Below are 114,991 nucleotides of genomic sequence, written 5' to 3' on the forward strand. Positions count from 1 at the left end.
AGGTGGGCCGGCGAGTCCGTGCAGGGGCCGGCGGCCGCTGACGGTCCGGCGACCGGCCATCACGCACGCAGCGCCGTCACTTCTTCGGGTGCCACCTGTCGTCGTCACCCTTGGTGTACTTGTCCTTGACGGCGGCCCACGCGACCTTGTGCGCGGCCTGCTCCCGCGACTCGTCGCCACGCCGGTCCTGGGGGCTGCGGTACTGCTGGAAGGCGCTGTTGAAGGCCTCCTTGTAGATGTCCTGGGCATGCTTGGGCAGTACTTTCTGCACCGCCTCGGGGAGCTCATCGATGCTGTCGTAGGGCATGTTGTGTCTCCTTTGTTGAGAATCCTCGCCGCGCGGTTGCCGGGCATCCTTGCGGGGGCTCGAGGGCGTCTTTCCTTGATGCGGCCGAGTTGCTGGGTACCGTGAGTCGAAACTCAGGCAGGAGGTCAGCTATGACGCATCACAGCTATCTTGCAACGACCCGGAGCATTTCCGGAGGTCCCGCCGCCGCAGCTCCACCAGCACCTGAACCCACCGTTCCGGATCCGACCGTGGTGCCCGATCCAGGGGTGCCGCCCACGCCGTCACCCGGTCCCGGGCCGGCGCATCCGCCCGAGCCCCCCGGCCCTCAGCCGCCGACCGAGCCACCGGGTCCTCCCGAACCGGTGCACCCGCCGGTCCCCGAGCCGAGCCCGGCGCCGCCAGGACCGCCCATCCCCCCGGTGCCACCGGCCCCTCCGATCCCGATGTGACGCCGCCACCGACCTGACCGGCCAGTGCATTCACCGCGGGGTATGGGCGTCGTCATCCCCGTCCGCGTGATCCGCGGATCTGCGCAGTTCCCGTGCCTGCTCGATGTGCTGGTCGTGCTTGCGGGCCTGTTTGTCACTGGCGCGGGTGTCGCGGGGCGGCAGCTGGAGAACCGATTCCGCGGCCATGCCGGCCTGCAGCTCACGGGCCCGTTCGAGTTCCGAGTCGATCTCGGCGCCGAGCAGCAGGATGGCGTTGACGATGTAGAGCCACAGCAGCAGGACGATGACCCCGGCCAGCGCGCCGTAGGTGGCGTTGTACTTCCCGAAATTCGACACGTAGAAGAAGAATCCGGCGGAGGCGGCCAGCGAGACGAGGATCGCGATCACGGCACCCACACTGACCCAACGGAATCTAGGCTGTCTGATGTTGGGAGTCGCGTAATAGAGCAGCGCGATGACGAGGACGATGATGAATGCCAGCACGAACCACTTGAGGATTCCCCAAGCGGTCATCACGGCCGAGCCGATTCCCAGCAGGCTGCCGATAGCCTCGGCCACCGGCCCGGAGATCACGAGGGTGATCAGTCCACCTGCGCCCAGCAGCAGGATGAGAGCCGTCAGGCCGTACATCTGCGCGTTGAACTTGATGGCGCCTCGTCCCTCGGGGACCTGGTAGATCTTGTTCATGGCCCGGCTGAACCCCTTGATGTAGCCGGACGCCGACCACAGCGCGACGGCCAGGCCCACGATCAGGCCGATCCCGGGGGCCGGGGCGGTCAGCACCGCGTCGAGCGCCGGCCTCACCGTGTCCCAGGTCGAGGAGGGCACCGCGCCTTTGAGCTGGTCCAGCAGACTGGTGAGGGCCTGACCGCTCTGTCCGAACAGGCTGAGGATCGACACCAGTGCGATGAGCCCCGGGAACATCGACATGACCGTCCGATAGGTCAGTCCGGCGGCCAGATCGGTGCACGAGTCGGCGGTGAACTGGCCGACCGCCGATCGTGCCACGAAACGCCATGACGGCGGCTTGATCTGAGTGGGTGACTTGGGCTTTCTGGCGTCATCGGGATCGGGAGCATCTGTACCGGCCGTGCGACCGCGGTCGGGGGAGCGACGACTCATGGCGTCACCGTTTCCTTTCGGGTCGTGGTGCCGGCGTGTGCTCGATCCGTCAAGGACGGCTGGGCGCAGGTGTCCCGCCCGGCTCTGGCCGTCGGGCTCACTTGCCCGGCCACTCGCCTGTGGCCCGCTGGAACATCCTGGCCCCGCCACGATCCACCAGAGCCTTGACGCCTGCGTAGATCGCTCCCTGTACCGCGGCGGCGATCAGTACCTGTCCGAGCCCGAACTCGGACTTCAGTGCCTCCGGGGTGCCCTTGGACTGGGAGCGGGAGGCCCTCTTCCAGACCTGCTTGAACACCGCTCCGGCGAGGACGCCGCTGATGATGCTGCTCACCATGCCGACCGGACGGTAGAGGATCTTCGCCGACGTGTTGCTGTTCTTCTTCGCCATCATGGGACTCTCCTTAGATTTCCTGGACCACGGCTTCACCGACGGGCCGCTCGGATCGTCAGGATCAGCGTAACCGCCGCGGCGGATCCCACCAGCGCCAGCGCGATCCACCCGGAGGCGGTCGGCCTGCCGAACCGCGAGTCCTGGTCGCTCGGATGGGTGAAGGTCTCCTCCGACTGCTCGCGGAGGCGACGGGCACCGGCGTCGACCCGCTGCTTGGCCTCCTCGAAGCGGTGACGGGCCCTGCTCCTGACATCCAGCCTCTCCGCCAACGATTCCACGCTGTCGAGCAGTTGATCCCTGGAACGTCTGACCTGTTCCTCGGCCGCGCCCACGGAGGGATCGTCGCTGCGCCCGTCGCTGCTGCCGGCGTCTGGTCGATCCACGAGCGGATCATGGGACTCAGGAGTTGTCATGGTGCGCGCCTTCCTTGATCTGCTCGACGTCCTGCTTGACGTTGTCGACTGCTCGCTGCGGGGCGACGGAGACTTGCTTGATCCTGTTGCGGCCGACAAGGACTGCGATCAGGGCCGCGAGGAGCAGCACCGCGGTGACGATCCCCGCTGCAGCCCAGGCAGGTACGACCAGGGCGAGGAGGAGAATCAGGGTTGCGAGGAGGGCGGCGAACCCGAAGGCCGCCAGGAATCCCCCGGCGCTCATGAGGCCGGCGGCCTGGCCGCTCCGCTTCGCCGTCTCAGTCATCTCTGCCCGAGCGAGCTTGAACTCGCTGCGGATCAGATCTGTCAACTGGTCCGGGATCCTCACCAGAATCTCTGGGATCGATTCCTCGGAACTACTCATAAGTGGATCCGCCCCTCACGTCGTCCAGAGCTGCACGATTGATGCTCACTGTTGTCGACCATATGACGCGCTGTGCTGAACCGGTACCCCCTTAGGGGTGGGGTATCCGGTTGCCGGCTTGATTGGGTCGGCGACTGCGTCAGTCTGGGGTCCAGAGAATCGTCAGGAGTCGATGAGAGGAGCTGGGATCATGGAACTTGGAATTTCGGGCAGAACGGCGCTGCTGACCGGGGCCGATTCAGGTATCGGGTGGCACACCGCCAAGGAACTGCTCGGTGAGGGGGCCCGGGTAGTGCTCACCGACCAGGCGGAGGAACCGCTGCGCGCCGCCGCCCAGAAGCTCAATGCCCCGCCCGAGCGCTGCATCTGGCACCCCGCCGATATCACCAGCATCGAATCGCTGGAGGCGCTCCGCGGCTTCGTGGAGGACTCCTTCGGCGACATCGACATCCTGGTCCAGAGCGCCGGCATCACCGGAGCCCAGGGGCAGTTCCACGAGATCTCCGATCAGGGCTGGGTCGACACCCTCACCACCGATCTGCTGGGGCCGGTGCGCGTCCTCCAGCAGTTCCTTCCCGCACTGCGCCGGGGCGGATGGGGGCGCATCGTCCTGCTCGCCTCCGAGGACGCCGTCCAGCCCTACGATGACGAACTGCCCTACTGTGCGGCGAAGGCCGGGATCCTGGCGCTGGCCAAGGGGCTGTCGCGCAGCTACGCCCGCGAGGGCCTGCTGGTCAACGCCGTCTCCCCAGCTTTCATCCACACACCGATGACCGACGCCATGATGGAGCGCCGTGCCGCCCAGCTCGACGTGACACGCGATGAGGCCATCGACTCCTTCCTCGGCGAGGAGCGGCCCTTCATGGAGCTCAAGCGGCGCGGCACCCCGGAGGAGGTCGCCGCCGTCATCGCGTTCCTGTGCTCGGACCGCGCCTCCTTCGTCAACGGATCGAACTACCGGGTGGACTCCGGATCGGTCGCCACCATCTGAGCCGGGGCGCCCACGATCCCGGAGGCCGGGGTCGGCCGGGGGAGGTGGAGCTGAGGACGGTCAGACCTCGCGGCCTCCTGCTGCCTGCGCAGCTGTGTCCAGGCGGCGGATCACTGGATGCTCCGGGCGATCTCCTGGCGATCGGTCGGGCGGCGGGCCAGCAGCGCCCGGGCGGCGTCCAGCCTGCCCTCGGCCTGCCACAGCAGGACGCCGACCGGCTCGCCGGCGCTGTTGAGGTAGATGGCCACCGGCTTCCCGTCCCCGGTCTGGGTCTCCAGCACATCCATGCTCGGGTCCAGGGTGCCGACGGCCTGCCAGCCCACCCCGAAAACCACCGAGTAGAAGTACGGCGTGTAGGTGTAGGGCTCGGGGTCTCCTGTCATCGAACGGCCCACGGCGTGCCCCATCTTGCGTGCGCTGTCGACGTGTTCAACCCTGGTGCGTCCCAGAATCGCATCCGGGTAGCAGGCGACATCCCCGGCGGCCCAGATGGAGGGGTCCGAGGTCCTCAGATGGGCGTCGACCACGACTCCGTCGTCGACCTTCAGATCGGCCGACTCGGCGAGTTCGGTGGCGGGCACGGTGCCCAGCCCGGCGATCACCGTGTCGGCGTCCAGGGTGCTGCCGTCGTTGAGGGTCACGACCGTCGTCCGGCCGTTCCTGGCGATGACCGAGGCCTGCCTGCCCGGCAGGATCTTGACCCCCGCGTCGGTGAACAGGCGCTGATAGCCGGCCGCGATGTCGGCGGGGAACATCGAGCCTCCGAGGGTCTGGCCGGGGAGGATCAGGGTCACCTCGCACTGCTGACCGATGAGCGCCGCGGCCAGTTCCGAGCCGATGTACCCGCCGCCCACGATGACGAACCGACGTCCGGGGGTCGCCAGATGGCGCACTCGGTGGTAGTCCCTAGCGCTGCGGAAGTAGATGACGGCGTCGTCCTCGGCGCGGTCGAGCTCCCGGGGGTGGACGCCAGTGGCCAGCAGCAGTCGCTGGTAGCCGACTGTCTGCCCGTCGGCGGTCCGTACCTGATGCTCCTCGCGGTCGATGGAGGTCACCTCGGTCTCCAGGTCAAGATCCGCCCCGGTCGCATCCTGGGTGCCCAGCGGTACCTGGTCCCAGCTGAAGCTCGGATCGGTCCACAGCTTCTTGGTGAGGGCGGGTCGGCTGTAGGGCGCATCCACGTCGGCGCTGAGAATGCCGATGGTGCCGCTGTCATCCAGCTCTCGGATGCCGCGTGCCGCGTCGTCGGAGACCATGCCGCCTCCGATGATCAGATACTTGTAGTTCTTCATATGTCCTCCTGAAATCGTCGTTGTCGATCCGGATAGTGCTGCTGGGGTGCGGGCCGACCGCCCCTGAGGTGCCAGCGTCTCGCCGAGCAGCCGGTTGGATCCCGGGAACGGGGAAAGACGTGGACGAGCGCCGGCTCGGTGGGCTGATCTGACAGGTATGACGGTGCGTTCCTGCCGAGATCGAGCAGCTTCTCCGTCGGCCGCCTCGGCCTCTCAAGGGGCGTCCAGATGGGTCTGGGGGCGGCCTCCTCGGCCCGCAGATTCCGCGCCTCCTGAGCGGCTGGCCAACACCTTCGGATGAGGGCGTTGATCGCACTCCTGCTCGACGCGTGGCCGAACGGCGCCGCTGGATCTGCGGTGCCCAGCTGCGATTCACGCATACTGCTATGCCTTGGGGACTCAAATCATTTCCGGTTCATTGTCTTGGTCCCGGTCCTGCGGTGACTCCTGGCTGGGTAGCCTCCAGGGAACCGATCCGAGCCCGATCCTCGGTCCGGCCGAGCATCGGCAACGACTGACAAGCACAGGGAGCCGTCATGGCCGAGAAATCGGATGCTGACACCGCAGACCACAGTGAGCCCTTGCTGGAGCAGGGGCCGAGATCCAGGACTGTCGAGATCGACGGGCACAGACTCAGACTCACTCATCTGGACAAGGTGATGTACCCGCAGACCGGAACCACCAAGCGCGACGTCATCAACTTCTACTGGCAGGTGGCGCCGCGGCTCATCGCGCACGCCCACGACAGACCCGTCACCCGCAAACGCTGGGTGAACGGCGTCGGCACCTCGGAGGAGCCGGGGGAGTCGTTCTTCCAGAAGAACACCGGCCGGGACACACCCGAATGGGTGCCCCGCGTCAGCATCGAGTATGTGCGCAAGACCAATGAGCATCCGCTCGTCAACGAGCCGGCCGTGCTCGTCTGGCTGGGGCAGACCGCGACCCTGGAGATCCACACCCCACAGTGGCGCGCCTACCGTACCGGCCGGCGGCACCGGCCCGACCGGCTGGTCCTGGACCTGGACCCGGGGGAGGGGGTCGGACTGGCCGGCTGCGCAGAGGTCGCACTCCAGGCCCGCGAGGCCCTCGCCGACCTGGGCCTGGACGCCGTCCCGGTCACCAGCGGCTCCAAGGGCATCCACATCTACGCCCCGCTCGACGGGTCGTGGACCTGGCGGAAGGCCAGCGACTCCGCGCATGAGCTCGCCCGCTCGCTGGAATCCGAACACGCCGACCACGTGGTCGCCACCATGGGCCGGGCGGAGCGGGCCGGAAAGGTCTTCATCGACTGGAGCCAGAACAACACGAACAAGACGACGGTGGCGCCGTGGTCGTTGCGAGGCCGACTGCGCCCCACGGTGGCGGTGCCGCGGCGCTGGGAGGAGGTCGAGGACTCGCAGCTTCGCCAGCTGGATCACATCGAGGCGCTGGAGCGCCTGCGCGAGCCCGATCCGCTGCAGGAGGTGATCGATCGGGTGAAGCGCGATTGAGAGGTCCTGGTCGCCGACGCTGCCGTGCGCTGTCGGCCTGCTCGATCCCTCCCGTGACACTTCACAGACGATGAGGGTGAGACCTTGGCTGATGCTGTCGACATCCTGCGCACGGCGATGGGGGCTTTCGGTCCGTGACTACCGGAGGCGTCGTTCGTCGCGCTCGACCAGGGTGGTCGATTATTGGGCGTCATCGAGAGATGGCATCTCATTCATCGGGTTCGTCGGCGTTGCCGCCGACAGCCTTCGCGGCTCCTCTGCCGCGGGGGCCAGCCCCGTGGATGAGTGAGGGTTCGTGAAATGGTCGGTGATCACGGCCTCGGGCAGTCGAGCGTGCAGTACGCACCTAGTGTCCTGAGTCGGAAGTTTCTGGTTGGTCGTTGGTGTGGTTGAGGATGGTGCAGTAGGCCGCGAGGGTGGAGAGGATTTGGTCGGCGGTCTTGGTCCAGATGAAGGGTTTGGGATCGGCGTTCCACTGGTTGATCCAGGCTTGGATGTCGGCTTTCAGTTCGGTGACTGACCGGTGTGCCGAACCGTGGAGTTTCCGGCAGGTCAACTCGGCGAACCAGCGCTCGACCAGGTTCAACCACGACGAGTAGGTCGGGGTGAAGTGCAGATGGAACCGGGGGTGGCGCAGCAGCCACGTGTGGACCTTCTGGGTCTTGTGAGTGGCGTAGTTGTCCAGGACCAGGTGCAGGTCCAAGTCCTGGGGCACGGCCTTGTCGATGGTGGTCAGGAAACCGATGAACTGGGCAGCGGTGTGCCGGGCGTGGTGCTCTGCGATCACCGAACCCGAGGCGATGTCCAGGGCGGCGAACAGGCTCGTGGTGCCATGACGCACATCATCGTGGGAGGCCTTGGCCGGGCTGGTCGGCAGCACCGGAAGGATCGGGGCGGTCCGGTTCAGGGCCTGGATCTGGGTTTTCTCATCGACCGCCAGCACCAGGGCGTCAGCCGGCGGGTCCATGTACAGGCCGACCACGTCTCGGACCTTGTCGACGAACTCGGGATCGGTCGACAGTTTCCATGAGTCGATCGCCTGGGGTTTCAGTCCGAAAGCTCTCCAGACTCGCGCCACCGTCGACTGGCTCATCCCGGCGGCCCGGGCGGCGCTGCGGGTCGACCAGGCCCGGTCCCCGTTCGCCGGCTTGGAGTGCAAGGTCCTCTCGACCAGGGCCTGGACAGCCTCGTCGGTGACAGCACGCGGCCGCCCGGGACGGGGCGCGTCCTCCAGACCGTCAAGCCGGTCGGCGGCGAAGCGGGACCGCCACTTGCTCACCGTGGTCCGCGAGCAACCCACCAGCTCGGCCACCCGCCCGATCGTGGCCCCACCGTCGAGTTCCAGAATGATCCGGGCCCGCCGCGCCCGCCAGTCCGCCAGGGTTCGCCCGCGTGTCCAGCTTTCCAGAACAGCGCGTTCCTCGTCGCTCAGGTGCACGGGCTCAGTTCTGGGACTCGGCATGGCCGGAGTCTACCAAAATCGACCAGGAACTTCTGACTCATAACACTAGAGGTGGGGTCGGCTCAGTCAGCATTATCGCCGGGAAAAATGTCTCTCCGCGGTACTGTCCGAACCCATGGCCATTTGTTCAGACCCGCGACACCCGCCAACCAATATCGCGATGAATCCCGCACATCACTCGTTACTAAAGGCTCATTTTTCGGGGCAGAATAGGAAAGCGTCCTCACCCTTCCCCGAACTCTGTACTTGATGAGAAGCCGCCACTTAACCGTGTCTCCAGATGTCCGCGAAACAACCATTAGAGGTTGTTCTGAACCTGATTCGACTGTCAGTATATGATGTTCGAAGTATGGGCGCTTTGTCCATGTCATAGATCCATCATCAACCACCTCAACAGGACAATTATCCGCGCCTTGAGACAAATCAATCCCCACCCACACCACGTCCACTGCTCCTGCTGGTGGAGACGCAGCAATCACCGAGAACGTATTGGTGCTTCGATTCAGAATCTCGGCCTCTATCGACTCAATGAACACTGGATGGGACGTTCTGGAATAGATCGAGAGTTGATCTTTACGGTTACCGATCGGCACTCCACCGTTGTCAATCAGCCAGTCTCGTATTGAAGAGGAGTCACATGTACCACGTGGCGCATCGGTCTCATTGAGGTTTTCGCACACACCCAGCGTCCAGACACTCTTCGAACCAATATCTCTTGGTCCTACCATCAAAGGGTGGCCATACTTATCCCGTAAAACTCCTACAAGTGGACTAAACAACCTGGCCAGAGCTGCACCCAATGACCCGATAATCGCTGATGGGATTGCGCCTACAAACATGGCGGTCTGCTCCCTCTCTTTCGTGAGAAACTGACTCATGTGAGTTTTCGAGGTTCTCCCATGACCTTCTAAACTGGTCCAGGTGCAGGAGGTTTAGTGCCGATCTTGAGCTCATCGGCCGCCCTCCAAAGGCAGTTCCGCCAACCTCTCCGCAATGACCACTGTGTCGACGGAGACACGGGTGATGCGTTTGATGAGGTCGATTACGTAGCGGGGGTCGTGGTGTTCAGTGGCCCACTGGTTGGGGTCGTTGATGATGCCGGATGCCTTGTCGGTCTTGACCTGGTAGCGGTCGATGATCCACTCCAGTGCAGATCGTGAGCCGAGCATGTACTCATTGGTGGCGGCGGGGATGTCGTCGAGGGTGAGGTGCTGGTTGTAGATGAGGGACTTCTTGGTGGTCTTGTCCTTCCAGCGCATCTTCTGGACCCGGTAGAGCTCGGGGCCGGTGGTGGTGTCGCTGAGGTGTTCTGTCAGCGGGTAGGGCTCGACGGTCTCGTAGCCGATGTGGAGGTCGGCCAGTTTTCGGCCGGCCTCTACGAATGCGTCGAAGTCGTGTCGGGAGCTCGCCAGCGGAATCCGGGGCAGCATGCGTTTCAGGTCTGCGGCGAATGTGGCCCGGTATTGCTGGGAGTGGAGGACGGCGTAGACGTAGAAGAAGATGTCGTCCTTGGACACCTGGAGCCCGAACGCATCCCGGTAGGCCTTCAGGGCCTGGTCGGTGATGTTGTCGACCCGCCGGTACCCGTACTTGTCGACAGCCTCGTCTGACGCAGGCAGAGCACTCTGGTCTCCCGATTCGGCCCGCTCATAGGTCCAGCGAGGGAAGAACTGGCCGTTACTTGAGCCCCACATGGCCAGATCTGGAAGGCAGCTCGTGGCGATCAACGCAAACGGCTTGTCTGATCCTGGGCCGACGATATAGAAGCCGATGTTGTCGTGTGCGGGAGTGGGGAAGTACGCAGCGTTCTTGCCGGGTCGATGATTGAAGACGGGGTCAAAGTAGGCTGCTTGCTTTGTGAACGGTCTGTAGATGCTCGTTCGTATTGAGTCTTTGCGGAACTCTCTCAATTCTCCGCGGAGCGCACGGGGAACGAGACTGGATGACCAGCTGATCTTGGTGGGATCGCGATCGAGGTTCTGCTCTTCACTTGCGGAGTTTGAGGCCTGTTGGTTGTAGTAGTCGATCATGCGGGACATGTTCGCCTCGACGGCCTTGCGACTGAAGTTGTAGCACCACGCATCACGGTTGGTCTGCACTCCGGCTGAGTGGCTGGCGAATATGGCTAGTGGTTCATCGGCGATCGGCGTGAAGGTCTGGAAGGTGGGGTTGCGCTGGTTGAGCCAGTCGCCGTCGTCGTTGGGTGTGATGGTGGTCCAGGTGGTGGTGTCGAGGGTGGCGTCGGTGATGTCGTCTAGTTTGTCCTCTCGGGACTGGTAGTCCGGCACCCCGTGGTAGTGGATCTGGCAGCCGGTCTGGTGGGGGTTCTTGGCAGCCACAAGGACTGCCACACCGGTCCGAGAGCCCGGGCCGAAAACCTTGCCACCCTCCTGGCGTGAGCGTTCGCCGGCGGTGCGCTGGTTTCCTCGCAGGTTGTAGACCCAGATGTCGGAGAACTCTGTCTGGAAGGTTGTGCGGATCCCGTCGGCGGTGTTGCCATCCAGCCAGCCGTTGTTGGTCACGAACGCGACCACCCCTTGGTCGCCGAGGCGGTCGGTGGCCCACCGGAACGCCCGGATGTAGGAGTCGTACAGATTGTTCTTGTTCGTCGCGGTGGACTGGGCCGCATACGTCGCGGCGATCCGCCCGTCGAGGGTCGGATACGACAGGTTGGCGTTGTTGTCGTTGGCCGAGGTCTGCCCGGCACTGTAGGGCGGGTTCCCGATGATGACCTTGATCGGGGCCGCCAACTGCGCCTCGATCCGCTGGTTGTTGACCGGGATGAGACTCGTGTCGGACCGGTCACCGTCCTCGGTGATCTGGAACGTGTCGGTCAGGGTGGCCCCAGGGAACGGCACATAGTCCACCGGGTGGTCCGGCTGCTGCTCGCCGACCAGGGCCTGGTAGGTGGTCTCAATGTTGACTGCGGCGATGTAGTAGGCCAGCAGCATGTACTCATTGGCCCACAGTTCGCCGGTGTACTTGCGCGCCAGGTCCGCCGGGGCGATGATGCCCGACTGCAACAGCCGCACGATGAACGTGCCGGTCCCGGTGAACGGGTCCTGGACGTGGACACCGGCATCGGTGATGCCGTAGCCGAACTGGTCACGGCACACCTGGTCGGCGGCCCGCAGGATGAAGTCGACGATCGGCACCGGGGTGTAGACCACCCCCAGGGAGGATGCCTGGGCGGGGAAGGCCTTGCGGAAGAACTGCTCGTAGAGCTGATGGATGACACTCTGGCGGCCCTCCGGCGTGCGGATCTGGGCGGCACGACGTCGCACCGAGTCGTAGAACCGGTCCAGCTGCGCGGTCTCGGCGCTCAATCCGTAACCGGCCAGGGCGGCGGCCATCCGTCCCATCGTGATCGAGACCGGATTGCGCTCGGCGAACGAGCCGGCGGGGAACAGGGCGTCGAAGACGGGCCGGGTGATCAGGTGCTGGGAGATCATGTCGACAGCCTGAGCGGCATCGATCGAGTCGTTGAGATTGTCGCGCAGCCCGTCCAGGAACACGTCGAACTGGCCGGCGACCGGCGCACCGTCCCGGCGGGCGGCGGCGATGATGCCCGTGATGCGGCGGACCTGGGTGGCGTGAATGTCCACCACATCGCCGGCCCACGACTCCCAGTACTCCCGCTGGCCGCACTTCTTGACGATGCGGCCCAGAATCGAGTTGCGCCACAGGTCCGAACCCACCAGCAGCGACTGGGATCCCGCATACGGGTTCACCGGCGTCTGCCCGTCGGCCCCGGACCGGGTGTCATCGTCGTGCCGGTCGTCGTGGGAGGTGAACACGTCGATGGAGACCCTGCCGCCGGTGCTGTGGTCCAGGTCGATGGTGTTGATCATCGCCTCGAACCGGTCATCATGGGCCCGCAAGGCGTTCAGGACATCCCAGACGACCCGGAAGCGTTTGTTGTCCCGCAGAGCAACCTCCGGTTCTTCACTGGCGTCGATCGCCACTGGCAGGATGACGTAGCCGTAGTCCTTGCCCGGTGCTTTGCGCATCACCCGCCCCACCGACTGGACGACGTCGACCAGCGAGTTGCGCGGCGACAGGAACAACACGGCATCCAGGGCCGGCACGTCCACACCCTCGGCCAGGCACCGGGCATTGGACAGAATCCGGCACTCCCCCTCCGGGACAGGGGCCTTGAGCCAGGCGAGCTCCTCGCCTCGGGCCAGCGCGTTCATGGTGCCGTCGACGTGGTGGGCGTCGACCTGCAACACGGCATCATCGCTGATGGCCTGGTCGACGACCTGGGGCAGCGCGCCGACGAAGGCCTTGGAGGCCTTGATGTTGGCGGCGAACGCCACGGCCCGCTGCATCGGTGTCGGATGGTCGCCGAAGTCGTGGTCGGTGGTGCGTTTGGCCAGCCCGTTCCAGCAACCCACGATCTTCGCCGCATCGTCGAGGCTGATCTCATGGCCCTCACCGGCCAGGGAGGCCTGCATGTCCGGGTCGATGGCGTCGTTGGCCACCGCCAGGATCATCACCTTGTAGTCCGACAGCAGGCCGCGCTCCACAGCTTGGCCGAAGCCCAGGCGGTGGAACACCGGCCCGAACGTCGCCTCGTCATCCATCGACGTCAACACCGCCGCGGCATCGTCGGCCTTCTTCTTCACATCGGTGCCATAAATCCGGGGGGTCGCGGTCATGTAGAGCCGCTTGACCGCTGGCAGATAGGCGTTGTCGTGGACCTTGATGAACGCCGACTCGCTCGTGTCACCGGCCAGGGTGACCCCGGTGGTGCGATGGGCCTCGTCGCACAGGATCAGGTCGAAGGGCGCCGCACCCGACTGCTTCTGCGCCCGGGCCACCACATCAATGGACTGGTATGTCGAGAAGATCACCGTCATCTGCCGGCCCCGGCGCCCGCCGGCGGCCATCTCGGCGACCAGCCGGTCCGGATCGGTGGTGGGCAGTGGAATGTCGTGGACCGTGATGTCCTCGGCCTGACGGCTGGCCTTGGTGTCGGAACACACCACCAGCGGACGGATCGGGGTCTGGGACTGGGCCAGCCACTCCCGCAGACTCTGGGAGACCAGCGAGATCGACGGCGCCAGGAACAACACCTTCAGATGCCCCTCGTTCTCAGCGCAGCGCCGCTCGGCCAGCTTCAACGACGTGAACGTCTTACCCGTCCCGCACGCCGAGATCCACTGCCCCCGATCATGGGAGGCAAACCCGGCCTGGATGGCGTCGATCGCCTCCTTCTGATGGGGACGCATCCCGAACCGGACAGCCTTGCGCGCCGTGAACCCCAACGGGTCATCGGAGTGGAACATCCAGTCCACCCGCGACTCGGCGATATCGGCCATCCCGATCCGCTGCACCGGAACACTCTGATGACGCAGCGCCTCCTCGGCGTTACGGGACCACCGGTCCGTGGTCGAGATGATGATCCGGTTGTCGAAGACCACCCCGTCCCAGGAACGGCCCGAAGCCGTGAAGAACGAATCAATATCGGCCTTCTGCAACCGATGACGCGGGTCGTAGAACTTGCACTGGATCGCCGCCCACCGACCCGACTCACGCTCGCGCGCCACCAGATCGATCCCCGTGTCATGGGTGCCCTCATTGTGGGGCCACTCCGGCCACCTCCACACCTCGTCATAGGTCGCCGCCAGAGTCGCGTCCTTGGAGAAGTAGTCAGCCATCAACTCCTCGAACCGGGTCCCCCTCACCACCGCCGACGGCTCAGTGCGGTACTCCTCGATCACATCCTGGATCGTCCTGACCTTCGCCACCAGCGTTTCCCTTCCGCCCCGACTGGGCCACAGCGTATCGGCACCGCATCGGTCCAGTGCCGCTGACGCCCGCGCTCATGACTGAGCGTGGTGAGATCCATCAGCCTTACGTGGCCACCAACTCAGCTTCGATCCATGGCGCAACATTGACGTAATCCACTGCGAACTCAGCATAGATGGTCGTAATGTAAGTCGTGTCCACAGTGAGCGTTTTCTCGGTTTCATCGCTGCACAAGACGGGTTTGATGTCTGGGGGAACAGCCGCGCACTTGGGAACTCTCGACGTCCGAAGTCGGGGGTGAATGGGGGTGCAGGGTCGAATCTGAAATATGGGAACAAGCCGGTCTGGATAGGATTCGTATCTTACCGATACTGGCACGCTGAGAATAGGAGAATCGCAATGGGTAATGAACTGAATATCGGAACTCGACGGATTGGAATGATCGAGGGCTTTAATCCAGGGACGCCAAGTATACCCGCTGCACTCGAACGTTCTGACCGGGGCATTATTGCCACGGTTACTTGGTCAAGTAGCGATGATCTCTTTGCATCGTGGTTTCTTCGCGACAGCGAGATCGAGACCATTACACCGCGCTTGGAGGATTCCCCGGTTTCACGGGAGCTTATTTTTAAGGATTCCCGTGGCTCTGTCATGCTTGTTGGATGCTATGCGAATGGATTCACTATCAGCATTGACGGTTCTGGTAGTGGAAATCTGTGGGCTTCCGCTGCAATCATGGGCCCGCGCAAGAATATTGAATTCGACAAGCCTCATGGGATTCGGACTGACATTTCTGGTCTGAGGGCATGGCTGGGGAAATCGTCATGGCAGTACCTGCCTCGCGACGGTGATCGGCCGAATGGAGCCACGATTGGTACGTGCGAAGTGCCGGATATCGAGATTGGTGAACTTGGCGGAGTTCGGATCTCGCTGAGTTTTGGACGTTCCATCGAGGCTAAGGAGGACGGGGATTTAACGGTACTCGCTGACTACTCGCGCTGTGTGACTCGTAGTCAGGAGCCATTGGCATGGGATGTGCACATGGGCTTTCATCGTGCCATGCGTGATCTCTTGCTGCTTTCGCGATGGGAAGTGGAGTCGTGCCGGGAGGCGTCCGCCCTTCGATGTGACGACCCACTCATCATCGGAAATGGAGAGCGGCGAGGGGAAAACTGGCGGAAGGTTGTGGTTCCAGATGAAGTGGTACGGGCTGCAGCCACGGGATATCGACCGCATCTATTCAAATACAGTGATTTTCACAGCGCCGGTCTGATGAAGTGGATTCGATTGCGTGACGAGTTCGCGCGAGCCCTTGATCCCGTCATCAGTAGCATTCAACTGATGAGTGTGAGTCCCAATGCTCTTCTTGCTCAAACGGGTCCGGGTCTTGAGGCGCTCGGGTACCTGCTGATGTTACGCGATGGTGTATCGAACGCAAAAGCAGAAAAGGAACCGTTGAGGCGCAAGCTGGAACGGATCGTGCAGGATTTAGGTGATTGTCTGCCATTTTCTAGTGAAGAATGGACGGATTTGACCTGCAGTGCCTATAATTCCCTGAAGCACGCGAACCGCAAGGCGCCTGATCCAGTCAATGTCATGAATTCTTGGAGAGAGTGTGTACTTGTCGTCAGAGCCTGGGTGGGCGTTGAACTTGGGATCCCACTTGATGTGATGAAAGAGCGCCTGTCCTGTGATCCCCAGAAGAATCCCTATAAGGGAGTCTCGTGAATGTCGCAGAGAATAAGGCAGGTCTCCAACTGGTCTGATAATCCAGAAAGGGCGGATCTGTCCTGTTGTAGGTGGAGTTCCTTCGCTGCACCAGAGTTCTCTCAATCTCGGGGGCGGTGGTACTTGGAAGTTCCCGTCTCCATCGGTGCTAGCCTCGATTTTTCATGGGTGGCTGCTGGGTGGGGGTTCGGCGGCTGTGTCGTCGAACTGAGCATTGATTCTGGCATGCGGGTGTGACGGTTCGCCGCATGTCGCTGCGGGGGTCGGGCTGTCCGGGCCGTGGGGTTCTTTCAGATGGTGGGCGGTCAAGGTGCATACCGGGGGCTATCCCGCGGGGGCGGGCAGGCCCCGCAGCACGCCGACTGCGGCGACCACGGTGTCGACCCATGGTTGGCGATCCGAGACGTGCAGGATGACGCGCCGGCCGCTCCGGGCGAGGGTGGCGGGGATGGCGAACAGGCGATGGCGCAGCTTCTTGGGCTCCCACCGCCGGGCCTGGGCCTGGGGGTGGGCCAGGAGTCCCATCCAGGCGAGCAGATCACAGGCCAGGGCGACGATCTGGCACCAGATCCGGTTGGCCCCGAACCCGTGGAGCGGGAGGTTGACCAGCCCGGTGTCCTTCGCATTGCGAATCCGGTCCTCGCAGCGGGCCCGGCGGCGATGCCGAACCTCCAGATCGGCCAACTGACCTGTCTTCGTGTTCGTGGCGAAGGCGGTCAACCGGTATCCGTCCACATCATCGAAGCGCAACTGGGCGCCGGGATGAGGTCGTTCCCGCCGCACGATGACCCGCATCCCGGCCGGCCATCCGTCCAGGTCCAGCAGCCCGGTGAACTCGGCCACATCAGCGCCGTCACGGACCTCGCCGTTGCTGTTGTAGGCCGGTGTCCACACCGACTCGGGGATCATGGCGTACAGCTCGGGAGTCTCGGCGGGCAGGGTGAACCCGACTGAGTAGGAGACCCGCCGGCGGACCAGTTCGGCGAGAGTCTGGTGGGTCGATCCGGCGCCGTCGATGCGGATCAGGACCCGCCTGCCGGGCCGCCCGCCCACTCCGGCCTGGTCCAGGGCCGCCCGGATCACTGTGGTGTGGTCGGCGGCCGTATTCGATCCGGCATTCCCGGGGCGCAGCATGATCACCGCACACTCCCCGGATCCCTGGGCGCCGTGGTCGATGAACGCGCACAACGGATGATGGCCGTACCCCTTCTTGAACGTGGGCGCGGCCTGCTCCTTCTCGCTGTGGGCGGTCACCAGGGTCGCATCCACATCGATGACCAACGGATCCGCCGGGCTGATCCCCGCATCCGGCGCGTGATCACCGCCCAGAGCCCACACCCGGGCCCGGGCCGTCTTCCGGGCTCTCGAGATGGCCTTCTCCGCGGCATCGGCATCGGCGCCCAGCAGCCCGATCAGCCGTGAGACCGTGGGATCGGAGGCCACCGGGCCATAGACCCCGGGCTCGGCACGCAACTCGGCCAGGTCGGACAGACAGTCACCGCCCACAGCCAGGGACAGGGCCAGATCGCACAGGATCTTGCCCGGGTCATGGACGGTCAACGGTGTGGCCCACCGGGCCAGGGCCCTGCTCAGTTCCCGGTCCAACCCGGAGGCGCGGATCGTCTCGACCAGCAGCACCCCACCGGCCTGACCCGCTGCGGCCACGGGCGCGGCATCGAGATCGCGTCTCTTATGGTGGTGTCAAATCTGTGGTGATCGCTGGGGCGCTCGACCAGCGGGTCTGAGACGTTGAGGGGTCACCGCGGTACCCGTCTCTATCAACGACCAAGAATCTAGAAAGAAGCCACCGCGATGACCCAGAACCAGTCTGCCCTGTCAACCCTGCTCACGGAACTCCTCGACGATCCTGACATGGCCCACGACCAAGTCTTCCGTCGCCTGTTGCAGGCCGGCCTGCAGGACCTGATCGACGCCGAGGCCACCGCCAAGATCGGTGCCGGTCGCTACGAACGCAGCTCCGCCCGAACGACCAGGCGTAACGGGTCCCGATCCAAGACCCTGGAGACCCCGGCCGGCGAGGTGAACCTGGAGATCCCCAAACTGCGTCAGGGATCGTTCTTCCCGGCCCTGCTCCACCCCCGCCGCCGGGTCGACAAGGCCCTTTACGCCGTGGTCGCCCAAGCCTGGGTCGACGGGGTCTCCACCCGCAAGGTCGACCAGTTGATGCACGCCCTGGGCAACGAGTCGGGGATCTCGAAGGCCACAGTCTCCCGAGTGTGTGCCGACATCGATCAGACCGTCACCGAGTTCCTCACTCGCCCACTGGACCACACCTGGTTCCCCTACCTGTACCTGGATGCCACCTTCCTCGACGTGCGCCTGCACGGCCGCGTGGTCTCTCAGGCCGTGGTGGTGGCCACCGGGGTCTCGGGGCAGGGACGCCGCGAGATCCTGGGCATGAGCGTGGGGGACACCGAGTCCACCGACTTCTGGACACAGTTCTTGCGCAGCCTGCGCGACCGGGGTCTCAAGGTTTCCACCGAGACCGATCCCCTCGGTGTCGTGCTGGTCACCTCGGATGCCCACGGCGGCATCCGTAATGCGGTCAAGGCCATCCTGCCCGGCGCCGGCTGGCAACGATGCCGAGTGCACTTCGCCCGCAATGTGACCCAGAAGCTCGGCAGTAGAGCGGCCAAGCCGGTCAACGCCCTGATCTCGGCGGTCTTCGCCCAGACCACCCCGCACGCGCTGAAGGCCCAGTACCGCCAAGTCGCCGAATCGTTGGCCGGCCCGTTCCCCGAGATCGCAAAGATGATGGATGCCGCGGAGCCCGACCTGACCGCGTTCACCGGGTTCCCGCCCGAGCACTGGGTCAAGATCTGGTCCAACAATCCGATCGAACGGCTCAACCGGGAGATCAAACGCCGCTCCGACGTGGTCCAGATCTTCCCCGACCGTGAATCGGTCACCCGGCTGGTAGGAGCCGTGCTCCAGGAGCAGCACGAGGAATGGCAGTACGGGGAACGCCGCTACCTCTCCGAGACCTCCATGCGCCGCCTCGTCGACGCCCTCAACAACACCGATGAGCCCCAGCCTCACGCTCTGCCCCTGACCGCCTGATCAAAGAACACCACCTCATGAGACTTGACCGGCATCGACATGAACACCCGGATACGACCCGGTAGCCTTCACCTTGGGAGTGCTCCTCGACCTTGACGGATTCGGACTCTAGACAAGCCCTATCCTGCCAAGTCAGGAGCACTTTCGCCTACCCGGCGACCACACCTCCGGCACTCACCGATGAAACGCCGAGGCTAGGCGTAGGCGTGCTCAAGCCCTCGATGGCTGGTGCATCAGCATGTTGTTCCATCATCGGATGAGATCATGGAGCAACTGATGGAGGCTTGTTTGCAGGTTTCGGACTCTGATGGCTCGCATCGTGTGCGGGCTGTGATCCACTGATTCGAATGCTCGACCTCCGCCAGGCTGGGGGAGCACACCTCGTCGTAGCCGGTTTTTCCTGTGGCCTTCAGCCAGTCGTTCACGTCGGCCCACACCCATATGGGTCCGGTTGTCGACCAGTCGAACTCGATGGGGAAGGCCTGGCTTCCTGACGTCTGCTTCGTCCACTTCGTGACCGCCGGTCGCGAGACGCCGCTTCGAGCTGCGATCTCTGAGCTGGAGACCAGGTCGAGGCGAAGTCGAGACGCCGTGACGCCCAACGACTGAAGGTTGCCCAAGGCTGTCCGTACGGCGTCGGTGCAGCTCTCGCTGGTCTCGTCGACATGGGCGAACTGGAGGCGGCCCGTCTGCGACCAGTCGATGCCCTCGGCGGCCAGGTGATCGGTGGTGGCGTCGTCGATGGGGTCGATGATGAACGTGAGTTCGTATGTCCGCATGGCCTGCTCCTGGTTCATTGGTTGCGCAGTCCGCAAGTCTCATCCAGTTAATAGCAGTTAACCGTGAATGTCAACGGTGCGCCGAACGGCCTCCGGACGGCGTCGATAGACTGCGACCAGTTATGTCACACACGGATGCTCGCGGTCGCCGCGGGGGCCACACCACCCAGCCGGCGCCTGATCCGCAGCTCCGCCACGCTGCCTGGCAGGCGGCCCTGCCCACCATCGCGTTCCTGCTCTTCGTCTCTTTGCTCCGGTCGCCGATCACCGCCGTCCCGCCGCTGCTGGGACGAATGGCCGCCGACCTCGGCATGAACTCCAGCGCGATGGGCGCCCTCACCTCCGTGCCGGTGCTGTGCTTCGGCGCCCTGACGCCGATCGCCTCCCTGGTCCTGCGACGTCTGGACCTCAACTCCTCGGTGCTCTGGGCGCTGGCTGTCATCATGGCCGGATCCGTGCTGCGCTCCGCCGGTTCGGTGTGGGCGGCCTTCGCCGGCACCGCGGTCATCGCAGCCGGCATGACGCTGGGCAATCTCATCGCCCCGATGGTCATCGCGCGCAGCTTCCGCAGTCGCACGGCCCTGATGACCAGCTCGTACTCCGCCTCGGTCAACGTCGCGGTCACGCTGTCCACCGCCCTCGCCGCACCGCTGGCACTGCTCATCGGCTGGCAGGGATCCACCGCTGCCTGGGCCCTGGTCCCCGGGGTGATCGCCGGATTCGTGTGGTGGAAGGTCTTCCCGCCCCAGCGTCGCCGGGATCGGGACGCCGTCCCTCCCGGCACCGTCTCCTCACCCGGCACCAAGGCACGCCCCGGCAGGGACGCCCGGCGCAAGCCGTCCGTCTCGATCGTCGCCTGGCCGCTCGCCTGGATCATGGCCGCCGCCTTCGCGGCCCACAATCTCGCCTACTACTCGACGGTCACCTGGCTTCCCACCGCCCTGCGCGAGGTCGCCAGACTGGGGGAGTCCGGCGCCGGGCTGGCCTCCAGCGTCTTCCAGATCACCGCGGTCGCCGGGCCGCTGATGGTGCCGCTGGCCCTGAACCGGATGGGATGGTCCATGCGGCGCGTCATGATCATCGTGTGCGCGTGCTGGCTGGCGCTGCCCTTCGGGATGATGACGCTCCCCTCGCTGTGGCTGGTCTGGTGCATCCTCGGCGGGATCGCCCAGGGAGCCTTCTTCAGCGCCCTGTTCACGATCGTCATCCAGCGCAGCCGCACCCCCGACGAAAGCCGACGTCTCACCGCCCTCATCCAGACCACCGGATACATCGTCGCCTCCCTGGGGCCGATCCTGGTGGGACGCGTGCACGACCAGTTCGGCGGATGGACGCTGCCCTTCGCCGTCATCGGCGCAGCCACCGTCATCCTCACGGTGTGCGCGATGATCGCTGTCGGCGACACCTCACGGCCCGCCGTCTCCCCTGACGATCGCCCCACCGAGGTGTGACCCGGCGTCCCCTTGATGCGCGCCTCCGGCTGGGTACCGTGGCTGAAACTCAGACCGGAGGTCACCATGTATGACAGCCATCGTGAGACAGTCCCCACCAGCGGCGCGACGTTCGCGGCCCCGCCGGCGCCCGAACCCCTCGCACCCGACCCTGCGGTGCCGGACCCGGTAGTGCCCGATCCCGTGGAACCACCGTCGCCCTTCCCCGCTCCCGGTCCGATCGATCCGCCCTCCCCGCCCGGTCCGCAGCCGCCCACCGAGCCGCCGGGTCGTCCCGAGCCGGTGCGTCCCCCCACGCCGGCACCGCCGGACCCGGTCCATCCGGCGCCCTGGCCGCCCGAACCTCTCCCGGCGCCGCCCTCGCCACCCGGTCCGCCCTCCCCGCCGGGCACTCCATTCCCGCCCGCCCCTCCGATCCCGATGTGACGGCGCGCTGCGGTCCTGCCACGGGCCCGCAACGGTCGCGCCACGGCCCCCGCCGGGTGGTGCTGGGAGTGGCAAATAGTGTGGGGCCATGAGCTCTCGTGCCACCCCACGCCCCTGCATCCCTGCCACCGTCGAGGACTGGGAGCGCGCCATCCCCGGACTGCTCACCCGTGCCGTCCGACTTCTCGTGCCGCTGGACCACTCCAACCCGGCCGATCCGCGCACGATCGAGGTCTTTGCCCGGGTGGTGGCCACCCCTGACGGCACCCGGCGTCCCTTCCTGCTCTTCCTCCAGGGCGGCCCCGGCTGCGAGTCTCCGCGCCCGACCCTGTCGGACCCCGGCTTCCCGGGCTGGCTGTCCCGCGCCCTCGAGGACTACCAGCTGGTCCTGCTGGACCAGCGCGGCACCGGGCTGTCCTCCCCGGTCTCCGAGCCGGTCGGCTCCCCGGCCGACCAGGCCGAGTACCTCACCCACCTGAGGGCCGACGAGATCGTCGAGGACTGCGAGGACCTGCGTCGTCACCTCGGCGTCGAGCGCTGGGCGGTGCTGGGCCAGTCCTTCGGCGGGTTCACCATGCTGCGCTACCTGTCGGTGCACTCGGAGTCGATGAGCGCCGGCTACTTCACCGGCGGGCTGTCGGCGGTCGGACGCCACGCCGACGAGGTGTACCGGACCACCTACGCCACGATGGCCACCAAGTCCGAGCAGTACTACGCCCGGTTCCCCGGCGACCGCGACCGGATCCGCGAGCTCCTCGAGCTGGCGGCCGACGGCGGCGTGTGCACCCCGAACGGCGACCTCGTCTCGCCCTCCCGGGTCCGCTCTCTCGGCCATCTGCTCGGGGCCTCCGGCGGTGCGGGCCAGCTGCACTACCTGCTGGAGCGCGAGCCCAGTTCTCGCGCCTTCCGCTACGACCTCGCCGAGATGCTGCCCTTCGGCGGCCGCAACGCCCTCTACGCGGTGATCCATGAGTCCTCCTACGCTGACGGGTGCACCACCGCCTGGTCTGCGGCACGGACTCTGCCCGAGTCCTTCGAGCAGGATCCGACCCTGCTCACCGGCGAGCACCTGCTGCCCGGATGGTTCGACGAGGACTCCTCCCTGAGGCCGTGGAAGGAGACCGCCGAGATCGTCGCCAATCACCCCTGGCCCACCCTCTACGACGCCGACGCCCTGGCCGCCTCCCAGGTGCCCTGCGCGGCCGCCGTCTACTTCAACGACGCCTACGTGCCCCTCCAGTTCTCGATGGAGACCGCCGCGCTCATCCCGGGAATGCACCCCTGGGTGACCAGCCAGTACGAGCACAACGGGTCCAACGCCTCCGGAGGCGCGGTCCTCGACCGGCTCATCACGTTGGCGCGCGGCGATATCGCGCGGTGAGACGGGAGGACGCCGGGAACCAGGCTGTCGGAGGAGAGTCGGAGGAGTGAGGGTGAGGCCATGATCAGAACCCAGCAGGATCTCGACGAGGCCCTCGGCCGCGGCGAGTCGGTGCTGGACGTCGACTCCGGCCCCGAGGAGGAGCTGCGGCTGCCGCGCGGGGCCGGGTCGCTGTTCAGCGCGGTCACCGTCCATCTCCACGGGCGCTCGCGGATGGCGATCAGCGACGCGATGGTGATGGCCCACGACGAGTCGACGGTGATCAGCGGACCCGACGGGGTGGTCACCGCCGACGGGTCGGCCACCGTCCTGGGATCCGGCGTCGTCAACGCCTCGGGTCGGGCCCATGTGGTGGCCAGGGGATCGGCCTCGGTGACCGCCTGGGGGCATGCCCGCCTGGAGCTCGCCGACGCAGCGACCGCCCGGGTCAGCGGTGAGGCGAGCGTGCTGGCCGGTGACGACTCCCGCGTCTGGGCCGGCGGACTGGCCCAGGTGCAGCTGGGTGATGAGGCGATGTGCCTGGTCACCGGGATGGCTCCCGACGGCGGCGTCGGCATCGTCACCCCCGACGCCGTCACCCCGGGTCGGGAGGGGCAGGTCCACCGGGCCGACGGGAGTCTGTCCACCCTCAAGGACCCGACCACCTGGTGCCAGATGTTCCACGTCGCGATCGACGGCGGGATCGCCACGGTGTTCAAGGCCGTCGACACCTTCTGGACCACCGCCTGGGCGGTCCGCCAGAAGATCTTCTACACCCCCGGAACCTGTCCGACGGCCCCCGACTGGGAGGACGCCGACACCGGCGGGGGACTGCATTTCTCACCCACCGCGTTCCAGGCCCGCCAGGTGGTGCGCTCCTGCACCCATGTGGTGTCCTGCGGGGTGCGGGTCGACGAGCTGCGACCCCTCACCGACGACGTCTGCAAGGCGCCCAGGGTGGTGCGGGCCTGCCAGAAGGTCGACGACTGAGGGTGCCGGGCGGGTCGGGCTGGGAGAATGGCCGCATGGAGCCACTGCCCGCACGCGACGCGATCACCCCCGAGGTGCTGGCCCGATGGGCCCATGACGGTCAGCGCAGGGACACCCCGGCCGGCCCCGGCGCCTACATCGACCATCCCCACCGGGTGGTCGAGCTGCTGGTGGCCGGCGGGGTCGCCGACCCCGAGGTGCTGGCCGCGGGATGGCTCCACGACACCGTCGAGGACCAGCCCGGCAGGCTGGTCCTGGCCGGAGCGGCACTGGATCATGGATCTGATGACGGGGCTGCGGGGCCCGGGGCCGGGGTCGTGGAGCCGGTGGATGACGCGGCCCTGCGCGACCGGGCCCTGGCCGTTCTCGCCGATCTCTTCGGGCCAACGGTCGCCCGGATCGTGGCCGAGGTGACCAATCCGCTGCCGTCGTCATCGGCGTCGGCGGGATCTCTGCCGTCGGTGGCATCTGGCGCGGCCTCGGCGGCGTCGTCGACGTCGACGCAGGGTAGTCCCGACGTGCTCTATCTGGAGCATCTTCGCCAGATGTGCGCCCACGGCTCCCCGGCGGCGGTCTCGGTGAAGATCTGCGACCATCTCGACAACACCCGCGATCTCGACCCGGTCCCCGCAGACCCGCGGGACCCGGCCCGGCTGGCCCGGCTGAGACGCAAGTACGCGGCCGCCCGCCCGATCCTCCGGTCGGCGTCGAGCCTGCTGGCCCCGCGCTGGCAGGCTTCGGCACTGTCCCGCGACCTCACCCAGGGGCGGTGACTCCTCAGAATTCCAGCAGCGCCCGGTTCAGCACCTGCGCGGCCAGATCCATCGGTATCCGTTCCTGCTCCAGACGCAGCCCGCGCCGTTCCAGGTCCAGGAAGACCTCCCGCTCCTCATCGGTGAGCCCGGACACCCCGTGCGCCTGGCCCGGTTCGGGCACCGCCAGTTCCTCGAATCGACTCACGAGGGCCCGGGTCATCAGCACCGATCTCGTCTGCGGCAGCCGGGCGCGGCAGCGCGACAGGATGGCGAAACCATGGGTGTCCAGATCTCCCCAGTAGAGGATCGGCGAGTCGCGGATCCAGTGAACCCGGTCGAGCTGGACGACGGCGTACCCGCGGCCGTGCACCGCGATCACCCCCGGAACAGGCGGCAGAGCGGCGAGAGTCGTGAGATTCTCCACGATGAGGACCACTCGTGGAGACACCACGAGCCTGTCCAGCTCGTCGACCCCGGTAGTCAGATCGTGGAGAGTCGTCCCCGAGACCGAGACATCGAGCACCCTGATGCGGAATCGTTGGGGTTCGCTGGCCAGTCCGATCCCCTCCTGACCCGTGATCGCCAGGATCAATCGCTCGACCAGACCGCGGTGCTTCTCCAACCATTTGGTGTCGATTCCGTGGACGGCCACCTGGCGCGGGAGGAGGCCGGAGTCCGGGTGGTCGATGAGCCAGTCGGCCATCGCCATCAGCCGTTCGACATCGGCGTCGTCGAGGCCGGCGATGTCATCGACCAGGTGGGGCAGCGAGTCGGCGAGACTGCTCGACTCGGGCCAGCGCGAGGTGACGATCCCGGCCAGCTGGCGGCACCGCGCCCAGGCCGACTGCTGTCCGGCGAGGCCGGCGATCCCCTCGGCCGAGGTGACGCGCACCCTCAGCGGCAGTCGCTGAGAGCCCCAACTCGGCCAGCTGCGCACCGCCCACTCCAGGGCCGCACCCTCCGGTGGGTGCCACTGATGCCACGACCGTCGCCACGCCGCCAGGGCATCCGGGTCTGCCAGCGCCTCCTGCTCGGTGGGCAACCCCAGCGGGAAGGAGACGTCGACGTCGGGATCGCTGATCCAGACGCGATGGTTGCGACGGTACTTGGTCGCCGCCCAGCGTCGCAGCTCTGGCAGGGTCCTCACAGCAGCGGAGCCTGCACGTCGTCGCGCTCCTCGCCTGCGACCTCGTCCCCGTCGGACTGCGCCCCCGGGTCCTGGAACTGGCTGACCATGATCCGCGACGGGCGGCCCGGTTCATTCTGGAACAGGATGATCCCGCCGACGTAGTCCTCCAGGGTCTGCAGCATCTTCATCGGGGTGGCCAGGAGCAGCTGGAAACCGAAGTCGCGGAACACCTCGAGTCCGGCCCGGGTGAACTCCGGGTCGGTCTTGTCGAAGGCCTCGTCGAGCGCCACCACCCCGTAGCCGGGCAGCGTCGCCCCATCACGGGCCAGCTGGTAGCGCAGGGCGGCGGCCAGGCAGAAGGTCACGAACTTCTGCCGCTCCCCGCCGGAGCGACCACCGGCGTCCTCGTAGAAGTCCACCGGGCGGGACTCGGCGTCGAGCACCTCGGCGCGGAACTCCACATGGATGCGGGTGTCGAGGCACAGCTCCCGCCACCGGCGGTCCACCAGCTCCTGGGAGCGCAGCCGGGCCATCAGCCGCTGGATGCGCAGGAACCGCTCCTCCGCACCCTGGCGGGCCTGCGGGTCGTCCCCCGCCTCCATCACGTCGGAGACGCTGTCGGTGGTGATCTGCTGGAGTTCGCGCAGGAAGTCGCGCACCTCCGGAAGGCTGCGGTCGCAGACCCGCACCTGCAGATGGCGGCCCCGCGCGTACTCGGTGCGCATCAGCGACTCGTTGATGGGGTCGATCCGGTTGCGGACCTCCCGCCGCGAGATGCGGATCCTGTTCGCCAGGGCGGTGATGTTGTTGCGCGACTGGCTCTGCAGCAGGTCGAAGAAGCGCGCCTCGAACTCCGGCAGCCGGTCGGCGCGCAGCTGCTCCAGCTGGCGCAGGTACTCCGGCAGGTAGTCGACGCCGTCCTGAAGGTCGGCGGCGCGCTGGGGCCAGGTCTCCTTGAACCGTCTCATCCGGTTCTCCGCGAGTTTGATCTGGCGGTCCCGGTCGGACTGTGTGGTGCGCTGGTCCTCGCTGATCTGAGTGGTCGTGGAGCGGTGGAGGGTCTCGAGATCCTCGAGATCGAGCCGGTCGTCGCGGTCGCTGCGGGGCTGGCGGGGACTACTGATCCTGGCCTCCAGAGCCTCTCGGACCTTCTCGGGGACGTCTTCTGCCCGTCTCAGCGCGGCCGTCCAGCGCTCCCGTCTGGTGGTCAGGGAGGTCATCTCGTCGTGGCGCACGCGTGCGTCCACCTGCAACTGCTGGGTCTCGGATCTGGCTGCGCTCTCGGCCTCCTGGAGGCCCGGAAGCTCGCTCTCGGCGAGGGCGAGCTTCCGGTTGCCGGCCCTCAGCTGCCTCAACTGGGTCTCGACCGAGTCGATGTCGGCCCGGGCGCGGTCGACATCGAGGTCCTCGGGACGCGTCCGGATCAGTTCGGTGAGATTCGTGCGCAAGGAGTGCCTGTGCCTGATCCGCTCGTCGAGCGCGTCGGCAGCCTCGATCGCCGTCTCCAGCACTGCCCGTGCCTGGTCCAGGGCTCGCGCCAGGGCATCGTGCTTGGCGGCGGTGGAGGAGCCCAGCAGCCATCGGGTGCGATCGGAGACCTTCCAGCGGTCGTCCTTCTCATGGCGGGTGCGCGAGTGCTTGACCTGTCCGGCGCGGGTGAGGCCGCGATCCAGGCGGGAGAACTCGGAGACGTCGTCGACGCACCGGTAGTCGTACCGGCGGGCGAGAGTCTCGGTGAGCCAGCCGGCAAACGGCGAGGAGGCCAGCACGGTCACCTTGCCCGGCAGCGTCCCCGGTCGGGTCGGGCTCGCGCCGCTGCTGGTGCTCGCTGGAGTGGAGGGAGCCGGGGAGCCGGGACGGACGCGCTCCCAGACCAGCCGCGTCCCCCAGCTGCGGCGGTCCACGGCGGCCGCGACCCGCGAGGAGATCTCATCGGGGACCAGCAGGGTGCGGGCCAGGGGACGCAGCACCCGTTCGATGGCACCCTGCCACTGCGCCTGGTCGGGGAGGACGTCGATGAGCTCGCCGGCGAACGGCAACTCGTCGGTGGTCACTCCCAGCTCGTCGGCCAGCGCGGTCCGGGCCAGCAGCAGGGCCGCCTCCATGTTGGAGTGCTGCGACTCGAGGGCGCGCAGGTCGGTGCTCAGCGTGTCGACGGCGTCCTTGGCCTTGACCCGGTGCTCCAGGACCGAGTAGTTCGCATCCCGCTCCCGGCTGTCCTCCTCGTCGAGACCGCGCAGCCGGGCGGTGAGATCGTCCTGCCAGCCCGGCCACCCGGCGGGGGAGTCGGGCAGGGTCAGATCGCACTGCGCCGCCCGGTCCTCGGCATCGACCAGGGCGTGCCGGCAGCGCTCCAGAATGTCCTGGTAGCTGCTGCGCTGGCGCTCGAGATCGGGAATGCGGTGGCCGCCCAGACCGGCGATCCGTGCCTGGCACTGCTCTCTGGCCGCGGTGGCGTCGCGTTCCCGGCGTTCGGCGGCGGTGATCTCGACGCTCAGCGACTTCAGGATGGTCTGGCATGCAGCGATGAGCGTGTCGGCGATCTCCGCGCGGTGCCGGGTGAAGAAGGTCTCGGCATGGTGCTGCTCGGCCTCGAGCAGGTCCAGACTCTCCACCGCCCGGTGATAGGCGGTGGAGATGGCCTCCAGGGGTTCGAGGGCGGCGACCTGTTCGCGGGCGTCGACCACCGCCCGGTGGGCCCCGGAGAGTTCCTCGAACTGTTCGACGGCCGCGTCGGCGAGACCGAAGGTGTCGGGTTCGTCGAGCATGAAGTCGCGCAGGAGGGTGTTGAGACTGCCCAGGTTCTTGGCGGACTGGGTCTTGTGGAGGAGCCGCTGGGCCCGGTCGGATGCCAGGCCGAGCTTGCGCTGGAGTCTGCTGGCGAAGCCGCTGTACTGCCTGTTCGTCCACCATCCCGGGTGGGCCGCCTTGATGCCGCGCGAGTCGATGCCGTTCTCCACCAGCGGTCTCAGGGACTGAAGATCGACCCTCTGATCGGCGTCGACGTACAGATTGCTGACATCTGCGGGGCTGGAGGCCTGCTGGGTGGCGTGCATCAGCCTCAGCAGGGAGACGGTGCGCCCGTCGGCGTCGTCGAAGGTCAGCGCGATCCCGCTCCAGGTGGCGCCGGTCCGCAGATAGGTGGTGGTGACCTGGCCGGTCGACTCGTCGACGTCGCGCCGGTGCGCACCGCGCACATAGCTGAGGATGTCTCGCGAGCGGTCTCCCTGGCCGCTCTGCTGGGCGGCCGCGTTGAAGGCCAGCCACCGGGGCTGCACCATGATGGCCGCGATGGCGTCCAGCAGGGAGGACTTGCCCGAACCCGAGGCGCCGGTGATGAGGACTCCCTTGCGCGGCACGGTGATGTCCCGGTAGCCCTCGAAGGTGCCCCAGTTCACCAGCTGGATGCGGGTCAGCCGGAACTGGCCGGGGTGCTCGGGCCCCCTCACCGCTCGACCCCCTCGTCCTCGCCGGTCTCGTCGGCGTCGTTCCCGTCTGTGTCATGCCCGGGGCGAGCGGTGTCGCCGGACGTAGCGGCGGGGGATGCGGGGTTGGCGAGACGGTCGATGGCCTGTCGCACGGTGGAGACCTCGTTGGCGTCGAAGATCAGCGCCAGTACCGGGGAGATCTCGAAACGCTCCTCCTCCGCTGTCGACAGCAGGACCGAGTTGGACTTGAACCGCTCCACGGCGGTACTGACCCGCCGGTCGAACATCGCCTCGTCGGTGAAGGTGGCGGGCCGGTACACCGACATCGCGTCGTCGATCTCCGCCCGGTCGATGAAGGCCCGGGAGTCCTGGGTCTCCGCGCGCAGCAGGGTGTCGCGCAGCAGCAGCACCAGACAGGTGTCCAGCAGACTCAGGGGGGTGGAGCGGGTCACCTTCGGCAGATCGTCGGAATGGCGGGCGTCGGCATTGCGGATGAAGGCGACACCCCGGTCGGTGTCGACCGTCAGGCACAGGAAGAGATCGGACAGCCGCGAGGCCAGGATCTCCTGGTCGCGGATCACGACCGGCCACAGCTTCGGGTGCCGCTCACGATGGACGTAGGGGCCGCGCAGCAGCTGGAGCAGAGCACGGCGGGTCGGCTCCGCGAGCACCCCTGTGTCGCCCGGGAACAGGCTGGATGGCCGGGAGGCGACGTCGGCAGACCCGCCGGCGGCAGGTCCCGCGGGGGCCAGGGGCGACTCAGAAGGCAGGGACATGGCTGCTCCACTCCGTGGGGACCATCGAGATGATGTACCGGGGGACGGTCATCGCACGCACCGCCTCCGACGAGGTCTGCCAGCTCAGCGCCTCGGTCTGCCGACTCCGGGTGCAGCCGCCCGGGCCGCGGCACAGACCCTCTGCGAGCACGAGCAGACCCACCACACTGGCCAGGCCCTGGTGGCAGGGGAACCGCTCCAGGACATCGGCCAGCGAGAACACGCTCAGCTCGCGGGCGGTGGCCGCCATCGCCCGACGCAGCTCGTCGAAGTCGATCTCTGAGGCTCGGACCTGCTCGCGCAGGGCCGCCAGATCCAGCTCTCCCGGGGGGACCTCGGTGACCGGGGCGACCGTGCGGCTGTCATCGGGGTTGTTGAGCCTCCATGCGGCGATCGTCGAGATGGCCAGGGAGGTCGCCGGGAGGTGGTAGCCGGTGGAGGCGGTGGGACGGTGCGTGGCGGTGAGGGAGGCCAGGTGAGCCCGGGCGGTGGCCACCATGGTCGCCAGCCGGCGGTACTCGCGGTACTCGTGGGTCTCCACGAACCGGTGCAGGCTGCGCGACAGGCCGGTCATGACGCGGCGGATCTCCTCGGCGTCGTCCTGGAGCACGCCCAGAAGACGACGGAGGAACTCGCGGTCGCGGACCGGCAGGTCGCGGGCCCAGGGCCGGTCGAGAATCTCGTCGACCGACTCGTCGAGAGCCGCGGAGGCCTCGGCATGGTTGAGCAGGTCGTGGAAGGCGGTGAAGGTGCGGCCGGCGTCCGAGCGCTCGATGAGGTCGACGCCGGCGAAGACCTCGTCCAGGACGTCGCCCCTCGTCCCGGTGCTCGAGATGATCTGCTGGCGCAGGTCGTGGTTGAGGAGCTCGAGGTCGGCGGAGACCTTCGTGAAGTCGGCCGGGATCTGGCCGGCGAGTCGCACGATCTCGGCCAGCCTCTCGCGTGCGGTGTCGTCGTCCAGGACGGTGAACCGGCCGTCCTCGGCGCGCGCGATCTCGGCGTCGATCGCGTCCCGCTGGGCCTTCAGGTCCGCGATCCGATCCTCCCGGGAGGGGTTGGCCGCGCGCGCCAGGCGCTCCAGCAGAGTGGTGACGGTGGCCAGCCGCGAGGACGTCACGGTGGACTGGGGATTCTCCAGACGCCGCAGGAAGTCCAGGGCATCCAGGGCGGAGGAGGACAGCCGAACGGTCTCCAGACGCGCCTGTCCGGACTGGCGGACCAGCAGACCCTGGCCGATCCAACCGGTGAGATAGGCCTGGGCGGTCTGGGGTGCGTCGACCCCCATGTCGCGCAGCTGGTCGAGGGCGTCGTCGGCCCGTTCGAGGAACTCGGCGACATCCATGGTCACCGGCGGGTTGTCCAGGATCGTGCCGAGGACCGCCGCGGTGACAGGCAGGAGATCGGCGCGCAGCAGGGTCATCGCCGGGCTGTCGGCGACCAGGCGGCGCAGCCCCTGGGTCACGGCTGCCACCGATCCCGTCATGGGGTCACGCTCCTTCGCCGGGGGCACGGACTGGTTCCCGACAGGGCGCCGGTCGGGAACCTGCGTCATGGGGTGTCGGTCTGCGAACCACAATAGGGGACCGCTCCGACACTTCGAGGAGCCGGTTCTCAGGCGTGCGGTGCCGGCCGACGGCGTCGGGTAGGGGCGCCGGTGAGCGCCTTGTGGTCGATCAACCAGTCGAGGCTGACGTCGGCGTCCCCCAGTTCGGCCACCAGGATGCGCGCGCAGGCCAGGGCGTCGGCGTCGGCCTGGTGGTGGGCGAAGGACTCGGAGGGGAAGTAGTGCCGGAACACCTGGTCGAGCTTCATGGTGCCGCGCGGCCACCCCAGCACGCCCTGGGCGATCCGGTAGGTGCACAGTCTGGGGGAGTCCAGGGTGGGAGTGCCCAGCTCGACGGCCAGCGCATTCCAGACGCTGAAGTCGAAGGCCATGTTGTGGGCGACCACCGGCCCGTCCCCGCACATATCCAGGTAGTCGTCGACCACCTCCTGCCAGCCCGGGGCGTCGGCGACCTCGTCGGGATGGATGCCGTGGATCGAGACATTGATCGGGTGGAAGTAGTCCCGGCCGGGCGGAGGGCGCAGCAGGTCGACGCGGGAGTCGAGGATGGTGCCGTCCTCGTCCATCGTCACCGCCGCGATCGAGCAGGCCGACGCCCGCGACGGGTTGGCTGTCTCGAAATCGATGGCGGTGAAGGTGGTCATGGCCTCCCAGTCTGCCCCCGATCCCCGGGAACCTGCGCATCAGGGCCGCACTGTTCGCCCGGGTCTGGGATGAGACGATCGGGACATGGATGATCTGGCCCAGGTGTTCCGGGAGGCCGAGCGGGCGGTGTTCTTCGGCGGCGCCGGGGTGTCCACCGAGTCGGGGATACCGGACTTCCGCTCTGCCGGCGGGCTGTACACCACCTCCCACGACCTGCCCTTCCCGCCCGAGTACATGCTCAGCCACGACTGCTTCGTCGAGCATCCGGCGATGTTCATGGACTTCTACCGGACCTATCTCGTGCACCCGACGGTGCGGCCGAACAGGGCCCACCGGGCGCTGGCGGAGCTGGAGAGACGGGGGAGTCTGGCAGCCGTGGTGACGCAGAACATCGACGGTCTGCACCAGGAGGCGGGGTCCGAACGGGTCATCGAGCTGCACGGCTCGGTGCACCGCAACCACTGCCTGGAATGCCGTCGCCACTACGGGTTGGACGCAATTCTCGGGTCTGCGGGGGTGCCGCGCTGCCAGGCCTGCGGCGGGATGATCCGCCCCGATGTGGTGCTGTACGGGGAGACTCTCGACGAGACGGTGATCCACGACGCGCTGCAGGCGGTCGCAGAGGCCGACGTGCTGGTGGTCGGCGGCACCTCGCTCAACGTCTACCCGGCGGCCGGGATGCTGCAGTACTTCCAGGGCCGGGAGATGGTGCTGATCAACCTGGAGGCCACCCCCTATGACGATCAGGCCGATCTGGTGATTCACCGCAGGCTCGGCGAGGCCCTCGGGGAGGCGGTCGGGGTCGAGTAGTCGCGTGTTGGTCGTGGGATGTGAACGGCTGTTCGGGCAGGAGCGTCGGCAGCTTCAGGGGGTGGCCGGGGACCGGCCCGGCAGGCGGTGATGAGAAGTTGTCAGACCCCATCAGTAATGTGTCTGCTGTCAACGATGACGCGACCTCGGGAGGTCACTGATGAAACGGCACGGACTGCGCGATCGGGCGCTGGGTTCCTCGCCGCTGTCATCCGCGGCGCGAACCGGGACGAGGCCGGCGCCGCAGCTTCAGGCCCGCACCTCGGGGCCGTTGTGGGAACGGGTCTGTCCGGAGCGGGAGACGACGGGCGACGAGCCGGCGGAGTTGGTGGTGTCGGAGGAGTCGACGCCGGCCGGTGTCGATGTGTCGACGAGCGCCACCGAGGTGCTGGCGGACTCCGCCGAGGTGCTGGTCCGCTCTGCCGATGTGGCGACGGAGGCTGTCGGGTCCGCGCCTGACGCCGTCGAGTCCGTGCCGGACACCATGGAGTCGGTGGGCGGAGCGCCGGTCGCAACTCGTCCACTGCCGACCCGTCCAGCACCGAGCAGTCCGGCACTGAGCAGCCCAGTCGCGAGCGCGGTGGCTGAGCGTGCGCCGCTGACCATCGGCCCGGCCGCGAGTGCGCTTGTCGGCAGCGGCCCCGCCAGAAGGGCGCCCTCCCACGGTGAACCGGTCCTCGATCTGCCCGGCGACGTCACCGATGATCCCTGGACCCTGCGGCCCGGAACCACGCTGCGCAGATGGCAGCGGGATGCGTTGGAGGCGTGGCGCACCGCACAGCACATCGGCATCGTGCAGGCGGTCACCGGCACCGGCAAGACTCTGGTCGGCGTCGTCGCGATCGCCACGGCACTGAAGGCCGGCATGCGGTGCGTCGTGCTGGTACCGACCGATCAGCTGGTCAAGCAGTGGACGCGGGTCCTGCACCGGTTCCTCCCCGAGGCCATGGTGGTGCAGAAGGCGCAGGAGGCGCCGATCTGGGATGTCCGCGTCTCGACCGTGCAGACCGCCATGAACCGGAACTTCCAGTCGCGCCGGGAGAGCGCCATGCTGGTGGCCGATGAGTGTCACCGGTACGGCGCTCCCGGCTACGCACGGGCCCTCCAACGCGGGTACGTGTGGCGGCTGGGTCTCAGCGCCACCGCCGAGCGGGAGGACGACGGCGACCAGATCCTGCGCTCCTACTTCCGGGGGATCTGCTTCGACGTCGACTACCGCCGGGCGGTCGACGACCATCTCATCGCTCCCTACGACATCGCCCTGGTGGGGGTGCCGCTGGGGGCCGGGGAACGGGCCGAGTACGAGGAACTCACCGAGGACATGAGCCGCCAGGCGATGCGGCTACGCGATCTTGCCGGTGTCCCCGCCGAGCCCTTCTCCGCCTTCATGTCCACCGTCAGCGACCTCGCCAATGACTGGTCGTCGTCCTGGCGGGGGCTGGCGCGCAGCTACCTCGCGAAGTTCGCCCGGCGCCGGGATCTGCTGGCGGTCACCCAGATGAAGCAGCAGGCCCTGGGCATTCTCACCCCGGTGGTCAACCGGTCGCACGGGTCGTTGATCTTCACCCAGACCAAGGAGTCGGCCCACCAGGCCGCCACCCTGCTGGCCGACGCGGGGGTGTGGGCCGGTGAGGTGCACTCCGGGCAGGGGGCCGAGGCGCGCGAGGAGAAGATGTTCGAGTTCGCGGCCGGAGGCACGAAGGCTCTGGCCGCTCCTCGGGTCCTCGACGAGGGGGTCGACGTGCCCGACGCCGACTTCGGCGTCGTGCTGGCCTCCAACCGGTCGCGGCGTCAGATGATCCAGCGGATGGGCCGGGTGCTGCGGCTCAAGGAGGACGACCGGCCGGCCCGGTTCGTCATCATGTACGCGATCGACACCGTGGAGGACCCGCACCATCTGGGGAGGATGCCCGACTTCTTCCACGGATGCCTGCCCTGTGCGCGCGAGTGGGAGGAGTTCGATCTCAGCCTCCCCGGTGAGTCGGTCCGGCTTCTCGAGTTCCTGGGAGTCGATGACGCCAAGCCGGCATGGGAGACCGATCGGGAGACACTCATCGGGCCGTCCCACCAGTCGCCGGCCGACGACGGAGCCGGTACGGGGCGGAGCGTTGGCCCCGAGGACGGGCCGGGGCTTGCCCAGGGGCCCACCGCTCCGGTACCGACCGCCGAGGTGACGTCGACCCTGCCGGGTGCCGGCGGACGTGCTGCCGGCGACTCTCCTCGCCCGGTCGGTGAGAACGACGAGTTGACGGTCACTGTCGAGGCCGCCGGGAGGAACCGTGACAGGGCGAGCAGACTCAGACGGGCCAGTACTGAGGGGGACGACGGCGAGGAGCTCCTCGGCGACGTCATCGTCACCGATGACATCGTCCACGACTACCTGCTGAGCATCAAGCGGTACCCGCTGCTGGAAGGACGGGAGGAGGAGGTCCTCCTGGCCCGACGCATCGAGTGCGGCATCTATGCCGCCCATCTGCTGGAGACCGGAAGCTGGAGTGCTGCTGCCAGCCGTGAGGAGTTGCAGCTGCTGGCGGATCAGGGAGCCGCGGCCTTCCGTCGCTTCGTCGTCTCCAACCTGAGACTCGTGGTGTCTGTTGTCAAGCGCTTCACGGACTCGAGACTGGAACTCATCGAACGCATCCAGGAGGGCAACACCGGACTCGTCCGAGCCGTGGAGAAGTTCGACCACACGCACGGGTTCAAGTTCTCCACCTATGCCACGTGGTGGATCAAGCAGGCAGCCACCAGGGCCGAGGCTGATCAAGGTTCCACGATCCGGATGCCGGTGCACTTCGTGGAGACGGTCAACAAGGTCCGGCGATGGTTGGGGGCGCGGGACCTGAGCATGTCCGAGGGAGCCACGGCCTTCCCCGACGGGATCCCGGAACTGGAGGTATCGAAGGAGGAGCTTGTCCGGATCAGCCGCCTCGGCCGTCCCTTGGTGAGCATCGACGGGTTGCGGGACCTGGTGGACGACTCGATTCCGATGCACCCCCTCAACGGGTCTGAGCCCGTGGTGCCCGGTGCCGGGGGCGACCCGAACCTGGAGTTCGCGTACAAGGCCTTGGCGGAGTTAGAGGATGAGGACCCGCGGGCCTGCCGGGTGCTGCTCATGCGATGGGGTCTGGAGACTGGTGAGGCCGAGACTCTGGACACCGTCGGCTACGCGATCAAGCTCACTCGTGAGCGGATCCGTCAGATCGAGAAGGCCGCGATCCTGCGGCTCCGGGAGATCCTGCTCGAGATGGCGAAGGGTCAGGAGCTTGCGGAGAATCGTCCGCGGTTCTACATCGACCCGTTCGCAGTGCCGCGGGTGAGAAAGAGGAAGCTCACACCCGCACGATCGCGTCGGCTCTGTCACAGGTAGCGCGGATGAGGACGGCGTTGCGCTCGTCGGGGCCCGCCGCCCAGGCGATGGCGGCGTCATGGGACTTGCCGAACCGTTCATGGCGGGCCGCCAGACGCCGCATCCGCAGATCCTCGTCGACGTCGACGTACCAGATCTCGTCCATCAACCCGTGCGCCCGGCACCACGGCTCCTCCTCGAGGAGCAGGTAGTTGCCCTCGATGATCACCAGCGAGGTCGAGCACTCCACCGGGATCGCCCCGGTCACCCCGTTGTGGAGCTCACGCCGGTAGGCCGGCGCATAGGTGATCGGCTCGGTCGCGTCCGCCAGGCGTCTCACCATGGAGACGAATCCCCACGCGTCGAAGGTGTCGGGAGCCCCCTTGCGATCGACCCGACCCAGTTCCTCCAGCCGCGACTGCGCCAGGTGGAAGCCGTCCATCGGGACGACGGCCGCCTCGGTCCCCAGAGCCGAGGACAGCGTCGCCCCCAGGGTGGATTTGCCCGCCCCCGGCTCACCGGTGATCCCCAGCAGAACCCGCCCGCCTCGCCGTGCCAGCACACGGGCCCGATCGATCGCCCCGCTGGTCGTCAACTCCATCTCAGCTCCCACTGGCTAGATCCGCACCGCCTCAACCTCACCGCATCAAGCCGGCTGCCTCAAGCCGACTGCCTCAACTCGTGCTGCCTCGACTCGCATCGTGCGGGACAGTTCCGGCCGGACGGTCGACGGCGAACGCCAGGTGCGGCATGTCCACCCCGCGGTAGTGCTTCACGAACCGGCCGCGCACCGTCATGCCCAGACGGATCGCCACATTCATCGAGGCGATGTTCGTGTCGCGCACCTGGGCGTAGATCCGCTCGGCCCCGAGCTCACCGAAGCCATGATCACGACAGGCGGCGGCCGCCTCGGTGGCGTACCCGTGGTGCCAGAAGGAGCGGTTGAACAGGTAACCGACCTCCACGACGTCCTCGTCGAGGATCCGCTGCCGGGTCAGTCCGCACTGTCCGATCATCTGCCCGGTTCCCCGCAGCAGCACGGCCCACAGCCCGATCCCCTCATCGCGGTAGCGGGCGAGCATGCGATCCAGCCAGCCGACCACCATCGCATCGGTGAACGCACCCTGGTAGGCGACCATCGTCTCCTCGTCCTGCATGATCGCCCGGAGCGCCGGCAGATCATGGACGCTCATCTCGCGGAGTTGCAGGCGCTCCGTCTCGACAATCACGTGGTGATCCTAACCGCACCGTCTGCTCGCTACTGTGGCCGCCATGGCAACCTTCGATCCGGCGGATCTCGCCCAGGTCCGCGCCGCCGCCGAGGCGGGAAAGCGCAGCCTGGGCGCCGGACCGAGGACCGCGATCGTCGCCGAGACCACCCTCACGGCGGCCGAACTGCACCCCGGCGCTCCCGAGGTGAGGGTCCGGATGCTCAGCCCGAGCAGCGAACCGCGCGGGCTGATGATCTACATCCACGGCGGCGGCTGGGTGATGTACTCCATCGACCACTACGACCGGCTCGCCCGCCATCTCGCCGATCTGACCGGGTGGGCGGTCGTCATGATCGACTACCCGATCGCACCGGAGCACCACTTCCCCGAGCCCCTGGACTGTGCATGGGAGGCGATCGGCTGGCTCGAGGGTCCCGACGGTCGGGCCTGGCTGGACACCGAGATCGCGGTGCCGTCCCGCCGTGTGCTGGCCGGTGACTCCGCCGGCGGGAACATCGCTGCCGCCTGTCTGCTGCGCGCTCTCGATGGGAATGGGGCCCCCAGGGACCCTCGGAGCCCCCGGTCCGAAGTGGGCCCCAGCTCCCCGCAGATCCGACGGAACGTTGGGAACCATCCGTCCTTCGACGCTGCGCTGCTGGTCTATCCGGTTCTCGATCATGATCTGGACCGGCCCAGTTACTTCCGTGCGCTGTTCCCTGCCGACATCGAGCGCGACGAGATGCGCGTCTGCTGGGACCTCTACTGTCCCGATCCCGCACTGCGGGAGCAGCCCGACGCCTCGCCGCTGCGCGCCGCCAGCCTTGCCGGACTGCCCCCGACGATGCTCATCACCGCCGAGGGGGATGTCCTCAACAGTGAGATCGAGGTCTATGCCGCACGCCTGGGGGAGGCCGGAGTTCCGCTGGTCACCGGGCACTTCGCTGGGATCGGTCACGGCTGTCTCAACCTGTGGGGGTACAGCGCCGAGGTGGACCGGGTGATCGGCCAGATCGGCCGGTGGCTGGAGGGTGTCGAGGGGCGCTGAGCGCCGTCGAGGGCGGTGTTCCGGCGTGTGGAGTGAACATTTCACTCGCGGAACTGCCCGTTTTCGCCTGCGGAGGGCGGGAAGACCCCCATTGGCGAGTGAAAGGTGCACCTATCCCGGACACAGCGAAGGCCCCGGTGTGGTGTTCCGGCGTGTCGGGGGAGTCAGGGCTCGTTGAGGGCAGTGTTTCGGCGTGTGGAGTGAACATTTCACGGTCAAGTCTCATGAGGTGGTGTTCTTTGATCAGGCGGTCAGGGGCAGAGCGTGAGGCTGGGGCTCATCGGTGTTGTTGAGGGCGTCGACGAGGCGGCGCATGGAGGTCTCGGAGAGGTAGCGGCGTTCCCCGTACTGCCATTCCTCGTGCTGCTCCTGGAGCACGGCTCCTACCAGCCGGGTGACCGATTCACGGTCGGGGAAGATCTGGACCACGTCGGAGCGGCGTTTGATCTCCCGGTTGAGCCGTTCGATCGGATTGTTGGACCAGATCTTGACCCAGTGCTCGGGCGGGAACCCGGTGAACGCGGTCAGGTCGGGCTCCGCGGCATCCATCATCTTTGCGATCTCGGGGAACGGGCCGGCCAACGATTCGGCGACTTGGCGGTACTGGGCCTTCAGCGCGTGCGGGGTGGTCTGGGCGAAGACCGCCGAGATCAGGGCGTTGACCGGCTTGGCCGCTCTACTGCCGAGCTTCTGGGTCACATTGCGGGCGAAGTGCACTCGGCATCGTTGCCAGCCGGCGCCGGGCAGGATGGCCTTGACCGCATTACGGATGCCGCCGTGGGCATCCGAGGTGACCAGCACGACACCGAGGGGATCGGTCTCGGTGGAAACCTTGAGACCCCGGTCGCGCAGGCTGCGCAAGAACTGTGTCCAGAAGTCGGTGGACTCGGTGTCCCCCACGCTCATGCCCAGGATCTCGCGGCGTCCCTGCCCCGAGACCCCGGTGGCCACCACCACGGCCTGAGAGACCACGCGGCCGTGCAGGCGCACGTCGAGGAAGGTGGCATCCAGGTACAGGTAGGGGAACCAGGTGTGGTCCAGTGGGCGAGTGAGGAACTCGGTGACGGTCTGATCGATGTCGGCACACACTCGGGAGACTGTGGCCTTCGAGATCCCCGACTCGTTGCCCAGGGCGTGCATCAACTGGTCGACCTTGCGGGTGGAGACCCCGTCGACCCAGGCTTGGGCGACCACGGCGTAAAGGGCCTTGTCGACCCGGCGGCGGGGGTGGAGCAGGGCCGGGAAGAACGATCCCTGACGCAGTTTGGGGATCTCCAGGTTCACCTCGCCGGCCGGGGTCTCCAGGGTCTTGGATCGGGACCCGTTACGCCTGGTCGTTCGGGCGGAGCTGCGTTCGTAGCGACCGGCACCGATCTTGGCGGTGGCCTCGGCGTCGATCAGGTCCTGCAGGCCGGCCTGCAACAGGCGACGGAAGACTTGGTCGTGGGCCATGTCAGGATCGTCGAGGAGTTCCGTGAGCAGGGTTGACAGGGCAGACTGGTTCTGGGTCATCGCGGTGGCTTCTTTCTAGATTCTTGGTCGTTGATAGAGACGGGTACCGCGGTGACCCCTCAACGTCTCAGACCCGCTGGTCGAGCGCCCCAGCGATCACCACAGATTTGACACCACCATAAGAGACGCGATCCATTTCACTCGCGGAACTGCCTGTTCTCGCCCGCAGAGGGCGGGAAGACCCCCATTGGCGAGTGAAAGGTGCACCCATCCTGGGCGCAGCGAGGCCCCGGGGCGGTGTTCCGGCGTGTCGGCGGCCTCAAGGGCCGGTGAGCCGCCGTTGAGGGCGGTGTTCCAGCGTGTTGGGGGCGTCAGGACCCGTTGGGCGCGGTGTTTCGGCGTGTGGAGTGAACATTTCACTCGCGGAACTGGGGTTTCCGCGCTCGGGATCGCGGGAAGGCCCCATTGGCGAGTGAAAGGTGCACCCATCCCGGGCACGGTGAAGGCCCGGGCACAGCGAAGGCCCCGGCGCCACAAAGCGCCGGGGCCTTCGCCGAGATCAGGAAAAGCGGTGCGGAGGGGCTCAGATGACGTTGACCAGGTCGCACACGAAGACGAGGGTCTCCTTGGGGGCGATGACCCCGGGAATCCCGCGCTCGCCGTAGGCCAACTGGTAGGGGATGGTGAGCTTGCGGCGCCCACCCACCTTCATTCCCTGCACGCCGGTGTCCCAGCCGGGGATGACCTGGCCGACGCCGAGCTGGAAGGACAGCGCCTCCCCGCGGTTGTAGGAGGCGTCGAACTCCTTGCCGTTGCTGAGGGCGACACCGACGTAGTGCACATCGACGAGGTTTCCGGCCGCGGCCTCGGGGCCGTCGCCGACGGTGATGTCCTCGATCACGAGATCGTCGGGGGCGGAGTCGGGCAGGGTGACTTCAGGCTTCTGCATGGCGCCCACCCTACGGGGAGCCGCCAGGACCCGGTCAACCCCGCACGCCGGCACCTCCAGCCTCACCCGAGGTTGCGGAACACCGGGATCCCACCGGTCGACATCTCGGGCACGTACCGGTAGCCGCCCAGGTCGAACCGGGTGATCCCGCGGGCCGATCGGACCCGCTGGCGCACCAGCCAGCCGGCCATCAGCCCCCGGGCCCGCTTGGCCGAGAAGGAGATCACCCGCCAGCGGCCCGACGGGTCGCGGTCCTCGAACCGCGGAGAGACGACCCGTGCCGCCAGCCCCGGCACCGACGCATTTCCCGCCGCGAACCGCTGCGACAAACCCTCCAGGTCCACCGCCCGGGAGTACTCCGCCGAGGCCAGATTGACGATCACCCTCGCCCCGGGGGAGGAGGCGAGATCCTCGGCGACCGCACGGGTGAGGCGCGGGCGCCAGAACGAGTACAGATCGGGTCCGCGGTGGTTGGCGACCCGCACTCCCATCTCGAGGCGGTAGGGCTGGATGAGATCCAGCGGACGCAGGATCCCGTACAGCCCCGACAGGATCCGCAGGGTCTTGCCGGCCTCGGTCCAGTCCCTCTGGTCGAAGGTCCGCGGAGCCATCGCCTGATAGACCGCCCCGTTGAAGGTGAGCGCCGCCGGTCGGGCATTGGCGGGGGTGAAGGGCCACTCGAAGGACCGGTAGCGGTCCTGGTTGAGTACCGCCAGCTCCTCGGAGATCCCCATCATCTCCCGCAACTGCGCGGTCGACCTGGCGGCCATGATCTGGACCAGCTCCTCGGTCTGCTCCAGATACCGGGGCAGGGTCGATCGCCGGGTCGTCAGCGCCGACTCCAGATCGAGGGACTTCGCGGGGGAGACGACAATGAGCACGTCCCGAAGACTAGCCAATCGGCAGCAAGTACTGAACGACGATGCCGCCGGAGGGCCCTTCCGGCGGCATCGTCGCCAGAGCGGGGAGCCAGACTCCGGGGCTGGCCCGCGGACGGGCTACGGTCTGGCCATGGTGAAGTACCCTGGCCGTGCCATGGGCTCGCGACGTCGAGGTCTGCGAGATCTGCGGTGGCCTCGACTCCTGCTGGCCGTGCTGCTGCTCGCCTCCGGGCTGACCGTGGCGCCCAGCCAGGTGGCGGTGGCATGCGCCTGCGGGGGGATCGCCACCGACCCCGGATCCCAGACCAGGGTCTCCCGGGAGGCCGCGGTGATCGTCTTCGACGGTCGCACCGAGCGGATCGACATGACCCTGTCCATGACCAGCTCTGACGTGCGTTCTGCCGCCTGGCTGATGCCGGCCCCGGTGGGGACGAGGCTGTCCCTTGGGGCCACCGGGGTGATCGGCCGGCTCGACGCCGCCGCAGCGCCCAAGGTGGTGACCAGCACGAAACTGCGCCTGGTTCCGGGGCTCACCGCCCGCCAGGACCGCGACCAGGCCACGGCGCCGCGCGCCGACTCCGGCGTCGCGGTGGAGTCGCGGGTCAGGATCGGACCGTTCATCGTCACCACCCTGTCTGGGTCCCGGGCCGAGGCCCTGGACGACTGGCTGGTGGCCAACGGATTCACCACCCGGGCGAACCTGCTGCCGGTGGTCCAGAGCTACCTGGACGCCGGCTGGCGGATCAACGCCGTCAAACTCGTCCCCGAGGGGGCACCGACCCTCGGGTCCACGTTGCCGCCGTTGAGGATGACCTTCGCCACCACGACCGCCGTCTACCCGATGAAGATGTCAGGCCTGGCCGCCGCCGACCAGCAGGTGCGGATCCACCTGCTCGCCGCCAGTCGAATGGTCATCGACGTCCAGGCGGCGCCGAGCAGCCCCCTGGGGCTCGACTTCACCGGCCTCATCGACCCGGCCACCGCCGGTCTCGACAAGGGAATGCGGCCCGACGGGAAGGTCTGGTTGACCTCTTGGTCGGGCCGACTCGGGCCGCGGACCATCACCGACGACTACACCTTCAGGGGAGCCAAGGCTGACGAGCCCTTCCGCCGGGAGGTCGTGCAGGTGCGCTACATCGACATCCCGGTCTCGGTGCTCGCGCTGCCGGTGATCGGCCTGCTGGTGATCGCCGGACTGGGGCTGGCGTACCGGCGTCAGATGCTGCGGGTCAGCCGATCTGGTCGTCCGCGGTGATGTCCTCGGAGGCCTTGGAGAAGAGCTCGGCGAACAGGCAGGCGGAGTCGTGGCCGCCGGCCCCGTCGTCGCGCGCGATGAGCTCGGGAACCTGCTCGGAGCAGGCCGGCTGGGCGCGCCAGCACCGGGTGTGGAAGCGGCATCCCGACGGCGGGTTCGCCGGGGAGGGGACGTCGCCGTGCAGCACGATGATCTCCCGGCTCTCGCGGGCCTGCGGATCGGGCACCGGGACCGCCGACATCAGCGCCTGGGTGTACGGGTGGGTCGAGCGGTCGTAGATCTGGTCCTGATCGCCGATCTCCATGAACTTGCCCAGGTACATCACCCCGACCCGGTCGGAGATGTGGCGCACCACCGACAGGTCGTGGGCCACGAAGACGTAGGCCAGGTCCAGCTCCTTCTGGAGCTTGACCAGCAGGTTCACCACCTGGGCCTGGACCGAGACGTCCAGGGCGGAGACCGGCTCGTCGCAGACCAGCACCTTCGGGTTCAGCGCGATGCCACGGGCGATCCCGATGCGCTGGCGCTGACCTCCCGAGAACTCGTGGGGGTACCGGTTGATGTGCTCGGGATTGAGCCCCACCAGCTCCAGGAGCTCCTTGACGCGGTCGCGCCGCCTGGCGGCGGGCACCACCTCGGGATGGATCTTGAACGGCTCCCCGACGATGTCGCCGACGGTCTTGCGGGGGTCCAGCGAGGTGTACGGATCCTGGAAGACGATCTGGATGTCGCGGCGCAGGCGGCGCATCTCGGAGGCGCCGAGCCGGGTGATGTCCTTGCCCTGGAAGATGATCGACCCTGAGGTCGGCCTCTCCAGGCTCACCAGCAGTCGTCCCAGGGTGGACTTGCCGCAGCCGGACTCCCCGACGATGCCCAGCGTCTCGCCGGGGAACAGGTCGAAGGAGACGCCGTCGACAGCCTTGACGTGGCCCACGGTGTGGCGGATGAGTCCGCTGGTCAACGGGTAGTACTTCGTGAGGTCACGGGCCGACAGGATCGGCTCGACGCCGACATGGCGTGCCGCCCGGGTGGGTCCGGGGGTAGTCGTGGTGGCCGGGCTGGACGGGTTCGGATCAGACGCGCTCACGGTTGAGCACCTCCTCGGTGTGGTAGCAGGCCGCGAACCGGCCCTCCTCGACCTCGATGAACGGCGGCGCACCGGGGGTCCGGCACTGGTCGGTGGCGAACCGGCAGCGCGGATTGAAGGAGCAGCCGGTCGGCAGGTCGGTGAGGGAGGGCGGCAGACCGCCGATCGCGTAGAGCTGCTCGCCCTTCTGGTCGAGCCGGGGAATCGAGTCGATCAGCCCGACGGTGTAGGGGTGGGCCGGGTTGGCGTAGAGCCGACGGACGTCGCAGTGCTCGACGAACCGGCCGCAGTACATCACCGCGATGTCGTCGGCGACGTCGGCCACCACACCCAGGTCGTGGGTGATGAGGATGAGCCCCATCCCGGACTCCTCCTGGAGCTCCTTGAGCAGGGTCATGATCTGGGCCTGGACGGTGACGTCCAGGGCGGTGGTCGGCTCATCGGCGATGAGCACCCACGGGTTGAGGGCGATCGCCATCGCGATCATGATCCGCTGCCGCATGCCGCCGGAGAACTGGTGCGGGTAGTTGCCGGCCCGCTCCTTGGCGGCCGGGATCCGGACCCGGTCCATCAGCTTGACGGCCTCGGCCTCGGCGTCGGAACGGTTCATGCCGCGGTGGACGCGGAACATCTCGGCGATCTGCCAGCCGACCGGGAAGACCGGGTTGAGCGAGCTGAGGGCGTCCTGGAAGATCATCGCGATGTGGTCGCCGCGGACCCGGCGCATGTCCTTCTCGGACATCTTGAGCAGGTCGGTCCCGCAGTACTTCACCTCGCCGCCGGTGACGAAGGCGGGCGGGGAGTCGAGGATTCCCATCACCGCCTGGGCGGTCACCGACTTGCCGGAGCCGGACTCGCCGAGGATGGCGAGGGTCTCGTGCTCGGACAGGGTGAAGTTGACGCCGTTGATGGCCTTGGCCACCCCGTCGCGGGTCCGGAACTCCACGTGGAGGTCGTTGACCTCCAGGAGCCGGCCGTCGATCGGTGCGAGGTCCAGGCGTGTCGACTTTCGAGTCATGCGCTGCGTCCTTCCGATCAGTGGCGCTTGGGGTCGAAGGCGTTCTGGGCCGCCTCGCCGAGGAAGATGAAGGCGAGAACCGCCAGGGACAGGAACAGCGAGGGGAACAGCAGCATGTGCGGCGCCGACCTCACATATCCGAGACCGGAGGCGTCGGAGATCGACACCCCCCAGGAGATGGCCGGTTCCTGCAGGCCGATGCCCAGATAGCTCAGCGTCGCCTCGATGGCGATGTAGGTGCCCAGGTTGATGGTGGCGACCACCATCACCGGTGCCATCGCGTTGGGCAGGACGTGGCTGAGGATGATCCGCCAGGGACGGGCTCCCAGGGCGCGGGCCGCCTGGATGTAGTCGTGGGGCATCACCTGGAGCACCGAGGATCGCATCAGTCGGGCGATCGAGGGCCAGCCGAGGATGGCCAGGGCCGCGACCACCTTGAGGACCACCACGATGTAGGGGGTGCCCACCTGGTTGGGGAAGGTGTACAGGATGATGATCCCGCCCAGCAGCAGCGGGATGGCGTAGAAGATGTCCCCGGTGCGGCCCAGCAGGGTGTCGATCCAGCCGCCGTGGAATCCGGCGACCAGACCCACCAGCGACCCGATGATGGCGGTTCCCAGGGTGGCGAGGATGCCGACCAGGATGGAGGAGCGGGCGCCGTGGATGGTGCGGGCGTAGACGTCGCAGCCCTGCACGTCGGTGCCGAACCAGTGGACCGGGGAGGGCAGGTGGCGTGCCGCGGACAGGTCGCAGGCCCGCGGATCCTTGCTGGTGAAGACGCCGGGGAACAGCGCCATCACGATGAAGATGACGATGAGGACCGCCGAGATCCAGAACAGCGGGTCGCGGCGCAGATCCGACCAGGCGTCGGTCCACAGGGAGCGCGGCCTGGTGCCGGAGACCGGGCCCCCGGTGGTGGCGTCGATGCCGGTGAGATCGGCGTCGACGGCCGGTGCGGCCGATGCGGCGTCGGTCCCGAGGAACTCGGTGGTGTTCGGGTTGCTGTGCGGTTCAGTCATGGCTGATCCTCGGGTCGAGCACCCCGTACAGCAGATCGACGAGGAGATTGGCGAGCAGGTACACCAGCACCAGGCAGGTCACCGCTCCGACCACCGAGACGCCGTCTCGCTGATTGATCGAGCGGAAGATGAAGTTGCCGATGCCGTTGACGTTGAAGATGCGCTCGGTGACGATCGCACCGCCCATCAGGGCGCCGAAGTCGTAGCCGATGTAGGTGATTACCGGGATGAGGGAGTTGCGCAGGGTGTGGACGGTGACGGTGCGGAATCCCGACAGTCCCTTGGCCTTGGCGGTGCGCACGTAGTCGGCGTGCTGGTTCTCGATGAGGTTGGCCCGTGTCAGGCGGGCGACGTAGGCCACCGACAGAGCTCCCAGCACGAACCCTGGTAACACCAGCTGATTCCAGGAGCCGTCCCCGGCGGTCACCGGGAACCAGCCGAGCTTCATGCCGAAGACGAGCTGGGCCAGGGAGCCGATGACGAAGATCGGGATGGAGATGACCACCAGGGAGGAGACCAGGATGAGGTAGTCGAGGAAGCGTCCGTTGCGCACCCCGGCGATGACACCGGCGGTGATGCCGATGACGATCTCCACGAGAAGGGCGATGATGGCCAACTTCACGGTCACCGGGTAGCGGGCGGCCAGTTCGCTGACCACCGTGTTGCCGTAGAAGTTCACGCCCAGATCGCCGCGCAGCAGCTTGCCCATGTACAGGCCGTACTGGACGATCAGCGGCTGATCGAGGTGGTACTCGTGGCGGAAGGCCGCCACATATGCCGGCGGGCACGGCCGCTCGCCGCAGCGCCCGGCGGTGGGATCGCCCGGCAGGGCGAAGACCAGGCAGAACAGGATGAAGGTGGCACCGATGACCACCGGGATCATCTGCAACAGCCGTCTGATGACGTATTTCAGCACTTCTGTCTCCTCACAACCGGGGACGGTCCGCCGGAGCTCTGTCCGGCGGACCGTCCGTGGTCACACCATGTGGGTCACTTGACGCTGATGGCGGTCAGGTCGATCGTGCCGAACGGGGTGAGTTTGACGTTGGTCACCTTGGTGGACCAGGCGAAGGGGGTCGACACGGTCCACAGCGGGATCGCCGGGATCCGGGTGGCCAGCATGGCCTCGGCATCCTGGTACAGCTTGTTGGCCTGGGCCTCGTCGGGGGCGGCGGCCGCCTCCTTCAGCTTCGCGTCGAACTCCTTGTTGGAGTAGTCGCCGTCATTCGAGGACGCCCCGGTGGCGTACAGCGGAGTGAGGAAGTTCTCGATGGACGGGTAGTCCATCTGCCATCCGGTGCGGAAGAAGCCCATCAGCTCGCGCTTGGTGACCTGATCGCGCAGGGTCTTGAAGTCAGGGGTGACCTTGAGCTGGCAGTTGAGACCGAGGTCGTTCTTCCAGCCGTTGCACACGGCCTGGGACCAGGCCTTGTGGTCGCCGTCACCGTTCACCGCGATGGTGAGGGTGCCCTTGTAGCCTCCGGCCTTGTCGTAGAGGGCCTTGGCCTTGGCCTTGTCGTAGGTGCACCACTGACCGCACTGGCCCTTCTTGTACCCGTCGACCACCGGGGAGACCCAGCCGTCGGCAGGGGTGCGCGAACCGGCGAAGATCTGCTTGGTGACGGTCGCCCGGTCGATGTCCATGCTCAGGGCCTTGATGAGGTCCTGGTTCTGGAGCTGCTTGTCCTTGCTGGACGCCGTGATGGTCTGGGTCACGCCGGACTGGCGGATGCCCCACCGGTTCGGCAGATCGTTCTTCCACTGGTCGTTGGTGAGCTGATCGGTGGGGATCAGGTCGGAGACGTCCAGGTTGTTGGCCACGACGTCGTTGTAGGCCGGGCCGGCGTCGTTGTAGACCTTGTAGGTCACCTGGTCGACGTGGGCCTTGTTCTTGCCCGAGTAGTCCGCGTTCTTCTTGAGGACGATCTGGGTCGCGGTGTTCTGGGTGATGGTGAACGGACCGGCGCCGATCGGGGACTTCTCCCACTTCTTGTTCGTCGGATCCTTGAGGAAGGCGTCCGGCAGCGGGGCGAAGGCGGTGTAGCCCAGGCGCACCTTGAGGTTGGAGACCTTCTCGGTGGTGGCGATGGTGAAGGTGTGGTCGTCGACGACCTTCAGCCCGGACATCGTGGTGGCCTTGGGCTTGGTCTTGCACTCCTCATCGGCGCACTGGACATCGGTGTATCCGGCGATGGGCTCGAAGAAGTAGGCGTTCTGCTGGGCGTTGGGGCCGTAGGCGTCCCAGTTCCAGGCGTCGACGAAGTTCTTCGCCTTGACCTCGGTGCCGTCGGAGAACTTGTAGCCCGGGTTGAGCTTCACCGTGAAGTTCTGGTTGTCGGTGGTGTCGATCGACTTGGCGATGTCGAGCTCGGGGGCCGCGGTGTCGGAGTTGTAGTGCACCAGCTTGGCGGTGACGGCGTCCAGGACGTTTCCGCCGCAGACCTCATTGGTGTCGGCGGGGATGAGGGGGTTCTGCGGGGTGCAGCCGCGGACGGTGACCGAACCGCCGTCCTTGGCGGGTCCGCTGGCACCGGCCGGCTGGGAGGCGCTGCTGGAATCATTCGGGGCGGCAACGTCCTGACCGCAGCCCGCGAGCAGCATCACCCCCGACAGGGACAGCGCCACGAGTGGCGAGGTTCTACGCATCAGTGTCTCCTCGGAGAGGGGTAGAGCGGAGCCGGTCTGGTTCCGCTGACCGTCCCGGTGCACTCGAAACTGTGTGCCTGGGGACGGACTTCGCCTGAGTTTGCCCTGAGTCCGCGAGGCTGATGTCAGGTTTCATCGTTGCGACACAGCATCGTTAGCAATTTGCAACCAACGACTGGCACAGTGCGCCATCCGTGCGAGATTGCTCACGTGGTGTCGGGGATGCGGCTCTCCTTGGCGCGGATGAGGTCGATGGTGACGACGGTGCCGATCATCGCCCCGCGGTGAAGCGGAGGAAGATCGGGGGCCAGTTGGAGGAGGTACCGGTCGCCTCCCATCAGGGCTGCGGACAGACCGGCCATCCGCCGGGCCACCCGGGCGGCGACCGCCTGTCCCTGACTGATGGTGAACTCGAGACCGAACAGGGAACCGGCGCACTGCAGGACGCTGCCGTCGCTGAGCTCGACCCGGAGCTTGCGGGACAGCACGGAGAACTCCTTGGTGATGGTGGCCATCGGGACGCCGTTTCCGTCGCTGACGGTGAAGGTGTCGCGGGACAGGACGTTCACCGGATCGGAGAGCCGCAACACTGGGCTCCCGTTCTCCAGGACGGTGAGTTCCCGTGATCCGGCGAACAGCCGCGACATCGTCGATCCCTCGGTGTGGATCGAGGCCAGCTGTCGGCCGCCGGTGTCGCAGATGGCGAAGTCGTTGGCGAGGAAGGAGCGGATCTGCTGCAGGACGAGGACGTTCTGGTCGACGAGAGCCATGGGGACATCGTCTCGTGCCCGGCGGGACGAGCCGGGAGGACACACCGTCGCGAATTTTGTCAGGTAGTTGACAATTTGGGTTCCGGGGCGGACCCTTGATGTACGTCAGGTACCTGACAAGTATTCCATGAAGGACGAGAGGACCACTTCCATGACCGACAACACGAATTCACCCAGGAATCCGGACACCAACCCGCCGCAGGATCAGCCCGGGAACTCCTCCGAGAGCGCCCATGAGGTGCCGACCGACAGCCGGACCCCCGAGACCGGGCAGACCGACCCGCGACGCCTCGCGGCGGAACGACTCAGCTACCTCGCGGTGCTGCAGTTCCAGAATCGGCGGCGAGGACGCCGGGGAGCCGAGCCGTGGCGGGACCCGCGGCACGGGCAGGGGCGGGTGCTGGCCCTGCTGAAGCTCAAGCCGGAGATGACTCAGCGCGAACTGACCTACCTGATGGGGATGTCGCGCCAGTCGATCGCCGAGCTGCTGCGCAAGCTCGAGGACCAGGGGCTGGTCGAGCGCACACCCTCCCAGGAGGACCGGCGCGCCGTGCTGGTCAGCCTCACCGAGGTCGGCCGTGAGATCGACCAGAGGAACCCCGATCGCTCGTCGGGGACCGGTCTGCTGGACTCCCTCAGCGACGAGGAGGCGGCCACCCTGGCCGATCTCCTGGGCCGGGTCATCGAGGAGCTGGAGGAACGCGCCGGCATCGACGTCGAGCACCGTCGCGAGATGGTCGCCGAGTTCTGGCGGTCCCGGGCCGGTGGACGTCACCCGCACGGTGGTCCCGGGCAGCATGGTGGTCCCGGTGAACACGGTGGTCCGCATCCGCGCGGCGACCGTCCTGAGCCACCCGGCTTCCCAGACTTCCCCGGCGTCCCGGGGTTCCCGGGTTTCGGCCCCTGGGGTGGGCCCGGCGGCGCTCCAGTGCCTCCGCCCGAGGGGTGTGGCGGTCCGCACGGGCACGGTCCGAATGGACACGGGCCGGACGGGCACGGTCCTCGTGAGCACGGGCCGTATGGACACGGGCCGGACCTCGGACCCCGGTGGGGAGGGGATCGACCGGGACGGTGATCGCACCTGCGCGAGCTCGTCCTCGACCCGACCACAGGAACGCCCAACCCGCCGGACGCCCACCCGGCCCGGCGCCGGGCAACAAGAAAGCCGGACCTACGAGAACGTAGGTTCGGCTTTCCCTGATGTCGTGAGACATCACATGGTCGGCCTCGTCCTCTCGACTTGGAAGAATCGGTACCTCTTGGAGAACCTGAAGGATCACCTCAACTTGGATGACCGGCAGGCGGGTGGTGAGGCGGAACCGCCGACTGCTGCTCCCGGCGCGGTCCCTACCCCGTACAAGTTGAGCCAGCGGCTTAGCTCCCAGCAGCGTGCAGCCATCGTTTGGTACTACTGTGGGGGCCACTCTAGCCGAGAGACCGCCCGTCAGTTCGATGTGGGCAAGACTGCTGTGCTCGCGATACTTCGAGCGAGCGGCGTGAAGCCTCGGCCACCCCACGACAAACTCATCGAAAAGATCAATGCTGAAGGTATCTAGCGTGGGAGCATCTCCAACCTAGCGGCCGAGGAGCCCGTACGTCGCTAGACTCCTCCCCATGGGAGACGCCCAACCGGTAAGCCTTGTCATCGCTGGCCCCATTGGGGCTGGCAAGTCAACAGTCTCGAGCATCCTGGCAGACTCGTATGGTTTCGAACACTTGAGCTACGTGAATCTCATCTGGAAGCCCATTCTTGCTTCTCGAGGCGTTGTAGCAAACAGGCGTGAACTGCAAAAGCTCGGAGCAGAGCTGATGCGTGAACACGGGTCCGCAGGATTAGCTAAGCTCATCCTGCCCTTCATCCCGAATGGTGATTTCGTTATTGACGACATTCGTTCGCCCGCTGTCCTTGACGCCCTCCGTACTGAAATCTCAGGACTCAAACTGGCGTTTATTGTCGTTGGTGATGAACTGCGACGACGTCGCGCTACTGAGCGCGACAATGTAAGTATTCATGACCAGCTTGCCGCCGAGGCGTTTTCAACCGAGTCGGAAATCTACCAGTTAGCTTCGCTTGCTGACTATACAGTCGAGAACAACGGGGATATTCCCGAACTCCGTGGGCGCTTGACTGAGATAGTTGAGGAACTGAGATATGCCTGACCCCTCATTTTCCGAACTGGTAACATTACTGCGCAACGAAGCGATCGATGCCTGGTTGAAAGACGCCTCCAGTGATATCGACACCGTGGCATTCGTGTTGGGTGTAGATCCTCAATACCTTCGTGTGCAGGTGATGCTGCATATACCCTTCTACACTTGGGAAGAGCTACAGTCACAGGGCATTATAGTCGTGGTGCGTAGAGTTCTGTCCCGTCTGAGACAGGAACTTGACGAATTCTCATCTATTGCAAGGGTTCACCGTCAACTAAATGGCGCGGATCTCGTAAGACCTGGCGCTTTGCTTAGGTCATCTTACGGCGAATTGACCGCAGAGAGGAGTGACGCGGAATCGTCGCCCATACTCTTTGACGCCGTCCCGCCTGCGTTTGCAAATAGTATTCAAAAAGACATACACTACATCCATTCCGTGCGCCGAGATACGATCTTCCATGCAGGTCTTCGCTTCATTGATCACCCAGCACCATTTGCATACGCTGCCTTCTCGGAGCTCGATAGAGTCTATCTGAAAACGGCGCTCAAGGCTAGCATGCAGGGCACAGTTGACGTAGCTGACTCGCGAGTAGTTGTGATGACGCGCGCCTTTGGATACTCGCCCACCCCGAAGAACGCGATGAGTAAGCTCTTTGACCTTAGTGCACAGCGTCTCCAAGAGCTTGGCTACGAGTGGATCATTACAGCCATTAATCCTTTCCTGGGCTTTAAGGGAAGCATCTTCAGCGGGTCCTCCTACTTCCCATTCGCCACGAGCCCGATGCACTACAAATACACCGCTGAGGGAGCCTACATAACGCGACGCCGCTCTCCCGGAGTGGAAAGACAAGAACAGAGACTGATTACGCCGCCCATCCTATGGTTAGCGAGGCCCATGGGACGGCCACTGAGGCGTCGCCTTGAGAAGGCAAATATTTCCCTGTACAATATATCCGATGAAGAGTACCAAGCAGGGTAACGCTTTGCCGCTCCGGCGCCACCGGTCCAGTTCTGTTCCGGACCTGGCGGCTCAGTTGACACTGCTCTTTGAAGCTGCGAGCGGGGCGTGGGATGTCGACACTTCTCACGCTTCTTGCATATCTCTCGCCGGCGCAGGCCTGCCTCACGGGCAATGTTATGTAACCTCAATGTTGATTGCAGATCATCTTATGAGGTTTCAACCGCATGTTTCCAATGTGGTCATCTCTCGGGGGCGGGTCAGGCGATCGACCGATAGTAAATGCTTGATTGAGGACCATGGCTGGGTGGAGTTCATACTTCATGGGAACAGGTATCTTTGTGACTTTACGCTTCATCAGTCCGCAGAATGCGATCCGATTATTCTCGCCAAACGAAACGATGTGACTATCGAATATAGTGCACAAGATGTCCGGTCTCTATCTGAAGTGTCTAATCTAGATGTCTGGGTTCGCTACTGGATTCTATCCACGCGTCCGTCTGTGATTGGACTCTGCTTGGAGAGCAGACATGCTTGACCTATCGCAGGTGACGGATTCCGATGTTCTTGTGGAGCTGGACCGCGCGATCGCAGCTACGCGTGATAATCAGGCCGATAGGAAGCGGATTCTTGGCGCTAGTAGGCAATGCGCTTCACGCTTCACCTTCGTCGGAACGCGAACATACCCGCGCCCAGATCATCCCGATCCAAACAAGCGCCGTTCTCTCCTCTTTCTGCTGTGCGGGATAATCGTCTCTCTGCGGACGACGCTGGAGAACGAGCAGCTAGCTATGTCCCGGTTGATGAATGCCGTCCACACCGACGATGAGTTGTTAGAGTTGACGGTTGAGCAAATAGCGGCGCTTATTCGACCGGCAGGAATGGCAAACTCGAAGGCGCAACGGATCTATGAGTCGATCCGCCTGCTAGAAGGTGTCGAAGGTGGTCCTGAAGGACTTCTAGGAGTACCCATGATTGCAGCGCGCAACTTTCTCCTTGGTCTTCCTGGTGTTGGCCCTAAGGCTGCCGATTGCTTGCTTACTATCGGATTGGGTATGCCTTCGATGGTCGTAGACACAAACGTCTTTCGTTCCATCAACTGGATACTCTCTGGGGGCGCGGGCTCCTCAAGCTTCTCGAATCAGGCAGAGGTGGCGAAAGTCAAGGCCAGAGTCGACAAAGCTCTGGCGGGTGAGAGTGCATTCTTGTTCCAGATCGTGCACACCGAATTACTCCTGCTGTCAAAAGCGATGGGGCGACGCGGACACACAACTGAACTATGCGTGGGCCCTCAATACTGCAAGGCTTGCGCCACGTCTACGGGCGAATTGATGTTGCCGCTTAATAGCTAGTTTGCCAGACGAAGCCACCGGAAGTGAAATGACCTCTGTTCATGGCGCCATTTCGGTACGCGAATTCATTTTGATCGGCCTTGTCCTCTCAACTCGGAGTACGACCGGTTCAGTTCATTGCCTCACAGGTAGCGGAAGCCGGCGATCCATCGCTCGTGCCCGTGCCCGTCACTTGGGCCCGAGGCCTCGGCTGACCGCCCGACAGTCAGACGGCCGGGAGACCTCAGTGGCAGGATCGGCGCATGGGCTTCGACCCAATTGAACAGACCGACAACATGATGTGCCTCAGACATATCACTGATCCGTATCTTCTGCGGTGGGTCGAACAGTTCGCAAGGAATGGAGATTGCTGGCTTAACCCCAATTCCTAGTGGTTCGCTTCTGAAGTCTTTTTTGGGTTGGCTTTCTTGAGGATCTGGTCGGCGGTCTTGGTCCAGACGAACGGATGTGAGCGGTCGTTCCAGCTATCTGTGAAGGCGCGGATCCTGGCGTTGAGCTCCTTGACGGACCTGAAGACGCCGCGGCGGATGGCCTGGCGTTCGACGATGCCGAACCAGACCTCGACGAGGTTCATCCAGGACGCGTGGGTTGGGGTGAAGTGGACGTGGATCCGCGGGTTGGCCTCGAGCCAGGTGCGGACCTCGACGGTCTTGTGGGCGGCGTAGTTGTCCATCACCAGGTGCAGCTCGCGACCGGGGTAGGCGCGGGCGACCTGCTTGCAGAAGGCCAGGAACTCCTGACGGCGGTGGCGGGGCTTGAGCGCGGCGGTGACCTGCCCGGTGGCGATCTCCAGGGCGGCGAACAAGGTCGTGGTCCCGTGCCGCACGTAGTCGGCCGAGCGGCGCTCGATCATGCCGGGTTGCATCGGCAGGATCGGCTGGGTGCGGTCCAGCGCCTGGATCTGCGACTTCTCGTCCACGCACAGCACCACGGCGTTCTCTGGCGGCGCGAGGTAGAGCCCCACGACGTCGGTCACCTTCGCAACCAGCTCGGGATCGGTGGAGAACCGGAACGACTCGGCCCTCCACGGCTGGACCCCGTAGGCCCGCCACGCCCGGGCCACCGTCGCCGGGCTCACGCCCAGCCTGGGCGCAAGGAGCCTGGACGACCAGTGCGTGACACCCAGCCGCTTGGGCGGCGGGGTCAGCGTCGCGGCCACGATCTCGCGGTGGTCGATCCGCCGCGGCCGCCCAGGGCGTGGCGCGTCACCGAGCCCAGCGATCCCCGAGCGCTGGTAGCGGCCACGCCAGGTCAGCACCGTCGGGACACTGACCCCGACCGCGCCCGCGATCTGTGTGTTCGCCACGCCCTCGGCCGCCATCAACACGATCCGCGCTCGACGCACCGCACCAGCCGACACCGTCGACGCCCGCGTCCAGGACTCCAGCACCGCACGGTCACCACCACGCAACATCAGCCCCGGAGCAGGTCTGTTCGCCATACCCCATGATCTCGAACCCCAACCATAAAGTCACTTACGACACGCGACACCAGTAGCTAACCTCGATTTTTCATGGGTGGCTGCTGGGTGGGGGTTCGGCGGCTGTGTCGTCGAACTGAGCATTGATTCTGGCATGCGGGTGTGACGGTTCGCCGCATGTCGCTGCGGGGGTCGGGCTGTCCGGGCCGTGGGGTTCTTTCAGATGGTGGGCGGTCAAGGTGCATACCGGGGGCTATCCCGCGGGGGCGGGCAGGCCCCGCAGCACGCCGACTGCGGCGACCACGGTGTCGACCCATGGTTGGCGATCCGAGACGTGCAGGATGACGCGCCGGCCGCTCCGGGCGAGGGTGGCGGGGATGGCGAACAGGCGATGGCGCAGCTTCTTGGGCTCCCACCGCCGGGCCTGGGCCTGGGGGTGGGCCAGGAGTCCCATCCAGGCGAGCAGATCACAGGCCAGGGCGACGATCTGGCACCAGATCCGGTTGGCCCCGAACCCGTGGAGCGGGAGGTTGACCAGCCCGGTGTCCTTCGCATTGCGAATCCGGTCCTCGCAGCGGGCCCGGCGGCGATGCCGAACCTCCAGATCGGCCAACTGACCTGTCTTCGTGTTCGTGGCGAAGGCGGTCAACCGGTATCCGTCCACATCATCGAAGCGCAACTGGGCGCCGGGATGAGGTCGTTCCCGCCGCACGATGACCCGCATCCCGGCCGGCCATCCGTCCAGGTCCAGCAGCCCGGTGAACTCGGCCACATCAGCGCCGTCACGGACCTCGCCGTTGCTGTTGTAGGCCGGTGTCCACACCGACTCGGGGATCATGGCGTACAGCTCGGGAGTCTCGGCGGGCAGGGTGAACCCGACTGAGTAGGAGACCCGCCGGCGGACCAGTTCGGCGAGCCTCTGGTGGGTCGATCCGGCGCCGTCGATGCGGATCAGGACCCGCCTGCCGGGCCGCCCGCCCACTCCGGCCTGGTCCAGGGCCGCCCGGATCACTGTGGTGTGGTCGGCGGCCGTATTCGATCCGGCATTCCCGGGGCGCAGCATGATCACCGCACACTCCCCGGATCCCTGGGCGCCGTGGTCGATGAACGCGCACAACGGATGATGGCCGTACCCCTTCTTGAACGTGGGCGCGGCCTGCTCCTTCTCGCTGTGGGCGGTCACCAGGGTCGCATCCACATCGATGACCAACGGATCCGCCGGGCTGATCCCCGCATCCGGCGCGTGATCACCGCCCAGAGCCCACACCCGGGCCCGGGCCGTCTTCCGGGCTCTCGAGATGGCCTTCTCCGCGGCATCGGCATCGGCGCCCAGCAGCCCGATCAGCCGTGAGACCGTGGGATCGGAGGCCACCGGGCCATAGACCCCGGGCTCGGCACGCAACTCGGCCAGGTCGGACAGACAGTCACCGCCCACAGCCAGGGACAGGGCCAGATCGCACAGGATCTTGCCCGGGTCATGGACGGTCAACGGTGTGGCCCACCGGGCCAGGGCCCTGCTCAGTTCCCGGTCCAACCCGGAGGCGCGGATCGTCTCGACCAGCAGCACCCCACCGGCCTGACCCGCTGCGGCCACGGGCGCGGCATCGACATGAACACGCGGATACGACCCGGTAGCCTTCACCTTGGGAGTGCTCCTCGACCTTGACGGATTCGGACTCTAGACAAGCCCTATCCTGCCAAGTCAGGAGCACTTTCGCCTACCCGGCGACCACACCTCCGGCACTCACCGATGAAACGCCGAGGCTAAGGGAGCGGGGCCTGCAGCCTCGGCTCACTGCCGAGGATGACTGTTACCGCGTTAAATTCCAGAGGCTCAATCACAGTCCCACTGGATCTGCCGGCCTGGTCACTATGATGTGCCCGTGACGCAGCAGCAGATCTCTATGGAGGGCTACAACGCCCTCCGCGAGGCCCTGGCGGTCGTGACGTGGTACAAGCGTGAGTTCAAGACGCTCGTCCGCACCGCGCTGCGAGGCCACTCAGAGCTGATGAGCCAGCTCGACTTCGACGACACGAAGCGCAACGTCGCGCACGAACTGGTCAACCTGCTTCAAGACAATGAGGCTCGATACGCCGACCTCACTCTCCAGCTCATACAGGACATAGCAGCGATGGAGCGCTTCACTGATATTGAGGGCCTCGAAGAACCAGACAGGAGTACTCGACTGGGTGCAGCACGTGAGGCCGTTGCCCGTCTTCGCAAGGCGACCACAGGCCTTGCTCAGGCCATCCATGGCACGCAACAGCGCCGGACCGAGTTTAAGAAGAGGTACGCGACAGACATAACGGCACGCGCCAAGATGGACGAGATGACCAGTCTTAGGGGCAGGTTTATCGCCCTTCAGCAGGCGACCGACGGGCGGCAAGAGCGTGGCTATGCCTTCGAGAAGCTCCTCACCGACCTGTTCGACTTCTACGACCTCGAGCCACATCTGGCATACACCAACGGCACCGAGCAGATCGACGGCTCCTTCCGTCTTGACACCGACGACTACATCGTCGAGGCCAAGTGGCGTACAGACAAGTCGACACGAAGCGACGCGGACATCTTCGCCACCAAAGTGCGCCGGAAGGGGCGCAATGTCCAAGGCCTCTTCGTGGCCGTCGCAGGCTTCACCCAAGACTTCATCAACCAATACGAGGAGGCGTCCCCGTTCATCACCATGGACGGCGCCGACCTCTACCTCGTCTTGGACAACAGGCTATCGCTTCCGCAAGCTCTCGCCAGCAAACGTCGTCACCTCAGCGACACTGGCTCGTGCTTCTACTCGCTCCAGTCGGCCCTGAACCACTGACTGATATCTCTGTGTCAGAGCTCCATCGGTCTGAGCGAGGGTCAGACTGAGGTTCTCAACTCGATACCGCTCAGGCTCTCGCGCCGGCCACGCAAAAAACTTGTCTGCGCATCATCCGATCGGAAATACAATTGATAGACATACGAAGCCGCGCTGCACTTAACACCCTCCTCTCAAGGATGAACCCATGACGACCTTCACCCGTCAGTTTGAATCACGTGCCATGCCGAAGGTAGCAAGCGCGGCTCGTCACTTCACAGTGGTGGAACAGGAGGCCGTCAACTGGGTACGATCCGTCCAACCGCTCGCGATGCACATGCGCATCTCAGCGGTCTCTCCCAACGTGCTGGAGTTTTTTGAACCCGACGATTTCGACCCGCCGCTTCAGAACTGGACAGACGAATTCTCAGCGGGAGTCCACGACCTCAGGTCCGCTCTCGACGCACTAGCATTGGAGATTGCATACATTGACAACGGTACCGTCTCAAATGAATCCGACATAGCATTTCCCATTGTCTATCGGCAAGACGACCCGATCGTCCAAGAGAACAAGTGGAAGAATAGCAGAGCGGTCAGGGCACTTTCCCGATCCACACCGGCCTCCCTTATGTCACGGTTTAGGGGCTGTCAAACCTGGCAAGATCCCGACACCTACACTGAAGATCTTCTCGAGGTACTGGCAATAATCGATAACGAAGACAAGCATCGCTTCGGTAGCCAGATCAACCTGATCCCATCAAGGTGGAACGAATTTCCCTCATTTGCATGGGTAGATTGCCTGGATGAACCTGCATTTGACAGGCCTTGGCTTCAAATTTCCTACGACCAAACGCACACGCCGTGCCATGTAGTAGTTGATCTTCAAGACAACATCATTCCGATGGTGTCATTCGGTAATCACAGTGCGCATCTCTTCGATTTGCAGACCTCGCTGTTTGCGGACGTCCAGCGCCTCATTCAGTACATACTGTCCGGAACATGGTCTGAAAAAACAACCCTGGTACTCCGTGGCCCATATCCAATCGTAAAGAGCGGCGGTATACCGAATGTTCGACGCCTTCAGTTCACGGGAACCAGCCATCCTACAGCCTCGGCCTAGCATGCCTGTTACACCCAGATCGTTCGCAACATCCGTCACGGTGGTGCCATGAGCGGAGTGAGAGGGGCCTGTCCAGGACGTCCTATGACTGGACCTCTATCACAAAGGTCAAGAGCATGCCCCCGAAGGGCCGATGCTATCCCATAGCATCATTGCCAAGACCGCATCTTCACAATAGAGCAAAGTCCCGACGAATGGAGACGAAGGCGCCGACGAATGACGGGGATCATCATTGGTTCGTCTGGAGCCATTACCGGCTCTTCGGATCTGTGGTGGGGGTGAGTGGGACACGCCGGTGAGGCCGGGGTCGGTGGGGTAGGGGGTCGAGGCCCTGAGGATCAGGAGTTACCACACTTCTGCATCAAGGACCTCGACCTGTGTCTGAGCTTACGGGCTGCGCCGTGCGCTGCCACTATGACGAGTACTGCGACCGTTGCGATCTGCTGGTCGGCCTGCCCGGGCTGCACGTGACAGGCGTCGAGCGGGACGACGGCGGCAGGCTGAGGGTCACGGCCGAATCAGCCCGGCAGCTGGTGGGTTGCCCCACGTGTGGGGTGGTCGCCTCGAGTCATGGCCGGCGGACGGTCCGGCTGGTCGATGCTCCGTCGTTCGGGCGGCCGGTCGAGGTGCTGTGGCGGAAACGGACCTGGGAATGCCCGGAGCCATCCTGTCCGGTCGGGGTGTTCACCGAACAGGACGAGCAGGTCGCCAAACCGCGGGCGATGCTCACCGTCAGGGCCTGCTGGTGGGCGGTCCATCAGATTCGTCGCGAGCACGGTTCGGTGTCGGGTGTGGCCCGCCAGCTGGGTACGGCGTGGAAGACGGTGTGGGGCTCGATCAAACCGATCCTGCAGGCCGCCGCGACCGATGAGTCCCGGTTCGTCGGGGTGACCACCTTGGGTGTCGACGAACACATCTGGCACCACGTCAGCCCGGTCAAGCGTGGCCCGAAAGAGTTGACGGGCATGGTCGATCTGACCCGCGACAAGCACGGACGCACCCGGGCGAGGCTGCTCGATCTGGTCCCGGGCCGTTCCGGCACCGTGTACAACGACTGGCTGAAGGCGCGCGGTGAGCCGTTCCGGACACGAGTGAAAATCGCCACCCTGGACCCGTTCCGTGGCTACAAGAACGCTATCGACGACCAGCTCGCCGACGCCACCGCCGTGCTCGACGCGTTCCATGTCGTCAAGCTCGCCACCCAGGCTGTCGACGAGGTCCGCCGCCGCGTCCAACAAGACACCCTCGGCCACCGCGGGACGCGAAATGACCCGCTGTACAAGATCCGGACCATCCTGCGCTGCGGCGCGGAGAACCTCACCGAACGTCAACAACACCGCCTCGCCGAGGCGATCGCCGCCGATGAGCGTCATGAAGAGGTGTACGTCGCCTGGCAGTGCGCTCAACGCGTCCGTGACGTCTATCACGCCGCCACCCCAGCCGACGGCCGGGCACTCGCCGAGAAGGTCCTGACCAGCTTCCCCCACTGCCCGATCCCCGAGATCGCCCGACTCGGCCGCACTCTGACACAGTGGGCCGACGCGTTCCTGGGCTACTTCGACACCGGCGGCGCCAACAACGGTGGTACTGAAGCGGTGAACGGCCTGATCGAGTTGCACCGGCGCATCGCCCGAGGGTTCAGAAACCGAGAGAACTACCGGCTACGCATGCTCCTCATCGCCGGCGGCCTCGACCAGCCCCCACCCCAAGTGTGAAGAGCCCCTTTACCGACCGGGATCCCACGATGAACCGCAGACCCGCACCGTCCAGGGCCTCCAGATTGGAGGCCGACAGCATGCCGGCGTCTGCGACCACCACCATGTCGGCGATCTCGTGGGCCGACCGGTAGGCCTCAACAATCGGGATCAGGGTCGTGGTCTCGGCCTTGTTGCCGGGAAAACAGCCAATCTGGAGGGGAAAGCCCCAGCGGTCCACGAGGAGCCCGACCACGATCTGGGGATCAACCCGGCGTTCCTTCGAATAGCCGACCTTGCGCAGACTGTCCTCGTTGGCAGCCTCGAAGTACAGGGTGGTCACGTCATAGAGCACCAGAGTCACCTCCCCGCCACCGGCCGAGTACCGGTGGCAGGCATCGGTGATCACGGCACGGTAGTCGCGGTCCTGGGCACGAGCCAGGTGCCGGTAGATCGTGGTGTGATGCGGCGGGTCCTGACCCACACCGGTCAGGACCCGCCCGACAGCCAGTTTCGAGGTGGGTTCGACGATCCGGGCCACAACGACCTGCTCGAACACCTGATCGGCAACCGCGTCGAGTCCCAGGCGGCGATAGGCCCTGTCCAGCACAGACCACAACAGGTCCGAGGCCGTCGAGACGACCTGCGCAGGCCTGGCAAGCGCTGAACTCTCATGGCGTCCAGAGTCCTCACCGGTCAACCTGTCCTGGACCACGGGCTCGGTGAACGACTCCTCGACCGCAACCGGGATCTCCACGCCCAGGTCCAAGGGCTCCTGGCCGCTCAACTGCTCGATCCTGGCCCGGGCAGTGGTCCTGAGTACCGCCAGTTCCTCGTCACTGTGAGCCGAGCCCACATGCTCCACGATGATGCGCCTGCCCCGTCGCTTCTCAGCGATCTGGACCGCCACCGCACCCGAACCCGTGCGGACCGTCCGGACATAGGTCATGACCCCCACAATACGGGTCCCCAGGACCGTCTTAGTGCCCCAAAACAGCCACGATCGAACACGAAACCCGTAGCCAGACCAACACACCCGACCGAACCCCGAAAAACTGCATCAAGTCAGGTAGAACGAGAATGCCCTCTTGAGCAGGGAGGATGTCGATTGCGACGTCCACACCCAGCCACTCAAGAGGAGCACCTCGTAAGTGAAAGCCTCTCACACCATCCGGCCTGTCTTCGATGATCCGAATCTGGTGTCGGCCGCGGGCCTGGTCCCGGCGCTGGGACTGGCCGAATCTGCAGGCCTGTACGACCTGCTCGACACGTTGACGGTGGGTTCGCCTCACGCCACGGCGAAGGTGGCGTGTGTGGTCGGCGGGATGCTCGCCGGTGCCGACTCGATCGATGACATGGACCTGCTGCGCCACGGCGGGATGGGGCGGTTGTTCGGCGGGGTGCGGGCACCCTCGACGCTGGGCACGTTCCTGCGCTCGTTCACCCACGGACACGTGCAGCAGCTCGACAAGGTTAACGCGGGACTGTTGGCCGGGCTTGCCGCGCGGGTCCCCGATCTGCTCGCCGGCGCGGACTGCCAGGGGTTCGCGACCATCGATGTCGACGACACCATCGGTGAGGTCCACGGCCACGCCAAACAGGGCGCCGCGTTCGGCTACTCCGGGGTCCGTGGCCTGAACCTCCAGCTGGCCACGATCAGCACCCCGCTGGCGGCACCGGTGATCGCCCGCGCGCGACTCCGACGTGGGAACACCGCCTCGGCCACCGGTGCTGGACGTCTGCTGGCCCAGGCCCTTACCACCGCCCGGGCGGCAGGTGTTCGGGGCCAGATCATGTGCCGGGCGGACTCGGCCTACTACGGGTGGGCGTTCGTCGGCACCGCGATCCGTCACCAGGCCTGGTACTCGGTTAATGCCCGCATGACTGCCAGCGTGGTCAAGGCGATCACCACCATCGCCGAGGACGCCTGGATCCCGATCAAGTACCCCAACGCCGTCTTCGATGAGGACGAACAGCGCTGGGTCTCCGACGCCGAGGTCGCCGAGATCGCGTTCACCGCGTTCACCGGTCGCCGCAAGAGCGAGCGGGTCGCCTGCCGGCTCATCGTGCGCCGCGTGAAGCGACTGCAGCCCCTGGCATCTGACGGCAGTGAGCAGAAGGAGCTGTTCGCCAGCTACCGGCATCACGCGTTCATCACCAACAGCACCCTGAGCTTGGTCGAGGCCGACGATCGCCACCGTGACCACGCGATCATCGAGCAGGTCATCGCCGAGCTCAAGGAAGGACCACTCGCGCACCTGCCCAGCGGGAAGTACGCGGCCAACGCCGCCTGGGTCGCCCACGCGGCCATCGCGTTCAACATCGCCCGAGCCAGCGCCGTGGCCACCAATCAGCACCGTGCACGGTGGGCCACCCTGCGGACCCGGATCATCAACGTCCCGGCCCGGATCGCCACCACCGGACGACGCCTCGTGATGCACCTGCCAACCCACTGGCCATGGACGGCGAACTGGGAGTCGCTGTGGGCGACCGCGACCGGGCCACCGACTCCGGCCACCACCTGACCACCCAGCCGGAACCGGCGCGACCGAGGACCCCACAGTGGAAGAGCCGGAACAGACCGGCGAGTCAGCCACGCCCACACCACAACCCGCCCACGACCACACCGGAATCACCGACCACGAATCAACGCCGGTGGATCAGGGCTGAAGGGTGCGCTGCACTGCGCCCGCTGCGGTTCACGGTTGGGATTCAGCCTCAATACTGGCCGCGGTGGCAGCTACTACTACTTCTTCTGTCTGGGTCGTGCCGAGAAACGAACCAGCTGTGACCTGCCATATCTGCAGGCCGATCTCGTCGAAGATGCCACCTTCGACCTATGGCATCGCACCAGCCTCACCGACCAGCAAGCGGACGTCATTCGCCACCTCGTCCGCGACGAACTGGATCGTCTGCGCACCGGTCGTAGTAGCGACCTGAAGAGTATCGAGCGCACCGCAGCGAAGCTCACCGGTACCAAGCAGCGCCTCCTGGACGCTTACCTGGCCGAAGCAGTGCAACTGGCGGACTTCCGCACCAAGCAGGAACTTCTGGACGCACAGCTGTCAGCGGCCCAGAGACGCTTGAATGACCTCACCGAGGACTATGAGTCCGTGGAGGCTCGAGTCGAGATCGTCTTGAGTCTGCTCCGTCGTGCTGGAGACTTCTATGCCCAATGTCCCGAGGACTCACGGGCTCTGCTGAATCGAGCAGTGTTCACGCGCATCCTGGTGGATGTGCATGAGAACGGCCCCACCAGCACTGGGCAACTCACCGACATCGTGAAGAGCGTACTGGTAGCACATGCCCCAGAACCCGGAACGCAGTCCACCAGCCAACCGCCCACCTACAGAAAGAACCCCCGGCAAGCATTTCAGCTTGCCGAGGGTTCCAACGTCGGCCACTTGGTCGGGGTGACAGGATTTGAACCTGCGACCTCTTCGTCCCGAACGAAGCGCGCTACCAAACTGCGCCACACCCCGATGGTTCGTGCGAACTGCTTCCAGCCCTCAGAGCCGTGGGCCAGCTTAGCCCAACCGCATCGTGGGACACCAATCGAGGTGGCAGCGGGCGCTGTCAGTCCTGGCGGGGGACCAGGGTGAGCAGGCTGGCCTCCGGTCGGCAGAAGGTGCGGTAGGGCGCGAAGGGGGAGGTTCCCAGACCCGCCGAGACGTGCAACCAGGAGGTGTGGTCGCCGGCCCGATGGGTCGACAGCCCCCTCACCCGGGCGGGGTCCAGATCGCAGTTGGTGACGATCGCGCCCTTCAGCGGCAGGCAGACCTGGCCACCGTGGGTGTGGCCGGCGAGGATGAGATCCATCCCGTCGTAGGCCATCGCGTCCAGAACCCGGAGATAGGGGGCATGGGTGACGCCGATGGTGAGATCGGCATCGGATTCGGCCGGTCCGGCGACCCGGTCGTAGTGGTCACGGTCGTGGTGGGCGTCGTCGGTGCCACGGAAGGCGATCGTGCGACCGGCAACGGTGAGCCGTCCGCGCTGGTCGTCCAGATCGAGCCAGCCCGCTCCGGTGAAGGCGTCCCGCAGCCTCTCGTGGTCAAGCTCGGCCGGCATGCCGGTGCGCTGGTGGGAGCGGCCCCGCAGCAGATACTCCAGGGGATTGCTGAAGGTGGCCTTGAGGTAGTCGTTCGACCCGAAGACGAACACCCCGGGCCGCGCCAGGAGACCCGACAGGCAGTCCAGCAGTGGCTCCAGGGCGGCGTCGGTGCAGAAGTTGTCCCCGGTGTCGACCACCAGATCGGGCTCCAGGCCGGCCAGCCGTGAGACCCACTCCTGCTTGAGGCGCTGTCCCGGCATCAGGTGCAGGTCGGAGATGTGAAGGATCCGGATCGGCGCGGATCCCGGTTCCAGAACGGGAACGGCAACCCGCCTCAGGGTGAACTGGTGAGCCTCCCAGAACCCGTAGGACAGTCCGGCACCCGCCAGCCCCAGGGCTCCGGCAGCCACCAGGCCGGTCCGACACGCCCAACCCATCCCGGTCACCGCCGGCCGCTGGAGGCGGCGGAGGGCCCGCTCGTCGCCCGGCTGCTGGACTGGCTGGGCTGGGACTGCTGAGTGCTGCGCGAGGAGGTGGCGCTGGACGACCCGCCCTGGGAGCCGCCCTGGGACTGGCCACCGGAACCTCCGGTGGACTGGGTCTGAGGCGGCAGGATCGGAGCGGGTCCCTTGGAGATGCGCAGGTAGATCGTTGCGCCGAGACTGGCCTTCCCGCTGGGAGAGATGCCCAGGAAGGTGCCCTCGGGGGTGTCTGAGGTGACCCGCCAGGTCTGGGTGGCGAAGCCGGCCTTGTTGAGCGCCGCCTGGGCCTCGTCGTAGGACATGTTGGAGGTGTCCGGCAGGGAGATCTGTTTGCCGTTGATGATCGAACTGCTCGGATCGGTGAAGGAGGTCCTCGGCTTGCCCGCCAGCACGGCGGCCATCGCCCGACGGTAGATCTGGCCGGCGTCACCACCGCCGGAGCCCTGCAGATACTCGCCGGTGGACAGGCTCAGGCCCTTGATGGACTTCTCGGTGCGGCCCCGGAAGTAGGAGCTCGACTTGTCGGCGGCGATCAGCGCCACTCCCGCGGCGTTCGGGGTGTACCCGGCGAACCACACCGCCTCGTTGGAATCGGTGGTTCCGGTCTTGCCGGCCTGCGGGTAGCCGCCGGGAATGGTGGCCGGGGCGCCGGTGCCGTTCATGACACCCTGGAGGACCGAGTTGACGCCGTCGGCCACCGACTGGGAGACGACCCGCTTGCAGGAGGCGCTCGGCACCTGGAGGGCGGTGCCCTCGGCGGTGTTGATGGACTTGATGATGACCGGGTCGCAGTGGACGCCGCGGGCGGCGAAGGTCGCGTAGGCGGCGGCCATCGACAACGGCGTCACCTCGGCGGTGCCGAGGGTGAAGGAGGGGATGTACTGGTACTCCTTGACGATGTCCTTGCCGTTGGACAGCTCTACCCCCGTCTTCTGGGCCATCTTCGTGACATTGCACAGGCCGGCGTCGCGCTCCAGCTGGACGAAGTAGGTGTTCACCGAGTAGGCGGCGGCCTCGTAGAGGTCGATGTTGGTGGAGTGGCCCACCGAGTTGCTCACCTCGAAGTCACCGGCCCGGAAGGACCCACGGCAGCTGGTGAAGGTGTCACCGGTGAAGTCCATCGGCGAGGAGGCGGTGTACCGGGTCCGGATGGAGTAGCCCTTCTCCAGGGCGGCGGCCATCGTGAAGGTCTTGAAGGTGGAACCGGCCTGGTAGCCCTCGGCCCCGCCCATGTCCTGGGAGGCCATGTAGTTGTAGTAGGTCTGCCCCGTCGACGAACCCATCACCGGTCGGGACTGAGCCATCGCCAGGATCAGCCCGGTGCCGGGCTGGACGATCGCCGTGCCGCCGATCACCGGGTCGACGGACCCCACCATGGCTGAGACCGCGGACTGCGCGGAGGCCTGGGCCTTCGGATCGATGAGCGTCCTGATGGTCAGACCACCGCGCTCCAGCAGGCGTTCGCGATCGTCACGGGTCTTGCCGAGGGCGGGATTGGCCATCAGGCTGTGGCGGACGTAGTCGCAGACGAAGGGGTACTTCGAGGCGATGCAGCCCTTCCGCGCGGTGGTCACCTTCGACGGGTCGAAGGCCACCTTCTTGGCCGCCAGCTCCTCGGCGGCGGTGATGACGCCGAGCTGCTTCATCCTGGCCAGGACGACGCCGCGTCGGGTGATGGCGGCGTCGGGATTGTTCACCGGATCGGTGGCCGTCGGGTTCTGGACCAGACCCGCGAGCATCGACGCCTGGGGCAGGGTCAGCTTGTCGGCGGTGGTGCCGAAGTAGTGCTTGGCCGCCGCCTGGACGCCGTAGGCGCCGTCGCCGTAGTAGGCGATGTTGAGGTAGCGCTCCAGGATCTCCTTCTTGGAGTACTTTTTCTCCATCGCGACGGCGTAGCGCAGCTCCTGGATCTTGCGGGAGAGGGTCTGCTCCTGAGCTTCGTTGACGCCGGCCTGGTCGCCCTTGGCCGCGGCCGCCTCGATGCGGACCTGCTTGACGTACTGCTGGGTGAGGGTCGAACCGCCCTGGGTGGAGGAGCCGGCCACATTGGACAGCAGCGCCCGGCTGGTGCCGCGGAAGTCGATCGGACCGTGCTCGAAGAACCGGTTGTCCTCGATCGCGACCTGCGCCTTCTGCATGATCGGCGAGATCTTGTCCAGGGAGACGTACTCGCGGTTCTCGGCGTAGAAGGTGGCCAGCAGGCTGCCGTCAGCCATCAGGATCCGGGACTTCTGGGCCGGTGGGTCGATCGACATGTCGGCGGGCAGGTTCTCCAGGGAGTCGGCCCCGGCGCGCGCCGTTGCGCCGGTCATCGCTGCGAAGGGGACGACGAAACCGGCCATCAGGAGACCAGCGAGAATGCTGACGACTCCGAACATGGCCAGTGAGTACAGCTTGCCTGACTTGGGGGAACCCATGGGCCCAAGGTTACGCGAGGATTCTGACAGTTCCGTGATCGTGCCCGTCATCATGGCGATGACAACGGGATTTGCCGCATCCTGGGGATATCGTCCAGACCCTGATCCGGGTGCAGGCGCCCGCCGGACCCCAGTGTTGACAGTGTCCTTCCTTGTCAAGTGGCAGTACCGCGGCGTACGTTGTCACTTGTGACCGGCAACGAGGCTGAAGAATGGACTCTTCTCGCAAATTGTCGCGGCATGGAGGATGCTCTGTTCCCCGAGGGGAAAGAGCAACGCATCGCCCGACGGATCTGCGCTGACTGTCGCGTGCGCGCAAGATGCCTCGCAGAGGCCCTCGACAACAGGATCGAGTGGGGAGTCTGGGGCGGTATGACCGAACGGGAGCGCCGCAGACTGCTGCGGGAGCGTCCCGATGTGAGCAACTGGCGAGCGGTGCTCGGCGCCGAATCGACCAAGTGCCGCACCGCCGGGGGCGCGGCTGGTCGCGCCCAGTAGTCCCGTTCTGTGATCCCGCCCTGTCCGGGGGCGGACACTGAGGGCCGGGAATCGGCGGGGCGATCCTCTACGCTGAGGGTCATGACCCGATGGGAATACTTCACCGCACCGATCCTCACGCACATGTCCCAGCAGATTCTCAACAACTTCGGCGCCGACGGGTGGGAGCTGGTCCAGGTGGTACCCGGACCCAATCCCGAGTCGCTGGTCGGCTACTTCAAGCGTCCGCTGCCCGCTGCGGAGCAGGGATGAGCGCCACCCAGAGGCTCGCCGAGCTCGGACTCGCGCTCCCCGCGGTGGCCGTGCCGGTCGCCGACTACGTGCCTGCCGCCCGCTGCGGCCAGCAGATCGTCACGGCCGGTCAGCTTCCCTTCATCGAGGGTCATCTCCAGGTGACCGGCCATGTCGGGGCCGAGGTCGATGTGGAGACGGCGGCCGGACAGGCCCGGATCGCCGCCCTCAACGCGGTGGCGGCGGCAGCCGCCGAGGCCGGCGGGATCGACGCCATCCGAGCAGTCGTCAAGATTGTCGTCTTCGTCTCCAGCGCACCGGACTTCACCGGCCAGGCGGCGGTCGCCAACGGCGCCTCCGAACTGCTCGGACAGATCTTCGGGGAGGCCGGCCGACATGCCCGCAGCGCGGTCGGCGTCGTCTCCCTGCCGTTGGCCTCGCCGGTCGAGGTCGAGCTGACGGTACAGGTCTGATCACGCAGCTGGTCTGATCGAGGGGATGGTCTGGTCGAGGGCGGGACCGATCCGGCTCAGTCGGCGATCGCGCGCAGTCCCTCCCGGTCCACCACGACGACGGTCCTGGGCCGTGAGGTGATCCAGCCCCGCTGGGCGAAGTCGGTGAGCGCCTTGCTCACCGTCTCCCGGGAGGACCCGACGGCCTGGGCCAGCTCCTGCTGGGTGAGGTCGTGGTGGATCACCAGGTTCCCGGTGGCCGGATCGGTGCGGCCGAAGCGGTCTGCCAGATCGAGCAGGATGTAGGCCAGCCGACTCGGGACACCGCCCACCACGAAGTGGGCGGTGGTGTTGTCCGAGCGGCGCAGGCGCTCGGAGAGCCTGCCCAGCAGAGCCAGCGCGACGTCGTGCTTGGACTCGACCAGATCATGCAGGTCGGATCCGGGCACTCGCAGCAGGCTGGCGTGGGTGAGAGTGGTCGCCGTGGTCGAGCGGGTGCCCCCGTCGACCAGGGAGAGTTCCCCGAACATGTCCCCCGGCCCCATCAGCCACAGCAGGGACTCGCGGTGGGGAGTGCGTGCGCCGGGATTGGGGCGGGTCAGTTTCACCTTCCCCGAGACCACCAGAAAGAGATCGCGGGCGGGATCGCCGGCCTCGAACAGGACTGCACCACGATGACAGACGATCACCTCGGAGATGTCCAGGATGTGGGAGATCGATTCCTCATCCAGAGCGGCGAAGAACGGCTGGCCCGCCGCCGTCGCCACCACATTCGTCGTCATGCCGATCCCCTCCGATTCGCTGAGTGCGGCGTCGTCCACGGTCGTTGTGGACGTCTGCCGGCCATCCCGACGAGTGGCGCCGGTGGGTCCCATTGTGGCATTGCTCACACGGTGCTCGAAGGATGGCGGGGCAGAACCGGTGTCGGCGTGCTGCTGCCTCCCGGACAGCTCTGCCGGCAGGAGGAACTAGGCTTGCCGAGGTGACAGCCGTCCGAACCCCGGGTACCTCTCTGGCCACGCGACGTCGACGAGCCCGGGCGATGTACGCGAAGCTGGCCGCCTGCTACCCCGACGCCCACTGCGAACTCGACCACGAGGGCCCCTTCCAGCTGCTGGTGGCCACCGTGCTGTCGGCCCAGACCACCGATCGCAGGGTCAACGGGGTGACTCCCGTCCTGTTCGGTCGCTGGCCCGACCCGCAGTCCCTGGCCGGGGCCGACAGCGCCGAGGTGGAGCAGGTCATCAGGCCGCTCGGGTTCTACCACACCAAGGCCACCGCGGTGATCGGGCTGTCGGAGGAGCTGGTCGACCGCTTCGACGGCGTCGTGCCCGCGCGGATCGAGGACCTCGTGACGCTGCGCGGGGTGGGTCGCAAGACCGCCAATGTGGTCCTCGGCAATGCCTTCGGAATACCGGGAATCACCCCTGACACCCATGTCATCCGGGTCACCCGCAGGATGGGCTGGACCTCGGCCACCACACCCGACCGGATCGAGGTCGAGATCGGTGAGCTCTTCGACCCGAAGGACTGGGTGAAGCTCTGCCATGTGGTCATCTGGCACGGCCGACGCCGCTGTCACGCCCGGCGTCCGGCCTGCGGCGTCTGCCCGGTCGCCGCCCTGTGCCCCTCCTTCGGGGAGGGCCCCACCGATCCCCAGGAGGCCGCCCGACTGGTGAGGGAGCCCAGGCGATGACTCCGCCCAGCCGTCGGCCCAGCTGTCGGTCTGCCCGGCCCGGCAAGCGGTCGACAGGCCGCGCGACCGCCTGGCTGGTCGCCACCGTGATGGTCCTCGTCCCGCTCGCCGGCTGCTCCCCGCAGGGGGCGGCGTCGGGTGCCTCGACCCACTCCTCGACGACCGTCCCGGCCTCGAGGACCGACTCCTCATCCACCGCCTCCTCGGCCCGGGCGGCGGCCGGTATTCCGGACTGCCCGGCCGGGGGCGGGGGAGATGCGACGTCATCCGCCGAGGCCCTCGGGAGGGCCGTCATCGGGGAGAAACTGCCAGACGTCGTGCTGTCCTGCATCGGCGGGGACCGAAAGATCTCGGTTCGCGCCGCCCTGGCCGGACGCCCCCACGTCATCAACCTGTGGGCCAGCTGGTGCCGCCCCTGCCGGGCCGAGGCGCCGATGCTCAGGACAGTCAGCCGACAGACCCCCGGGGTCGGATTCCTCGGCATCGACTACGGGGAACGGTCCAGCTCCGACGGCATCTCCTTCGCCGGGGCGGCAGGATGGAGGTACCCGCAACTCGAGGATCCCGACGCCCTGACCCGCCGGGCGTGGGGAGTGACCGGGCTGCCGGTCACCCTCCTGGTGGCCGGCGACGGCACCGTCGTCTCACGGGTGGACGGCGCGTGGACCTCGGCCGAGGCCCTGCGCGCCGCGATCCGAACCGATCTGGAGGCATCATGACGATTCCCGAGCAGGCCGTCGGGGTGCTGCGCCCCGGCTCTCATCTGGACCGCCTGGCCCGTGCGGTGCAGACGGCGGGGTCTGCCCGCAACGCCACCGGCGGGGCTGCCGGAGGCGCCGATGCGCTGGTCAGGAGGTCGCCGGTTCCCGGCGGGCAGATCCGGCGCTCGGCGGTGCTCGCCCTGATATCGGACACCGACCGGCCCGACATCGTGCTCACCCGGCGCAATCCCCACCTGCACCATCACGCCGGGCAGGTCTCGCTGCCGGGCGGGCGGGCCGAACCGCAGGACGCCGACCTGGTGGCGACCGCCCTGCGGGAGGCCCATGAGGAGGTCGGGGTGCCCGCCTCGGCGGTCCGGGTGATCGGAGCGCTGCCGGCCACCCTGGTCGCGGTGAGCTCCAGCGACGTCACCACCGTGGTGGCCAGTTGGGACGGTTCGGCGCCGTTGGGGATCGTCGATCCCGGTGAGGTGGCGGGGATCAGGCGGGTGCCGATGACCGAGCTGGCAGACCCGCAGAACCGGGTGCGAGCCCGCCATCCCAGCGGTTTCCGCGGGCCGGCCTTCGTGCTTCCCGACCTCTTCGTCTGGGGATTCACCGCCCAGCTGCTCGACGAGATTCTCGAGCGCGGGGGGTGGGCGCGGGCCTGGGACCCCCGACGTCTGGTCGACATCCCGGCCGACTATCTCGGCCGGGGTCTGAACTCCTGAGCGGTCGGGGGGCGCCGGTCAGCCGATCTGCTTGTCGGACTGACCCTGCTTGGCGGAGACGCCGGCCTTGCGCATGCCGTGCTGGAAGGAGGACTTCAGGGAGAGCACCGTCTGCTTCGCCTCGGCCACCGTCGCCTTGGGAGCCTCCACCTTGCCGACCTGCCACTTGCCGACCAGGGCGAGGATTCCCGCCAGGACCAGCAGGATCACGCCCAGCACGCCGAAGCCGACCACCAGGCTGAGCAGCAGGCTCCAGTCCCACAGGTGCTCCGCCCACAGGCTCAGGGCGAACCCGCCCGCCAGGAAGAACAGGGTGGCGGCATTGATGGCCAGGTACCCGGCACCGCCGAACAGGCCGCCCCCGACACCCGCGTGAATCGCCGCAGGCTTGATCTCGGCCTTCGCCAACGCGATGTTGTCCTTGACCAGCGACTGGCCGTCGCTCTTGAGAGTGGCGATGATGTCGCCGAGCTGGCTCATGTCTGCCATGGATTCCTCCGAATCAGCGGTGTAGTCAAGGATCACCCTATTCCACCGCGCTCCCGGCTGCCCACGGCGGCCCGGGAATGGCGTGCTCAGAGACGAATCCGCAGGCCGGCGTCGTCCACCTCGATCGAGGCGGTCAACTCGTCATGACTCACCCAGGCCCGCCAGCACTCCAGCTGGTAGGGCAGCAGCAGGCCGCCCGGTCCGGCGGAGTCCTGGTGGAGCTGTTCGACCTCCTCGAGCAGGGAGTTGCGGGCGTCCTCGTCCAGTCGCTGCACGGCCGGCAGGGCTTGTGCCATCGCCACCAGCCCCTGCCGGGGAACGGGCACCCAGACGCGGTGGCGACTGTGCTCGGAGGTGGGGAAGTACTTGCTGGCCAGCAGGGCCTCGACCGTGCTGGTGCCGTAGTCGCCGCTCATCGCCGAGGGATCGACGGTGTGCAGCAGGGCGGTGAGCCGACGCACCCACGGCACCGAGTCGTCGCGGGTCATCCAGGAGACGCCGATGCAGTGGCTCGGTCGCAGGACCCGGGCGATCTCGGAGAGGACCAGTCCGGGGGCCAGCCGATGGAAGGACTGGTGCACCAGCACGGTGTCGAAGGAGCACGGGTCGAGGGGGAGGGACTCGGCGACGGCGCAGATCCCGGTGGCGCCGGGGATCTGGTGGCAGACGGCGGCGACTCCCGGGTCGCGGTGCACCGCGAACAGTTCGACGCCTCGCCTGGCCAGCATCCGGCAGAAGGTGGGCGTGCAGTCCAGGGTGAGGACGCGGTCACCCGGCCCGGTGCGTCCGCCGCTGAGCCAGTCGAGAGCCCGCGGGGGGAACTCGGGGGCGGAGGAGGATCGCATGGGCGACATTCTAGGAGGGCTGCGCGAGCCGGGTTGTCCACAGCTGCGCGGCGGACGGCCGGGTGCCCGGAGAGTTCTCCACAGATCGTCTTGGCAGCGGCAGATCGAGGGTCCGACCGCTACACGTTCAGTGTGACGAGACGTCGAGCAGCGAGCCCCGGCTCGCAGAACCAGAACACCCGGGCCCAGAACGCGCCGGCGGAAGAGGTGCCCGGCGCAGACCGGAGCTCCGGGCACGGCAGGCGGGCCCGCGTGACGGTCCCGCTCATCAGCGCCGACCAGGCACTCATCGAGCTCGTCGGTTCGGTCGCCGCCAGTGTCGGCGTCGGGATCGATGCGGTTGCCGACCGAGGCGGGGCGATGGCGGTGTGGGGGGTCGAGGGGCCGGTGCTCATCGGCCGGGACCGGGCATCGGCGGTGGTGGCGTGGCAGCTGCCACGGCGCGGCGGCGACGTCCACCTGATCGGGGACGACGCCGCCGAGACGGCGCGCTGGTCGGCGGTGCTGGGGGCCAGCGTCATCGTGGTGCCCACCGGCACCGCGGTCCTGGTCGAGCTGCTGCGGGAGGGTTTGCGGGAGGCGGGAACCGGCGTCGTCCTGCTCATCGACCAGACCAGCGGGGGGCTGGGCGCCAGCACCCTGGCGGCCGGCCTGGCACGGGAGGCGGCGGGCCAGGGGTTGCGCGCGGCCCTGGTGGAGCTGGATCCCGGGGGCGGCGGCGCCGACCTGCTGCTCGGGGCCGAGCGGGAGGCCGGTTGGAGGTGGCCGGAGCTGGCCTCGGCGCGCGGTTCGGTCTCTGACCTGACCCCCCACCTGCCGGTCGTCGACGGGGTCGCCGTGGTGTCGGTGGGTCGTGAGTCGGTGGGCGTGCCACAGGTGGCGCGGGCCGCGGTGGTGCAGTCGCTGGCCGCGGAACACGATCTGGTGGTGATCGACCGGGGCCGCCTCGACGAGTCGCACCTCACCGGTCTGGGAATCGACACCCGACTCGAGGTGGTCGGCGCCGATCTTCGCTCGGTGATGGCCGGCCGGGCCAGGAGGATCTCACCCGATGACACGGTGGTGAGGCACGGTCCCGGTCGGGGGATGAGCACCGCCGACATCGGCGCCCTGCTGGGAGGCGAGCCGGCCTTCTCGGTGCCGCACGACCGGCGGCTGCCCCGGGCTCAGATCGAGGGGGAGGCCCCCTGGGTGCTGGCCGGGAGGCGGTGGCGGCGCAGCTGTCGCGACCTGGTGATGGCGGTGCGTCATGGCTGAGCCGGGGGTGTTCGCAGAGGAGCGGCCCCGGCGCGGATGGTGGCAGGCGCCCGGGAGGGGCTCGGCGGTGCCGGAGCCGGCGGTCCCCGAGGTGGTCGAACAGGTGAGGTCCAGGGTGGCTGCCCTGGGACACCCCTGGACGCCGATCGACGTCGCCGAGGCGCTGGTCGGGCTGGGGCAGGTGGCCTCCGACTCCCTGGTCCTGGCGACCGTCGAGGAGTTGCGCCGCACCAGCACTGGGGCGGGCCGGTTGGAGCCGCTGCTGGCGATCGAGGGGGTCACCGACGTCCTGGTCAACGGCCCTGAGGAGGTCTACATCGACCGCGGCGTCGGACTGGAGAAGGTGGAGGTCGGGTTCACCGGCGCGGCGGAGGTCCGCGCCCTGGCCGTACGTCTGGCGGCCCGGGTCGGACGGCGCCTGGACGACGGCAGCCCGTGGGTGGACGCCCGGCTGGCCGACGGCACGCGGGTGCACGCGGTGCTCGATGTGCTCGCCGAACCCGGCACCTGCATCAGCCTGCGGGTCACCTCCAGAAGGAGACTGAGCCTGACCGACTGGCGCGACGGCGGTGGTCTGGCCCCCGGCTGCCTGGAGGTGCTGAGGGAGATCCTGTCGCGGCGTCTGGCCTTTCTGGTGACCGGGGGAACCGGTACCGGCAAGACGACCCTGCTGTCCTCGATGCTGTCCGCCCTGCCGGGCGGGGAGCGGCTGCTGGTGGTCGAGGACTCCCGCGAGCTGGCGCTGGACCATCCGCACTGGATCGGCCTGGAGGCGCGGGTCGCCAATGCGGAGGGCCGTGGCGAAATCACCCTCACCGATCTGGTTCGTCAGTCGCTGCGGATGCGCCCGGACCGGGTGGTGCTGGGAGAGGTGCGCGGCGCCGAACTGCGCGACATGCTGATGGCCCTCAACACCGGTCACGAGGGCGGCTGCGGCACTGTCCACGCCAACGGCGTCGAGGAGGTGCCCGCCCGGCTGGAGGCGCTCGCCGCCCTGGGAGGCCTGCCGCGAGACGCCGCCCAGGCGCAGATCCATGCCGCGCTGTCCCTGGTGATTCACCTCACCCGCGGTCCCTCCGGACGCCGGGTCAGCCAGATCGGGGTGTTCACCCGGGGTGAGGACGGCGTGAGGGTCGAGACGGCGGTCTGCTGGGACGACGCCGGGTGCGGCCGCCCCGGATCGGGGGTCGACCGGCTCGCCGACCTGGTCGGCCAGGACCTGGTCGACGGTGTCCTTCCCGGCTCCCGGAGGTCGCCATGACCGGGCCGTGGCTGGCCGCCGCGCTCGCCTTCGCCGGCGTCTGGCTGTTCCTGGGACCCAGGCGACAGGTGATCGTGACCGATCAGCGGGCGGCGGGTCGGGGTCCTGGCCGGTACCTGGTGGGTGGACTGCTGCTCGCGGTGGTGGGCGTCGTCCTGGTGTGGGGGCGGGCCGGTGTCATCTGGGCGGCCTCGGTGGCGATGATTGCCGCAACGGTGTGGAAGCTGGCGCACGACCAGCTGGACCGCAGCCGGCGCCAACGGCGCTCCCGACAGGTCACCGAGGCGGCCCGTGCACTGGCCGGTCGGCTGTCGATCGGTGAGGTGCCGTCCCTGGCACTGGCCTCGATCGCCGACGAGCTGGAGGTGCTGGCCCCGGCCCGACGCGCCCAAGAGGTGGGGGCCGATGTGCCGGAGGCGCTGCTGAGAGCCGCGCGCACCCCCGGTCAGGAGTCCCTGGCCGGGCTGGCGCGGGCCTGGCGGATGGCCGATCTCACCGGAGCGCCGCTGGCCGGGGCCACCACAGCGGTGGCCGAGGCGATGCGCCGGCGCACCCGGCTGGAGGCCACCCTGGACTCCGAACTGGCCGGACCGCGGGCCAGCGGCAGGCTGATGGGACTGCTCCCGCTGGCCGGCCTGGGAATGGCGCAGATGGTCGGCGCCGAACCGGTGGCCTTCCTCACCTCCAGCTCTGCGGGTCCGATCTGCGTGCTGGCGGCCGTGGCGCTGTCGTGCGGCGGGGTGCTGTGGAGCGAGGCGCTGGCCAACCGGGTCCACCGGGAGATGCTGCCATGAACGGGCTGATCATCCCCGGGCTGGACGCGACCGTGCTCACCGACCGGGGGTTCGCGGCGGTGCTCGCGGCGGTCCTGGCGGCAGTGGTCGGCCTGCTGGTCGTACCGCCCTCCCCGGTCTCCCGGATCCACCCGGTCACGATGCCGCCACTGCCGCCGTGGGCCCGAGCCGTGCCCGGGGCCGCACCGGTACGAACACGGGTGCTGCTCGGCGTCTCGGCGGGTCTGGCCGCCACCCTCGCGGTTCCCCGGACCGGCTGGTCATCGCTGCTTGTCGGTGCGCTCGCCGGGACCCTGGTGAGCCTGGCGGCCGGCCGTCTGGAGTCCACCGCGGCCAGACGTGAGAGACAGGCCCGGACCGTGATGATGCCGGACGTCCTCATGCTGCTGGCCGGCTCCCTGGAGGTCGGAGCGCCCCTTCGCACCGCGGTCGAGAGGGTCATCGAGTTCGGCGACGACCCGTGCACCCAGGACCTGCGCGGGCTGCACTCGCGGATCTCGGCGGGAGTGCCCGACGACCAGGCGTGGCGGACGCTGGCGGCCACCCCCGGATGGGCGGAGGTCGGGCGCGACGTGGCGCGAGCCGTCACCTCGGGAGAGGGGGTCGCATCCCTGCTGGTGGCCCACGCCCAGGAGATGCGCACCGCGGCGGCCGAGGCGGCGGAGAAGCGGGCCCGGAAGGTCGGGGTCAACGCCATCGTGCCGCTGGTCTGCTGCCATCTTCCGGCCTTCATCCTGCTCGGCGTGGTTCCGATCATCGCCGGCACCCTGTTCAAGGTGCTGTGAGGACTGGTCCCGCCAGAGAGACAGCGACGGTGTGCCGGATCGGCACTCCGTCGCTGGTCCGCGCGCTCCCCGAGAGGTGAGCGCAGCGCCAGGGCTCAGTGGTCAGGGCTCGGCCGTCCGGGCTCGGTCGACGGTGTTGTCCGCGACGGGACCGGCACGGCGCCGGACTCGGGGATGAGTCCGGGATCAGCGGAGTTGTCCACAGGGTTCAGGGGCCCTGGATTCGTATCCACAGATGTGGGTGCCGAGCGTCAGATCGACGGTTCGACCGCAATAAGTGGCAGTGGAAGTCATCCACACCGGTTCGGACACTCCGAACCAGACGAAAGGAACCACGATGGACACCGGACTCACCATCATCAACGGCGAGCACCCCCTGGATCACTCCCGGCGGGGCCGACGAGGTCGACTCACCCGGGCCGCCGACCGCACCGGACGCACCCTCCAGCGGGGGATGGCCACCGCCGAGTACGCGGTCGGCATCCTGGCCGCCGTCGCCATCGCGCTGGTGCTGCTCAAGATCGTCACGGGCCAGCCGTTCTTCAGCGGCCTGCTGAGGATCGTCCTCGACCTGCTCGGCAAGGTCGGTGCCCAGATCAAGTGACCGGTCACAGCCCAGCGCGTCCCGCCGGGACGGGGAGCAGTCCCCGTCCCGACGGGTGGGAGAACCGGTGCGCGACCACCAGATGCCGCGGCAGGGCGACCCGCCACCGCGGCATGGTCACCGCGGAGCTGGCCGTCTCGATCCTGGCCGCTGCGGTGCTGCTGAGTCTGGCCGCCTGGACCGTCGGGCTGGTCGGGACCTACAACACCTGTCGCTCCAGTGCCGCCGAGATCGCCCGGCAACTGGCGCGAGGGGACTCCGCCGCGGCCCAACGGGCCCGGGACCGGGTGCCACAGGGAGCCACCGTCGCGACCCGAGACTCCGAGGGCTGGGTGACGATCACCGTCACCGTGAGGAGATCGCTGGGCTCCGTCGGCCCGGTGACGCTGGTCGGACGGGTCACCACCCCCTACGAACCGGGAGTTCAGAGATGACCGCTCGGATGGACGCGAGGCACGAGCGGGGATCGGGCACCGTCCTGGTCGCGGCGATGGGAGTGGTGCTCGTCGCGGTGACCTGGATGATGCTCTGCCTGGTCGGCTGGACGACCAGCGCCCACCGGGCCGCCGACCTCGCCGACCTGGCGGCACTGGCCGGCGCTCGGGCGCAGACAGGAGGAGGCGATGGCTGTGCGGTGGCCCGCGCCACCGCGACGGCGAACGGGGCCATCAGCGTCGAGTGCTCGCTCGATGCCACGGCGGTCGACTTCGTGGTGCAGGTCAGGGTGGCGGTGGAGGCCAGGCCGAGACTGACAGTGGCGGGCGCCCCCAGCTCGGTGGCCCGGACGGCCAGGGCCGGCCCGACGCAGACCCAGTCGGAGCCACAGCCACCGCGGTGACGTCCGGTGCGCGGGCCAGGGTCGAGGCAGCTCTCAGACAGTTCTGAGCCGGCTGCGAGCAGACTCCGGGAAACTGTCGGTCAGCCTCCCTAGGGTCGAGCCATGCTCAGTCTCATCGCCGTGCACGGTTATCGCAGCATCCGCGACCTGGTGCTGCCGCTGGGTCCGATCACCATCGTCACCGGGGCCAATGGCGCCGGCAAGACGAACCTCTACCGGTCCCTTCGGCTGCTCGCCGGGATTGCCCACGGCCGGCTGATCGGCTCCCTGGCCGCCGAGGGAGGGCTCTCCCAGGTGCTGTGGGCGGGCCCGGAGAGGATCACATCGGCGATGCGCCGCGGAGAGGTCGAGATCCAGGGCACCGGATCGCGCACCGCGCCGGTGAGCCTGATGCTCGGCGTCCTCACCGAGGACCTCGGGTACCTGGTCGATGTCGGCCTGCCCCAGGCCGACCCGAACTCGACGATGTTCATCCGGGATCCCGAGATCAAGCGGGAGGAGGTCTTCGTGCCACCCGTGCTGAGGCCGGCCGGCACCCTCGTCGACCGTCGCTGGTCGCGGGTCCGCGTCCGGGAGGGGAGATCGTGGCAGAGCCTCGAGACGCCGATGAGCCCGCGCGAGTCCATCATCGACGAACTCGCGGACCGGTCCGCCACCCCGGAACTGGTCGGGCTGCGCCGGGTGATGTCGGCCTGGCGGTTCTACGACGGCCTGCGGACCGACCCGGCCTCTCCGGCCCGCACCCCCTGCGTGGCGACCCGCACCGAGGTGCTCGCCGACGACGGCGCCGACCTGCCGGCAGCGGTCCAGACGATCCTCGAGTCGGCCTGGGCCGGACCCTTCTGCCGGGCCGTCGCCGAGGCACTGGACGGGGCCGAGGTCCAGGTCGGGGAGGGGGCCGACGGATACCTGCACCTGGCGGTGACCCAACGGGGGCTGCTGCGCCCGCTCAGCGCCGCCGAACTGTCCGACGGCATGCTGCGGTTCATCATGCTGGCCGCCGCCCTGCTGTCGCCCCGACCGCCGGCCCTGCTGGTCCTCAACGAGCCCGAGACCAGCCTGCACAGCGCCGTCATCCCCGCCCTGGCGGCACTGGTGGAGCAGTGCGCCCAACGCTGCCAGGTGGTGCTGGTCTCCCACGACCACACCCTGGTCGAGGCCGTCGGGGACGGTGCGGTCCACCACGAACTGGTCCGCGACACCGGCGAGACCCTGCTGGAGGGGCGCGGCATGCTCGGCCACACCCTCTGGAGCTGGGGGACCCGAAAACGCTGGTGAGCGGGCTCCGGGCCCGTCACTGGCCGCTCAGCGGGTCCATCGCGGAGGCCAGCAGACGGGCCGACCCCTTGTCCAGCATCTGATTCGCGTTTCCGCACTTCGGCGAGACCACGCAGGACGGGCACCCGGACTCGCAGGGGCACTCGAGGAGCCGCCGGGAGGTGGCGTGCCACCACCGCTCGGCCTGCTCGTAGCCGGACCGGGCGAACCCGGCACCGCCGGCCTGGCCGTCGTGGATGACGATGGTGCACGCCCCGGTGTCGGCCAGCAGCGCGGTGGACACCCCGCCGATGTCCCACCGGTCGCAGGGGGCGAAGGCCGGCAGGATCCCGATCGCGGTGTGCTCGGTGCCGTGGGCCGCCCCGGCCAGGGCCACGGCACCGAGCCCCAACCGGTCCACCACCGGGTCGGGGACCACGAACCAGCAGGCCTGGGTGACCATCGTGTGGACGGGCATCTCGAGGGCGGTGGAGTCCCACACCTCGTTGCTGATCTCGTCGCGGCGAAGGTAGCCGATCACCTGTTCGGTGAGTTCGACATCCCCGGTCGCCACGTATCCGGGGCCGAACCCCCGGCGCTCAACCTCGTCGACGATGTGCACGGTGGAGGCCGACTGGGGCTGGGTCCAGTAGCCGGGCAGGTCCCGGTGCACCAGCGCCTGGTGCTCCTCGGGCAGGTACTCGTCGACCAGCCACTGCTCCCCCTGGAGGAGATAGACGGCCCCCGGGTGGACCGTCCGGTCCCCGGCCCGCTCGTCGACCACCCCGATCACCCGGCCGGTGGTCCGGTCGATGACGTCGATCCCCGGTCCCCCCATCGACCTCAGATCGATGGCGTCCACGGCCCTGTCGGGACGCGTCCAGAACAGCCGCTGCCCCCGCCTGCGCAGCACCTTCTGGGACACCAGGAGATCGGCCACCGGACGCAGCGCCGTCCCGTAGATCTGCTCATCGGCCGGCGTCAGGCACCCCTCCTGGGCCGCCGCGGCCAGGTGCGGTCCCATCACATAGGGATTGTCCGGGTGCAGGACGGTGGTCTCGACCGACCGAGAGAAGATCAGATCGGGATGGCTGAAGAGGTACTGGTCCAACGGGTCCTCCCTGGCCAGCACCACGACCAGGGCGTCATGGCCGGCCCGACCGGCACGACCGGCCTGCTGCCACAGCACCGAGAGACGTCCCGGGTAGCCCACGATGACCACGGCGTCCATCCCGGAGACGTCGACCCCCAGCTCCAGCGCATTGGTGGCCACCACCGCCCGGATCGAGCCGTCCTGAAGACCCGCCTCGATCCTGCGCCGGTCCTGGGGCAGATACCCGGAACGGTAGGAGGCGATGACCGCGCCGCTGGTCACCCGGTCCTGGGCGTTGACCGCGATCACCTCCGCCAGTGCCCGGGAGGCGACGAAGCAGATCGTCTGACGCCGGTCGTCGGCCAGCGCGGCCACCAGTCGCGCCGCGTCGACGGTGGTGGAGTCGGCCGGCTGCCACAGCACGACATCGCGGGCCGGATGAGGCGAGGAGTCGGCGTCCACCACCTCCATCGCGGGGACGCCGACGAGACGCCGGCCGGCCTCGGCCGCATTGGTGGCGGTGGCGCTGGACAGGATGAAGACCGGATCGGCGCCGTACATCCGGCACAGCCGACGCAGCCTGCGCAGCACCTGGGCGACGTGGGCCCCGAACACGCCGCGGTAGCGGTGGGCCTCGTCGACCACGACATAGCTCAGCCCGCCCAGCAGAGCCCTCCAGCGGGAGTGATTCGGCAGCACCGAGCGGTGCAGCATGTCGGGATTGGTGAGGACGTAGCCGGCCTCGTCGCGGGCGAACCGCCGCTCGGCCTGGTCGGAGTCCCCGTCCAGGGTGGCCACCGGCCAGCCGTCGGGCCCGATCTCGCGGCACACCCGCCACTGGTCGTGGGCCAGGGCCTTGGTCGGCGCCAGGTACAGGGCGGTGCGACGGCGCCGGGTCACCAGCGGTTCGCGCAGCGGCGCCCCGGCCATGCCGCTCCCGGGGACGCCGTCGAGAGCGGGTGTCCCCTGAACGGGGGACACCGACGCGGTGGCCGCCATCACCGGCAGCAGGTAGGCAAGCGTCTTGCCGGAGGCCGTCGAGGTGCAGATCGCGCAGTGGTGGCCGCTGAAGGCCAGCTCGGCCAGGGCGCACTGATGGAGCCACGGCCGGGGGATCCCGCTCGCCTCGATCGAGGAGACGACGTCGGCGGGCAGCCACTGGGGCCACCGGGTGGTGCGCCCGGCCATCGCGTCGCGGTGGTCGATGTGCACCACCTCCGCACCGCTCATCCACCCCGGAACTGCCACGCGGCCAAGACTGCCACCCCGCCCCGACAGTCACCCCGTCCCGACGGTCACCCGGCACCCGGATCCCCGCGGTCGTTGGCACACTGGGGGCCATGACTCTGCTGGACACCGACGCCGTCAACCGCCTCAGGGACAGTCTCGAGCGGATCGACTACCGCACCGACGCCATCCTGGAGGCCATCGGGGAGGTGGGCCAGCGCGGTCTGGGCCGCAACACCACGGTGGCCGCCCAGACCTCCCTGGGCAGCCGCGACGACCCCCTCGCCTCGGCCGTGCGGCTGTGGCTGCTGCGCTGCCCGGTCCCCGTCACGCAGCTGTCCGCACTGCCCCTGGACGACTTGGTGACAGCCGGCATCGTGGCGGTCGAGGACGACTGGGCCCGAGCCGCGATCGACATCCGGCCCTACGACTCGCCCGACGACGGGGCCACTGGCTGGGTGGTCTCCGACCTCGCCCCGGGACTGGACAAGGTCGTCACCGCGACCCGCCCCGACTACGTCCTGGGGGTCTCCCCGGCGTCGACCTCGCTGGCCCAGATGACGTCGCGGAGACCGGTCGGATCGGCCCTGGACCTGGGTTGCGGGTGCGGGGTCCAGTCCCTCCACCTGGCCCGGCACGCCGACCGGGTGGTCGCCACCGACATCAACCCGCGGGCCCTGGCGATGGCCGAACTGTCCCTGGCGCTGTCCGGGGCGGAGACCACCGACGGCTCTGCGGTAGCGCTGCGCGAGGGATCCCTCTACGACCCGGTCGACCAGCGATTCGATCTCATCGTCTCCAACCCGCCGTATGTCATGAGCCCGCCTCGCTCCGATGCCGAACGGCTGGTCTACCGGGAGGCCGGATTCGCCGGGGACGGGCTGGTCGAGGCCGTCCTGCGCGGCGCCCCCGGGCGGCTCAATCCCGGCGGCACCGCCCAGATCCTGGCCAACTGGGCGCAGATCGGCGACCAGCCCTGGCAGGACCGGCTGACCGACTGGGTGGCCGGCGCCGGCTGCGACCTGTGGGCGGTGGAACGCGAGCACCTGGACGTCCACGAGTACATCGAGACCTGGCTGACCGACGCCGGCCTGGACGGCTCGGCGCAGTGGCGCCCCCGCTACCAGGAGTGGCTCGACTACTTCGGCGAACTGGGGATCAGCGGGGTGTCGATGGGCTGGCTGACCCTCACCGCGGCCGGTCGCGACACCCCCGACCTGTCCTTCGAGGAGTGGCCCTGGGCGATCCAGCAGCCGGTCGGCGAGGCGGTGGGGGCCAGAGGCGAGGGGGTCGACGACTCCCTGCTGGGCGACGAGGACCTGCTGGCCGGCCACTGGCAGGTCCGCGAGGACGTCGTCGCCGAGTCCACCGGCCGTCCCGGTGCCGCCGACCCCGAGCACATCGTCTACCGGCAGCGGTCCGGGCTGCGCCGGGCGATGGAGGTCGACACCCTGCTCGGCGGGGTGCTGGGAGCCTGCGACGGGGAGATGGCACTGGGCACGATCATCTCGGCGGTGGCCCGGATCCTGGCGGTCGATCCGTCGGCGGCCGCCGCCCAGACCCTCGGCCCGGTGCGCACCGCGCTGCGCGAGGGGATCCTCGAGAGGTCCTGAGCGGACCCTGTTATGATTTCGGCGATCTGATCCTCAATAAAGGAATGAGCCATGACCGACCACACCGATATTCCGATCACCGAGACCCACCACTGCTCCTGCGGCGAGCAGGACGACGGCCTGCCCGAGCTCGACGTGCGGACCATTCCGCACGCCATCCGGCACGGATCGGTGATCGGCGCCTTCTCCCAGGTCGCCCCCGGATCGGCCATGGTGATCGTCGCCCCGCACAACCCGCTGCCGCTGCTCAACCAGCTCCAGCAGATCAACGGCGACAGCCTGGCGGTCTCCTACCTCCAGGAGGGCCCGGACGCCTGGAAGGTGAAGCTGGCACGGCTCGCCTGAGCCCCTTCCGCCCCCCGACTGCGGGGTGGCGTCCGACATGACACTGTTACCGTGAGCGCGCAAATGCGTTGTATACATGTCGAACGTCACCCCGGAGCGCCGGGGAGAGCATGAGACGGGACGCGCGACGTCCTACGGAAGGTTGAGATGGCACCCACGAAGACCCTTGTGATCGTCGAGTCGCCGCACAAGGCGACGATGATCGCCGGTTATCTGGGCCCGAAGTATGTGGTGCGGGCCAGTCAGGGCCACGTCCGCGACCTGCCGACCAGCGCCTCCCAGGTGCCCGCCAAGTACAAGGGGCAGCCGTGGGCCCGCACCGGCGTCGACGTCGAGCACGACTTCAAGCCGATCTACGTCGTCTCCCCGGACAAGCGCTCCACGATCAGCGAGCTCAAGAGCCTGCTGAAGGACTCCGACGAACTCCTGCTCGCCACCGATGGCGACCGCGAGGGGGAGGCCATCGCCTGGCACCTGCTGGACGTCCTCAAGCCGAAGGTCCCGGTCAAGCGGATGGTCTTCAACGAGATCACCGAGAAGGCCATCACCGACGCGGTGGCCCACACCCGCGAACTCGACACCGACCTGGTCGACGCCCAGGAGACCCGCCGGATCCTCGACCGGCTCTACGGCTACGAGGTCTCCCCGGTGCTGTGGAAGAAGGTCATGCCGAGGCTGTCGGCAGGCCGCGTGCAGTCGGTGGCGACCCGCCTGGTGGTCGACCGCGAGCGCGAGCGGATCGCCTTCACCAGCGCCAACTACTGGGATCTGGACGCCACCCTGGTCACCGACTCCCGGGAGGAGTTCAGCGCCCGGCTGGCCACCCTGGACGGGGTCCGGATCGCCCAGGGCCGCGACTTCGACGCCGACGGCCGGCTGGTCGGCAAGGGCCGCGGCGAGGTCCGGCGTCTCGACGAGCCCTCGGCCGCCGCCCTGGCAACGGCCCTGGAGAGCTCCCCGTTCACTGTCACCCGGGTGGAGGCCAAGCCCTACACCCGGCGTCCCTACGCCCCCTTCCGCACCACCACCCTCCAGCAGGAGGCCGGCCGCAAGCTCGGCTTCACCTCCCAACGGACCATGTCGGTGGCCCAGGAGCTCTACGAGGGCGGCTACATCACCTACATGCGTACCGACTCGGTGGCGCTGTCCCAGGAGGCCATCGGGGCCGCCCGCAGCCAGGCCATCGAGCTCTACGGCCGCGACCACGTCCCCGACAAGCCGCGCGTCTACGCCTCCAAGGTCAAGAACGCCCAGGAGGCCCACGAGGCGATCCGGCCGGCCGGGGACCACTTCCGGGTGCCGGCCCAGACCGGACTGACCGGCGACCGGTTCCGGCTCTACGAGCTGGTCTGGATGCGCACCATCGCCTCCCAGATGGCCGACGCCAAGGGGGAGACCCTCAGTGTCGGCATCGACGCCGTGCCGGCCGCCCCGGTGGCGATCCCCGGCGGCGACGTCACCCGGGCGGGATTCACCGCCTCGGGGCGCACGATCACCTTCCACGGATTCCTGCGCGCCTATGTCGAGTCGGTCGACGAGGGGTCCTCCGACGACGCCCAGTCCCGGCTTCCCCAGCTGCACCGCGACCAGGCCCTGGACTGCTCCGAGGTGCTCGCCTCCGGTCACGACACCCGGCCCCCGGCCCGCTACACCGAGCCCAGCCTGGTGGCCAAGCTCGAGGAGCTGGAGATCGGCCGACCCTCCACCTACGCCTCGATCATCCGCACCATCACCAGCCGCGACTACGTGTTCAAGAAGGGTCAGGCGCTGGTCCCGACCTGGCTGGCCTTCGCCGTCACCCGGCTGCTGGAGGGTCACTTCTCCAACCTGGTGGACTACCAGTTCACCGCCGACATGGAGGAGACCCTCGACCAGATCGCCCAGGGCAATGCCAAGCGGGTCGAGGTGCTGTCGAACTTCTACTACGGCGACGGTCCCGCCGGTTCTGACAGTTCTGCTGAGGCCGGCGCCTCCGGTGACTCCGGTTCCTCGGCGCCGGCCGACGGCCACGAGGGGCTGCACCGACTGGTCAGCGAGCTCGGCGACATCGACGCCCGCGCGATGTCCACCTTCCCGGTCGGCGCCGAGGACTCCGGCATCGTCGTGCGGGTCGGACGGTACGGCACCTATGTGGAGGACGCCGAGGGCACCCGCGCCAATGTCGACGACGAGCTGCCCCCCGACGAGCTCACCGTGGCCAAGGCCCGCGAGCTGCTGGCCTCCCCGAACGGCGAGGAGCGCGAGCTCGGCCTGGACCCCCACACCCACACCATGATCGTGACCCGCAACGGCCGCTTCGGCCCCTACGTCACCGAGGTGCTGGAGGAGCCCGCCACCGACGCCCCCGCCACCGTCTCCGGCAAGGGGAAGGGCAGGTCGAAGGCGAAGAAGGTCAAGCCGCGCACCGCCTCGCTGTTCCGGTCGATGGACCTGTCGACGGTCACCCTGGAGGACGCGCTCAAGCTGCTGTCCCTGCCCAGGGTGGTCGGTGCCGACGCCGAGGGCACCGAGATCACCGCTCAGAACGGTCGCTACGGCCCCTACCTCAAGAAGGGCACCGACTCGCGGTCCCTCACCAGCGAGGACCAGATCTTCTCGATCACCCTCGAGCAGGCCGAGCAGATCTACTCCCAGCCCAAGCAGCGCGGACGGGCCGCGGCCAAGCCGCCCCTCAAGGAGCTGGGGGAGGACCCGACCTCCGGCAAGCCGATCGTCGTCAAGGACGGCCGGTTCGGCCCCTATGTCACCGACGGCGAGACCAACGCCACCCTGCGCAAGGACGACTCGGTCGAGGAGATCACCGCCGAGCGGGCCCAGGAGCTGCTCGCCGAGAAGAGGGCGAAGGGGCCGAGCACCCGTCGGCGCACCACTCGCAAGACCACCAGGAAGACCACCGCCAAGAAGTCCACCACCAGGAAGACGGCCGCCAAGTCGACGGCCACGTCCTCCACGGCGACGTCGTCCGCCAAGAAGGCAGCCCCGAAGAAGGCGGCTCCCAAGAAGGCGGCCCCGAAGAAGGCGACGGGCAAGCCGGCGTCTGCCTCCGGTGCCTCTGCCTGACGCCACCGCATAGAGTGCTCGGCACAACCGTCCAGGAGGTGGAGTGATGGCGTCGCTGCGAGATCCCATGCTGTTCGAGATGGCATGGGCGGCCGATCCCCCGTTGCTCGTCAACCCGGACCTGGGGGTGGCGAAGCTGACCTCCGGCAATCCCGCGAAGTCCCTGCGCAGCGACGTCACCCTGCTGGACTCCACCGATCACCGACTGCTGCGCTCCGGGGTGGTGCTCGCCCACCGGGTCGTCGACTCCCTCGGCGAGTGGTACATGGACTCCCCGGGTTGGGGGCCCTGGCTCCCGCAGGACTGCTCGGTGACCCTGGACGGAGCCGGCGAACTGCCGCTGGACTTCCGATGTCTCATCAAACCCTTCCTTCGCGGCGCCCCGCTGTCCCCCTCGGCGGCGCTGCGCTGCGATCGCCGGGAGATGAGCCTGGTGGGCCCCGGAGGCGCCGCGCTGGCCGAGATCCGCGACGACCGGATCACCGTGACCCGCTCGGGCGTCACCGTCAGCCGGGCCCGTGAGATCACCCTCACCCCGACCGCCGACATGAGCCCGCGGCTGCGCGACTGGGTGGCCAGCCGGGTGATCGCCCTGGGGGGCACCCAGGTGACCGTGCTGCCCTCCACCCTCGAGCGGCTCGGCCCGCGGATCGGAGCCCTTCCCGACTTCCCGCGGGCGGTGCCGCCGAATGTGGCGGGCACCCTCGAGGGGTTCGTCATCAACCGCTTCGCGCACTGCCTGCGGGCCGTGATCGAGGCCGACCTGACGGCCCGCAGCACCGGAATGGGGTTGCACTCGGGAACCGCGGCCCACCTCATCGCCCACTCCCGGGAGCCCGGCGTCCTGCCCGACCGGCCGGTCCCCGACGAGCTGCTGGACCTGGGGGCCGACCCGGTGACGGTCACCACGATGGGCATCCACGACGACCGGCACGGCAGGATCGACTCCCTGCTGGAGGCGCTGGGCGCCCTCGGCACCGTGATCGACGGCCTGTCGGAGCTGCTGGAACCGCGCTGGGTGCAGGAGGCGACCCTGCTGCTGGACAAGGTCCGCGAGCTCGACACCGACCGGATCACGGTGCACCGGATGCCCGAGAGCTACTACTCCCTGCTCACCATGATGGTGGTGGCGGTGCGCGCCCCGAAGCTCACCTGCGACGGCACCACCCCGGCCCGCCCGGTGCTCACCGCGATGGTCCGGCGCGGCGTCTCCCAGGTGGTGCGGCTGTGCGACCGGTTGGAGGCCGACTCCGACCACGGCTGGGCTCGCGCCCGCCGCTGCACCGATGTGACCACCGCGCTGGCCTCGACCCTCAAGGAGTCGAAGCGGGCCGCGAAGGTCGCCCACCGGCTCGGCAGGCTCCACCGGGTGCTGGCCGGAACCGGGTCGGTCAACGAGGGGCCCACCCCCGAGGAGGTCGCCCTGCTCACCCCGGGTCAGGCCTTCGAGGAGGGACGCCGACTGGAGCGCCGGCTGGTGAGTACCGCCAGGGCCCGGCGCCAGTTCGTCATCGACTGGCCCCATCGTCGCGCCAAGCTCCTCAAGGCGGTCACCCCGTGACCGGCCTCTTCGTGGTCCTGGAGGGCGGCGACTCGGTGGGCAAGACCACCCAGGCCCGCTGTCTGGACCGCTGGCTGGACCGCGCCGGCGTCAGCCATCTGCTCACCCGCGAGCCGGGGGACACCGCGGTCGGCGCCAGGATCCGCAGCCTGCTCCTCGACCCGGCCTCCGGGGCGATCAGTCCCAAGGCCGAGGCGCTGCTCTACAACGCCGACCGGGCCCAGCACCTGGACGAGGTGGTGCGCCCGGCGCTGTCCCGCGGCCAGATGGTGATCTGCGACCGGTATGTCGACTCCACGCTGGCCTACCAGGGCGCCGGAAGGGTGCTGGAGGCTGGTGAGATCGCCTCGCTGGCCCGCTGGGCGACCGACGGGCTGCGCCCCGATCTCACCATCCTGCTGGACGCCGACCCCGCCGAGACGACCGCCAAGATCGTCGACAAGGACCGGCTGGAGGCCGAGAGCCTCGACTTCCACCGACGCGTCCGCGCCGAGTTCCTGAGGCTCGCCGGCACCGATCCCGAGCACTACCTGGTGCTGGCGGCCCGCGACTCCCGCGAGTCGATCGCCGCGGCGATCCGGCACCGGCTCGCACCGCTGCTGGGCAGCTCGGAGGAACTGTCGGACCTCGATGGCATCGTGGCCCCATGAGCACGACGAGTGGGGAGGCGATGACCGGGGTGTGGTCCGACCTGGTCGGCCAGGAGTCGGCGGTGGCAACCTTGCGCCGCGCCGTCGAGCAGGGCGGACACGCGATGAGTCACGCCTGGCTGCTCACCGGCCCTCCCGGTTCGGGACGGTCGAACGCCGCCCGCGCCTTCGCCGCCGCCCTGGAGTGCCCCGAGAACGGCTGCGGGCACTGCAATGCCTGCCGCACCGCGCTGTCGGGAGCCCATCCCGATGTCTCCCTGGTGCGCACCGAGACCCTGTCGATCGGGGTCGACGAGGTGCGCGACCTGGTCCGCCGGGCGGCCATGAGCCCCTCGACCGGCCGCTACCAGGTGGTGGTCGTCGAGGACGCCGACCGGATCACCGAGAGGGGCGCCGACGCCCTGCTCAAGGCCATCGAGGAGCCGGCGCCGCTGACCGTCTGGATGCTGTGCGCCCCGACCCCCGACGACGTCATCATCACGATCCGTTCGCGCTGCCGGCAGCTCCACCTGGCGACCCCCCGAGACGAGGCCGTCGCCCAGCTGCTGGTCTCCCGCGACAAGGTGCCCCCGGAGCTGGCCGCCACCGTGGCCCGGGCCGCCCAGGGCCACATCGGGAGGGCGCGGCGTCTGGGCCTCGACGAGAATGCCCGCCGACGTCGCGACGAGATTCTGGCCCTGCCCACCCGGTTGCGCGGTCTGGGCGACTGCCTTCGGGCCGCCCAGGAGCTCGTCACCCAGGCCGGCGAGGAGGCGGCTGCCGCGACCGCCGAGCAGGACACCCGGGAGCGCACCGAGCTGGAGAGGGCGCTGGGCTTCGGCACTCACGGGGCCCGGCCCAGGCATGCCGCGGCGGCCCTCAAGGATCTGGAGGACGAGCAGAAGCTGCGCGTCAAGAGGATGCAGCGCGACGCCCTGGACCGGGTGCTCACCGAACTCACCACCTTCCACCGCGACGTCCTGGCCCTGCAGACCGGGGCGGTGCGCCGCGGCGAGGAGGACCGGCTGACCGGCACCAGACTGGTCAACTCGGCGATCACCGGGCAGCTCCACCAGGTGGCGAGCTCGTCGACCCCCGATGACACGATCCGACGGATCGACGCGATCCTGGAGGCGCGGACCGCTCTGGAGACCAATGTCGCCCCGCTGCTGGCGATGGAGGCCCTGCTCACCAGCATGGTCGCCCCCGCCGGCTGACGCCGTGCTGAACTCGAGGGCCGACGCTGTGCTGCACCGGAGGGCTGACGCCGTGCTGCACCGGAGGGCTGACGCCGTGCTGCACTGGAGGGCTGACGCCGGGCGAGGGAGCGGGCGGGCGTGTTGGTCCACTACCGTGGCCGGTGACAATGAGACAGTGAGACCGTGCCGTGCCGTATCACCAGGACACGGCCGATTCGAGCCATGAGGAGCTGACGTGAGCAAGGCTGTCAAGAGGACGACCGGGAGCAGCGTCCCCGACGACGCTGACAACGAGACCACGCGCGTCATCTCGTCGGAGGACGTGACCGAGACGCAGGTGCTCGGCACCGGGCAGAAGGGTCCCGTCGTCCCCGACTCCGCCGAGGATTCCGGCGACGATTCCGCCGAGCGCACCAGGGTGATCTCCGATCAGCCGCTGGCCGCCGATGAGGACCTGGAACGCCGTGAGGCCGAGGAGCGACGCCGTCAGGACGCCGAGCGCAGGGCCCGGGAGCGCGCCGCCCTCGAGCGGGCCGCCCGGGAGCGTGCCCTGGGCACCGTGACCCCGCCCCCCGCCGAGCCGGAGCCGGCCCCCGTCGACGTGCCCAGGCCGGTCACCGATCGCGCCTTCGCCTCCCTGGGTCTGTTCGTCTTCCGCGTGGTGGTCGCGGGGGTCCTGGGTGTGCACGGCTTCCAGCACCTCACCCAGCGTCCCGAGACCTACGCGATGATCGAGCGGATCGGATTCCCGTACACCACCCAGCTGGTCTGGGTGCTGGGCATCGGCGAGTGCCTGGCCGCGCTGGCGATCCTGCTGGGCCTGTGGACCCGGATCGCGGGTCTGGGCGCGATGACCATCGGGGTGCTCGCCCTGGTCTTCGTCCACTGGGACGGCCTCAACATCTTCGCCACCTCCGGGATCGACGGCGAGCCCGCCCTGCTGTTGGCCGCCTGCGGCTTCCTGCTGTTCTGCGTCGGCAGCGGTGGATTCGGGATCGACGCCGGCCCGCGTCGGCGTCGCGCCCTCAAGAAGGCCAATCGCTGAACCACATGGGGTGATGCTCTAGGCTCGCCCCATGTCCCAGGTCATCGCTGTCGCCTTCCAGGAGAACGGCAGGCTGCACTACCTCGACGTCGGAACCCTCAAGGTCACGGTCGGCGACTGGGTGCTCTACCCGACCCCCGACGGCGACGAGGTGGCGCGCTGCGTGTGGGGACCGGAGGAGGTCCGCGACGTCGACCCGGTCGCTCCCCGGTGCGCCGGGCTGGCCGACCACAAGCAGGTGCGCCGGGCCGCGGAGAACCGGGTCCAGCGCGAGCAGGACCTCGAGGTGGTGCGCGAGGTGGTGGCCGAGCACCACTTGGAGATGGACCTGCTGGCCGTCGACATCGTCGAGCCGGAACCCGGCTCCCGGGTGGTGGCGATCTACTACCGCAGTGCCCACCGGGTGGATTTCCGCGCCCTGGTCCCCGACCTCGCCGGCCGGTTGCGGTGCCGGGTCGACATGCGTCAGGTCACCGGCCGCAACCCGGCCCGGATCACCGGAGGGGTGGGGGTCTGCGGGCGCGACCTGTGCTGCACCACCTTCCTGGACGAACCCGAGGCGATCGGGATGAGACTGGCGGCCGAGCAGGGGTTCTCCTCGAACCCGCTGGCGGTGACCGGGGCCTGCGGCAAGCTGATGTGCTGCCTGCGCTACGAGCACCCCTACTACACCGACTTCAACGCCGCCGCCCCTGCTGTGGGCCAGACCGTCGAGACCCCGTCGGGAACCGGCCGGGTGGTCGGTCACGACGCCCCCTCCCAGTCCGTCCACGTCGCGGTGGAGGGCCGGACGGTGAGCTGCCCGCTGGCCTCGGTGTGCACCACCGCGGCGCGCCGGCGCAGCCGGGAGGATCGGTCATGACCGGACAGATCATGAGTCGTCCAGGTGTGAGGCGTCCAGGTGTGAGACGTCGAGTGGCCGGGCTGTGCGCCGGTCTCACCGCCGCCGTCGTCCTGCTGTCGGGATGCCAGGTCGGGGAGGGGTCATCCTCCGGACTCGCCTCGCAGCCGACGCAGTCTGCCTCCGGGTCTGGTGCTGCGGGGTCGGGCTCCGGATCGGGTTCTGCCGGCACTGAGGACTCCCTGCCCAAGCTGTCCTGGAAGCGCGCGACGGCCAGTGCGGTGGCCGACCCGCCGGTGGCCTCCTTCAATCCCGCCGCTCATGACGTCTTCACCGGCTACACCTCCCCGGACCGCCAGTCGGGCAGTGGTTCCGCCACGCCGAAGGGGTTCTCCTCGGCCCCGGCGGGTGCGGGGATGAGCCGCTACCTCGACCAGCAGATCAGCTGGACCGCGTGCGGCTCCTTCCAGTGCGGCACCGTCCTGGTGCCACTGGACTGGGACTCCCCCGACGGCCAGGCGATCACCCTGACGATGAAGCGCAAGCAGGCCACCGAGCGCTCCGGGAACCGGCCGGCCAAGGGCACGATGTTCATCAACCCCGGCGGCCCCGGCGTCTCCGGGCAGGACATGCTCACCTCCTTCGAGACCGGCTCCTTCCCCGGCTACGACGTCATCGCCTGGGATCCGCGCGGATCGGGACAGTCCACCCCGGTGGCCTGCGGCACCGCCGCCCAGACCGACGCCTTCTTCGACCTGGACTCCTCACCGGACTCCTCGGCCCAGTGGTCCGCGGTGATCGCCGGCAACGAGGCCTTCGCCCAGCAGTGCCGGCGCGCCTCCGGCGCGCTGCTGGACCACATCTCGACGATCGACACGGCCCGCGACCTGGACTACCTGCGCACCCGGGTCGGGGACCCGAAGCTCAACTACCTGGGCATCTCCTACGGCACCTTCATCGGCGCCACCTACGCCGAGATGTACCCGCGACGGGTGGGACGGATGGTGCTCGACTCGGCGGTGAACATCACCAGCAACGACTCGGTGAGCCAGGTGATGGGATTCGACAAGGCCTTCCACGCATTCGCCGGCTGGTGCGCCCGCAACGACAAGGAGTGCGGCCTGGGAGGATCCGCCGATGAGGTCGTCAGGCGCACCCAGAACTTCCTGGCCGGGCTGGACTCCCGGCCGCTGACGGTCGGGTCCAGATCCCTCACCCAGAACCAGGCGGCCACCGGGATCGCCTTCTACCTCTACTCGGGAGCCGACTCCTACAAGTACCTCGCCGGCGCCCTCGGCTGGGCGATGGAACGGGGCCAGGGGAAATACCTGCTGGCCGCCGCCGATTCGCTCAACGGGCGAGACGTCGAGACCGGCAAGTGGGACAACTCGGCCTACGCGTTCCCGGCGATCCTGTGCAAGGACTCGGCCGATCCCGGCCTGGCCGGAGCCCGGGCCCAGTGGGAGATCGACCAGAAGCGGGCGCCTCTGCTGGGCCGACCCTTCGGCGTCGGCCTGGTCTGCACCTACTGGACCGCGAAACCCGCTACCCAGTTGAGGATCTCCGCGAGGGGAGCCGCACCGATCGTGGTCCTCGGGGTCACCGGGGATCCGGCAACCCCCTACCAGCAGGCCCAGTGGATGGCCCAGCAGATGTCCTCGGCGGTCCTGGTGTCCTGGCGCGGGGCGGGGCACTCGGCCTGGTCGCTGGGCAACAGCTGCCTGCGCAACTCCGTCACGGGGTATCTCAACGGCGGCGTGGTGCCGCGCAACGGACTCACCTGCTGAACGGGGCCCGCCTGTTGAGCGGTGCCGGACTTGTTGAGCGGTGCCGGCGCGGCGTCCTGAACGCCTTCCGGGCGGCCGGGAGTCCGGTTTTGGGGTTCGTCGCTACCGTGGTCGATGTTCAGGCCCGAGGCGGGTCTCCCCGGTCCGGCGACCAGGGACGACTCCAGCCACAGCGGGCGAGGTCGTGCAGAAGGGACCGCGATGCCGGGGACCGTGGGAGGCAGATGCCTTCGGCTCGCCGCGGTGCTGGCCCTGGTCGCGGTGATCCTCGTCCTGGAGCTCGCCTGGCGCAACCATGTCTGGTCCGGCCTGGAGCGCCGCGACGGCCAGTGCGTCATGGTGGGGACGCGGGTCGACAACGGCAATGTCCCGGTGGTCTCGTGTCAGCGCACCGGCGCCCGGCTGGTGTCCAGCGTGGTGCGGCCCAGCGGGGACTGCCAGCACGGCGAGGAGAAGGTCAGCGTCCGTCAGGAGATGAGCCACGACACCGGCTACATCGGTGCGCTGTGCCTGAGGACGCCGCAACCAGAGAGGTGAACCGGCACGGCTGTCACACAGTCGGGTCGCCCGGTCTGGTCGAGCAGTCTGGTCGCGCCGGTCAGTGCAGCATCGCCGACCGGAGCACGTCGAGGGGCAGCCCGCCCAGGGCCAGCGCCCGGGTGTGGAAGTCCTTGAGGTCGAAGCCCTGAGGATCGGCCGCGCGGGCGGCGTCCCGCAGCTGCAGCCAGGTGCGCTCGCCGAGCTTGTAGGCCGGAGCCTGCCCGGGCCAGCCGAAGTAACGATTCACCTCGAAACGGGCCGAACCCTCGTCCATCGAGACGTGCCGGTTGAAGAACTCCCAGGCCTTGTCCCAGTTCCAAATTCCGCCGCCGACCTCCGCGGGGGCGTCGAACCCGCAGTGCAGGCCGATGTCCAGGACCACCCGGGCGGCCCGCATCGACTGCCCGTCGAGCAGCCCCATGAAATGCCCCGGGTCGTCCATGAACCCGAGGTCGGCCATCAGCCACTCCGCGTAGAGCGCCCACCCCTCGCCGTGGCCCGAGACCCAGCAGTCATTGCGCCGCCACGAGTTGAGCCGGTCGTGCTGGGCGATCGCCGAGGAGATCTGAAGGTGATGGCCGGGCACCCCCTCGTGGTAGACGGTGGTGAGCTCGCGCCAGGTGGTGAACGAGTCGACCCCCTCGGGCACCGCCCACCACATCCGGCCGGGACGGGAGAAGTCCTCGGAGGGGGAGGTGTAGTAGACCCCGCCGTCGTGGGTGGGGGCGATCATCCCCTCGATCCGCCGAGCGGGGGCCGGGATGTCGAAGTGGCTGCCGTCCAGCGCCTCGATCGCCTCATCGGCGCGCGCCTGCATCCACTCGCGCAGGGCGGTGGTGCCCTGGATCTGGTACTTCGGGTCGGCGTCGAGGATCGCGATCGCCTCGCTGACGCTGGCACCCGGGCGGATCCGCGACGCCGTCTGGCGCTGCAGCTCCTCGATGCGGGCCAGTTCCTCCTGGCCCCAGCGGTAGGTCTCGACCAGATCGATGGTCGAGCCGAGGAACTCCCGGGAGGCCAGCCGGTAACGCTGGACGCCGACGGCGTCCTCGTCGGTGGAGGCCGCGAGGAGGGGCCCGCTCAGTTCCGCGACGGCCCGCTCGAAGCCGCCCCGCGCGACCTCCAGGGACTCCGCCAGCCGGGTGCGCAGCCCCTCCGGAAGAGGACCGGAGGAGGTGGTGGCGCCGGCGAGGTACTGGTCCAGGAAGCCGCCCGAGGCGGTCCATCCGGTGACCTGGTCGGCCAGCAGCAGGACCTGCCGACGGGCCGGCAGCACGCCGGCCTCCACGGTGGCGCGCTGGGAGGCCATCCAGCCGTCGATCGCGGCCGGCACGGCGCTCAGACGCCGGGCGATCGTCTCCCACTGCTCGAGGGTGTCGGTCGGCATCGCGTCGTAGACGGCGCGGATCGAGTGCAGGTCTGTCTCGATGCCGTTGACCGACAGCAGGTCGAAGCCGTTGTCGTGCACCTCGGCCTGCAACCCGAGCCGGTTGCGCATCGCCGCGACCGTGACCTTGTCGACGTCGTCGCCGGGCATCGCCTGGTCCAACTCGTCCAAGGTGTTCATGGTGAGCCGGTAGCGGGCCTCCAGACCGGCGGGGGAGAGGTCGTCGTACTCGTCCTGGCGGACGTCCAGACCGAGTTCGGTGGCGAACAGCGGGCTCGCCTCCACGACCGCGGAGTAGTACCGCTCGGCGACCTGGTCCACCTCGGTGTGGGGGTGGACGGCGTTGTCGGCCGGGGCTGAAGAGTCAGGAGTAGTGGTCACGACAGTGACGTTATCGTGACCCTCCGACAGTTCTCGACAGAGCGGGTGTCAGGCCGGGAAACGGGGCGGGTGACAGGCCGGGTGACAGGATTTCCGCAGGCGCCTCGGCGACCGGTATAGTCGCAGCGGTCCGCCGAGCGCTCCCAGAGCCGAGCGGCGGGCAGGCCGTCGTAGCTCAGTCGGTAGAGCGACGCTCTCGTAAAGCGTAGGTCACGGGTTCGATTCCCGTCGACGGCTCCGATGAAACACCTGGTCAGAAGTTCTTGGCTAGGCGTTTTGCCATATTCCGGCCCTGCTGTGTCCCTGTCGGGCCTGGCCTGGCGTGCTGCGAGTTCAGGTGCTCAGAACTGTCAGACCCTCCTGCTTGACTTGGGAAATGGAACTTCTCACTGAGGGTGTCGGCCTCCGTTCAGGCCTTGATGCGGATCCAGTTGATGACGTCGTCGGCGTGGCGCCGGGCGGTGGTGTCGGCGTCCCAGTCGGTGCCGAGGGGGACGGCGATCCTCCGGCTGCACCAAGTGCTGTGGAGCCGAGTTCTGTGGAGCTGAGTCCCGGGCACACGAGTCCGGTTCAGTTGAGCCCCGCCGAGGCCGAGGAGCTGGGCGTCCGGCTGCAGCAGGTGGCGGTGCGCCGGGCTCGCATCGATCATGACTTCTGCGACCTGGTCGACCAGTTCGACGCCGGGGACGGGTTCGCCGCCTTCGACGGCGTGAGATCGACCGCCCACTTCCTGGGGTGGGCCTGCGGTCTGGGCGAGCTTGCCGCTCGGGAGCACGTCAGGGTGGCCCGGGCGCTGCGCCAGATGCCCCGGACCAAGGAGTTGTTCGCCGCCGGACGGTTCTCCTACTCCAAGGTCCGTGAACTCACCCGGCTGGTCGGGGTGCTCGACGAGGAGAGGATGACCGATCTCGCACTGAAGATGACTGCCTCCCAACTGGCCCGCACCGTGGCGGGATACCGGTTGGCCGCCGGATCGCGGATCGCCGCGGCACCGACCCGCCGCTACTCCAGCCGGCCCTCCGTGGACGGCATGGTCCGCATCTCCATCACCCTGCCCGCCGAGGAGGCCGCCCTCATCGAGGCCGCGGTGGAAGCCGCATGCCGGATCATGCAGAGTTCCGACGATGGGCAGGTGGCTGACAATGCGCAGGGGGCCGACGGCGCCAAGGGGGTCGGTGAGGGCGGACAGGAGAGTGAGGCTGACGTTCAGGACGGTCTGCCCGGAGCTGACCATGAGTCCGCGCTCGGCACCGATCCCGACACCGGTCGGGACACGAGATGGGAGCCGCCCGATCGCGTCCAGGGGCTGGTCGACGTCGCCACGGCTTTTCTGGACCAGGACCGCCGGGCACCCGAGGACGACCACACCCTCGTCGTCGTCCACGTCGACGCGAGCATCCTCGAGGCGACCCCGGCCGCAGCCACGCAGACAGAGTCCGGGCCTGTGACCGAACCCGTTCCCGCGGGAACGCCCGAGGGATCCCCCGCCGCGACCCGCCAGACCGAGGCGCAGGCCGGGCAGGGGACCGAGCAGGGTGAGAGCTCCCGCGGGAACTCAGGGAACTCCGAGGTGCCCGGGAGCTCAGGGGAGCCCGCGGAGTCCGAGGAGACCCCGATCGGGCAGGTCCTGCCGGGACTCGAGGAGTCAGGTCCGATCACGTCAGGTCCAGTCACGACGGGTCTGCCGGTCCGAGGGTTGTGCACCGTGGACGGGCAGGGGCCCATCGAGGCAGCCACCGCCCAGCGACTGTCGTGCACCGCGTCTCTCCAAGGCGTGATACGCGACAAAGGCGGCAACGTGCTGGCTCTGGGCCGCACCCGCCGACTGGCATCCCGCGCCCAACGACGGGCCCTGCGGATCCGCGACCACCACGTCTGCGGCTTCCCCGGCTGCACCAGGACGCACCATCTGGAGGCCCACCACGTGGTCGCCTGGTCGGCCGGTGGACCCACCGATCTGGACAATCTTATCCTGGTCTGCCGCGCACACCACATGCTCGTCCACGAGGGCGGGATCAGCATCGAGGCCGCCGCCGGGTCCGGACCCTCGCGGTGGGCGTTCCGGCTTCCCGACGGACGACTGGTCCAACCCGAGCGGTACCCCGTGATGGCTGACGCCGACGACATGATCCAGATTCTCGGATCCCAGGCCGGCAATGACCGTCGGGAAAGGGGCGGGCCCTTCAAGGAGGCGAGACCTCGCGAGGACATGGACGCCGAGGAGCCCATCGACCCCAACCTCATCTACCCGGAGGGTGGCGGAGAGGGGTTCGATCTGCATGCATGCGTCAGAGTTCTGTTCGACCTCACCCTCGAGAAGGACGGCCAGGTCGATCGGGCCGCCTGACGCCGCCGACCTTTTGCGCCGACGGGTGTCGATAGATGTCGACGGGTGTTGACGGGTGTTGACGGGCAGGCATCGATTCAACGCACCGAACCGCCACAGTCCGCACCGAACAGTCGGAGTTCGCCCGCGGGCCCGGCCGGATGACCCTTGCCATTGCGAGGATGGCGATCCCGGTTCCGCCACGGAGGTCGCCATGTCCCAGCTGCTGCCCACCGACCCCATCCAGGTGGTCCGCGCGGGCCCGCAGCGCTGGGAGGACGTCTCCACCGTGATGGGACGTCGCGGCGGGTCGGCGTCCTGCTGGTGCCAGTTCTTCCGGCTGCGCGGCACCGAGTGGACCGGCTCGACCCGCCAGGCCAACCGGGAGTCGCTCAGACGCCAGGTCTGCGAGGACGCCATGCCTCCCGGTCTGCTCGCCTATCTGGACGGCGAACCTGTCGGATGGTGCGCGGTCGCCCCGAAGTCCGCGTATCCCAGAGTGGTGGCCGCGAGGGGCACCGGCCAGGCACTCGACGGCGTCTGGTCGGTGGTCTGCTTCGTGGTGCGGGTCGGGTACCGGCGTCGGGGCGTCGCCCGCCGGCTCATCGAGGGGGCCGTCGAGTTCGTCCGCGAAGAGGGCGGCCGGGTGGTGGAGGGATACCCGGTCGACCCCGCCCGGCGTTCCTCGATCAGCGCCGACGAGCTCTACCACGGCAGTCTCGGGCTGTTCACCGACGCCGGGTTCACCGTCGTCTCGCGTCCTTCGAAGGCCCGAGTCCTGGTGAGCCTCGACCTCGACCAGCGGTGACCCCGACCCGGGCCGACCCCCGCCTCAGACGACTCCAGCCCCGGTGGGCCTGCTGCATGTTAGGTTCCGCCTGTGAGCATGCGGATCCATGATCTCGGACCCGTGGAGGTCGAGATCGATGGCCGGAGGACGCAGCTCGGCGCCCGACCGCAGGCCGTCCTGGCGGTCCTCCTGAGCCACGCCAACGAACGCGTCTCGGTGGCCGCCCTGGCCGAGGCCGTGTGGGCCGACTCCGGACGAATGGGCTCCCAGTCGACCCTCGAGAGCCACGTCTGGCGGGTCCGCCAGGTGCTGGAGCCCGACCGCCCGCACCGCCAGGCGTCACGAGTGCTCCTCACCGAGTCCGGCGGCTACCGGCTGGCGGTCGACGTCGACCAGGCAGACTCGCTGGAGTTCCTCGACCTGGCGGGACAGTCCCGCGATCTCGTCGACGCCGATCCGCGCCGCTCCCTGCGCTGCTGCGAGGAGGCGCTGGCGCTGTGGCGGGGAGATCCCTTCGGGGCCTCGGCGGACGCGCTGTGGGCCGCCGCCGCGGTGTCGCGGCTGGTGGAGATCCGCGAGCAGGTTCAGATCCGCAGGGTCCAGGCCCTGCTGGCCTGCGGCGAGGTGGATCGGGCAGTCGTCGACTCGGGCACCCTGATCCGCGACCTCCCGCTCAACGAGGACGTCTGGGCCCAGCGGATGACCGCTCTCTACCGCGCCGGGCGTCCCGACGAGGCGCTGCAGGCCTTCCGCACCGCCAGGGATCTGATGCTGGAGGAACTCGGTCTGGACCCGGGCCCGACGCTGCAGAACCTGCACGCCAGGATCCTCGCCCAGGATGAGGATCTGCATCACCCGCAGTCCGCGCAACCGACAGCGCAACCGGCCTCCTCACCGACCGCAGCCCCGCATCCGGTGCGGCCCGCGACGAACCTGCCCCGGCGTCTGCCCCCACTGATCGGACGAGGGGCCGAACTGGCCTCCCTCACCGCCCTGATCGCCGACCACGGGTTGGTGACGGTGGTGGGCGCCGCCGGCTGCGGCAAGACCCGGCTGGCGATCGAGGTGGCCCGGCACGGCGGCGAGACCTTCCCCGACGGGGTGTTCATCGTCGACCTGGGATCGGTCGAGCGGTCCGGCCTGGTCGCCGAACTGGTGGCCAGCGTCATCGGCCTGGCCCCGGCCCCGGCCGGCTCGGTCGAGGAGCAGCTGCGCCAGCACCTGGCCGACCAGCAGATACTGCTCGTGCTCGACAACTGCGAACACCTCGTGCCGATGCTCTACGACCTCATCATGGAGGTTCTCGACGACGACTCCGACACCCACGTGCTGGCCACCAGCCGCGAGCCGCTGGCGGTTCCCGGCGAGATCACCTGGCCGCTCAACCCCCTCATCACCCCCGCCGACGGCGACCGGGCCGGCTCCACCGCGCTGGAACTGTTCCTCGCCAGGGTGCGCGAGGCCAATCCCACCCTGGCCCTCGACGACGTCTCCCTGGATCTGGCGGCCGAGATCTGCAACGACGTCGACGGCCTGCCGCTTGCGCTGGAACTCGCGGCGGCACGGGTGCGCACCGCATCGCTGTCGGAGATCGCCGACCAGGTGCGCACCGACCCGGGTGGTCTGCGACGGGTCGGCGGCCGAGGAGACCACCGACGCACCCTGCGCCAGGTGATCGAGTGGAGCCATCGGCTGCTGGAGCCGGAGGAGAGGCTCGTGCACCGGCGGCTGTCGGTGCTGCGCGGCGCCTTCACCCGCGACTGCGCGGCCACCGTGGCCGGGTTCGCGCCGCTGTCGCCCGGGCAGGTCCCCGACCTGCTGGAGTCCCTGGTGAACAGGAGTCTGCTGCTGGCCCTGAGGGCGGAGGAACCGGGCGAGGAGTCCACCTTCCGCCAGCTCGCCACCGTCCGCGCCCATGCGGCGCTCGCCCTGCGGGAGGCCGACGAGTCGATCGCCACCATCGACAGCCGCCACGACTGGCTGCGCGGCATGCTGGCCCGCAGACCCGGGGACGGCCGGGCCGATGAGCACGGCTGGTACCGGGAACTGGACGTCGACTTCGCCACCGTGCGGGCCAGCCTCGAGTCCACCCTGGTGGATGATCCCGGGCCGCTGGGGTGCTTCGTGCTGTCGCGCGTGTCGAACTTCTGGTACCACCGCGGCCGCATGATCGAGGGCCTCAAATGGCTCCAGCTGGCGGTTCCCGCACCTGTCGGCAGCGATCCGACCGACGCCGCGATGACCGAACTCAACCTGGCGGCGGCCGAGGGGATGCGCGGCCGGTTCGACAGCTCCCGACCACTCTTCGATCATGCTCTCGCCGAGCTGCGGGAGGTGCCGCCGGACCGTCTCACCGACGTCGTCGAGCTGCTGGCCTCCGCCGCCCTGGTCGGTGCCCTGCACCGCAACTTCCAGATGGTGGCGGTGCTGGGACGACGTCTTCAGGAGATGGCCGCCGACGGCGACCCGGCCTTCCGGCTGATGGCCGACGCGGTCACCTGCTTCGCCGAGATCGAGTCGACCCCGCCCCAGATCAGCGTGGAGCGGGCCACCGAGCTCTACCACCGCGGGCTGGCCGACGGGGTGCTGCTGACCTGCTGGATCTGCTGCATCATGCTCGCCGCCCTGTCGGTGCGGACCAGCGGTCCCGAGGAGGGGCTGATCTGGAACCACCGGATGATCGAGGTCCAGATCCGGCTCGGTGCCCGTCCGGAGTCGATGCCCATCGAGGGGCGTGCGCTGTTGATCATGGCCACCGGGCAGTTGCGCGAGGGGGTCGCCCTGTTCGCCGCCTCCGAGGCGCAGAGCCGCCGGGCCGGACTCGGCTGGCCCGCCATGCCGGCCACCGAGGGCCAGTTGGCGATGGCGCGCGAGAGGCTGGGCGAGGAGGCCTACCGGGCGGCCTGGGAGGCCGGCCTGAGCCTGACGATCGAGGAGGCCCTGGATCTGGAGCGGTGACGTCTCCAAGCAGCGGCGTCGCCAAGCGGTGACGTCTCCAAGGGTGTGGATCATGGCTTGGAGCGATTTTGGATCACGGTCTCGCACCATCGATCTGTCGGCGGAACCGCCGGCCCTGAATCTCACAGATCGGTCGTCCCATGTCCGTGTACGAACTCATCGCCATCCTCGGCCTCACCAGCTACGCGATCTACCAGCAGACCCGCCGCCACGAGGTGGTCGCCCGCACCCGTTTCAAACTGACCTTCATCTACCTGGCGGTCGGGCTGCTGATCGGCGGGATGCACCTGCCCAGCACCCCGCTGGCCGCCGTCTTCCTGGTCATCAGCATCCTGCTCAGCCTCATCGTCGGTCAGATCCGGGGGCGTCTCACCCGGCTCTGGGTGGAGGACGGCAAGGTCTACAGCCAGGGCACACCGCTGACCGTGGCCATCTTCCTCGGCCTGATCGCCTCGAAGTTCGTGCTCGGCACCATCGCCTACTTCACCCACGCCAGCGACACCGGCGGCATCGGCGAGATCCTCATCATGCTCGCGATCATGATGGCGATCCAGGCCGAGCTCATCCACCGTCGGGCCATGAGGCTGGAGGACGAGCCGGTGGTCGGGGACGCGAGCCTGGCATGACCACCCTGAGCACCTGGTGCTTCGACCGGCTGGACGGGGCGATGCGAGCCGAGCAGGAACTCGCAGCCCTGTCCCAGCTGGGCCGGCTCAGCGTCGAGGACGCCTGCCTGGTGTTCTGGCCCCGCACCGCACAGGCGCCGCAGATGCGCGCGGCGGGCAACGTCGTCCAGGGTCGGCCGCTCGGGTCGTCCTTCTGGGGACTGCTGCACGGACTGACCTTCGCGGCCCCGCTGCTGGGCTGTGCGGACTCCGGGCCGCGCTGCCTGGCCGAGGTCGGGGTCGACACCGAGCTCATCGAACGGCTCCGGGCGAACCTTCGGCGGGGCTCCTCGGCGCTGCTGACGATCACCGGCCGGCCGGTCCCGCCCGAGCTGGTCGCCCGACTCGGGGGAGGACGCAGCGCCGGGCCGGCCCTCCAGAGGCAGCTGAGCCCCAGGCACGAGGAGAACCTCCACCGGGTGTTCGGGTCCTGACCGCGTGAGGGGGATGACGCCTGGCCCGAGGATGTGACGCGATGGGGCCAGGCGCTATCGTGAGTTCTGGTCTGACCAATACGGCATGAGCTGCACAGGCGCAGTTCACCGGTCGGCCCACGCGGCGTCGATCGGTGTCGGCGCCGACACAAGGAGTGTGTGATGACTGAGACCATGCTGGCCGAGAGGTTCTACGCCAAGGACCACAGCATCCATCTGGAGGACGTCCCCGTTCCCCACCCGGGGCCGGGCAATGTCCTCATCGAGGTGGCCTACTGCGGGATCTGCCACTCGGATCTGAGCCTCATCAACGGCACCTTCCCCGCCCAGCTTCCCGAGGTCACCCAGGGCCATGAGGCCTCCGGAACCATCGTGGAGGTCGGCGTCGGGGTCACCGGCTGGAAGGTGGGGGACCGCGTCATCCCGTCGGCCGGGCGTCCCTGCTTCACCTGCCGCAAGTGCCGTCGCGGAGACTTCGCCAACTGCCTCCACCTCAATCTGATGGCCTTCGCCTACGACGGGGCGTGGGCGAAGTACCACGAGGCGGCCGCCACCGGGCTGACGAAGATCCCCGAGAACGTGCCGATGGACCAGGCCGCCCTGCTGGCCGACGCCGTCTCCACCCCCTACGCGGCGGTGGTGCACACCGCCCAGGTGCACATGGGCAATGCGGTGGCGGTCTGGGGGGTCGGGGGAGTCGGCACCCACCTCGTTCAGCTGGCGAAGGTCGCCGGCGGTGTCCCGGTGATCGCCATCGATCTCAACGACGAGGTGCTGGCCCGTGCCAAGCGGGTCGGCGCCGACCACGTGCTGCACAGCGACGATCCCGATCTGATGAGCAAGATCGAGGACCTCACCCACGGCCGGATGATCGACGTCGCCTTCGACGCGGTGGGCATCAAGCCGACCCTGCGCGCCGCCGTCGACTCCCTGGACGTCGACGGCAAGGCGGTCTCCCTGGGCCTGTCCAGCCAGGACATCGACGCCGGTCCGTTCATGAACTTCAACCTTCAGCGCAAGAGGGTCTACGGCCACCTGGGATACCGGGGCCAGGACATCGGGGTGCTGGCGGAGATGCTGTCCTACCATCGCCTGGACCTGTCGGAGTCGATCTCCGAGGTGATCCCGCTGAGCGAGATCAAGCGCGGCATCCAGGATCTGGAGGAGCACCGGAACAACCCGATCCGGATCCTCGTCAAGCCCTGACCCGAGACGGCCGACAGGCCTGACACGCTCCAACAAGCTCCGACAAGGCCCGACAGCCGCGACCCCGGCCGGGGGCACCCTCCGGGCGGGCCGCGGTGTCGGTCTCAGAGAGTTCCCGCGGGAACTCTCTGAGAGGTCCGCGCCAGGGCCCGGGCCACCCGGATCCGGGCGAAGCGACGTCGGGAGGAGTCGAACCGGCGGTGGCTGGGACGGCAGCGCGGCCGGATCCAGCAGCGCTGCCAGGCCCTCTCGTCGGCGAGATCCATGACGATCCGCACCGACTCCCCGGGGCGCAGCACCGGCACCTCGGCGAACCGCTGCGGGGCCGACCCGTCACCGGCGCACCGGATGGTCTCCAGACCGAAGGCCGTCCCGGTCCCGGTGTTGGTGAGGCTCAGCTCGGCCCGCCGGGCCATTCCGGAGGACGTCGTCCGGCCCCAGTCATCGGGGACCGGCCGGCTGCGCCCGTCCACCAGCCAGCTGCGCCCGTCCAGCCGCCAGCTCACCCGGCGGCTGCGCCACTGCCGGGTGGCCGACCACACCAGCACCCCCAGGGCGACGAGGGCGACCAGGTATGCGGCACCGATGTACCACGCTCCCGGATCGGCCCATGTCATGGCGTCATTCTCGCAGAGCTGCCAGCGGCCCCCGCGGCGTCCCACCTGCACCCAGCGTCACCCTCCCGGCGCTCACCGTCCCCACTCCGTCCCACCCGCCGGCACCGTCCGCCCCACACCCTCCGTCCCACCCGGCCGACCGTCGTCCCCGGCGGGTAGCGCTGACGGCTGAACGGTGGAAGTGAGTGGGGGGTTGGGGCGCGGTGACCGCAGTGGATAGCATCGGGGTGCAGTTTCCAAGCACCGGCGGGCAACGCCGGCGACGTGCGCGACCCGCAGCGGTCCACACGACCAGGAGGACGTGTTCCCATGTACGACAGCATCATCATCGGTGCCGGACTGGCCGGCCTGTCGGCCGCGACCGAGCTCGTGAGGGCCGGCCGTGACGTCGTGGTCCTCGAGGCCCGCAACCGGGTCGGCGGCCGGGTGGAGAACGCGACCCTGTCGAACGGGCAGGTCGTCGAGCTGGGCGGTCAGTGGATCTCCCAGGCTCACGAGCAGCTGAGGGCCCTCATCGACGGCCAGGGGTTGGAGATGATCGGCCCCAGCAGCGGAGACCTGGTGCTCAGGCTGCACGGTCAGGTCGCCCAGGTCCCCGAGTCCGCGGCCGCCGAACAGCACCTCACACCCTTCGAGTTCGCCGATCTCGGTCAGGGACTGCTGCGCTTCCGCAGGCTCGCCGACCGGGTCGCGCAGAACCCGGTGTGGACCCAGGCCAACGCCGCCTGGCTGGGTCAGACACTGGCCCAGTGGGGCGGTGCGAACCTGCGCACCGAGGGTGGTCGCGCCTATTTCACCGCCCTCGCCACCAACGCGCTGGACGTCGACTCGGCCACCGCGACCCTCATCGACAGCCTCGCCCGGGCCGGCGAGGGGGTCGACCTGGAGTCCCTGGTGGCCGTCAACGGCGGCCTCAAGCAGCAGCGGGTGCGCGGCGGTGTGGCCCAGGTCGCCGAGAACATCGCCGTCGAGCTGGGGGACGCCGTCCGACTGTCCTCCGTGGTCGTGGGCATCCACCACGACGATGACCGGGTGGTCGCCGTGCTGGACGACGGCACCGAGATCGAGGCCCGCACCGCGGTGTGCACGCTGCCCCCGCGGATGCTGCTGGACACCGTCTTCGACCCGCCGCTGCCCGCCGAGCGGATCCAGCTGGCCGGCAAGGTGCCGGCGGGCAATGTCATCAAGGCCTACCTCGCCTATGACTCCCCGTGGTGGCGCCGCGACGGCCGGTCGGGCCAGATGGGCGCCGACGAGGGAGCCGTCCGGGTGGTCTTCGACACCTCCGACGAGTCCACCGGAGAAGGCATTCTGATGGGATTCTTCGAGGGGTCGGAGGCCTCCGGCTTCGGGAAGAAGTCGGTCTCACTGCGTCAGCGGGCCTTCGAGGAGGCCGTCGAGGGAGCCTTCGGCAAGGCTCCCTCCGAGCCGATCGAGTACCTCGACCGGGACTGGCTCTCGGAGAAGTTCACCCGCGGCTGCCACGGCGCCCACTTCGCCCCCGGACTGTGGACCACCGGCGGGCCGGTGCTGGCCCAGCCGCTGGGACGACTGTTCTTCGCCGGCGCCGAGTACGCCTCCGCCTTCAACGGCTACATGGAGGGTGCGGTGCGCTGCGGCCACGAGGTGGCCGCCGAGGTCGACGAGCTGCTCGACTGACCTCGACGGCCAGGGCCCTGGACCTCAGGCGGCCTGGCTGGTGAGGTCGCGCTGCCAGCGGCGGGTGGTGGTCACCAGGGAGTTCGCCAGGGTGGCGATCTCGGCGGCGCGGCGCGGCTGCGGGGCGATGCCGTCCTTGTCGAAGTCGGTGAACAGCCCCAGCGCGATGCTGGAGCGGATGTCGATCATCTCGAAGTTGGCCACGATCTGACGCCAGTGCTCGGTGGCGCGCACCCTGCCGTCGGCCCCGTAGGAGACGAAGGCGATCGGCTTGCCGTGCAGCTCGCGACCCAGCCAGTCGACGGCATTCTTCAGGGCGCCGGGGACGGAGTGGTTGTACTCCGGGGTGACCAGGATGTACGCGTCGAAGGAGGCGATCGTGCGTCCCCAACGGGCCACCTCCGGGTTCTCGAAGGGCTCGGTGGCGGCCATCGGGCTGATCGGGGAGTCGAAGGCCGGCAGCTGGTAGTCGGCCAGCGGGACGACCTCGAAGTCGACGTCGGCCAGTCCCAGATCCTTGACGCTGGAGGCGACCCATCGCGCGACGTGGGCGGAGTTGCGGCCCTGCCGCACGGACCCGGAGATGATGCCGATCTTCATATCGTTGCCTTTCGGTGACGGTTCACAGGGGGTTGCGGCCGGGGGCGAGCCCAACCGAATAGGTGAAACGTCATCTACTCTGCCCCTATTCCGGCGCCGCGTCGATCCCGCAGGTCGAATCCCGCTCGTGTCGAACCCGCAGGAAGGTTCAGATGAGCACCTGGATGTGATCCTGGGCCAGACTCTGCTCGCCGGCGGGTTTGCGCCCGTCGGGGCCGGCGAGCTGGGTGTCGATCGCCTGGACCACGGGGTGGTGCAGTCCGACCATCCGCAGGTCGCAGACCAAGGTGGCCCGTTGGCAGGGCACCGCCCAGCGCAGCGCGGCCGGGGTCGGCGCGGTGAGGATCCTCTCGGCCAGCGGGGGCAGGTTCTCCTGCACCGGGCCGGCCTGGTCGGTCAGCGCCGCCAGCCGCTGCGAGCGCACCGCCCAGGGGACGTCGCGCAGCACATTGCGCGACAGCAGGCCGGTGTCGGGGACCGGCTCGAGGAGATCTTCCAGGCTTCCGCCCGAGACCAGGGTGCGCTCCATCCGGGATGCCGCCTCGAGGGCCTCTGGCCACACCCGCACCCGGGCGGAGGGGCCCCCCACGGCGTCCAGCACGGTGCTCAGGATCGCCGAGGCCGGACGCCAGGCGCCGAAGGAGTCCGAGTTGGCCATCACCACCACGCCGATCCCGGTGGTGGGGTGCCAGCGCATGTGGGAGGAGAACCCGGGCAGCCCTCCGGAGTGCTGGGCCACCCGCCCGAACCGGTGGTCGAGCTCGCAGATCAGTCCGTAGCCGTATCCCGCGCCGTCCAGTCGACGTCCCGCGAAGGGCCACTCGGTGGTTCGCATCAGGGTGTGGCCGGTCTGCATCCGACGCCGCGAGGAGGCCGACAGGACGGTCTCGAGACCCGGGTCGGGAATCTCGTCGAAGGCCGATCCGAGGAAGTGCATCCAGCTGGCGACGTCGCCGACGGTGCTGAACAGTTCGCCGATGCAGCCCAGCGCCCCCGACCCCACGAAGGGTTCGGGCCGGAAGTGGGATCCGTCGTCGAAGGTGCGGAACCCCCGCGCCAGATCGGTGCCGTCGGGGTACATCGAGGGATCGGCCCGGGTGGCCGACAGGCCCAGCGGGTCGAGGATCCGCTCCCGGACGACCTGTTCGACCGGGATCCCGGTGACCGCCTCGATGGCTCGGCCGGTCTGGGAGACGCCGAGATTGGAGTACTGGTAGACGGTGCCGGGGAAGGCGCTCAGGCGCAGTCCCTCGGCCACCCGGTCGGCCATCCACTCCCGCGGTTCGGCCAGGTGCTCGTCACCCCACGGGTTGTCCTCGGCGATCCCCGAGCGGTTGCTCAGCAGCTCGTCGAGGGTGGCGTCCAAGGGCACCGATCCGGCACCTCCGGCACCGAACCGGGCGGACTCGAGTCCGCCGATGAGTTCGCGGGCGGGCCGGTCCAGGTTCAGGACGTCGTCCTCGCGCAGCGACAGTGCGGCGGCGGCGAGAAAGGACTTCGACATCGAGGCGATCCGGTAGACGGTGCCGGGCCCGGCCGGTGCACCGTCCATCCGCGGCTGGCCGCTGGTGTGCACCGCCACCACGCGGCCGCGCCAGGTGATCGCGGCAACGCACGACGGCGCCAGTGCCAGGGTCGCGGCGTCCAGCTGGGCGGCGAGCACCTGCTGGCAGATCTCGGCGAACCCCGAGGGGGGCTGCCAGGGCTCCCCGACCGGGCAGCGCAGCGCCCCGGCCGGGTCCAGCCGCCCGGCCGGACTCACCGCCGCTCCTCGAAGGCGGCCCTCACCTCGGCGGCGAAGGCGTCGACGAGCCGTCGGGCGGCGGCCGTGTTGACGGCGTCGACCCGCTGGGCCTCGGCGACCAGCTCGTCGCGGGAGAACCCGTCGGCGGTGAGCGCCGCCTCGTCCCAGCCGGCCAGGCTCTCGGCACTGGCCTCGGGGTGGAACTGGAGTCCGCGGACGTGGTCGCCGAGCCGGAAGGCCTGGTTCGCCAGCGCCTTCGAGGAGGCCAGCAGGACCGCATCGGGGGGCAGCTCGGTGATCATGTCCTGGTGGTTCTCGATCATCGGGGTGCCGCTGCCCAGACCGCCGATGACGGGGTCCGAGGCACCGTCCGCGGTGGCGTGGATGAGGGTCGCCCCGCGCTCCTTGGGTCCGGTCCTGGCGCGCACCTGGCCGCCGGCGACGTCGGCCAGCAGCTGACCGCCCAGGCAGATCCCCAGGGTGGGCAGGTCCTCGGCGATGGCCGACAGGGCCAGGGTCCGCTCCCCGCGCAGCCAGGGCGCCCGGTCGAACTCGTCGGGCATCAGCCCGCCGCCGAGCATGATCAGGCCGTCGATCCCCGACAGGTCCTCGGGCAGCCCCTCGGAGGCCAGCCGCTGGCAGATCTCCAGTCCGTCGGCCTCCAGCCAGCCCCGCAGCCTGCGGGGCCCCGAGGTCGGTGAGTTGACGACCACCAGAACGGTGGGTGCGGTGTGCATCAGTGCTGCTCCCTGGTGAAGGTGTCGACGGCCGGGACGATGGCGTGCGGGTCTGGCTGGCCGGCCGTCCCGGCCAGGAAGGCCCGGTAGTCGGGGTCGCTGGCCTCCAGCACCCGCAGCACATTGCCGTGGGCGGTGGCTGCCAGGTCGGTCTCCGACCAGCCGCGTCGCGACAGCTCGGCGAACAGATCGGGGTAGTGGGAGACGTCCTCCAGGCCCTCGGGCATCGACCCGGTGCCGTCGTAGTCGGCGCCGATCCCGACCGCGTCGATCCCCGCCACCTCGCGGACGTGGTCCATCTGGTCGGCGACATCGGCGATCCCGACGGCCGGCGGTTCGCCGATCTCGCCGGCCTCCACCCAGTCGTGGCGCGCCTGGCTCACGAAGGAGGGCACCAGGGCGACCATCACCACCCCGCCGGTCGATCCGATCCGGGCCAGGACGTCGTCGGGCACATTGCGCGGATGGTCGCACAGCGCCGCGGTCGCCGAGTGGGAGACCATCACCGGACGGGTGGCCACCGCCAGGGCGTCGCGCATCGTCGACGGCGCCACATGGGCCAGGTCCACCAGCATCCCGATCCGGTTCATCTCGGCGACCACGTCGCGGCCGAAGGCGGTCAGCCCGGCATGGCGCGGCAGGTCGGTGGCGGAGTCGGCCCAGTCGGTGGTGCGCGACCAGGTGAGGGTCATGTAGCGGGCCCCCAGCCGGGCGTACTGGCGCAGCACGGCGAGGGAACCGCCGATCTGCGCTCCCCCCTCCACCCCGATGAGGGAGGCGATTCGGCCGCGGGCGGCCGCCCGGCGGGCCTCCTCGGCGGTGCGGGCCAGTTCGAGCCGGTCGGGATGGGCGGCCACCAGCCGGTGGACGAAGTCGATCTGCTCGAGGGTGGCGGTGACCTGCTCGGCGCCATCGAGGACCGGGTCGACCCACACCGACCAGAACTGCCCCTGCACCTGCCCGGCTCTCAGCCGCGCCAGGTCGGTGTGCAGGCCCGCGACCGGGCCGTCGGTCCCGTCCAGCCCGTCGACCCGGTAGCCGCGCTTCTCGCGGCAGGCCCAGGCGAGGTCGTTGTGTCCGTCGATGACGCCGATCACGCGATCAGGACCGCCTGGCGTCGAGGTCGCCGTTGATGAGCTCGGTGGCGGCGTGGTCCAGCGGGACCGCATTGCCGTCGATGGTGCGCACCGGGGCGGCGCCGCGGGTGCTGGAGCACAGCCACACCCCATCGGCGCGGTCCAGGTCGGCGACCTTCACGGCGTCGACGCGGGTGGCCAGACCGCGACGCTCCAGGCAGGTGAAGATGTCTCCCTGGGTGGTTCCGGGGAGAATCCCCATGCTCGGCGGCGGGGTGACGTAGACGCCGTCGATCCGCGCCACCAGGGAGGAGCTGGGCCCCTCGAGGATGTAGCCGTCGGTGCTGGTGAAGATGACATCGGTGGCGCCGCGGCGCTCGGCCTCGCGCAGCACCGACTTGTTGACGGCGTAGGACAGCGTCTTGGCCCCCTGCAGCAGCCAGGGCGAGGTCTCGGCGACGTCGTGGCGGAAGCCGCGGTCCAGCTTGACGACGTCGATCCCGTCGCGGCGGACCGCGGTCGGGTCGTCGGCGATGAATCCCAGCGCCCATCCGGTGGGGGCCGAGACCTCCCCCTCGATGCCGCGGGTCATGCAGAACTTGACGCCGGTGAGGACCCCGGCGTCGGCCATCTGGTGGGCGGTGTCCACCACGACGCGACGCCACAGGTCGAGGTTGGGCTCGGGCAGGTCGAGCATGCTCGCCGAGCGGGCGAACCGGGCCAGGTGGGCCTCCAGGGCCAGCGGCACGCCCTCGATGACGCCAGCCGTCTCGAAGATCCCGTCTCCCCGGGTGATGCCCAGATTGTCGACCCGGATGAGTGCCTCGTCGGGCTCGCGGCGGGCGAACGACCCCTCCGGGGTGGAGAGGTCCAGGAAGTTCAGGATCAACGGCTTCATGGTGGTTCCCATTCTGACGATGTGCAGGAGGACTGAGCGTGTGAGGGCCGGGACTGGGCGATCGGGGCGTGAGACCCGGTCCAGACCTGTCGGGACTGTCCGCAACGAGAGGATACGTGTTGGATAGTCACCTCACGAAGGTGTCCGGATGGGCACCCTCTGCCGGAGATGATAGGGGTTCGGCAGGGATCGCGATCGACCCGCTCAGGGACTCCCGGCGGTCCGGATCTGACGCCTCACGATCTGAGATGCCTCACCACATCCGGAATAAATCCGACATAGTACCTTCAGGACAGGATTCATTCCTGGTTTGGAGATGGTTCCGCTATGTCTCGGTCAGGTAAAAGTCTTGTAATAACTCGCATGTTCATGCGTCGGACGTGGTGTGATGCGTTCAGATCACTGCTCTACGGGGCCCGCGGTGGGCTCCGCTTCTTGGACGAAGGATGACCAGATGCGTACCAGATCACGCGGCCTGAGGACCGTGTCCGCCTCCTTGGTGGCAGGTGCCCTGCTTGCCGCCGGTTCGATCGGGGGGGTGGCTCAGGCGGCACCCAGCCAGGACCGCGCGGACTCCTCTCCCGCGGCGTCGAGCTCGGCGAGCCCCAGCGTGCTGAGGATCGCGACCTCGGGATTCGTCGACAGCTTCAACCCCTTCACCTCGATCTACCTGCTGCCGACCAACGCGATCAGGTACATGTACGAGAACCTGGTCGCCAACGACCAGACGGACGGCTCGCCGACCAAGGGGCTCGCCGGTTCCTGGAAGACCTCCTCGGACGGCAAGACCTGGACCTACACCCTCCAGGACGGCCTCAAGTGGTCCGACGGTCAGCCGATCACCTCTGCCGATGTGAAGTACACCTATGAGCAGATGATGAAGGTTCCCGACATGGCGGTCGCCAACGGCAACCTGGTGAGCAACTTCGCCAGCGTCGACACCCCCGACGCCAAGACCGTCGTGATCAACCTCAAGGCACCGCAGGCCCCCAACCCCGGCGTCGAGATCCCGATCGTCCCCCAGCACGTCTGGTCCAAGGTCAAGGATCCGGCGAAGTTCGCCAATGAGTCGAACACGGTGGGCTCGGGCCCCTTCCAGCTGGCCAGCTACAAGGCCAACCAGTCGATCACCTTCAAGGCCAACCCCAACTTCTGGCGGGGCGCCCCCAAGGTCTCCGGGCTGCAGTACATCTACTACACGAACTCCGACGCCCAGGTGCAGGCCCTGCGCTCCGGTGACGTCGACCTGGTCACCGGGCTGTCGTCGACCCAGTTCAACGCCCTCAAGGGCGCCTCCGGAGTCACCACCCACTCCGGAACCGGCCGCCGGTACACCTCGATCAGCCTCAACGTCGGCATGCAGACCCGTGACAACAAGCCCTTCGGCACCGGTGCGGCAGCCCTGAAGGATGTCAAGGTCCGTCACGCCCTGCGTCAGGCCATCGACAACAAGACCCTGCTGGCCAAGGTGCTCAACGGGCAGGGGGCCGAGGCCACCAGCTTCATCCCCTCCTCCTTCCCGAAGTGGAGCCTGCCCACCACCGACCCGGCGATCATCAAGTACGACCCGGCGGCGGCCAAGAAGACCCTGGACGAGGACGGCTGGAAGGTCGGCCCCGACGGGATCCGCGCCAAGGGCGGCCAGAAGCTCAGCCTCCGGCTGCTCGTCGACTCCAGCGATCCGACCGAGCAGACCAGCGCCGACTACCTCAAGCCGTGGCTGAAGTCGGTCGGCATCGATCTCCAGGTGCAGTCCAGCGACTCCGACACGATCTCCGACCGGACCATCAAGGGCAACTACGACATGTACTTCTCGGGTTGGAGCATCAACCCGGATCCGGACTACCAGCTCGGCATCAACACCTGCGACTCGCGTCCGACCCGCACCGACGGCACCGGCGGCACGACCCAGGACGGCTACTGCAACCCGGACTTCGACAAGATGTACGCCGCCCAACGCGCCGAGCTCAATGAGACCCAGCGCCGCGCGATCGTCCAGAAGATGCTGGCGCAGAACTACACCGACACCCCGCAGATCGCGATCTGGTA

General features: G+C 68.0%; 97 protein-coding genes, 2 tRNA genes and 2 pseudogenes (2 of these 101 cut by a window edge). 55 read left to right on the forward strand and 46 right to left on the reverse strand.

All coding sequences use genetic code 11. The features are described 5' to 3' along the window. On the forward strand, position 1 holds a 1-nt sliver of the coding sequence (locus tag FEZ32_RS06035) for a hypothetical protein (protein WP_244938000.1). 977 nt of this gene lie to the left of the window's left edge; a 1-nt sliver of its 978-nt coding sequence is all that appears in the window; its start codon lies off the left edge, out of view; the stop codon is cut by the window's left edge — 1 of its three bases falls inside, at position 1. 75 nt (positions 2-76) lie between these two features. Here FEZ32_RS06035 and chaB read toward each other — a convergent pair whose 3' ends face one another. From chaB to FEZ32_RS06060, 5 genes are all read right to left on the reverse strand, one after another. Beyond that, on the reverse strand, positions 77-307 hold the full coding sequence (gene chaB / locus FEZ32_RS06040; RefSeq protein ID WP_097827155.1) for a putative cation transport regulator ChaB: 231 nt from the start codon (positions 305-307) through the stop codon (positions 77-79). A 461-nt stretch (positions 308-768) separates the two neighbouring features. Next, the gene (locus FEZ32_RS06045; RefSeq protein ID WP_027587055.1) at positions 769-1,860 is read right to left on the reverse strand and encodes a YihY/virulence factor BrkB family protein; all 1,092 of its coding nucleotides are present in this window, start codon (positions 1,858-1,860) and stop codon (positions 769-771) included. Between the two features lie 97 nt (positions 1,861-1,957). Then, positions 1,958-2,254, reverse strand: a complete 297-nt coding sequence (locus FEZ32_RS06050; protein WP_236082109.1) for a DUF4235 domain-containing protein — start codon at positions 2,252-2,254, stop codon at positions 1,958-1,960. Between the two features lie 32 nt (positions 2,255-2,286). Beyond that, positions 2,287-2,667: a DUF3618 domain-containing protein gene (locus tag FEZ32_RS06055; protein WP_138680202.1), complete on the reverse strand. Its 381-nt coding sequence runs from the start codon at positions 2,665-2,667 to the stop codon at positions 2,287-2,289. Continuing rightward, positions 2,654-2,998 (reverse strand): phage holin family protein, encoded by a 345-nt coding sequence (locus FEZ32_RS06060; protein WP_236082110.1) that lies wholly within the window; start codon positions 2,996-2,998, stop codon positions 2,654-2,656. The genes FEZ32_RS06055 and FEZ32_RS06060 overlap by 14 nt, the downstream gene beginning before the upstream one ends. 244 nt (positions 2,999-3,242) lie before the next feature. Here FEZ32_RS06060 and FEZ32_RS06065 point away from each other — a divergent pair, with 244 nt between their 5' ends. Continuing rightward, the gene (locus FEZ32_RS06065) at positions 3,243-4,043 is read left to right on the forward strand and encodes an SDR family NAD(P)-dependent oxidoreductase (protein ID WP_138680203.1); all 801 of its coding nucleotides are present in this window, start codon (positions 3,243-3,245) and stop codon (positions 4,041-4,043) included. 110 nt (positions 4,044-4,153) lie between these two features. Here the strand turns inward: FEZ32_RS06065 and FEZ32_RS06070 are convergent, their stop codons facing one another. Then, positions 4,154-5,335: an NAD(P)/FAD-dependent oxidoreductase gene (locus FEZ32_RS06070; protein WP_138680204.1), complete on the reverse strand. Its 1,182-nt coding sequence runs from the start codon at positions 5,333-5,335 to the stop codon at positions 4,154-4,156. A 536-nt stretch (positions 5,336-5,871) separates the two neighbouring features. On the opposite strand from FEZ32_RS06070, the gene ligD reads away from it, so the two are divergent. Further along, complete coding sequence (gene ligD / locus FEZ32_RS06075; RefSeq protein WP_138680205.1) at positions 5,872-6,825, forward strand: non-homologous end-joining DNA ligase; 954 nt, start codon at positions 5,872-5,874, stop codon at positions 6,823-6,825. Between the two features lie 346 nt (positions 6,826-7,171). Here the strand turns inward: ligD and FEZ32_RS06080 are convergent, their stop codons facing one another. The 3 genes from FEZ32_RS06080 to FEZ32_RS06090 all read right to left on the reverse strand — a co-directional run bounded on the left by FEZ32_RS06080 (position 7,172) and on the right by FEZ32_RS06090 (position 14,040). Further along, positions 7,172-8,287 carry an IS630 family transposase gene (locus tag FEZ32_RS06080; RefSeq protein WP_138680206.1) on the reverse strand — a complete coding sequence of 372 codons (1,116 nt, stop codon included), beginning with the start codon at positions 8,285-8,287 and terminating at the stop codon, positions 7,172-7,174. A gap of 62 nt (positions 8,288-8,349) precedes the next feature. Further along, a complete protein-coding gene (locus FEZ32_RS06085) occupies positions 8,350-9,165 on the reverse strand; it encodes a hypothetical protein (protein WP_138680207.1) in 816 nt (271 codons plus the stop codon). Positions 9,166-9,237: 72 nt separating this feature from the next. Beyond that, on the reverse strand, positions 9,238-14,040 hold the full coding sequence (locus FEZ32_RS06090) for a DEAD/DEAH box helicase (protein ID WP_138680208.1): 4,803 nt from the start codon (positions 14,038-14,040) through the stop codon (positions 9,238-9,240). 400 nt (positions 14,041-14,440) lie between these two features. On the opposite strand from FEZ32_RS06090, the gene FEZ32_RS06095 reads away from it, so the two are divergent. Further along, entirely contained in the window at positions 14,441-15,769 is a 1,329-nt protein-coding gene (locus FEZ32_RS06095) for an ApeA N-terminal domain 1-containing protein (protein ID WP_138680209.1), read from the forward strand. A gap of 324 nt (positions 15,770-16,093) precedes the next feature. Here the strand turns inward: FEZ32_RS06095 and FEZ32_RS06100 are convergent, their stop codons facing one another. After that, entirely contained in the window at positions 16,094-17,434 is a 1,341-nt protein-coding gene (locus FEZ32_RS06100) for an IS1380 family transposase (protein ID WP_138680210.1), read from the reverse strand. Positions 17,435-17,581: 147 nt separating this feature from the next. On the opposite strand from FEZ32_RS06100, the gene FEZ32_RS06105 reads away from it, so the two are divergent. After that, the gene (locus FEZ32_RS06105; protein ID WP_138680211.1) at positions 17,582-18,850 is read left to right on the forward strand and encodes an IS256 family transposase; all 1,269 of its coding nucleotides are present in this window, start codon (positions 17,582-17,584) and stop codon (positions 18,848-18,850) included. A gap of 233 nt (positions 18,851-19,083) precedes the next feature. On the opposite strand, the gene FEZ32_RS06110 is transcribed toward FEZ32_RS06105, so the two are convergent. Continuing rightward, positions 19,084-19,629 carry a hypothetical protein gene (locus FEZ32_RS06110; RefSeq protein WP_138680212.1) on the reverse strand — a complete coding sequence of 182 codons (546 nt, stop codon included), beginning with the start codon at positions 19,627-19,629 and terminating at the stop codon, positions 19,084-19,086. A gap of 122 nt (positions 19,630-19,751) precedes the next feature. Here FEZ32_RS06110 and FEZ32_RS06115 point away from each other — a divergent pair, with 122 nt between their 5' ends. The 4 genes from FEZ32_RS06115 (at position 19,752) to FEZ32_RS06130 (ending at position 24,629) form a co-directional block, all read left to right on the forward strand. Then, positions 19,752-21,080: an MFS transporter gene (locus FEZ32_RS06115; RefSeq protein WP_138680213.1), complete on the forward strand. Its 1,329-nt coding sequence runs from the start codon at positions 19,752-19,754 to the stop codon at positions 21,078-21,080. A 514-nt stretch (positions 21,081-21,594) separates the two neighbouring features. Continuing rightward, positions 21,595-22,887, forward strand: coding sequence for an alpha/beta fold hydrolase (locus FEZ32_RS06120; RefSeq protein ID WP_138680214.1), 1,293 nt, complete (start codon positions 21,595-21,597; stop codon positions 22,885-22,887). 60 nt (positions 22,888-22,947) lie between these two features. Continuing rightward, the gene (locus FEZ32_RS06125) at positions 22,948-23,856 is read left to right on the forward strand and encodes a hypothetical protein (RefSeq protein ID WP_138680215.1); all 909 of its coding nucleotides are present in this window, start codon (positions 22,948-22,950) and stop codon (positions 23,854-23,856) included. A gap of 35 nt (positions 23,857-23,891) precedes the next feature. Further along, positions 23,892-24,629, forward strand: coding sequence for an HD domain-containing protein (locus tag FEZ32_RS06130; RefSeq protein ID WP_138680216.1), 738 nt, complete (start codon positions 23,892-23,894; stop codon positions 24,627-24,629). Positions 24,630-24,633: 4 nt separating this feature from the next. On the opposite strand, the gene FEZ32_RS06135 is transcribed toward FEZ32_RS06130, so the two are convergent. From FEZ32_RS06135 to FEZ32_RS06155, 5 genes are all read right to left on the reverse strand, one after another. After that, complete coding sequence (locus tag FEZ32_RS06135; protein WP_138680217.1) at positions 24,634-25,758, reverse strand: Wadjet anti-phage system protein JetD domain-containing protein; 1,125 nt, start codon at positions 25,756-25,758, stop codon at positions 24,634-24,636. After that, positions 25,755-29,189, reverse strand: a complete 3,435-nt coding sequence (locus FEZ32_RS06140; RefSeq protein WP_138680218.1) for an ATP-binding protein — start codon at positions 29,187-29,189, stop codon at positions 25,755-25,757. Before FEZ32_RS06140 ends, FEZ32_RS06135 begins: the two co-directional genes overlap by 4 nt. After that, complete coding sequence (locus FEZ32_RS06145; RefSeq protein ID WP_138680219.1) at positions 29,186-29,944, reverse strand: DUF4194 domain-containing protein; 759 nt, start codon at positions 29,942-29,944, stop codon at positions 29,186-29,188. The genes FEZ32_RS06140 and FEZ32_RS06145 overlap by 4 nt, the downstream gene beginning before the upstream one ends. Beyond that, on the reverse strand, positions 29,928-31,427 hold the full coding sequence (locus FEZ32_RS06150) for a DUF3375 domain-containing protein (protein WP_175415742.1): 1,500 nt from the start codon (positions 31,425-31,427) through the stop codon (positions 29,928-29,930). The genes FEZ32_RS06145 and FEZ32_RS06150 overlap by 17 nt, the downstream gene beginning before the upstream one ends. 128 nt (positions 31,428-31,555) lie before the next feature. Further along, positions 31,556-32,152, reverse strand: a complete 597-nt coding sequence (locus tag FEZ32_RS06155) for an exonuclease domain-containing protein (protein WP_138680221.1) — start codon at positions 32,150-32,152, stop codon at positions 31,556-31,558. Between the two features lie 85 nt (positions 32,153-32,237). Here FEZ32_RS06155 and FEZ32_RS06160 point away from each other — a divergent pair, with 85 nt between their 5' ends. Then, the gene (locus FEZ32_RS06160; protein WP_138680222.1) at positions 32,238-32,963 is read left to right on the forward strand and encodes an NAD-dependent protein deacylase; all 726 of its coding nucleotides are present in this window, start codon (positions 32,238-32,240) and stop codon (positions 32,961-32,963) included. Between the two features lie 249 nt (positions 32,964-33,212). On the opposite strand, the gene FEZ32_RS13525 is transcribed toward FEZ32_RS06160, so the two are convergent. Next, positions 33,213-33,449 carry a hypothetical protein gene (locus FEZ32_RS13525; RefSeq protein ID WP_175415743.1) on the reverse strand — a complete coding sequence of 79 codons (237 nt, stop codon included), beginning with the start codon at positions 33,447-33,449 and terminating at the stop codon, positions 33,213-33,215. A 94-nt stretch (positions 33,450-33,543) separates the two neighbouring features. Between FEZ32_RS13525 and FEZ32_RS06165 the strand changes: the two genes are divergently transcribed. Further along, positions 33,544-36,330: a sigma-70 family RNA polymerase sigma factor gene (locus tag FEZ32_RS06165; protein WP_175415744.1), complete on the forward strand. Its 2,787-nt coding sequence runs from the start codon at positions 33,544-33,546 to the stop codon at positions 36,328-36,330. Here the strand turns inward: FEZ32_RS06165 and FEZ32_RS06170 are convergent. Further along, a complete protein-coding gene (locus tag FEZ32_RS06170; protein WP_138680224.1) occupies positions 36,293-36,910 on the reverse strand; it encodes a nucleoside/nucleotide kinase family protein in 618 nt (205 codons plus the stop codon). The genes FEZ32_RS06165 and FEZ32_RS06170 overlap by 38 nt on opposite strands. A gap of 73 nt (positions 36,911-36,983) precedes the next feature. Continuing rightward, positions 36,984-37,538, reverse strand: coding sequence for a GNAT family N-acetyltransferase (locus FEZ32_RS06175; protein ID WP_138680225.1), 555 nt, complete (start codon positions 37,536-37,538; stop codon positions 36,984-36,986). 43 nt (positions 37,539-37,581) lie between these two features. Here FEZ32_RS06175 and FEZ32_RS06180 point away from each other — a divergent pair, with 43 nt between their 5' ends. After that, the gene (locus FEZ32_RS06180) at positions 37,582-38,565 is read left to right on the forward strand and encodes an alpha/beta hydrolase (RefSeq protein ID WP_138680226.1); all 984 of its coding nucleotides are present in this window, start codon (positions 37,582-37,584) and stop codon (positions 38,563-38,565) included. A gap of 243 nt (positions 38,566-38,808) precedes the next feature. Here the strand turns inward: FEZ32_RS06180 and FEZ32_RS06185 are convergent, their stop codons facing one another. The 3 genes from FEZ32_RS06185 to FEZ32_RS06195 all read right to left on the reverse strand — a co-directional run bounded on the left by FEZ32_RS06185 (position 38,809) and on the right by FEZ32_RS06195 (position 41,847). Continuing rightward, positions 38,809-40,077 carry an IS256 family transposase gene (locus FEZ32_RS06185; RefSeq protein WP_138680211.1) on the reverse strand — a complete coding sequence of 423 codons (1,269 nt, stop codon included), beginning with the start codon at positions 40,075-40,077 and terminating at the stop codon, positions 38,809-38,811. A gap of 523 nt (positions 40,078-40,600) precedes the next feature. Then, complete coding sequence (locus FEZ32_RS06190; protein WP_097798246.1) at positions 40,601-40,966, reverse strand: FKBP-type peptidyl-prolyl cis-trans isomerase; 366 nt, start codon at positions 40,964-40,966, stop codon at positions 40,601-40,603. Between the two features lie 62 nt (positions 40,967-41,028). After that, entirely contained in the window at positions 41,029-41,847 is an 819-nt protein-coding gene (locus FEZ32_RS06195) for a YaaA family protein (protein WP_028702247.1), read from the reverse strand. Between the two features lie 130 nt (positions 41,848-41,977). Here FEZ32_RS06195 and FEZ32_RS06200 point away from each other — a divergent pair, with 130 nt between their 5' ends. Beyond that, the gene (locus FEZ32_RS06200) at positions 41,978-43,102 is read left to right on the forward strand and encodes a DUF2330 domain-containing protein (protein ID WP_175415745.1); all 1,125 of its coding nucleotides are present in this window, start codon (positions 41,978-41,980) and stop codon (positions 43,100-43,102) included. Here the strand turns inward: FEZ32_RS06200 and FEZ32_RS06205 are convergent. From FEZ32_RS06205 to FEZ32_RS06230, 6 genes are all read right to left on the reverse strand, one after another. After that, a complete protein-coding gene (locus FEZ32_RS06205) occupies positions 43,077-44,099 on the reverse strand; it encodes an ABC transporter ATP-binding protein (protein WP_244937964.1) in 1,023 nt (340 codons plus the stop codon). The two genes, FEZ32_RS06200 and FEZ32_RS06205, sit on opposite strands and share 26 nt — an antisense overlap. 76 nt (positions 44,100-44,175) lie before the next feature. Beyond that, positions 44,176-45,207 (reverse strand): ABC transporter ATP-binding protein, encoded by a 1,032-nt coding sequence (locus FEZ32_RS06210; protein WP_175415746.1) that lies wholly within the window; start codon positions 45,205-45,207, stop codon positions 44,176-44,178. 17 nt (positions 45,208-45,224) lie between these two features. Next, the gene (locus tag FEZ32_RS06215; RefSeq protein WP_138680229.1) at positions 45,225-46,226 is read right to left on the reverse strand and encodes an ABC transporter permease; all 1,002 of its coding nucleotides are present in this window, start codon (positions 46,224-46,226) and stop codon (positions 45,225-45,227) included. After that, complete coding sequence (locus FEZ32_RS06220) at positions 46,219-47,109, reverse strand: ABC transporter permease (protein ID WP_420809262.1); 891 nt, start codon at positions 47,107-47,109, stop codon at positions 46,219-46,221. The genes FEZ32_RS06215 and FEZ32_RS06220 overlap by 8 nt, the downstream gene beginning before the upstream one ends. Before the next feature lie 107 nt (positions 47,110-47,216). After that, complete coding sequence (locus tag FEZ32_RS06225) at positions 47,217-48,872, reverse strand: peptide ABC transporter substrate-binding protein (protein ID WP_138680231.1); 1,656 nt, start codon at positions 48,870-48,872, stop codon at positions 47,217-47,219. A 206-nt stretch (positions 48,873-49,078) separates the two neighbouring features. Beyond that, positions 49,079-49,642, reverse strand: a complete 564-nt coding sequence (locus FEZ32_RS06230) for an LURP-one-related/scramblase family protein (RefSeq protein WP_138680232.1) — start codon at positions 49,640-49,642, stop codon at positions 49,079-49,081. 151 nt (positions 49,643-49,793) lie between these two features. Between FEZ32_RS06230 and FEZ32_RS13655 the strand changes: the two genes are divergently transcribed. From FEZ32_RS13655 to FEZ32_RS06250, 4 genes are all read left to right on the forward strand, one after another. Continuing rightward, complete coding sequence (locus FEZ32_RS13655) at positions 49,794-50,717, forward strand: MarR family winged helix-turn-helix transcriptional regulator (protein WP_217496630.1); 924 nt, start codon at positions 49,794-49,796, stop codon at positions 50,715-50,717. A 539-nt stretch (positions 50,718-51,256) separates the two neighbouring features. After that, positions 51,257-51,802 (forward strand): AAA family ATPase, encoded by a 546-nt coding sequence (locus FEZ32_RS06240; protein WP_138680233.1) that lies wholly within the window; start codon positions 51,257-51,259, stop codon positions 51,800-51,802. Continuing rightward, positions 51,795-52,772 (forward strand): hypothetical protein, encoded by a 978-nt coding sequence (locus tag FEZ32_RS06245; protein ID WP_138680234.1) that lies wholly within the window; start codon positions 51,795-51,797, stop codon positions 52,770-52,772. Before FEZ32_RS06240 ends, FEZ32_RS06245 begins: the two co-directional genes overlap by 8 nt. A 509-nt stretch (positions 52,773-53,281) precedes the next feature. Next, complete coding sequence (locus FEZ32_RS06250) at positions 53,282-54,103, forward strand: endonuclease III domain-containing protein (protein WP_138680235.1); 822 nt, start codon at positions 53,282-53,284, stop codon at positions 54,101-54,103. 367 nt (positions 54,104-54,470) lie between these two features. Here FEZ32_RS06250 and FEZ32_RS06255 read toward each other — a convergent pair whose 3' ends face one another. Next, entirely contained in the window at positions 54,471-55,544 is a 1,074-nt protein-coding gene (locus FEZ32_RS06255; protein WP_138680236.1) for an IS630 family transposase, read from the reverse strand. Positions 55,545-55,776: 232 nt separating this feature from the next. Next, entirely contained in the window at positions 55,777-57,165 is a 1,389-nt protein-coding gene (locus tag FEZ32_RS06260) for an IS1380 family transposase (protein WP_097799561.1), read from the reverse strand. Positions 57,166-57,406: 241 nt separating this feature from the next. On the opposite strand from FEZ32_RS06260, the gene FEZ32_RS06265 reads away from it, so the two are divergent. From FEZ32_RS06265 to FEZ32_RS06275, 3 genes are all read left to right on the forward strand, one after another. Beyond that, the gene (locus tag FEZ32_RS06265; protein WP_138680237.1) at positions 57,407-58,339 is read left to right on the forward strand and encodes a restriction endonuclease; all 933 of its coding nucleotides are present in this window, start codon (positions 57,407-57,409) and stop codon (positions 58,337-58,339) included. Positions 58,340-58,526: 187 nt separating this feature from the next. Continuing rightward, on the forward strand, positions 58,527-59,438 hold the full coding sequence (locus FEZ32_RS06270) for a hypothetical protein (RefSeq protein ID WP_138680238.1): 912 nt from the start codon (positions 58,527-58,529) through the stop codon (positions 59,436-59,438). Positions 59,439-59,839: 401 nt separating this feature from the next. Beyond that, entirely contained in the window at positions 59,840-61,153 is a 1,314-nt protein-coding gene (locus FEZ32_RS06275) for an ISL3 family transposase (RefSeq protein WP_217496631.1), read from the forward strand. Between the two features lie 7 nt (positions 61,154-61,160). On the opposite strand, the pseudogene FEZ32_RS06280 reads toward FEZ32_RS06275, so the two are convergent. Further along, positions 61,161-62,081: pseudogene (locus FEZ32_RS06280) on the reverse strand (IS1634 family transposase); the annotation flags it as partial. 202 nt (positions 62,082-62,283) lie between these two features. On the opposite strand from FEZ32_RS06280, the gene FEZ32_RS06285 reads away from it, so the two are divergent. Together FEZ32_RS06285 and FEZ32_RS14195 are read left to right on the forward strand one after the other, a co-directional pair. Then, entirely contained in the window at positions 62,284-63,657 is a 1,374-nt protein-coding gene (locus FEZ32_RS06285) for an IS1380 family transposase (RefSeq protein WP_138680240.1), read from the forward strand. A 180-nt stretch (positions 63,658-63,837) separates the two neighbouring features. Beyond that, positions 63,838-63,909 (forward strand): annotated as a pseudogene (locus tag FEZ32_RS14195) (hypothetical protein); the annotation flags it as partial. A 628-nt stretch (positions 63,910-64,537) separates the two neighbouring features. Here FEZ32_RS14195 and FEZ32_RS06295 read toward each other — a convergent pair. From FEZ32_RS06295 to FEZ32_RS06305, 3 genes are all read right to left on the reverse strand, one after another. Further along, positions 64,538-64,614 (reverse strand) — tRNA-Pro (locus FEZ32_RS06295). Positions 64,615-64,708: 94 nt separating this feature from the next. Further along, positions 64,709-65,623: a metallophosphoesterase gene (locus FEZ32_RS06300; protein WP_138680876.1), complete on the reverse strand. Its 915-nt coding sequence runs from the start codon at positions 65,621-65,623 to the stop codon at positions 64,709-64,711. Positions 65,624-65,628: 5 nt separating this feature from the next. Beyond that, complete coding sequence (locus FEZ32_RS06305) at positions 65,629-68,115, reverse strand: transglycosylase domain-containing protein (RefSeq protein WP_175415813.1); 2,487 nt, start codon at positions 68,113-68,115, stop codon at positions 65,629-65,631. Positions 68,116-68,274: 159 nt separating this feature from the next. Here FEZ32_RS06305 and FEZ32_RS06310 point away from each other — a divergent pair, with 159 nt between their 5' ends. The 3 genes from FEZ32_RS06310 to FEZ32_RS06320 all read left to right on the forward strand — a co-directional run bounded on the left by FEZ32_RS06310 (position 68,275) and on the right by FEZ32_RS06320 (position 69,287). Beyond that, positions 68,275-68,583 (forward strand): WhiB family transcriptional regulator, encoded by a 309-nt coding sequence (locus tag FEZ32_RS06310; RefSeq protein ID WP_097798255.1) that lies wholly within the window; start codon positions 68,275-68,277, stop codon positions 68,581-68,583. An 81-nt stretch (positions 68,584-68,664) separates the two neighbouring features. After that, complete coding sequence (locus tag FEZ32_RS06315) at positions 68,665-68,835, forward strand: Sp36 family protein (protein WP_097798256.1); 171 nt, start codon at positions 68,665-68,667, stop codon at positions 68,833-68,835. Further along, on the forward strand, positions 68,832-69,287 hold the full coding sequence (locus FEZ32_RS06320) for a RidA family protein (protein ID WP_097827196.1): 456 nt from the start codon (positions 68,832-68,834) through the stop codon (positions 69,285-69,287). Before FEZ32_RS06315 ends, FEZ32_RS06320 begins: the two co-directional genes overlap by 4 nt. A gap of 56 nt (positions 69,288-69,343) precedes the next feature. On the opposite strand, the gene FEZ32_RS06325 is transcribed toward FEZ32_RS06320, so the two are convergent. Next, positions 69,344-70,048, reverse strand: coding sequence for a Crp/Fnr family transcriptional regulator (locus FEZ32_RS06325; RefSeq protein WP_028702236.1), 705 nt, complete (start codon positions 70,046-70,048; stop codon positions 69,344-69,346). A 260-nt stretch (positions 70,049-70,308) separates the two neighbouring features. Here FEZ32_RS06325 and nth point away from each other — a divergent pair, with 260 nt between their 5' ends. From nth to FEZ32_RS06340, 3 genes are read left to right on the forward strand one after another with little or no spacing between them, the layout of a single operon-like run. After that, on the forward strand, positions 70,309-70,962 hold the full coding sequence (nth, locus tag FEZ32_RS06330) for an endonuclease III (protein ID WP_138680877.1): 654 nt from the start codon (positions 70,309-70,311) through the stop codon (positions 70,960-70,962). Continuing rightward, complete coding sequence (locus FEZ32_RS06335) at positions 70,959-71,681, forward strand: TlpA family protein disulfide reductase (protein WP_138680242.1); 723 nt, start codon at positions 70,959-70,961, stop codon at positions 71,679-71,681. Before nth ends, FEZ32_RS06335 begins: the two co-directional genes overlap by 4 nt. Continuing rightward, positions 71,678-72,394: an NUDIX hydrolase gene (locus tag FEZ32_RS06340; RefSeq protein ID WP_138680243.1), complete on the forward strand. Its 717-nt coding sequence runs from the start codon at positions 71,678-71,680 to the stop codon at positions 72,392-72,394. Before FEZ32_RS06335 ends, FEZ32_RS06340 begins: the two co-directional genes overlap by 4 nt. An 18-nt stretch (positions 72,395-72,412) precedes the next feature. Here FEZ32_RS06340 and FEZ32_RS06345 read toward each other — a convergent pair whose 3' ends face one another. After that, positions 72,413-72,883 carry a phage holin family protein gene (locus FEZ32_RS06345; RefSeq protein ID WP_051238083.1) on the reverse strand — a complete coding sequence of 157 codons (471 nt, stop codon included), beginning with the start codon at positions 72,881-72,883 and terminating at the stop codon, positions 72,413-72,415. A gap of 86 nt (positions 72,884-72,969) precedes the next feature. Further along, positions 72,970-73,728: a class I SAM-dependent methyltransferase gene (locus FEZ32_RS06350; protein ID WP_138680244.1), complete on the reverse strand. Its 759-nt coding sequence runs from the start codon at positions 73,726-73,728 to the stop codon at positions 72,970-72,972. Positions 73,729-73,980: 252 nt separating this feature from the next. On the opposite strand from FEZ32_RS06350, the gene ssd reads away from it, so the two are divergent. From ssd to FEZ32_RS06390, 8 genes are all read left to right on the forward strand, one after another. Continuing rightward, a complete protein-coding gene (ssd, locus tag FEZ32_RS06355; RefSeq protein WP_244937929.1) occupies positions 73,981-74,985 on the forward strand; it encodes a septum site-determining protein Ssd in 1,005 nt (334 codons plus the stop codon). Next, positions 74,978-76,246, forward strand: coding sequence for a TadA family conjugal transfer-associated ATPase (locus FEZ32_RS06360; protein ID WP_138680245.1), 1,269 nt, complete (start codon positions 74,978-74,980; stop codon positions 76,244-76,246). The genes ssd and FEZ32_RS06360 overlap by 8 nt, the downstream gene beginning before the upstream one ends. After that, positions 76,243-77,040 carry a type II secretion system F family protein gene (locus tag FEZ32_RS13915; protein ID WP_244937930.1) on the forward strand — a complete coding sequence of 266 codons (798 nt, stop codon included), beginning with the start codon at positions 76,243-76,245 and terminating at the stop codon, positions 77,038-77,040. Before FEZ32_RS06360 ends, FEZ32_RS13915 begins: the two co-directional genes overlap by 4 nt. Further along, a complete protein-coding gene (locus FEZ32_RS13920; RefSeq protein WP_244937931.1) occupies positions 77,037-77,825 on the forward strand; it encodes a type II secretion system F family protein in 789 nt (262 codons plus the stop codon). Before FEZ32_RS13915 ends, FEZ32_RS13920 begins: the two co-directional genes overlap by 4 nt. A gap of 337 nt (positions 77,826-78,162) precedes the next feature. After that, positions 78,163-78,429 carry a DUF4244 domain-containing protein gene (locus FEZ32_RS13925; RefSeq protein ID WP_036980544.1) on the forward strand — a complete coding sequence of 89 codons (267 nt, stop codon included), beginning with the start codon at positions 78,163-78,165 and terminating at the stop codon, positions 78,427-78,429. Between the two features lie 113 nt (positions 78,430-78,542). Continuing rightward, positions 78,543-78,863, forward strand: coding sequence for a TadE family type IV pilus minor pilin (locus tag FEZ32_RS06380; protein ID WP_028702229.1), 321 nt, complete (start codon positions 78,543-78,545; stop codon positions 78,861-78,863). Continuing rightward, complete coding sequence (locus FEZ32_RS06385; RefSeq protein WP_028702228.1) at positions 78,860-79,267, forward strand: Rv3654c family TadE-like protein; 408 nt, start codon at positions 78,860-78,862, stop codon at positions 79,265-79,267. The genes FEZ32_RS06380 and FEZ32_RS06385 overlap by 4 nt, the downstream gene beginning before the upstream one ends. Positions 79,268-79,369: 102 nt before the next feature. After that, the gene (locus FEZ32_RS06390) at positions 79,370-80,545 is read left to right on the forward strand and encodes an AAA family ATPase (RefSeq protein WP_138680246.1); all 1,176 of its coding nucleotides are present in this window, start codon (positions 79,370-79,372) and stop codon (positions 80,543-80,545) included. A 16-nt stretch (positions 80,546-80,561) separates the two neighbouring features. Here FEZ32_RS06390 and FEZ32_RS06395 read toward each other — a convergent pair whose 3' ends face one another. Continuing rightward, complete coding sequence (locus FEZ32_RS06395) at positions 80,562-82,847, reverse strand: DEAD/DEAH box helicase (RefSeq protein WP_138680878.1); 2,286 nt, start codon at positions 82,845-82,847, stop codon at positions 80,562-80,564. 110 nt (positions 82,848-82,957) lie between these two features. Here FEZ32_RS06395 and FEZ32_RS06400 point away from each other — a divergent pair, with 110 nt between their 5' ends. From FEZ32_RS06400 to FEZ32_RS06445, 10 genes are all read left to right on the forward strand, one after another. Further along, entirely contained in the window at positions 82,958-84,457 is a 1,500-nt protein-coding gene (locus FEZ32_RS06400; protein WP_138680247.1) for a DUF7059 domain-containing protein, read from the forward strand. Between the two features lie 51 nt (positions 84,458-84,508). Further along, complete coding sequence (locus FEZ32_RS06405) at positions 84,509-84,802, forward strand: DUF2249 domain-containing protein (RefSeq protein WP_028702224.1); 294 nt, start codon at positions 84,509-84,511, stop codon at positions 84,800-84,802. Between the two features lie 147 nt (positions 84,803-84,949). Further along, positions 84,950-87,862 carry a type I DNA topoisomerase gene (gene topA / locus FEZ32_RS06410; RefSeq protein WP_138680248.1) on the forward strand — a complete coding sequence of 971 codons (2,913 nt, stop codon included), beginning with the start codon at positions 84,950-84,952 and terminating at the stop codon, positions 87,860-87,862. Positions 87,863-87,908: 46 nt separating this feature from the next. Beyond that, positions 87,909-89,423 carry a hypothetical protein gene (locus FEZ32_RS06415; protein WP_028702222.1) on the forward strand — a complete coding sequence of 505 codons (1,515 nt, stop codon included), beginning with the start codon at positions 87,909-87,911 and terminating at the stop codon, positions 89,421-89,423. Beyond that, positions 89,378-90,073, forward strand: coding sequence for a dTMP kinase (gene tmk, locus FEZ32_RS06420; RefSeq protein ID WP_420809263.1), 696 nt, complete (start codon positions 89,378-89,380; stop codon positions 90,071-90,073). The genes FEZ32_RS06415 and tmk overlap by 46 nt, the downstream gene beginning before the upstream one ends. After that, a complete protein-coding gene (locus tag FEZ32_RS06425; RefSeq protein ID WP_028702221.1) occupies positions 90,070-91,269 on the forward strand; it encodes a DNA polymerase III subunit delta' in 1,200 nt (399 codons plus the stop codon). Before tmk ends, FEZ32_RS06425 begins: the two co-directional genes overlap by 4 nt. A 217-nt stretch (positions 91,270-91,486) precedes the next feature. Continuing rightward, positions 91,487-92,296 carry a DoxX family protein gene (locus tag FEZ32_RS06430; RefSeq protein ID WP_138680250.1) on the forward strand — a complete coding sequence of 270 codons (810 nt, stop codon included), beginning with the start codon at positions 91,487-91,489 and terminating at the stop codon, positions 92,294-92,296. A 31-nt stretch (positions 92,297-92,327) separates the two neighbouring features. Continuing rightward, entirely contained in the window at positions 92,328-93,158 is an 831-nt protein-coding gene (locus tag FEZ32_RS06435; RefSeq protein WP_244937932.1) for a PSP1 domain-containing protein, read from the forward strand. Then, positions 93,155-94,924, forward strand: coding sequence for an alpha/beta hydrolase (locus tag FEZ32_RS06440; protein WP_244937933.1), 1,770 nt, complete (start codon positions 93,155-93,157; stop codon positions 94,922-94,924). Before FEZ32_RS06435 ends, FEZ32_RS06440 begins: the two co-directional genes overlap by 4 nt. Positions 94,925-95,125: 201 nt before the next feature. Next, positions 95,126-95,461 carry a hypothetical protein gene (locus FEZ32_RS06445; RefSeq protein ID WP_028702217.1) on the forward strand — a complete coding sequence of 112 codons (336 nt, stop codon included), beginning with the start codon at positions 95,126-95,128 and terminating at the stop codon, positions 95,459-95,461. A gap of 61 nt (positions 95,462-95,522) precedes the next feature. Here FEZ32_RS06445 and FEZ32_RS06450 read toward each other — a convergent pair whose 3' ends face one another. Next, entirely contained in the window at positions 95,523-97,232 is a 1,710-nt protein-coding gene (locus FEZ32_RS06450; RefSeq protein WP_097798270.1) for a DUF885 domain-containing protein, read from the reverse strand. A gap of 164 nt (positions 97,233-97,396) precedes the next feature. On the opposite strand from FEZ32_RS06450, the gene FEZ32_RS06455 reads away from it, so the two are divergent. Then, positions 97,397-97,469, forward strand: a tRNA-Thr gene (locus FEZ32_RS06455). A 172-nt stretch (positions 97,470-97,641) separates the two neighbouring features. On the opposite strand, the gene FEZ32_RS13530 is transcribed toward FEZ32_RS06455, so the two are convergent. Continuing rightward, a complete protein-coding gene (locus FEZ32_RS13530; RefSeq protein WP_175415747.1) occupies positions 97,642-97,791 on the reverse strand; it encodes a hypothetical protein in 150 nt (49 codons plus the stop codon). Between the two features lie 15 nt (positions 97,792-97,806). Here FEZ32_RS13530 and FEZ32_RS06460 point away from each other — a divergent pair, with 15 nt between their 5' ends. From FEZ32_RS06460 to FEZ32_RS06485, 6 genes are all read left to right on the forward strand, one after another. Continuing rightward, positions 97,807-99,579, forward strand: coding sequence for an HNH endonuclease (locus FEZ32_RS06460; protein WP_175415748.1), 1,773 nt, complete (start codon positions 97,807-97,809; stop codon positions 99,577-99,579). 193 nt (positions 99,580-99,772) lie between these two features. Next, a complete protein-coding gene (locus FEZ32_RS06465; RefSeq protein WP_051238060.1) occupies positions 99,773-100,366 on the forward strand; it encodes a GNAT family N-acetyltransferase in 594 nt (197 codons plus the stop codon). Positions 100,367-100,444: 78 nt separating this feature from the next. Then, positions 100,445-103,306, forward strand: coding sequence for an ATP-binding protein (locus FEZ32_RS06470; protein ID WP_244937966.1), 2,862 nt, complete (start codon positions 100,445-100,447; stop codon positions 103,304-103,306). 140 nt (positions 103,307-103,446) lie between these two features. After that, positions 103,447-103,932 carry a DUF1453 family protein gene (locus FEZ32_RS06475; protein ID WP_097798274.1) on the forward strand — a complete coding sequence of 162 codons (486 nt, stop codon included), beginning with the start codon at positions 103,447-103,449 and terminating at the stop codon, positions 103,930-103,932. Beyond that, on the forward strand, positions 103,929-104,405 hold the full coding sequence (locus FEZ32_RS06480; protein ID WP_138680253.1) for a DUF1269 domain-containing protein: 477 nt from the start codon (positions 103,929-103,931) through the stop codon (positions 104,403-104,405). The genes FEZ32_RS06475 and FEZ32_RS06480 overlap by 4 nt, the downstream gene beginning before the upstream one ends. A 162-nt stretch (positions 104,406-104,567) precedes the next feature. Next, complete coding sequence (locus FEZ32_RS06485) at positions 104,568-105,611, forward strand: alcohol dehydrogenase catalytic domain-containing protein (protein WP_028702209.1); 1,044 nt, start codon at positions 104,568-104,570, stop codon at positions 105,609-105,611. Between the two features lie 104 nt (positions 105,612-105,715). Here FEZ32_RS06485 and FEZ32_RS06490 read toward each other — a convergent pair whose 3' ends face one another. Then, positions 105,716-106,228 carry a hypothetical protein gene (locus tag FEZ32_RS06490; protein ID WP_138680254.1) on the reverse strand — a complete coding sequence of 171 codons (513 nt, stop codon included), beginning with the start codon at positions 106,226-106,228 and terminating at the stop codon, positions 105,716-105,718. Positions 106,229-106,537: 309 nt separating this feature from the next. Here FEZ32_RS06490 and FEZ32_RS06495 point away from each other — a divergent pair, with 309 nt between their 5' ends. Continuing rightward, a complete protein-coding gene (locus FEZ32_RS06495; RefSeq protein WP_138680255.1) occupies positions 106,538-107,887 on the forward strand; it encodes a flavin monoamine oxidase family protein in 1,350 nt (449 codons plus the stop codon). A 24-nt stretch (positions 107,888-107,911) separates the two neighbouring features. Here the strand turns inward: FEZ32_RS06495 and FEZ32_RS06500 are convergent, their stop codons facing one another. From FEZ32_RS06500 to FEZ32_RS06520, 5 genes are all read right to left on the reverse strand, one after another. Then, positions 107,912-108,487: an NADPH-dependent FMN reductase gene (locus FEZ32_RS06500; protein WP_138680256.1), complete on the reverse strand. Its 576-nt coding sequence runs from the start codon at positions 108,485-108,487 to the stop codon at positions 107,912-107,914. Positions 108,488-108,635: 148 nt separating this feature from the next. Next, positions 108,636-110,249: a serine hydrolase domain-containing protein gene (locus FEZ32_RS06505; RefSeq protein WP_217496632.1), complete on the reverse strand. Its 1,614-nt coding sequence runs from the start codon at positions 110,247-110,249 to the stop codon at positions 108,636-108,638. Next, entirely contained in the window at positions 110,246-110,968 is a 723-nt protein-coding gene (locus tag FEZ32_RS06510) for a type 1 glutamine amidotransferase (protein ID WP_036980532.1), read from the reverse strand. Before FEZ32_RS06510 ends, FEZ32_RS06505 begins: the two co-directional genes overlap by 4 nt. Beyond that, positions 110,968-112,065, reverse strand: a complete 1,098-nt coding sequence (locus tag FEZ32_RS06515) for a dipeptidase (protein WP_138680257.1) — start codon at positions 112,063-112,065, stop codon at positions 110,968-110,970. The genes FEZ32_RS06510 and FEZ32_RS06515 overlap by 1 nt, the downstream gene beginning before the upstream one ends. Before the next feature lie 4 nt (positions 112,066-112,069). Then, positions 112,070-112,954 carry an aminodeoxychorismate lyase gene (locus FEZ32_RS06520; RefSeq protein WP_232020912.1) on the reverse strand — a complete coding sequence of 295 codons (885 nt, stop codon included), beginning with the start codon at positions 112,952-112,954 and terminating at the stop codon, positions 112,070-112,072. Between the two features lie 442 nt (positions 112,955-113,396). Between FEZ32_RS06520 and FEZ32_RS06525 the strand changes: the two genes are divergently transcribed. Beyond that, a protein-coding gene (locus FEZ32_RS06525) for an ABC transporter substrate-binding protein (protein WP_028702201.1) crosses the window boundary here: on the forward strand, positions 113,397-114,991 show its 5' portion. The gene runs 250 nt beyond the window's last position; the window shows 1,595 of its 1,845 coding nt (coding positions 1-1,595); it begins with the start codon at positions 113,397-113,399; its stop codon lies off the right edge, out of view.

This window comes from Acidipropionibacterium jensenii, from assembly GCF_005890135.1.
Taxonomy (GTDB): Bacteria; Actinomycetota; Actinomycetes; order Propionibacteriales; family Propionibacteriaceae; genus Acidipropionibacterium; species Acidipropionibacterium jensenii.

What these genes read in the sequence shown, in the direction of transcription:
- chaB (WP_097827155.1), bottom strand. Translation starts at nt 307, where the DNA reads ATGCCCTACGACAGCATCGATGAGCTCCCCGAGGCGGTGCAGAAAGTA.
- FEZ32_RS06045 (WP_027587055.1), bottom strand. Translation starts at nt 1,860, where the DNA reads ATGAGTCGTCGCTCCCCCGACCGCGGTCGCACGGCCGGTACAGATGCT.
- FEZ32_RS06050 (WP_236082109.1), bottom strand. Translation starts at nt 2,254, where the DNA reads ATGATGGCGAAGAAGAACAGCAACACGTCGGCGAAGATCCTCTACCGT.
- FEZ32_RS06055 (WP_138680202.1), bottom strand. Translation starts at nt 2,667, where the DNA reads ATGACAACTCCTGAGTCCCATGATCCGCTCGTGGATCGACCAGACGCC.
- FEZ32_RS06065 (WP_138680203.1), top strand. Translation starts at nt 3,243, where the DNA reads ATGGAACTTGGAATTTCGGGCAGAACGGCGCTGCTGACCGGGGCCGAT.
- FEZ32_RS06070 (WP_138680204.1), bottom strand. Translation starts at nt 5,335, where the DNA reads ATGAAGAACTACAAGTATCTGATCATCGGAGGCGGCATGGTCTCCGAC.
- ligD (WP_138680205.1), top strand. Translation starts at nt 5,872, where the DNA reads ATGGCCGAGAAATCGGATGCTGACACCGCAGACCACAGTGAGCCCTTG.
- FEZ32_RS06080 (WP_138680206.1), bottom strand. Translation starts at nt 8,287, where the DNA reads ATGCCGAGTCCCAGAACTGAGCCCGTGCACCTGAGCGACGAGGAACGC.
- FEZ32_RS06085 (WP_138680207.1), bottom strand. Translation starts at nt 9,165, where the DNA reads ATGAGTCAGTTTCTCACGAAAGAGAGGGAGCAGACCGCCATGTTTGTA.
- FEZ32_RS06095 (WP_138680209.1), top strand. Translation starts at nt 14,441, where the DNA reads ATGGGTAATGAACTGAATATCGGAACTCGACGGATTGGAATGATCGAG.
- FEZ32_RS06105 (WP_138680211.1), top strand. Translation starts at nt 17,582, where the DNA reads ATGACCCAGAACCAGTCTGCCCTGTCAACCCTGCTCACGGAACTCCTC.
- FEZ32_RS06110 (WP_138680212.1), bottom strand. Translation starts at nt 19,629, where the DNA reads ATGCGGACATACGAACTCACGTTCATCATCGACCCCATCGACGACGCC.
- FEZ32_RS06115 (WP_138680213.1), top strand. Translation starts at nt 19,752, where the DNA reads ATGTCACACACGGATGCTCGCGGTCGCCGCGGGGGCCACACCACCCAG.
- FEZ32_RS06120 (WP_138680214.1), top strand. Translation starts at nt 21,595, where the DNA reads ATGAGCTCTCGTGCCACCCCACGCCCCTGCATCCCTGCCACCGTCGAG.
- FEZ32_RS06125 (WP_138680215.1), top strand. Translation starts at nt 22,948, where the DNA reads ATGATCAGAACCCAGCAGGATCTCGACGAGGCCCTCGGCCGCGGCGAG.
- FEZ32_RS06130 (WP_138680216.1), top strand. Translation starts at nt 23,892, where the DNA reads ATGGAGCCACTGCCCGCACGCGACGCGATCACCCCCGAGGTGCTGGCC.
- FEZ32_RS06145 (WP_138680219.1), bottom strand. Translation starts at nt 29,944, where the DNA reads ATGTCCCTGCCTTCTGAGTCGCCCCTGGCCCCCGCGGGACCTGCCGCC.
- FEZ32_RS06150 (WP_175415742.1), bottom strand. Translation starts at nt 31,427, where the DNA reads ATGACGGGATCGGTGGCAGCCGTGACCCAGGGGCTGCGCCGCCTGGTC.
- FEZ32_RS06155 (WP_138680221.1), bottom strand. Translation starts at nt 32,152, where the DNA reads ATGACCACCTTCACCGCCATCGATTTCGAGACAGCCAACCCGTCGCGG.
- FEZ32_RS06160 (WP_138680222.1), top strand. Translation starts at nt 32,238, where the DNA reads ATGGATGATCTGGCCCAGGTGTTCCGGGAGGCCGAGCGGGCGGTGTTC.
- FEZ32_RS13525 (WP_175415743.1), bottom strand. Translation starts at nt 33,449, where the DNA reads ATGGTGTCCGGCACGGACTCGACGGCGTCAGGCGCGGACCCGACAGCC.
- FEZ32_RS06170 (WP_138680224.1), bottom strand. Translation starts at nt 36,910, where the DNA reads ATGGAGTTGACGACCAGCGGGGCGATCGATCGGGCCCGTGTGCTGGCA.
- FEZ32_RS06180 (WP_138680226.1), top strand. Translation starts at nt 37,582, where the DNA reads ATGGCAACCTTCGATCCGGCGGATCTCGCCCAGGTCCGCGCCGCCGCC.
- FEZ32_RS06185 (WP_138680211.1), bottom strand. Translation starts at nt 40,077, where the DNA reads ATGACCCAGAACCAGTCTGCCCTGTCAACCCTGCTCACGGAACTCCTC.
- FEZ32_RS06190 (WP_097798246.1), bottom strand. Translation starts at nt 40,966, where the DNA reads ATGCAGAAGCCTGAAGTCACCCTGCCCGACTCCGCCCCCGACGATCTC.
- FEZ32_RS06200 (WP_175415745.1), top strand. Translation starts at nt 41,978, where the DNA reads ATGGTGAAGTACCCTGGCCGTGCCATGGGCTCGCGACGTCGAGGTCTG.
- FEZ32_RS06210 (WP_175415746.1), bottom strand. Translation starts at nt 45,207, where the DNA reads ATGACTCGAAAGTCGACACGCCTGGACCTCGCACCGATCGACGGCCGG.
- FEZ32_RS06215 (WP_138680229.1), bottom strand. Translation starts at nt 46,226, where the DNA reads ATGACTGAACCGCACAGCAACCCGAACACCACCGAGTTCCTCGGGACC.
- FEZ32_RS06220 (WP_420809262.1), bottom strand. Translation starts at nt 47,109, where the DNA reads ATGATCCCGGTGGTCATCGGTGCCACCTTCATCCTGTTCTGCCTGGTC.
- FEZ32_RS06225 (WP_138680231.1), bottom strand. Translation starts at nt 48,872, where the DNA reads ATGCGTAGAACCTCGCCACTCGTGGCGCTGTCCCTGTCGGGGGTGATG.
- FEZ32_RS06230 (WP_138680232.1), bottom strand. Translation starts at nt 49,642, where the DNA reads ATGGCTCTCGTCGACCAGAACGTCCTCGTCCTGCAGCAGATCCGCTCC.
- FEZ32_RS13655 (WP_217496630.1), top strand. Translation starts at nt 49,794, where the DNA reads ATGACCGACAACACGAATTCACCCAGGAATCCGGACACCAACCCGCCG.
- FEZ32_RS06240 (WP_138680233.1), top strand. Translation starts at nt 51,257, where the DNA reads ATGGGAGACGCCCAACCGGTAAGCCTTGTCATCGCTGGCCCCATTGGG.
- FEZ32_RS06245 (WP_138680234.1), top strand. Translation starts at nt 51,795, where the DNA reads ATGCCTGACCCCTCATTTTCCGAACTGGTAACATTACTGCGCAACGAA.
- FEZ32_RS06250 (WP_138680235.1), top strand. Translation starts at nt 53,282, where the DNA reads ATGCTTGACCTATCGCAGGTGACGGATTCCGATGTTCTTGTGGAGCTG.
- FEZ32_RS06255 (WP_138680236.1), bottom strand. Translation starts at nt 55,544, where the DNA reads ATGGCGAACAGACCTGCTCCGGGGCTGATGTTGCGTGGTGGTGACCGT.
- FEZ32_RS06270 (WP_138680238.1), top strand. Translation starts at nt 58,527, where the DNA reads ATGACGACCTTCACCCGTCAGTTTGAATCACGTGCCATGCCGAAGGTA.
- FEZ32_RS06300 (WP_138680876.1), bottom strand. Translation starts at nt 65,623, where the DNA reads ATGGGTTGGGCGTGTCGGACCGGCCTGGTGGCTGCCGGAGCCCTGGGG.
- FEZ32_RS06315 (WP_097798256.1), top strand. Translation starts at nt 68,665, where the DNA reads ATGACCCGATGGGAATACTTCACCGCACCGATCCTCACGCACATGTCC.
- FEZ32_RS06320 (WP_097827196.1), top strand. Translation starts at nt 68,832, where the DNA reads ATGAGCGCCACCCAGAGGCTCGCCGAGCTCGGACTCGCGCTCCCCGCG.
- FEZ32_RS06325 (WP_028702236.1), bottom strand. Translation starts at nt 70,048, where the DNA reads ATGACGACGAATGTGGTGGCGACGGCGGCGGGCCAGCCGTTCTTCGCC.
- nth (WP_138680877.1), top strand. Translation starts at nt 70,309, where the DNA reads ATGTACGCGAAGCTGGCCGCCTGCTACCCCGACGCCCACTGCGAACTC.
- FEZ32_RS06335 (WP_138680242.1), top strand. Translation starts at nt 70,959, where the DNA reads ATGACTCCGCCCAGCCGTCGGCCCAGCTGTCGGTCTGCCCGGCCCGGC.
- FEZ32_RS06340 (WP_138680243.1), top strand. Translation starts at nt 71,678, where the DNA reads ATGACGATTCCCGAGCAGGCCGTCGGGGTGCTGCGCCCCGGCTCTCAT.
- FEZ32_RS06345 (WP_051238083.1), bottom strand. Translation starts at nt 72,883, where the DNA reads ATGGCAGACATGAGCCAGCTCGGCGACATCATCGCCACTCTCAAGAGC.
- FEZ32_RS06350 (WP_138680244.1), bottom strand. Translation starts at nt 73,728, where the DNA reads ATGCGATCCTCCTCCGCCCCCGAGTTCCCCCCGCGGGCTCTCGACTGG.
- FEZ32_RS06360 (WP_138680245.1), top strand. Translation starts at nt 74,978, where the DNA reads ATGGCTGAGCCGGGGGTGTTCGCAGAGGAGCGGCCCCGGCGCGGATGG.
- FEZ32_RS13915 (WP_244937930.1), top strand. Translation starts at nt 76,243, where the DNA reads ATGACCGGGCCGTGGCTGGCCGCCGCGCTCGCCTTCGCCGGCGTCTGG.
- FEZ32_RS13920 (WP_244937931.1), top strand. Translation starts at nt 77,037, where the DNA reads ATGAACGGGCTGATCATCCCCGGGCTGGACGCGACCGTGCTCACCGAC.
- FEZ32_RS13925 (WP_036980544.1), top strand. Translation starts at nt 78,163, where the DNA reads ATGGACACCGGACTCACCATCATCAACGGCGAGCACCCCCTGGATCAC.
- FEZ32_RS06380 (WP_028702229.1), top strand. Translation starts at nt 78,543, where the DNA reads ATGGTCACCGCGGAGCTGGCCGTCTCGATCCTGGCCGCTGCGGTGCTG.
- FEZ32_RS06385 (WP_028702228.1), top strand. Translation starts at nt 78,860, where the DNA reads ATGACCGCTCGGATGGACGCGAGGCACGAGCGGGGATCGGGCACCGTC.
- FEZ32_RS06390 (WP_138680246.1), top strand. Translation starts at nt 79,370, where the DNA reads ATGCTCAGTCTCATCGCCGTGCACGGTTATCGCAGCATCCGCGACCTG.
- FEZ32_RS06395 (WP_138680878.1), bottom strand. Translation starts at nt 82,847, where the DNA reads ATGAGCGGTGCGGAGGTGGTGCACATCGACCACCGCGACGCGATGGCC.
- FEZ32_RS06400 (WP_138680247.1), top strand. Translation starts at nt 82,958, where the DNA reads ATGACTCTGCTGGACACCGACGCCGTCAACCGCCTCAGGGACAGTCTC.
- FEZ32_RS06405 (WP_028702224.1), top strand. Translation starts at nt 84,509, where the DNA reads ATGACCGACCACACCGATATTCCGATCACCGAGACCCACCACTGCTCC.
- topA (WP_138680248.1), top strand. Translation starts at nt 84,950, where the DNA reads ATGGCACCCACGAAGACCCTTGTGATCGTCGAGTCGCCGCACAAGGCG.
- FEZ32_RS06415 (WP_028702222.1), top strand. Translation starts at nt 87,909, where the DNA reads ATGGCGTCGCTGCGAGATCCCATGCTGTTCGAGATGGCATGGGCGGCC.
- FEZ32_RS06425 (WP_028702221.1), top strand. Translation starts at nt 90,070, where the DNA reads ATGAGCACGACGAGTGGGGAGGCGATGACCGGGGTGTGGTCCGACCTG.
- FEZ32_RS06435 (WP_244937932.1), top strand. Translation starts at nt 92,328, where the DNA reads ATGTCCCAGGTCATCGCTGTCGCCTTCCAGGAGAACGGCAGGCTGCAC.
- FEZ32_RS06440 (WP_244937933.1), top strand. Translation starts at nt 93,155, where the DNA reads ATGACCGGACAGATCATGAGTCGTCCAGGTGTGAGGCGTCCAGGTGTG.
- FEZ32_RS06445 (WP_028702217.1), top strand. Translation starts at nt 95,126, where the DNA reads ATGCCGGGGACCGTGGGAGGCAGATGCCTTCGGCTCGCCGCGGTGCTG.
- FEZ32_RS06465 (WP_051238060.1), top strand. Translation starts at nt 99,773, where the DNA reads ATGTCCCAGCTGCTGCCCACCGACCCCATCCAGGTGGTCCGCGCGGGC.
- FEZ32_RS06470 (WP_244937966.1), top strand. Translation starts at nt 100,445, where the DNA reads ATGCGGATCCATGATCTCGGACCCGTGGAGGTCGAGATCGATGGCCGG.
- FEZ32_RS06475 (WP_097798274.1), top strand. Translation starts at nt 103,447, where the DNA reads ATGTCCGTGTACGAACTCATCGCCATCCTCGGCCTCACCAGCTACGCG.
- FEZ32_RS06480 (WP_138680253.1), top strand. Translation starts at nt 103,929, where the DNA reads ATGACCACCCTGAGCACCTGGTGCTTCGACCGGCTGGACGGGGCGATG.
- FEZ32_RS06485 (WP_028702209.1), top strand. Translation starts at nt 104,568, where the DNA reads ATGACTGAGACCATGCTGGCCGAGAGGTTCTACGCCAAGGACCACAGC.
- FEZ32_RS06490 (WP_138680254.1), bottom strand. Translation starts at nt 106,228, where the DNA reads ATGACATGGGCCGATCCGGGAGCGTGGTACATCGGTGCCGCATACCTG.
- FEZ32_RS06495 (WP_138680255.1), top strand. Translation starts at nt 106,538, where the DNA reads ATGTACGACAGCATCATCATCGGTGCCGGACTGGCCGGCCTGTCGGCC.
- FEZ32_RS06500 (WP_138680256.1), bottom strand. Translation starts at nt 108,487, where the DNA reads ATGAAGATCGGCATCATCTCCGGGTCCGTGCGGCAGGGCCGCAACTCC.
- FEZ32_RS06510 (WP_036980532.1), bottom strand. Translation starts at nt 110,968, where the DNA reads ATGCACACCGCACCCACCGTTCTGGTGGTCGTCAACTCACCGACCTCG.
- FEZ32_RS06520 (WP_232020912.1), bottom strand. Translation starts at nt 112,954, where the DNA reads ATGGGAACCACCATGAAGCCGTTGATCCTGAACTTCCTGGACCTCTCC.